Here is a 115,343-nt window from a genome sequence, read left to right on the forward strand (position 1 = left end):
GTCCATAACAGGCTTGTCTAATGAATCAATTGCAGCTTGCTGTTCTGGCGTTACTTTTTCTTCAACTGCCGCATCTGTTTTAGGTGCTTCATCTTTTTTTGCACATGCAGTTAGTGCCAATGGTGCGATTAATAAAGCAGCAAGTGTTAATTTTAGGTTCATCACATTATTCCTACAACAGGTGATTTAATGCCCATGATTTTATTTCAGATATGTGACAGTTTGATGACCTAAAGATGAATGCAATAAAAAAGGCTGACTGTCGTCAACCTTTTCATTTATTTCACCAAATGCGATGAATAAATTTTTTAAGCACGCTCTAAAAGCACTGCTACAGCTGGAAGTGTTTTGCCTTCAACAAATTCAAGGAAAGCACCACCGCCTGTAGAGATATAACCAATCTTGTCAGCCACTTCGTACTTATCAATCGCAGCTAAAGTGTCACCACCACCCGCAATTGAGAAACCTTCAGATTCAGCGATTGCCAATGAAAGTGTCTTGGTACCTTCACCGAATTGATCGACTTCAAACACACCTACTGGACCATTCCAAAGTATGGTTTTTGACGTTTTCAAGATTTCTGCAAATGCTTGTGCAGTTTCTGGACCAACATCCAAAATCATGTCGTTATCAGCAACATCTTCAACTTTTTTCACCACAGCTTTAGCCGCTGCTAATGAACCCAAGAAGTCATCAAAGTTGATTTCGCTGGCATCAGCAACTACAACATCAGTTGGAAGTGGAACAGATACTTTTGCAGCAATCGCTTTCGCTGTGTCGATTAAATCATTTTCACACAATGATTTACCCACGTTATAACCCGCAGCAGCCAAGAATGTATTGGCAATACCACCACCTACAATCAATTGATCGCAAATGTCTGACAGTGAAGTTAAAACATCGAGCTTAGTCGATACTTTAGAACCCGCAACAATCGCCACCATTGGCTTTTCAGGTGTTTGTAATGCACGACCTAAAGCATCAAGTTCAGCCGCAAGGAGTGGACCTGCTGCTGCAACTGGTGCTAAACGTGCAACACCTTCAGTTGAAGCTTCAGCACGGTGAGCCGTACCAAAAGCATCCATAACAAATACATCACAAAGTGCTGCATATTTTTGCGCTAATTCTGGGTTGTTTTTCTTTTCACCGAGGTTAAAACGGCAGTTTTCCAAAAGAACCACTTGACCCGCTGCAACGTCAACACCATCAAGGTAATCCGTCACTAACTGAACGTCTTGACCTAAGGCTTCAGTCAAATAAGCAGCCACTGGAGCTAATGATTGTTCAGCTTTTGGCTCACCTTCAACTGGGCGACCAAGGTGTGAATACACCATGACTGCTGCACCTTGTTCTAAAGCAGCTTTGATTGTCGGTAATGCCGCACGTAAACGTGCATCACTGGTAATCACACCGTTTTTAACAGGTACGTTTAAGTCTTCACGAATAAGAACTCGTTTACCTGCTAAATCAAGGTCAGTCATACGCTGAAAATTCATGTATAGCTCTCTGAATATATAAAATCGGCACGATTTTAAATGATTATGCAGAAAAAGGTTAGCTTCTTTTGTATAAAAGCTGCCGAAAGCGTCAGTTTTGATTATGATATTGAAAAGCCATAAATTGATTCATTGCTATGTCATTTCATCCAGATCCGCAAATTAACCGCTTGAACGTATTTGGCGAACCCTTAGCCAGTTGTTGTTTTGACCCGATTACGGGTTACTTCCGTAATGGGTTCTGTCATACCGCGACCACTGATTTAGGGCAACATACTGTCTGCGCACAAATGACATCCGAGTTTTTAAATTTTTCACAAAAAGTCGGCAATGACCTAATCACTCCAGTGCCTGAAGTGGGTTTTCCTGGCTTACAACCCGGTGATTTTTGGTGTATTTGTGTAACCCGCTGGGTTGAGGCTTATCAGGCTGGAATGGCTCCACCTATAAAAATTCATGCTTGTCATCAAGCCGTACTTTCTTATGTTCCTCTAAACGTACTAATGGATTACGCCATCTGATGAATACACATATCATTCTGGCTTCGAGCAGCCAAACCCGAAAAGATTTAATGGACCGCTTAAAGATCCAGTATGAATGTGTGGTCCCTGAAATTGATGAGTCACCACAGGGTGAATTACATGCCGATGATCTAGCACGTCGTCTCGCCTTTGAAAAAGCCCATACCATTGCCCAAAAACACCCTGAATCTATTGTGATTGGTTCAGATCAAGTGGCTTGGCGTGAAGGTGCTCCTGATATTTTCATTGGCAAGCCATTGACCGAAGAAAAAGCGATTCGCCAACTTCAAGCCAATTCCGATAAAATTGTATATTTCAGTACAGCTTTAAGCGTTCAACAGCATTCGACTGGCTTTGAGCAAACACTGGTCGAACACTATAAAGTTAAATTTCGCAAACTGAGTCTGGCTGAAATTGAACGCTATGTGGCTGTAGAACAACCACTGCACTGTGCAGGTAGTTTTAAATGTGAGAGTTTAGGAATCAGTTTGTTTGAACAAATGATTGGGCAGGATCAAACCACTTTGATGGGTATGCCGATGATCCAGCTTTGCCAAATTCTCCGTCAATTAAATATTTTAGTTCCTTAATTTAGGCTGTATTTTATGTCTCAAACTCTAGACGTTTTAGGCGGTATTACCGCAGAACAATTCCTTGCTGAATATTGGCAAAAGAAACCTTTGCTGGTTCGTAATGCTTTACCTGAGATTGTGAATATCTTAGAACCGAATGATGTGATGGAACTAGCTTTAGAAGAGCATGTCACGGCACGTTTAATTAAGCAAAAAGATAAAGATCCCAATCAGTGGTCAGTGAAGTCATCTCCGCTCATTAAAGGTGATTTCCAGAAAATGCCAAAATTGTGGACTTTACTGGTGCAGGCCGTTGATCATTACTCGTTTGACATTGCCGAACTCTGGAAAAAATTCCCTTTTATTCCACAATGGCGTCGCGATGACATTATGGTGTCTTACGCTCCTAAAGGCGGTTCTGTAGGTCAACATTTTGACTTCTACGATGTGTTTCTTGTTCAAGGCTATGGACATCGTCGTTGGCAGCTTGGACAAATGTGTGATGCCAATACTGAATTTGTTGCGGGTCAACCACTTAAATTATTACCTGAAATGCAGGTTCATTTTGATGAAGTCCTAGCACCAGGCGATTTACTTTATGTACCGCCCGGCCTCTCACATTATGGCGTTGCAGAAGATGACTGTCTCACCTTCTCTTTTGGTTTCCGCATGCCAAACATGGCGGACATGATGGATCGCATCAGCGACAAGTTTGCCGAAAATACTTTCTTGAAGAATCCTCTGCTGGATATTCAAAGACAAACTCAAGCGCAAATCGGTGAAATTTCAAAATCCGAATTGGATTATCTGAAAACCTTATTACTTGAACGTTTACAGAATTCTACCGAGCTTGATGATGCCATTATGAGCTTAATGTCTGAGCCTAAATATCCAGACAACATTCCTGAGCCAGATGAAATTGAAGCGGTTGATTTACGTGAAATTTTAGGCACAGGCTATGAAATTATGCTCGAACCAGCATCTCGTTTGCTTTATACCGAACAAGAGCAAGAGTTATTGTTCTGGGCCAACGGTGAACAGCTCTGTCTTTCCAAAGAGTTTTCTGCGCTTTTAAAGCAAATTGCAGATGGCAAAGTCTTGGCTTTTGATCAACACTTTGATCATGAGGAAATTTTGGAAGATATGGCTCAGCTCATGAATGATTCCATCTTGATGCTTCTGCCACCAGCTGAAGAATAATCCAAAAGCCCGAAGGTATTAAACGGTGTTTAATACCTTCTTTTTTATGAGCGTCATTTAATCTCCAATAAGGCCTGCACCACTGTTTTCCCCTTTTCAGAAGTCACTAATAATTCAGCACCCACACGTTCTAAACGCATTTTCATACTGCGAATCCCAATGCTCATCCCATTTTGAAAATTACTGGTAACATCAAATCCCACACCATCATCTTCAATGGTCAAAATGAGTTGCCGTTCATATGGAAACACCATTGAAACATTCACATGCTTTGCATGACTATGTTTAATCACATTGGTCAAACTCTCTTCCAAAACACGGATTAAGGTTAAGCATTGTAAAGCCGTTGGCACATAACCCCAGTTTTGCGGAAATGACCATTTGGACTCAATATCTAACTCGTCCATCAGTTGACTAAAACGATGCCGAACAGGAGCCACCCATAAAATTGGATTCTCAGGTACACGCGATTCAAGGCTCGAACCACTATCAATGATTTGCCTTAGATCATCTCTCAACAGTTTTAAAATGGACAGAAACTGCTTATTGGACATATTGTGTTCTGCCTGATCCACAATAATCATGGAACGCACCAAGGAAGAGCCTAGACCATCATGTAAATCATGCGACAAATGTATCCGCTCTTGTAGTCGCACATTTTCAAGTTCGAGTTTATGTTTCTCGTTCATACTCGAATATAAATCATGACTGACTTGATGAACTTTATCTTCCAAGCGCTGGTTAAACTTTTCTATACGACGCGTGTTACGTGCCAGTTTCACCCCTAAAATGAGCACCACAAAGAAAGTAATAATTGGCGATGTATAGGGTGATAACGGCTTAATATCCTTATGTAAATCTGAGCCCAACAAGACGGTATCAAACAAAGCACAAATTAGAATACCCGTTAGGCAGAGCAGTAAAAAAATGTACTCTCGTTTTTTGGTTTTATAGGTGACATACCCCAAATAGAGATAGGTCAATACAAATAGCAGGATATAGAGCATGAAAATATTAATAAAAACTCTATCCAGCCAATCGACAGGGGTAAAGAAAATCAAGATTAAAAAGATAAAGGTAATGAACCGAACTACACCTTCTATTTTTATAAACTTAACCCGAATAAAGCGTAATAAATAAGTACAAAAGCTCAGCATGTAAAGTATAAAAAAGCTGATGTTGGCTTGAACAGCCATGACGGTATTGGGGAATGGTTTGGTTTCAGTCACTAAAATATTGGAAATAAAAAGCACCCAAAGTACACAACTTAATGCAAACCAAGCAAAAGTGGTTTCCGAGCGCCTAAAAATCCAAATGGAAAAACACAACAGCCCCAGCACAAGTGAAATAATAATATTGATTTCAAACAGTGTCCGTCGATTCCAGATTAACTGTTGCTGAAGATCGTAAGCCGCCTGCACATTTTGAAATGAGATGGCTCCCAATCCTGCCTGTTGAAATGCATAGCCATACACATAAATTAAAATTTCATTCTCCCCTGCTCTTAAACTCGCAGGAGTAAGTACCCAATAACGCGGACTGTTCCAGCTTTTCGACAGCGGTTCTACTAAATTTTTATCGCGCCAAAGCAAGCTTCGGTTGAAATAGACAGCCCCAGCAGAATTCATATATTCCACGGTAAAGGCAAAGGATTGATTGAAGGTTCCAGAGGAACAGTCAGGTTTCCAACGTATTTTGTACCAAACACCACCGATGTAATCAGGTTCATGCATAGACCAGTTATCTGGTAAATCGACCTCCTTCCAACCCTGTTTTGGAATATGATGAAGGGAGTCTGTTCGCACAAACTGGATCGGTTGTACCTGAATTGAACACTGCGGGCTAATTGAAAAGTATGACTCTGCGGAAGCTTGCATTTGCATGCAAGCCAATGCAAGCATACACAAAATTCGCAGAATCACTTTCGTCATATAATGCCTAAAGTTCTAGCCGCACTGACTGCTTTGGTTCGTTTAGAAACCGAGAGTTTCCGATAAATGTGTTTGATGTGACTTTCCACCGTATATCGCGAAACAAACAACTGCTCCGAAATTTCACGGTTACTTAAACCCTGCGCAACCAAATCTAAAATTTCTTTTTCACGGTTGGTTAAGGCCTCCATATCAGAAGGAAGCTCTTCTTCACATTTATTCTGCGTTTCATCCCGCACTGCAATTTGCGCCAGAATCTCTCTGGCAATAAATGGATCGATTGGCGCACCGCCACGCAGAATGCTACGTATCGCAAGTAGTACTTCAGAGTCATCCCGCTCTTTGAGTACATAGCCTGTTGCACCCGCTTTAATCGCAGAAAAAAGACTAGATTGCGTACTCCAAGCTGAAATCACCAAAATTAAGGCAGTGGCATCTCGTTCACGTAATTTTTCTATGAACTCTATACCATTACCATCAGGCAAGCCCAGATCAACGAGCGCCAAAGAAATTGGTATTTCTTCCATCTTCTCGAATGCTTCTTTTAAATTAGAGACAAAATGTAATGTCTCGTTCTCGTAACCCAGTTCAGTTAAAATTATTCTTAAACGTTTTTGTATAATTGGTTCATCTTCCAGAATAACCACTGGTACTGGTAATACAGTTTCATTATCGTTCATGTAACACCCCATCTCTCGCTTTGCAATATACGCAGATTTTCAAGATGACTCATATCCCTATATTTGGGTAAATTGAAGCAATCTTCCTGATTTTCACTTCATCTATTCTTAAGATACACTCATCGGCGAGTTTTTACACAATAAAACTATGCTGTCGCATAAATTAAATGAAAATAAACATAATCACGATATTTTCGGCTCGATGCTTCTATTGCTTTATTCTTGAGCAGTTCACACAAATCATTACTTGTGCTCCTGACTGAATCTTGGCATTGTGAAATAAAATTTCCAACAGGCACAAGGATGAATTATAACAATGCCGAATCCTGCTCAAATTGTTCGTCATAAATTACTCAATACTTTTTTTTCTCGTCATTCTGTCTGGTTCACCTGTATTTTTATTGCTCTTAGCATCACATGGTTCAGACTAAATTACGCGCCACACTACATTTATTATTTTATTTCCGATACGGTGCTCAACTCATTATGGTTGATTACCTCCATTTTAAGTGTGCTTGGATTATATGATTTACTCCAGAACAATCATTCCATCCTGAAAAATTATCCCATCATCGGGCATTTCCGCTTTCTGTTTGAAGAAGTTCGGCCTGAAGTTCGACAATATTTTATCGAGTCGGACAACGATGCCTTACCTTTTTCTCGTATGCAGCGCAGTCTGGTTTATCAGCGTTCAAAAAATGAAAATTCGGATAAACCGTTTGGCTCAATCATTGACGTGTATCAACAAGACTACCGTTTCATGACGCATTCAATTCAACCTTGCCCTCCTGCTGATCCCTCAACTTTTCGGATCGAGATTGGTAGTTCGCAATGTACGCAGCCGTATAATGCATCCATCATGAATATTTCAGCCATGAGTTTTGGCAGTCTCAGCGCGAATGCCATTCGTGCCCTGAATAAAGGGGCGCAACTGGGCAATTTCTATCATGATACAGGTGAAGGTAGCCTGAGCCCTTATCATCTCGAGTATGGCGGTGATATTGTCTGGGAGATAGGCAGCGGTTACTTCGGTTGCCGTACGGAAGATGGTACTTTTGATCCCGTCAAGTTTGCCCAACAAGCTGTCCTGCCGCAAATCAAAATGATTGAAATTAAATTGTCTCAAGGGGCAAAACCCGGACATGGTGGTATCCTGCCGAAAAACAAAATTTCCGCTGAAATTGCTCAGATTCGCGGTATCCCGCGAGATCGTGATTGTATTTCTCCCTCCAAGCATTCTGCATTTAATACCCCAATTGAAATGCTTGAATTTATTCAGAAGCTTCGAGAACTTTCAGGCGGTAAACCCGTTGGTTTCAAACTCTGTATTGGGCAACCCTGGCAATTTATGGGCATAGTCAAAGCTATGTTGCATACCCAAATATTACCCGACTTTATTGTGGTCGATGGCTCTGAGGGAGGGACTGGGGCTGCACCCATTGAGCTAATTGATCATATGGGGACGCCATTACGTGAAGGTGTACTGTTTGTGCATAACACGCTGGTTGGTGCTGGATTAAGAAAACAAATTAAAATTGGTGCTAGCGGCAAAATTATCAGTGCTTTCGATATTGCAAATACAATGGCAATTGGCGCTGATTGGATCAATTCAGCACGCGGTTTCATGTTTGCAATTGGATGTATTCAGGCGCAAAGTTGTCACACCAATCAATGCCCAGTAGGGGTTGCCACCCAAGATCCAGACCGCCAAAAAGCCATTAATGTTCCGACCAAGGCAGAACGGGTGTTTCATTTTCATAAAAATACCATGCATGCCTTATCTGAAATGATTGCTTCAGCTGGCTTACGCCATCCTGCTGATATTAAGCCGCACCACCTCGCGCAACGTGTGAATGACCGCGAAATTAAAAACTATGCACAACTGCACTTTTGGCTGAAAGAAGGTGAACTTTTAAGCTGTGAACATCAAGATGAAGAGAACTTTTATTTTCGGATGTGGAAAATGGCGAAAATGGAATATTTTTAATCTGGCTCTAATTAAAAACATGACGCTCACATAACACGCAAAAATTTAAATGCGCTTCTCTTATGAAAATTACATAAGAGAAGCGTTTGACTAGGCTTTAGATTGCCTAAGATTAGTAATATTCACCCGAACTATGCGCATGTAAAAATGCAGGAATCAGCCCAGTTAAAGCAGCACGAATATCTGCCCGCTCATTAATCAGCTGATGTGAGCCTTCTTCCAGCATAAGCAAAGTTTGTAGTCTAAATTTTTGACGAATAAATTCAATGTTATAACGCCAATCAACCGTCTGATCTAAAGCCCCCTGCGCTAACCATACAGGAATGCGACAGGAAGGGCGTTCTTCCATCTGCTGCATCCACTTGGACATTGCCAAAATCCAGTCCATGCCCATCATGCGCGGTTGTAGTGGATCTTTTAAGCGCACGAAGCGTAAAAATTCTGGGTTATGATTATTTCTACGGAAATGCCGTGGAACTTGACGTTTAATCCGACGAATAATGCCAAGCCCAACCGAATTATGCCACCATGCTGATTTCGCAGGTCGGATCAGGGGCGACAGCAATAAAACTCGCTCGACATAGGGATTTTCACGGCGTTCTGCAAATTCAAGTAGATGATGCATCAAAATTGCCCCACCAGTACTTTGCCCAATCCCCAACCAAGGCTTAGGCAATTGCGGTGCATTTTTTACATATTGATAAACCGCATGTAAAACACGCTGATAATGATCAAAATCCTGAATACTGGCAGGTGAACCATCACTCAAGCCATGCCCTGGCAAATCATAAGTTAAGACACTAAAACCTTGTTCAAGCAATTCACGAATAATCGGTTGATAGATACCGCTGTGTTCCAAATAGCCATGGAGTAAGAACACCGTTCCTTTAATGTCTACTTTCCTTGATTCATTCGCTTTGGGTTGGAACACCTGTACATGCAGCTTAAACAGTGGCATCTGTACAAATCCCTGCCAATGCTCACATTCCAAAAGATGTAAACCATATAATTTACGATAAGCCTGTAATTCAACCGAAGGAGAAAATGCATGATTCAGGTTAAGTGGGCTTAAGACTTGTGGTGTCGTATCACGACTAGGGACTGGCAAGTCGAGTTGTTTTAAGATGCTTGGATTTAAAAACGGAATTTCAGGCATTAGGGTACCTCTCGACAATCGCTTGACCCAAACAACATGTCGCGAATGGTCGCCAACATTTCATAATTTGCACGTCGGCTATGGTCATAATTTTGTTGGCTCGGCTGCCAAGCTGTCAGTTGTGTTGGCATTGGAGCTTCGATTGGCATTGTTTCTATACCATTTAAGGCAAATAACCGGCGTGTTCTCGGCATATGGTATTGATCTGTAATTAAAATCACCGTCGGTGCTCCTCCTTTTTTTTGTAATAATAATGAGCTAAACCGTGAGTTTTCACAGGTGTTCATACTTCTATTTTCGAGCAGCTTAGCATCTACACCGCGCGCTTTTAACCAGCGTTGCATATAAGGAGCTTCTACACCACTCAGCACGATCGGCAACTTATAGGTTTTCTCAACCTCTAAGGTTTTTTCCAGTCTTAACTTAGTATAGTCATTAACCACAATATCTTTACGATTTTTATCTAAAGTTAAACCTCCACCTAGGACCACAATTGCATAAGGCTGTGACTTGGCAGATTTAGGCACTTCTTTTTGCTCTTGAATTTGAGCAATATCTTTTTGGATTTGTTGATCGTCAGTGTTTTCGACGACTTGCTCAACTTCGTGGGTCTGTAAAAACTCCAGATACTTTTCCATCAAGGCTTTATTTTCTTTACTGTCCAACTCCAATAAATCTTTGACATTTTGTGTTGGATCCTCAGCTTCGGAAGCTGCTTGTTCAGGATCAGCCAGTAACGGAACTTGGGGACGGTCTTGCTCTTCATCCTGTTGCTGCTGCTCTTGATTAATCAAGGCTTGTAAAGCGGTGTAACGTGCTTGAATTTGAGGTAAATTTTCAGAGTTGTTGTGCTGAATTTCCTGTTCCATTAACTTGAGATAGGCTTGTCGAGCTATCCACAAATTCGAACCCGGCTCTAAATTCTCTGCTTCGCTTAATGCAGCCATTTTCTGGCTTTGTGCTGCAACTTCATTCACTTCCACAGGCACAAAGGTATTTAAGCCCTTCACCACCAATTTGGAATAAAAAGGTGAATAAATAAAAATCACCAGACAGCCCAAAAGTACAAAGAGCAATGCTGCAATTTGTACCGATCGAACCATCCAATGCGTTTTAGCCATACATTATTCCGTATGTGATTGAATTAAACCAATAGAGTTAAATAAAACAGGCTCAGGTTCTAAAGCAATATTAAATTTCTTCAGTACGTCCTGCTGAACTGCTTGATACGTTGCTTGAACATCGGCTAATGTCGCCTGCTCATAATTCACAAGGACCAAGGCTTGTTTAGCAAACATCCCCACCATGCCCAAACGTTTACCTTTCCAACCAGCCTGATCAATTAACCAGCCTGCAGCAATTTTAATCTGTCCATTCGCTTGAGGGTAATGGGGTAATTGAGGGAATTTCGTATTTATTTGGTCAAAACATTGTTGAGAAATCACAGGATTTTTAAAAAAACTGCCGACATTCGGAAACTCTTTAGGATCAGGTAACTTACTTTGACGTATTTGAATCACTTGATGCTGTAGATTTTCTGCTGTTTGTATTTCGCCAACTGCCTGCTTTAAATCCCCATAGCTCAATTTCAGATCCGGCTGTTTTAACAACTGAAAAACCACCTGAGTAATCACATAGCGTTCAGGCTCATCTTTAAAAATACTGTGACGATAGGCGAAATGACAATCTGAAGCTGAAATTTCAGCAAACTGACCGAGTTTGCGGTCATATACACGTACTGAGCGAATGAATTCCCCCACTTCGACGCCGTATGCACCGATATTCTGTACAGGAGAAGCCCCCACTAAACCAGGAATTAAAGCCAGATTTTGCAATCCATAGAGATGTTGCTCGGTACTCCACAACACGAAGTCATGCCAAGCTTGCCCTGCACCAACAGCAAGGGTTTTCGTCTGTTCGTTTTCATCAATTACTTCAATGCCTTGGATATCCATATGCAGCACTAAAGCATGGATATGTTCGGGTAATAGCATATTACTACCACCGGACAAAATAAGCGTATTTAATTGATTTTGCTCGGCATATGCCAAAGCTTGCAACAACATGCTTTCATTGACAATTTTCACATAGTGCGAAGTAATCGAACCCAAATTTAATGTATTAAAAGGCTGAAGTTGAACGTTATTCTGAATCTGCATGCTAAAACCCAAACTAGCCTTTCTGCTGTTGTTGAAATACCTGAACCCAAGCCAGACTACTTGATTCACATTGATCAAGTACCCGCTCAAATCCATCATCGCCCCCATAATAAGGGTCTGGCACAGCTTGTTGAAGAAATTTTTGATCGTGCTGACTCATCAGGGCAATCTTTGCGCGAAGCATGTGCTGCCCCAACATGGTTTGTGCCTGCTGCATCAACGCTTGAATATCTTCTAAATTTTCATAATCCATCGCCAAAATCAGATCAAACTCAGCAAAGTCTTGCAAATGCAACTGACGTGCGCGTAAAGCAGAAAGATCATAGCCTCGTTGTTTGGCATGTTTCTGGCTTCTTAAATCAGGTGCTTTGTTGGGATGATAATTACTGGTTCCCGCAGAATCGACCAAAATATTAAGCTGATGCGCATCACAATAATGTCTTAACACCACTTCTGCAGTGGGTGAACGGCAGATATTTCCCAGACAGACACATAACACCTTATATGGCGTTTGCGATGACATAAGCACCTCAATAGATTGTTTATTTTGCAATGTCTTATGTTAAGTTATTTACAGGATGAATCCTACTAGAACTGTAAAACAAAAATGCCTAAATGATGATAAAGCGAGAAGGAATTGCCCATGTATGACTTTGAGTTTCAAACTGTTTCCCGAATTATTTCAGGGCTTGGCTCGATTCAGCAATTAGCCACAATCTTGCCTGAACAGCGCTGTAAGAAAGTCCTACTCGTCACGGATATGGGCATGATACAACACCAGTTACATCTGCCCATTCTTGAGATATTTGAGCATCTGGGATTAGATTATGTCATTTTTTCAGATGTGATCGCTGATCCGCCTGAACAGGTGGTGATGAATGCGGTTGAGTTCGCCCGGCAAGAACAGATTGATAGCGTGATTGGTTTCGGTGGTGGTAGCTCTTTAGATGTGGCGAAACTGATCGCAATATTGGCATATCCAGCGCAACAGCAAGTACTCTCAGACCTCTACGGCATCAATAATGCAAAAGCCCCACGACTGCCCCTAATTTTGGTTCCAACGACGGCGGGCACGGGCTCCGAAGTCACCCCTATTTCTATTGTCACTACAGGCGAAACTACCAAAATGGGGATCGTTTCACCTGTGCTGTATGCTGATATCGCTATATTAGACGCCACATTTACCCAGAATCTGCCCATACATATTACTGCGGCAACTGGTATTGATGCGATGGTGCATGCGATTGAAGCCTATACTTCTAAAATAAAGAAAAATCCATATGCCGATATGCTGGCTAAACAAGCTTTGCGTCTACTCAATCAGAACTTAAAACTTGTGCTTGAAGATGGCTCCAACCTACAAGCACGACAAGCCATGCTGACTGGCTCCATGTTTGCGGGTCAGGCTTTTGCCAATGCCCCTGTCGGTGCGGTACATGCTCTGGCTTATCCCTTAGGTGGGCATTTTCATATTTCACACGGTCACAGTAATGCTTTGGTGTTGACTGAAGTACTAAAATTTAATGCACCTCAAGCCAAACACCTTTATGCCGAGCTTATGACCTGGATAGATCCTTATAGCACAGGCTGCACAGATGGTTTGTGTGACTTATTTATTGATCATATGCAAAATCACTTAGACCGCAGTGGTTTATGCTTGAAGCTGAATCAACTGAATGTGCCTGCACACTCGCTCACTCAATTAGCACAAGATGCCATGCTACAAACGCGGTTATTACAAAATAATCCACGTCATTTACACCTAGAAGATGCGGAACAAATTTATCAGGCAATTTACGCTTAATCAGCCTTCACTGCACAGGATATGCCCATGAAACCCCAGGCAAAACATCGTGAAAATTATCCCTTTATTTTCCCCATACAAACACGTTGGTCCGACAACGATCTTTATGGGCATGTAAATAATGTGAATTACTATAGCTTTTTCGATACTGCTGCCAATGCGCTCTTAATTCAAAAAGCCCACTTTGATATTCATCACTCTCCGATCATTGGCCTAGTGGTGAGTTCATCCTGCCAGTTTTTACAAGAATTATGCTATCCAGAAATCATTGAAGTGGGGGTGGCAATCAGCAGAATAGGCAATAGTTCCCTAGAATATGATTTGGCGATTTTTAAAGCCCATCAATCTTTGGCCGCTGCACAAGGTCAATTTACCCATGTTTTTGTGGATCGAGCACAGCGCAAAAGCACCCCCATTCCTTTGGAGATGCGTCAGGCACTTCAAGCCTTTATGCAAGTTGTACCTGAGCCAAAATTTGTTTAGAAATTATTTTAATTGAATATTTTGTAATTCTGCATCAAAGCCTTGGAGTAAATCCCGTACCGCAGGCTCAGCCTGCAAGAGCTCAACGGCTCGCTGATGGGCATGCTCTTTACGTTGATGCTGCAAAAGATAAGGTGTGGTTTCTGTGACTGCACCATATTCAATTTTAAACTGGGTATTCGGCCATTGTTTCTTCAGTGCTTGTTCTAGAGAGTGCTGCGACTGACCCAATAATTGCTGATATTGCTCTGGAATATGGAAAATAGATTCCGCATTAATATGCCCCGTCATTACACCGTGTTGTGCCAGTTCTTGCACGGCAGGAGATAATTCACTTTGTCTGAACCAGAACTCCCATTTACCTAAAGTCCATTCCCCTTCCAAGACGTGCTCTTGCACACGTAAAATGTCTTGCGGCATCAGCTCGGCTTGGCCGCATTCCGCTTTCAGTTCTTTTTGAGCAGCAATTCCTGCTGTAGTAAGTTCAGGTAGTTCGGTCTTGGCTTCAGAGCTAACAGGCTCAACAGCTAAACTGAATAATGAGTCTTGCTCTACCTCAACTGCTACGGATTGAGCCGTTAAATCGACTTGTGCTTGAGAAGTCGCATCTAAGTAATCAATAGCAGTAGCTTGCTCGTCAACGGGAAGTGGCGCAATTTCATCAAATAAGAAATCATCACTACTGGCTTCAGAGGATGTCGCAGATGTTGCATCTTCTTCATCCAAATCAAACAGCACATCATCACTGGCAGGATCAAATACAATTTGATCGGGATTGCTCGCGACATCTGCTTCTGCGTCAACCTGTACAGGTGTTGCTAAGGTTTCAGATTCATCTTGTAAATTTACTTCAGCAGCAGAGTTTTCTATAGATGAAACTACCTGCTCCACTGTCGAATGTGCTTGATCTTGCGGAACAGCAACTTCAGGATTGATATGAGTTACTGTTTGCTCAGTTGCCAATACAGGCGCAGACTGCATTGCTGTAACGGGAGCCGATACCAAGACTTCATTGGGTTGCAATGGTCTGAATGCCAACAAACGCAGCACGCACATTTCAAAGCCTTGCTCTTGTGTCACCGCCAGTTGTAAATCTGCGCGACCTTTACACGCAATTTGGTAATACAACTGCAAATCTTGATCTGCAATTAATTTGGCAAGTTGGCTAATCTTCTGGTTAATTTCGGCACTGTATTTCAGGCTTAAATCCGGCAAATATTGCATCAAAGCCAGTTCATGCAAGGTCGAAATCAATTGATCTAAAACCAGAGATACATCTAAAGCTTGTTGTCTAAACTGTAACAGTAACTGGCTGACACGCGCTTTTTGGTTTTGATGAATTGCCAGCAACAAATCATAAATAATGGTGCGATCAATCAAACCCAGCATTTCTTTAACATCTTGATGCTGAATAGCACCCTGACCATAAGCAATTGCCTGATCCGTCAGCGATAAGGCATCACGTAACGACCCGTGAGCAGATTCAGCAATTTGCCAAATGGCATCTTGCTGCGCGGGAATTTGCTCTTTTTCTAAAATACGTGTGAGATGCTCGGTAATTTCATCCACCGCCAAAGGGCGCAAGGTAAATTGTAAGCAACGAGAAATAACCGTAATTGGCAGTTTTTGCGGATCAGTGGTCGCAAACAAGAACTTTACATGTTCAGGCGGTTCTTCTAATGTTTTTAATAGGGCATTAAACGAGTGTGTCGAGAGCATATGCACTTCATCGATCAAGTACACTTTATAGCGCCCTTGCGTTGGCGCATAAGGTACGTTATCTAACAGCTCGCGCGTATCTTCAACTTTGGTCCGTGACGCTGCATCGATTTCAATTAAATCGATAAAACGCCCCTCATTGACCGCTTTACAGGTAGTACATACTTCACAAGGCGTTGCAGTGACGCCAGTCTCACAGTTCAAGCATTTCGCAAGAATACGCGCAATGGTGGTCTTACCGACACCACGTGTACCCGTAAATAAATAAGCATGGTGTAAACGACCACGTTCTAAGGCACTACTGAGTGCACGTGACACATGGTTTTGACCCACCAATTCATTAAAATTACGAGGACGATATTTACGCGCAAGTACTTGATACATGTATGCTCCTTTTCACAGGCCTAAGCATACTGTTTTTTTAGCCAAGAGTGAATGAACAATCTGATGCTCAAGTCATGATTGTGGAAATTAAACCCGTTCCCACAACTTAACTTGTATCGTGCTGCGTCAATACCAACCGTATTCAAAGATAACTCTCAACTTTTCCGATCCAAAACTAGCAAAAAATGTGAACAAAGAGACTTAAAATACTCTTGCAGTTCTCTATGTTGAGTGAAGTGTTAAAACCAACCTTTACGTCCTTTCAACACTCCATCTGCACATCGTAAGGTTTCTTGGGTTAGCCCCCATAAACGATAGTCTCCAGTAATGGAAGCAGTGGCAAAATTATGCGTATAGGCAAAACTTAATTCACGCGCAGGATCACACCAAGCGCCTGAGCCATTGAAGCCCATATGCCCAAATCCTGTTGGGACTTGTTTACCGAGGGTCAGTACTCGGTGATAACCTAAACGCCAATGCATCGGCAATGGCATTATTCGATCGCGTTTTCGGTACTGAATTTGGCTCATTCTTTGAAATACTTCAGGTTGAATGAACTGTTGCTTTTGCCATTGTCCCTTTTGAGCCAACATGGCATAGATTTTTGCCAAACTCCCTGCGGAGAACACTCCGTTTGCAGCTGGAATCGTGGCTTGTAAACCCTCATCACTAAAGAAACTAAACTTTTTCATGCCTTTAGGAATCATGGCATCTTGAAAGTCTTGCGGGTTTTGACCGGTCCACTCTACGGCTCGATCAAAAAGAGAGGCTTTCTTTTGAGCCGTTTGCGGAACTTTATTCTTGGCGTGATCGGTACTGACTTGAGCTTGAGCGAATACCCGCGCTACACGATGCAGTTGCTCTTTGGGTACGCCAAAATAGGCATTTTCAATCTCTAGAGGCTGGAATAGATACTCGGCCATTAAGTCGGACAATTGACGTCCTGTAGCTTTTTCAAGCGTACCACCAACCAGCCAGCCAAAAGTTAAAGGTTGATAGGCAGCATCCTGCTCCACAGCAAAGCGAGGTTTAATTTGTGCAATTCGGTCTAACATGGCATTCCAATCTGCCATGTCACGCGCCTCATTCACCGTATGACGAATGTCAAATAAGCCACTTTGATGGCTTAATAGATGAGCCAAAGTAATCTGAGATTTTTCATTTTGAGCGAATTCAGGCCAATAATCTGCTACTGGCGTGTCATAATCGAGTAAACCCTGACTGACTAAAACATGTGCCAAAGTGGCCAATACCCCTTTACCTGTCGAGTAACAGACTGACAAAGTATCCTGCCCCCAATGCTCAGTTGCGGACTTTTTCCCTACATAGATATCGACAACTTTCTTTCCCTGAAAATACACGCACAGTCCTGCCCCGCCGAGATCCTTTCTTGCATCCTGCAAGCGGCTAAACTGCTTCGCTAAATCTAGAAAGGCAGGATCAACCTCACCTTTATACTGATCGCTACTCGCAAGCAAATAGGCTTTCAACTCATTCATATCTCATCCCTGTATTTGTCATTTATATTGCTTTTAATCTCTTATTTTTAAAATAGAAAAGCCCAAATCAAGATTTGGGCTTTATTGCATTTATTTAGCGCGCTGTAATATGTCCCATTACATGCGGCTTTTTATTCTTACTGTTTTGAATCATGAAATCGATATTCTGGCCATTTTGAGCCGTCAAAAACTCAACTTTCGAAGGCAAATACATGGGCAATTTGAACCAGACATCCGCTTCATAGCTGTCTGGTAAACTTAAATTGGCTAATGCCTTGGCTTTACTCCACATCCCATGGGCAATCGCTTGTTTAAACCCAAAGGCTTTAGCCGTAATCGCATGAATATGAATCAAATTAAAATCACCAGAAGTTAATGCATAACGGCGACCAATATTTTCAGAAACTTCCCATTCTGCTTGTAATGCGTAATTGGGTTGGCTTTCATCTTTGGCTTTCGCAGCAGCGACTTTAACTTCTGTTTTTTGACGTGCCAGATAAGTGGTCACGCCCTGCATCACCACATCATTACCCACTTTGGCTGTGGTAATAAAATCGAATTGAATGCCTTTATCGTGTGGTTTTAAGTCACCAAACTGACATGAAAGACTTAAACTTTCATTTACACCAATCTTGCGGCTTTGTGAAACTTGATTGCGAATATGCACCAGACCCAAAATTGCAAAGGGAAAAGCTTCTTGCGTCATCATGTGCATCTGCAAACTTTGAGATAACACCGCCAAATAAATAGCCGGAATATAACCGTTGTTTTTAAAACCACAGACAGCGTTATAAGCTTTTAAATGCTTTTGATCTACTTTAAATGAATCCACCACATATTCAACTTGCGGAAGGACTTTCTCTCCTTTGGGCTTTTTAAAAATCAGTCCTTTCACAACCTTTGGGTAAGCCAGATAAGGTTTTGGAAGTTGAGAAAAATGGCGTGTATTCATATTGAACCTTTTAATTATAAATGTAACATCTAGATTTTTTCCTCTTCTAAGTAAGAGGTTCAAAAAGAGCACCCTAGCACTCTTTTTGATGATTATGACTGCGCAAGGATAAATCGGCGTGCTTAGGCACCTAATAAACTTTGTCCACAAACACGAACGACATTACCGTTTAAACCTGTTGAAGCGGTCGATGCAAATAATGCAATCGTTTCCGCTACATCTACAGGTAAACCACCTTGACTCATTGAGTTCATACGGCGTCCCGCTTCACGAATCGCAAAAGGAATTGCAGCGGTCATTTGCGTTTCAATAAACCCCGGGGCAACAGCATTGATCGTGATTCCATTTTTCAAAATTGGAGCCGTAAATTTCACTACCCCAATGACACCAGCTTTTGACGCTGCATAGTTGGTTTGCCCCAAGTTACCCGCAATACCTGAAATTGACGATACACAAATAATACGGCCATTGGCATTTAGACCATCATTTTCAAGTAAGTAATCATTGACGCGTTCAATCGCAGACAGATTGATGTTGATGACCAAATCCCAAAGCTCTGGCTTCATGTTGACTAAGGTTTTGTCACGGGTAATCCCTGCATTATGAACAATAATATCTACGCCACCTTGTGCTGCCGCAGCGGCTTTAATTTTCTCACCTGCATCAGCCGCAGTAATATCAATAGCCAAAGTAGAACCGCCAATTTCACCCGCCACACGGTCTAAATCCGCTTGTTGCTGTGGCACATCTAAACAAATCACATGTGCGCCATCACGAGAAAGCACATGTGCAATCGCTTCACCAATACCACGACTTGCCCCTGTTACAACAGCGGTTTTGCCTGCAAGCGGCTTAACCCAGTCCACATCAATCACAGCAGCTTTTGATACGCGAATTACTTGACCAGATACATAAGCTGAACGTGGCGATAATGCAAAACGTAAGGTCGACTCTAAATTCGCTTCCGCACCGTCATCCACATAGACCAACTGTGCCGCAATCCCTTTTTTAAATTCTTTACCTACTGATTTAACAAAGCCTTCTAATGCGCGTTGTGCAATCGCTTGTTTAACCGTTTTGGCAGTTTCAGGTGTCGTGCCAACCACAATGACACGCCCCGAAGCTAAAATTTGACGCGAAATTGGGTTAAAGAAATTATAAAGTTCTTTCAGTTGTTCCGAGTTTTGAATACCTGAAGCATCAAAAATGACTGCTTTGAATTTAGATTCACGATCGCCATCGTTAAATGCATTAAGTTTTAGACCTTTGGTCGCAGCAACTTGTTGTAGTTCTGTATTGTTGCCTGCATAACTATTGGCATGAATATTTGCCAAAACCTGAGAGATTGCCCCAGACAATGGACTAGCTGGTGCTGCACCAACTAATACAGCGCCTTTAATGACTGGCGTCGCAGACTCAAAACGATCTAAAAAAGTCGGTGCTGGTAAACCTAAATTTTTAATGACAAATTTGCCAATTGGAGATTTTGCGAATGCTTGGTATTGGTCAGTCATGTTTATTATCTCTCAAAACGAATTAAATTTATTTGATGGCTTTTAAACTACTGTTTAACTTCAATATCATGCCAAACACCTAGATTTCAATAGACCCATCAGTTTCCGTTGAATCATACTTGAGTTAAACCAGTGATGACTTGACCTGAATGTATTCTGCAATGTCATTGTAGTCAATTCGAGCTATGATGTATTGTGTTAATGTACACCTCAAGAATACTGTAACATGCTTGGAAAAGCCTTATGAGCAAAACAACTCAAGAAAATCCAGCAGTCGAAAATTCGGTGACTGACACTGTGTCAAATACATCAAAAGCGCGTACGCGTACACGCCAAACAACAGACACAGCTGCTTCGTCTACAGCCCCAACGACTAAAACAACTCGTACACGTGCAGCTTCTTCGCCTCGCAAAAAAGCAACACCTCGTACAACGAAAACTGAATCTACAACTCAAACTTCTGTCCTACAGGAAAAAATTATGAGTCAAAACACTACTCGCCGCGTTGCAATTATTGGTGGTAACCGTATTCCATTCGCTCGTTCAAATGGTGCTTATTTCACTGCATCTAACATGGATATGTTTACCGCAGCATTAAATGGTCTTGTGGAACGTTATAATCTTCAAGGTCAACGCTTAGGTGAAGTTGTTGCAGGTGCGGTGTTAAAACATAGCCGTGACTTTAACATGACTCGTGAATGCGTTTTAGATACGGCTTTAGCACCAGAAACCCCAGCTTATGACCTGCAACAAGCCTGTGGAACGGGTTTACAAGCGGCTTTCCAAGTGGCAAACAAAATCGCTCTAGGTCAAATTGAAGTTGGGATTGCTGGCGGTGTTGACACCACTTCAGATGCGCCAATTGCATTTGGTGATGGTTTACGTAAAGCACTTCTTGAACTGAATATCGCTAAAACAGGTAAAGACCGCTTAAAAGCATTAACCAAAATTAACCTGAAAGATTTGATGGATGCACCCAAAAATGGTGAGCCACGTACAGGCCTATCCATGGGTGACCATCAGGCGATTACCGCTTTAGAATGGGGTATTTCTCGTGAAGCTCAAGATGAGCTTGCTGCATCTTCACATCAAAAAATGGCGCAAGCCTATGAAGAAGGCTTCTTCGATGATTTGATCACGCCATTCTTGGGTTTACAGCGCGACAATAACTTACGTGCTGACTCGACCGCAGAGAAACTTGCGAAGCTTAAGCCAGTCTTTGGTAAAGGTGATGCCCGCACCATGACTGCGGGGAACTCAACGCCATTAACTGATGGTGCATCTTGTGTGTTACTTGCATCTGAAGAATGGGCACAAGCCAATGGTCACGAAGTATTGGCTTATCTCAGCTTTACCGAAACTGCTGCTGTAGATTTCATTGGTAAAAATGGACCTAAAGAAGGTTTGTTGATGGCTCCTGCTTATGCGGTACCACGTATGCTTGAACGTGCTGGCATTACTCTGCAAGATTTTGACTATTACGAAATTCATGAAGCCTTTGCATCACAAGTGCTCTCTACTTTAAAAGCATGGGAAGATCCTCAATTCTGTAAAGAGCGCTTGGGCTTGGCAGCACCTTTAGGTTCAATTGATCGAACAAAACTCAACGTTAAAGGTTCTTCTTTAGCTGCTGGACATCCATTTGCAGCAACGGGTGGTCGTATTTTAGCAACCGCGGCTAAGTTAATTCACCAAAAAGGTTCAGGGCGCGTACTCATTTCGATCTGTGCGGCTGGTGGACAAGGCGTTACAGCAATTGTAGAAAAATAATTGATCTCATTCCTGTATAAAAGCACTTCTTCGGAGGTGCTTTTTTATAACTGAATTCCTCTTCGCGATAAAGCTTTAAGCCTCTTACTACACCCCTATGCGTTGGCAATCACCTTAAACTATTTGTGTCTATTTTTACGCTGCATATACACACCAAAGACAATGTGTGCCAATAAAATACAACTGATCACCGCAAAAATAATGACGATGGAATGCTCATCCTGTATGAAATATTGCCAAAAAATATGAAGCCCGTGGGATACCTGCAATCCTATACTCACCACCAGTAATGCCCAAATAAAACAGGCCAGCAGATTAATCAGCATATAGCGCAAAATAGGATATTTTTGGATGCCAATACTAATTGGAATAACTGTTCTTAAGCCCCAAGCAAAACGCATAAATAAAATACTCAGCGTAGGATATTTCTCAAGTAAGTACGTGGCTTGCTGAAATTTTTGATTAAGTTTTGGGTGTCGGCTAATGAACTGATGACCATACCTGACCCCAATCTGATAATAAAACTGATCACCGATAAAGCCCCCAATCATAGCGGAAATCATAAGAGCCACCAAAAATTAAGCACATGTTGATGCACGGCATAAGCCCCGAGCAAAACAACGGTTTCCCCCTCAAAGAATGCACCCAACATGACGGCAAAATAGCCATAGTGTTGTAAAACATAACCCCAATCAAGCATAGTAAATATCCTATGTTGATGAAAAGATTGCTGAAGTGTAAATATGCTTTTCAGCGACGATTGCTCAAATTCAATTTTATTCTAATCTGGATCTTACAAGAGCGATGTCAATAATTGTGCAATTTAATCAATCATAATAAAAAAGCCACAACGATGTGTGGCTTTATGGGTGCTTAGGATTGGTGCGCAGGTGCATAACCTAAACGCATTTCAATATGGTCATAACACCACTGAAAGATAAAGGTATACACCAAAATACACATGGTCAGACTAAAATCCAGTAAAATTGCCTGCCAAATGGTCATATTCATCGCATAGGCAACCATAGGGATAGTGGCAAGCATTAATCCGCCTTCAAAACCAATCGCATGTAAAATCCGAATACCCACCGTACGTTTCAATTGATGGCGTTGTTCAAATTTTTCAAAGAAATGGTTAAAGATCATATTCCAAATTACGGAAGTGACTGCCATGGCGATTCCAAGGCTACCCGTGACCTCCATCGGCATATTAAAAATAAAACTTAAGGCAATCGCTATGATGACCAACAGGATGATCTCATAACTTAACGCATGAACAATCCTTCTCTTGGAAATCAACATTTAAAGCTACTCTTCTCTTCATTTTCGATATTTGCTATTTTATTTTTAATATTTTGATTAATCGAGTCAGGTTCTTTCAGTTTAATTGAAAGATAAAGCCTGCAGCTTTTTTTATTGACCTAAGCAAAAAACAGACCAATGAATATTAACCAAGACCAACTCATAATTTTTCAGACTGTTATTGAAACAGGTTCTTTTTCAGCTGCTGCGCGTAAACTCGGGAAAGTTCCCTCTGCCATTAGTATGTCAATTGCCAATCTAGAAATTGACCTAAACATCCAGCTTTTTACACGGCAAGGACGTGAACCCACACCAACTGCACAAGCCATGACCTTGTATGAAAAGACACAGCAACTGCTGATTGAAATGAACCAATGGAAACAACATGCTTCTGCCCTATCTCAAGGTCTGGAGTCAAGTTTAAATATTGTGGTGGTTTCGGAGTTATTACATACCCATTGGACCGATTACATTCTTTTGTTAGAACAACGCTTCCCAGAACTACAAATCAATATTTTTTCTGCCCCCCAAGAAGATGCACTACAAATGTTACTGGATCAGTCTGCTCAACTGGCACTCATGTTTGAACGAGAACAACTGCAAAGCGGGGAACAGTTTGTAGAGCTGAAGCGCGAAGTGCTCATAGCCGTCGCCTCCCGTCAGCATGTCTTGGCACAGTATGCTCAGATTAGTTATGAACAAGTCTTACAAAGTCGGCAAATTGTGGTCGCCAGTCGAGATCGCAGCCTTAAGCCTGAACTTCTATTTTCTAAAAACTACTGGCGTACCGACAACCATCACTCTGCCTGTGCCATGATTTTGCAAAACTTGGGTTGGGGGGTTTTACCTTTAGAAATGTTAAATGAAAATCCATCTTTAAAAGAGCAACTGAAGATACTCAATTTCCAAGATTTCTCTCCAAAATTTGAATATTACGTCGATTTAGTCTGGAGTCGGGAAAGCCAATTAGGTGCCGCTGCTCATTTTTTAATTAATCATATTCGTAATGGCAAAAAAAGTTTGAATTAAGTTTATCAGACACTGGGTTTTCTCTTGGGCTATGCAGAGATTGTGGTATAACTAAATCACGGGTACAACTTTTAAGAAATAGATTTCAATGACAGAAAATGCGTTAAACCAATTAAAAAAGATGACAACAATCGTTGCTGACAGTAGTGACTTAACTGCGATTGAAAAATTTCGCCCGCTGGATGCGACGACCAACCCCTCTTTAATTACTGCTGCGGCAAATCAACCTGAAAACAAAGTTTTAATTGAAGCTGCCTATGCGCAAGCCAAACACGAAGGCTATGTTTCAGATGAATTGATTGAACGTACAATTGATATTTTGACCGTCAAATTTGGGGTAGAAATCTTAAAACTAATTGATGGTCGAGTATCGACTGAAGTCGATGCTTCTTTGTCGTATGACACTGAGGCAACTATTGCAAAGGCTAAAGAGTTACTGGCACTTTATAAAGCCTATGGCATCGATCAAAACCGCATCTTAATTAAGATTGCTTCAACTTGGGAGGGCATTCAAGCAGCTCAAGTGCTGGAAGCGGAAGGGATTCACTGCAATTTAACTTTATTATTCGGTTTACATCAGGCCCGTGCTTGCGCAAATGCAAAAGTTACCTTGATTTCACCTTTTGTAGGTCGCATTCTAGACTGGTATAAAAAAGCAGAGAATGTACAAAACTATCCAATTGATAAAGATCCAGGGGTCTTATCCGTTAAACACATTTATCAATACTATAAACAGCATCAAGTTAAAACCGAGATTATGGGAGCAAGTTTCCGTAGTATTGATCAAGTACTCGGTTTAGCAGGCTGTGACTTATTGACGGTATCTCCTGGTCTACTGGCAGAATTAGAGCTTGATACTCGCGAAGTTCAGCTTCAGCTCGACGCAAGTCAAGTGGCTATAAGTTCAGAACCAGCTACGGCTATTGATAAAGCAACCTTTAAACATGAATTGGAACATGACCTGATGGCCTTCCAGTTGTTACAAGGCGGTATCGATGGCTTTATTAAAGCCCGTGAACAGCTAAATAGTTTATTACGTCAAGCCTTTGGTTTAGATGCAGAAATCAAAGCCTAAATTTACGCACCAAAGCTGTGCCAATCTTAAGCCCATTTTGTTACACTAGCAAAATGGGCTTTTTAATCACGAGTATATTGTGTTTGGTATTACGGATCTCAGTACCTATATTATAGGCACTATCTTAATTGTCATTTTGCCTGGTCCAAACTCATTATATGTCATGTCCATCGCCTCGCGCTTTGGTACACGTGTGGGCTATCTGGCCGCTTTGGGGGTATTCACTGGCGATCTGATTCTGATTCTCTGTACCATTTTTGGTGCAGCGTCTCTATTGCACAGCTTTCCGTGGCTATTTATCATTTTAAAAGTGGTCGGTGCAGCCTATTTATCTTATTTAGGCGGGCGACTTATTCTTGCCAGTATTCGGACTTGGCGTGGAACAACGGCTCAACAACTTGCAAGTTCGACTGATAATACCACCTATAAAGATGCACAGCCTTATCGTACTGCATTGACCATTAGTATTCTGAATCCTAAAGCAATTTTATTCTACCTGTCCTTCTTTGTGCAGTTTGTAGACCCTAGTTATGCCTATCCCGCAATTAGCTTTACCTTACTGTCTATAATTCTTCAAATTATTAGCATGCTATACCTAAGCATCCTCATTTTCTCTGGGGTTCGTTTTGCTGCTTATTTTAACCAACGCTACCGCCTCACTTCGGTTGCGGTCGGATTGGTTGGTTGCGCATTTTTAGGTTTTGGCATGAAACTGGCTTTTTCTACCCTGTAGTTGAATAAATTTCAGCAAATCACGCAAAAACGTGAATTATCATTTATTTTTTAGATGGTCACTTTTCCAATATATAGGTTAGGCGTATGATGCAAGACCTAAACTTAACCCTTTGGTCAAATAGAATAAGTACGGATACATGCAAAAACTCATTCAAGATTTTTCTATTCCTGCAGTCTTCGCTGGTTTCATTACGTTCTTAATTGGTATCAGTGTTTCCGCAGTACTTGTGATTCAAGCTGCTCAAATTCTCGGGGCAAACACTGAGCAAATTACCTCATGGTTTTGGGCTTTGGGAGTCGGCATTGGACTAGCTGGCATGATTTTATCTTGGAAACTGAAATATCCAGTTTCCACCTCATGGTCCACCGCAGGACTCGCACTGATTATTGCAACTGGCAGTGGCTATAGTTTAAATGAAGCCATTGGCGCATTTTTAGTTTGTGGTCTCATTACAGCCATTTTGGGTTATGTGGGTATTTTCGAAAAGGTGTTAACCCTTATCCCACAAAGTTTAACCAGTGCCATGCTTGCGGGTGTACTACTAAAATTTGGGATTGAATTATTTGCCAGCCTGAAAACAGATTGGGGATTCATCCTCTCTTTATTAGCGGTTTATATTGTTTCGAAAAAACTTACTCCGCGCTATTGCATCGTAGTGACGGTTATTGCCGCTGTTGTGCTTTGTCCATTATTTATGGATTTTCAAACCCCAACTATACAATGGAGCATGGCCCAACCGGTTTGGATGATGCCTGACTTTAGCTGGTCGGCCATTTTGGGACTGGCATTACCCTTATTTGTCATCAACATGGCTTCACAATATCTACCGGGTATTGCCATGATCAAAAGCTATGGCTACCAACCGCATGTCAATCAATTAATTGGCGGAACTGGACTTATTCAAACCGTGCTTGCCCCTTTTGGCTGCTACAGCGTGAATATTGCAGCCATTAGTGCCGCAGTCAGCCTAGATGACCAAGTGCATCCTGATGCTAATAAACGTTATATCGCAGGCATCAGTTGCGGCTTTTTCTATATCTTGATGGGCTTATTTGCGGCCACACTGACCAGCCTATTAATGTCTTTCCCGCATATTTTCATTGTTGCACTGGCAGGTATAGCGCTATTCGGAACCATTAGCCACAACATTGCATTGGCTTTTCATGAAGTATCTGACCGCGAAGCAGCACTGATGACATTTTTATTTAGTGCCTCTGGGGTACAATTTTTTGGTATCGGCTCTGCATTTTGGGGCTTACTGTTTGGTTTTGCCGTTTCATTTATCTTGAAATTAAAACTTAAAAAATAATCCCACGACAGCATAAAAGCATGTCTGCATGAACATGCTTTTATCGCTTCAAGCACAATTGCTGACCTAGTTAGGCATGCCCGATTGTATTTGAAAAAACATTCATGACAATCACCCCACCAACTATCATGGCAATCCCGATTAAGGCTGGCACATCCAAGATTTGCTTAAAAACAAAGAATCCTACCAGTGCAGTTAAAACTATTCCGACGCCTCCCCAGATCGCATAAGCGATTCCTAATGGGATGGTTTTAATGACTTGAGACAACAAATAAAAAGAAATCACATAAAAGAGCACAACCAATAGGCTCGGCCCTAATTTGGTAAAACCTGCCGATTTGACTAAAAATGCCGAGCCTGTCACTTCTGAAATAATGGCCAAAGCCAACATGAGATAGGCCAATAACATTGCATTCATATGCTGTTTCCCCGAATCACTTTCCGCGTGCAGCTTAACAGCTCAGATCGGCTAAATATATGATCATTCTAAAATTACAGCCTTAACCCACTATAAAAATGAATAAATTGTAAGGTCTGCGCAAATGTTTCTTGGCTAGCATTGAGTCGCATAAAGAATTGATATTCATGGATTAAAGGCTCTGTACTTTCTGGATAGAATACGGCCGTGACAGGCACATTCTGCTGTTTTAATGCTTGTACAAAAGGAATGGACTGACTTTCTGTAAGAAAATCCTTATTACCGCCACTAATCAATACTGGTGGAAAATTGTGCGTTAAATGCTGGCTCGGTGAAATCTCTGTAAGAAATGCAGCATCATTTTTACGCTCCCCAATATAGGCTTGAACCAGACTATAAATCCCCCATTCTATAATTTTATGTTCATCGGGTGCTGTCAAAACAAAAGAAGCCATATCGTAAATACCACAATGCAAAATGAGTCCTTTTAATTGCTGCATTTGAATTGTAGGAACAAAAGCAGACTGTCGTGCAAAATCTTGATTGGTAAGTAAGGCTGCATAATGACTGGCCAAATTCGCCCCCGCCGAATCCCCTGCTAAATACAGTTGATTGGTATCTATGTGATAAGTTTCGGCATGTTCATCAATGAACTTTAGTGCCTGATTGATCTGTAATAACTGTTCTGGATACTGCACTTCTGGTGCAAATTGATACTCGACCGAAACCACATTAAAACCTTGTGCTGCAAGCAGTTTAAAATAGCCTCGCGCATGTTCCTTAGAACCCGACACCCAACCACCACCATGAATCCAGACCACTGTAGGGCGTGCGCCTAATTCAGCAATATATTCGGGTTGATAGAGATCAAAAGTCAGTTTTGGCTCCGACAAATACATCACATTCGAGTGAATCAAAACACCTGCTGGAGCATGCCGATCTAATAATTTTTGCTGAATTTGTGTAGCATGATTAAACGTCTTTGCTATCACTTGGTCACTGGTCGGTGTATGTTGACATCCCGTTAAGACCAATATTCCTATACACAACATCATCAACATGGTTCTGAGCATAGACTGTTCCCAACATTTTATGGATAAGGTTCAGGTGAGTTTTAAAAGTTCATTCATTTCATCAATTTCACTATAGTGTAGTACATGATTAACCGCTCTATGAAAATGCATTCACACTATTCAATATCAACAAAAAATTGATCTAAGAATTCCTAGAAAAAAACTCAACTTTAAGCAGCGAAACATTTATGCCTCTAGCATAAAAAATAATTTTAATTTTATGAATTTACGCTATTTTTTTCATTTTACAAATTGAACCTAGACAAACAATGTGCTATCAATGAGTGAGTAGCAATAATGATAAACAACAGGAGTAAATCCGATGTCTTACAAACATATTCTCGTTCCAGTAGACGGCTCTGCAATTTCTTTTTCCGCAGTAAAACAAGCCGCAATTATTGCGAAGGCTTTCGGTAGTGAACTCACTTTAATTAGTCTCGTTGCTGAAGATCCATTTACAGAAGTCGACTTCTATTATTCTTCTGCAATTATGAAAGAATATTTTGTCCAAGCTTATGCCAATGCTGAAAAAGCCTTAAAAGAAGCATTGCCTATTGCTGAAGCTGAAGGCATTGAACCCACTACTCAAATTATCAAAGGACAAGTCTCTGCTGAAGGTGTAGTTAAGGCTGCAGAAGAGAAGAAATCCGATTTAATTGTGATGGGTTCACATGGTCGCAAAGGTTTCCAGAAATTCTTACTTGGCAGTTTCGCACAGGATGTATTACGCGGTACCCACTTACCTGTTTTAATCGTAAAAGAATAATTGAGCTTGTGAACACCCACTGATGTGGGTGTTGCTTCTATCTCTTTAAATTTCTATCACATTATAAATTTTTACCTTATTTGACTATTCTCGAAGGTGTTCACTCATGACTTATCAACATATTTTAGTACCTGTCGATGAATCTCCTATTTCTTATACCGCTGTAGAACAAGCCCTTTCTTTAGCAAAACTTCTTAATTCTAGAGTGACCGTCATGTGTGTGGTTGCAGTCGATCCTTTTGTTGGGGTCGATTTCTATAAAGTTGCACCAGCTATTACCGATTACTTTATGCAAGCGGAAGAAAATGCACAGAAACGTTTGGCAGACATTAAGCAATCTTTTGATCGTGATCAAATTGAAGTCGACACCAAAGTGATTCGTGGCGTATCAGCAGCGGATGGTATTATCCAAATTGCGGATGAAGTAAGTGCTGACCTAATTATTATGGGTTCTCATGGGCGTACAGGCTTTAAAAAGCTGATGCTCGGTAGCGTTGCTCAAGCCGTCCTCACTCAATCACCAATTCCGGTTTTAATTGTAAAAGTCTAAGCTTTAAAAAGTTTATGCAGCAAAAAATCCCTCGAAATCGAGGGATTTTTTATGAATATGTTTTTCCAATTCAATCCGTAATGCTTCGTTTTTCAGGCATAAGGCTTTAAATCGTTATTTACTCATCTGAATCGCACGTGCCATCACATCTTGTGGTACTTGATCTGTAAATACTACGGCTAGTGCTTTCTCATTTTTTGGCATTTTTTCTGTAGTCGCTTCTAATACTGCGTTAATATCTTCTGGTTTAAAGCTATACATTGCACCCGTTGCAGGGTCTACAGCCAACAAGCCAATTAAGCCACCAAAAATAATATTACCGAAGTACCAACCACTAATGGTACCCTTAACGACAACTGTTTTTGGTGCAAATCCATCTTTACTGAAAGTCACTTGGTATTCTGCTGGCTTAAAATAACCTGACCCTTTCTTAAGGGTAACAGTTGTAGGCGTTTGCCCAACATGCACACTTTGCCCTTTACTATTTTTAATTTCAATTCTTGCCGACTCTGGCACACTGGTAAATGTCAGTGTTTGAGTCGAACCCTTAATAATACTTGCACAGCCTGTCATTAGCATTGTTGTAGAAATCATAGAAGCAACCAATAACTTTTTCATTTTTATCACTCTTTAAAAAATCGCAGAGAATGTAACAGAAAGTTAAAAAACTATGAATAAAATGTGCAAAAAATCAATTTAATTGATCAAATTTGTGACAGATACATCAAAAAAATATTCTTCCCTGTAAAGAACTCCAAATTAAATGCCATTCCCGTCCTTTTTAATACTTTTTCTACTCCATAAAAAAAGGCTATTTTTCATGACTGAAAAATAGCCTGATCTTCATGCAAATTGTGAGTTATTGGAATTAAATACTCAGCATGCTGTTTAGGGTTTCGACCACATTTTTCGATTTCACGTGTGGTTTTAACGCTTCTAGCGTTGCCAATACCGTTGCACGTTGCGGCTCGGCCAAGGTATACCAGCGTGATAAAACTTGTAATAAACGAGAACCCAAAATTGGATTTTTCTCATCTAAATATTTAGCTAAGTCGACAAAATGTTGAACTCCATAACTCCACGTATTTACTGGATTATTGCTTAAACCACCACTCACGGCACGAATACGGTTCGGTGTACCCAAATCATAATCAGGGTGTTGAATTAGACTTTGAATCGTCTCCGCTGTTGCATTTGGGTGCGAAGCTTGAACCATAAACCACTGATCCAGAGACAGTGCTTCATCTTTAAAGCGGGTATAGAAATCTTCGAGTGCTGCTTTGGCTTGAGGTGCATCATTCCATACCAGTGTACGCAAAGCTCCTAAACGCTCAGACATGTTTCGTGTTGTCGTATATTGCGTATACGCCAGTTCAAATGCCTCTGCATCTCCTTGACGTGCCAGCATACTTAACATGATGTTCTTTAATGCACGCACCCCCATGGCTTGAGAAAACTCTTTCTGCATGTCTGGGTCTAAACTTAAATAGGTCTCTTTGCAGAATGCACCTAATTCACGGGCCAAAGTATTCAACAAGGCATTACGCTTTGCTTGAATTTCAACAGGATTATAATGTTCATCAATACGGCTACCTAAGTAACCTTCGCTTGGCACATCAAATAAACGAGAAGCCAATAATGGATCCTTTTCGACCAAGGCTGGCAAAGTCTTTTGGATCGCTTCTACATAAATAGCTGCATCATGATCATTTAATAGCACTCGCTCCAATAAGGTTTGCGTGGCTTGCCATTGGTTAAAACCATTGGTTTCATATTGAATTAAGAACGCCAACTCTTGGTCTGAATAGTTGAAATCTAAATTGACTGGTGCAGAGAAGTTACGCAACAGTGAAACCACAGGTTTTGCAGTTACCCCTGTAAATTCAATAGTCGCCTGATCTTGTTCGAACAGATAGACACCATCTTTGACACCATTTTCAAATAGTGCTTCCGATTGTAAAATGTATTGCTCGCCAGTTTCAGCATTAAACAATGCCAATGCGACTGGAATTGGCACGGCTTTTAAGTTTGGATATTTGGCATGTGCCTTTAAACTTTGTTTAAAGCTTAAACGATAAGTTTGTGCAGCGGCATCATATTCACCAACAGCTTCCAGTTTTGGTGTGCCAGGTTGGTTATACCATGTTAGGAAGTTAGACAAATCAACGCCCGAACCTGCTGTTAAGGCCGCAACCCAATCTTCAACAGTTACCGCTTGCCCATCATGACGACGGAAATATTCATCTGTCCCTTGACGGAATTTTTCTTTGCCGAGTAAAGTCGACATCATGCGGTTAATTTCCGCACCTTTCTCATACACAGTGGCTGTGTAAAAGTTATTAATTTCCACGAAATGGTCAGGACGCGGTGGATGCGACAATGGGCCTGAATCTTCAGGGAATTGATGCGCCTTTAATACCGCAACATCATCAATACGTTGTACCGCAGCAGACTGTAAATCTTCCGAGAAAGATTGATCACGGAATACCGTCAAACCTTCTTTTAGGCACAATTGGAACCAATCACGACAAGTAATCCTGTTGCCTGTCCAGTTATGGAAATATTCATGCGCAATCACCGACTGCACTCGCATAATGGCCGCATCGGTCGTGTATTCTTCATCAGCAAGCACACAGGAGGTATTAAAAATATTTAAACCTTTATTTTCCATAGCTCCCATATTGAACTGGCTTACCGCGACAATCATATAATTATCGAGATCGTATGGACGGCCATAATGTTCCTCATCCCAACGCATAGAATGCTTCAAGGCTTCCATCGCAATGTGGCATTTTGGAATATCTTTCTCAATCGCATAAATTTCTAAGGCAACGTCACGACCTTCTAAAGTCGTATAACGGTCTTTCAATACCGCCAAATCTCCAATCACGCAGGCGAAAAGATAACTTGGCTTTTTAGTTGGGTCTTGCCAAATAGCATAGTGACGGTTTTCACCAGTCTCACCTGTTTCTAAAAGGTTACCATTAGCCAAAAGTACTGGGTATTTCTTGTCTGCTTCTACACGTGTCGTAAAGACCGCCAAAACGTCTGGGCGGTCTGGATAAAACGTGATTTTACGAAAACCCTCTGGCTCATTCTGGGTAACAAATAGATCACCCGCCTGATATAAACCTTCCAACATGGTATTTGATTCTGGATGAATTACCACTGAAGTGTCTAAAATGACTTCATTTGGTGCATGCTGAATCACCAATTGCTCACTATCCAAGGTATAGTCACTTTCAGTGAGCAATTGACCATTCATCTTGATAGATTTAAGTTCGAGGTCGCGGCCTAATAATACCAACTCACCTTCAGTCTGACGCTTCATTACCAGCGTGGCATCAACATTGGTATGATCCGAATACACCTGAATATCCAAATTGATTGAATCTACAAGAAAGACGGGCTTTTGATAGTCTTTTAAATACACTGTCTGGTCTGCTTCAACCACTGGATTTGCCGCAATATTCATATCATTTCCTATTTGTCTTTTCAGCATCAATAGCTCAGCTGCTTTGTAGCAACTACATCAGCAGCTATAGCATCTTTGCCTTTATTTACCTTTCAATATGGGTGTTTATTTTCTGCATTTCAATCATATTTGCGCATAATTTTCAGGAGATGTATTTTATTTATACGCTTTTTCCTCTCATTATGCGTAGGTCGGCTGAAGATGAAAATACAACACCTGATTTACAGCATCGGACTGTCAAGTTTGGCATCGGTTGCAATTGCCGAGCCAAGTATTGAATATTTCGAATGCCTACAGTCTGAAACATCAGCTCATTTTGTTTTAGTGGCTGCGACAAAACATTCTCCACACCTGAAACTGATGTATTACCCGTATTTAAAACCGATCACCTTGCACTATATAAAAACTGAAGCAGTTGAAATGACAGAAGGCCGTCCCTTTGAGCAGCACATATTTTACAATGAAAAAAATGGCAAACAGAACACTGGACAATATGAAGTGATTCAGCAAGGTGCACGTATTTATGCTGTGATCTACACCACCCAGCAATCTGGTAAAGCCACCAATTTTCAAAATTACTTAACAGATGAACAAAGGTACGAGGTCAATCAACTACTGATTCCTCATAAACTCCAATGTATTTCATGATTCCCCCAAAAAATTCACCTACGACGTGTTACCTAACCATAGCCAGCATGACAGTTTTCTGCTTTTATTTTCAAACTGACTATAATTTGTGCACGTTTTTTGCTTGTCTCTAGATGTGCAAAGCGCACTTTAAAATGAGTTCAAATAAAAATTGAGGTGCAAGATGAACATTAAAGAACATGTGATACGCGCTGCAAATATTAAAATCATGCAAACTCTAGATCGTGCAGGCATAGACCACAAAGTAATTGCCACGTTTATGAGCTGCGAAGGCATTCAAATGCAATCTCATGAGGTGAGTAGTGTCCTGAACCAATATGATGCCTTAGGCATTAAAAAGCTCCCTTCCAAAAAAATCAAAGCCTTATTAAATGCCAAACAACTCGGAGAAGATGACGAAAGCTTACCCTGCCCAGCAGCCTATTAACGCCCCCCATTCTAGAATCACAATCCAGAGCTATCCTTCGATAGCTCTTTTCATTGGCTAAAATAATTTTTCAAAATTACAGCAAAGCTCAGCAGAATTGCACAACAGTTGGACACGGCATCTCAGCCAAAGGGTGTATAATCATCACATTGAGATTATTTTATTGTCGACACCTCCTATGCTGCTGCAAATTCTGCAAAAACAATTAGATGAAAGCACAACTTGCCCACTTTGTCAGGCGGCAATGTATTGGGTGGAAGCTGAACAATATGATCAGGACATCCAGTTTCATGAATGTAGCCATTGTGCGCATCGTATCTATCAGAACAGTCAACTGACTTGCCATTGTGAACGCTGTACCGCAAAAAGAAAAAAACTCTTACAAGAAACGCGCTTACAGGAACAACGGAAGCTTAAACATAAAGAGATTGTTGAGCTTGAATTAAGCCAGTTGAGTTTTTTACATAAACTGTTTCTCTTAAGCATTTTAGATAATCAAATTCAGGAATACAGCACCCACGATGAATATATTCATTGGGAAGCCATAAAATTCCAGCCCATTACTCCCAACTATTTTTTTCAAAGTACCTTGCTCAAGCAATTACTCAAAGACCAGATTCTAATTGCCAAAGACTTTGCCGAAGAAGCACATGAATACTATGTCAATGTGCGTTTGGAAGGCTATTCTGAGCCGAGTTTGTTCAGTATTACCCAACAATTACGTCAGTGGTTTTATGAGAACTTGCGACTCGGCATTCCCTTTAAAGAAGCCGATGAAGTTAAAAGCGCATTGTATTTGGTGCTTTATCAAGAAATTGTGCAGTTCATGCAATACTACTGTAGGTCTTGGGGTATCCAGATTGCAGGCAATCAAAGCTTCCAGAGCTTTTGTTACCGCTTAATGGAGCATCTAGCTGTAGGGCAAATTTATTATCTAATTCAGACTGCACTCGAATATTTGCATGATAAAAAAGCCTTAAAACCGCGCAATGAAAATTTTATCAATACTAATTTGCTGAAAAAAACCTTACAGCAATACCGTGAACGTGCTTTGGCAGAAAAATGGGAAACCTCCACCCTGCCACGCTTACCGAATATGCCATTCAGCAAAATGAGTGAGATTCTATTTTTTAAATTTCTTGGTTACGATGAGCGTATTTTCTTTCAACCTGTTTGGCGCTCTTGGAAAAAGATTGAACCACGTCTGAATTTTTATTCAGTGAAACGCTGCATGTATTGTGGTTCTAATGATCTAGCTGTGGACTATGATGCGGAAGAATATGTTTCTTTATTTTGTCGCAACTGCAAACATCAGGACCATTATTTCACACGTTGAATGGTGAACATTATGTCTACTCAATCAACCCCTTCTACAATTGACTTTCAGGATGTCTCCTTGGATCAAACTGCACCATTACTTCAAAAAATTATTGAAGCGCATACCCTGCTTCGTGCCACACAACCTCTGGTGCAGTGTATCACTAACAGTGTCGCAGCCAACTATGTTGCCAATGTACTTCTGGCTACGGGTGCGTCTCCTGCCATGATTGATAATCCTTTTGAAGCAGAGAGTTTCACGCGCATTATTGGTGCACTAAGCATTAACTTGGGGACACCAACCACGGAACAAATGCAAGCGATGCAGATTTCTGCCGCAACAGCTCAACAAGCTCTGATTCCGTGGGTGCTCGATCCTGTAGGCTATAGCAGCATTTTGCCTTGGCGCTCAGAAATGACGGATGAACTTCTTCAATATCATCCCGCTGTCATTCGCGGCAATGCATCTGAAATTAGTGCTTTAGCTGGCAATCAAGTTGAAAGCAAAGGAGTCGACAGTACTATCGCCAGTAGTGAAGTCTATATCCAAGCGTGGTCTTTACTAGAACATACTGAATGTATTGCAATTTCTGGTGAGTCAGATTTTATTTTATCCAAAGCAGAAAATTGCATTATTCAAGTCAATGGTGGTTCATCTTTACAGCCCCGTGTTACCGCAACTGGCTGCGCATTGGGGGCTTTAATTGCTGCGTATTGTAGTGTTACCGATGTTACGATTGCTGCCCTCACGGCACATGTGCATTTTGCCGTCGCGGGTCAATTGGCGTATCAAACCGCACAAACTGTCGGCTCATTTAATGTAGCATTTTTAGATGCATTGGATTACCTGACTGCCGACCACATCAGCGAGCTTGCTGATATACAAATTATAAACAGGTAAAAAATAGATGTGAGCATAATTCGAATATGCTCACATCTATTAACTTGCTGCACGCTCTATCGCATTTAAAATGGCGGCTTCCGTCAGCATTTTGGTATTCAGCTTACTGACACACATCATACCCATACCATCAAAATAGTCAGGTGTATGTTGCATAAAGAAGTCGATATGTTGATCTGCTTGTTCATGAATCTGTATGGCTTCACCCAGTGTAGTTTCAGGAATTACCCTCGGGTGAACAAAAATATCTTCTCCCCGCTTTTGCACATCCGACTTTCTCACCGCGATTAACTTCAGTACATCCAAATAGTCCTGTGGTGTTTTCGCATCATTACGCGGATAGAAGTTATGCGCACAAGAGGCCAACAATGCATAGGCTTTAGGTTGCATTACAGTCACAACGAACCATAAAGGAAATAAAGGATGTTTTATACTGTGCTGTACCGCAATTTTAATTACGGAGCTTAAAGTTTTATTACCGCGTTGATAATTCGGTAAAAAAGAACCTCGGCAATTCACCACAAAAATAGTTTTTTCGGAAATATTCAGTTTTAATATGGAGATACTGTTATACCCAATCAGCTGCACACCATCAAAATATTCAATCACTTGTACCGATATTGCATCTGCATCATGCATAAAATCATACAATTCCTGTTTGCAAGTATCGGGAAAAATAACAACATCGAAGGCTAACAGTTGTTCTAAATATTGATTCTGATGTTCGGGTAATAACTTCTTATAATCTATAATTGTTTCTGAAATATTCATAACTCCATCCGAGTTGAATAGACCTACCAATTGTAAACACACTTTGTCAGCTCTGACATCCCCTAAATTAGGTAAAGTTTGCTTTTAATTATTCAGAAAGATGAATAATCATCTTTTAAATCAAATAATTATGAAATCACTTATTCATTGAAATCAATAAGATATACTGAAAATACAACTTTTAAATAATTACAGTAGCTACATAAAGGCTACAATCTTATTCCATAAAATTTTTAAGTATTTTTATCAATCATCTTCTACAAAAAGATCATTTTGATTGATTGATCAAACATGAAATAGAAAAAAATAAAGAAAATGAACCAATAGCACCTTTTGGTCACCCTTCCCTAGAGGTGCTATTGATTCAATCATCACCATTAACCCATTAGATGATGATTTATATATTCAGTGTAATCATAAACTTGACTAAATGTTTCCTGTTTTTTAGCTATATTTAACTAAATTCAGCATAGAAATACAGTATATTTATATTTTGCAGAAGATTCTTCTATGGAATGATTTTTGAACAGCACAGAATACACACTAGATAAGATAGATCGAAAAATTTTATCTGCTTTACGCAAAAATGGGCGCTTGACTGTAGCTCAACTGGCCGATGAAGTTGGACTTTCTTCCTCACCCTGCTGGACTCGACTTAAGCGTTTAGAAACTTTAAAAATTATTGACGGCTATACAGCCAATATTAATCCTAAAGCCATTGGTATTAATGAATTATTTTTTATTGAAATTACTTTAGAGCGACATGATGATGAAATCTTGGAGCAATTCAGCCAAACCCTCGCAGAAATTCCTGAAATCATTGAAGCGCATTTAGTGACGGGTGATTACGATTATTTGGTTAAAGTGGCTGTGAAAAATGCCGAGCATTATGAGCGTTTTTTAAGAAAGAAACTGTATTCGATTAAAGGCATACGCCATACACGATCTACTTTTGCGCTACGCCCCCTTAAGTCTGCAACCACGTCTGATTTAATGCTGATTGAATAATTGAAAACTCTTTTACTGCAATTTAAGTAAATCTATGTTTTAATAGGCGCAGTATGAGATGAGCCTTATATGAGTATAGAAATATCTATACGACTAGCCCCGCGAAAGCGGGGCTTTTTATTGTCTATTTGACACTATAAATTCATAATAAATGTATATAACTGCTACGAAGAAAAATGAATTGAGCAGCATTATGTTGTTATTGACGTCAATTATAGGTTGAACAAAATTAAAATCAGCCTTTTATTGAGAATATGTTACTCGCACTAGACTTCAACATAATCACTGTTCATTATTCATTCACATAATAACTATATTTTTGGAGTGCGCTTTAATGGGGTTCAAACTCATACCCACCATAATTTCAGTATCACTTACCCTTATTATTTGGTTTTTCATCCCAATTCCACAAGATGTCTCTGCCAATGCATGGCTTCTATTTGCCATGTTTATTGGGGTTATTGCAGCCATTATTGGTAAAGCCATGCCAATTGGGGCAATTTCGATTATTGCCATTGCACTTGTTGCGATTACCAGAGTAACCAACGATAACCCTAGTGATGCCATCAAAGATGCATTAAGTGGTTTTGCTAATCCCCTAATCTGGTTGATTGGTATCTCAATCATGATCTCAAAAGGATTACAAAAAACAGGCTTAGGCGCGCGACTTGGGTATTACTTTATTGCAGTTTGGGGCAAAAGAACCATTGGTATTGGATACAGTCTCGCATTATCTGAACTGATCCTTGCCCCCGTGACGCCAAGTAATACGGCACGTGGTGGTGGAATTATCCACCCCATTGTGCGCTCCATCGCGACAAGTTTTGACTCCGACCCTGAAAAAGGTACAGAAGGTAAAATTGGTAAATATCTGGCTTTGGTCAATTACCATTCCAACCCCATCACCTCGGCGATGTTTATTACCGCTACAGCGCCCAACCCTTTGGTTGTTGAACTTGTAGCAAAAGCCACCAATAGCCAGATTCACTTAAGTTGGACGACTTGGGCATTGGCCATGGTGTTACCCGGCATTGTGGCTTTGGCTTTAATGCCGATTGCACTTTACTTTATGTATCCCCCTGAAATTAAAAAAACACCGAATGCGGCTCAGTTTGCCAAAGACCGTTTAAAGGAAATGGGACCCATTACCTTACACGAAATGATCATGCTGGCTGTGTTTGGAATTTTACTCCTCCTCTGGGCGGGTATTCCTGCAATGCTATTGGGGGACATGTGGACATTAGACCCAACCACAACCGCATTTATTGGTTTATCTCTTTTATTACTTACTGGTGTTTTAACTTGGGATGATGTCTTAACTCAAAAGAGTGCATGGGATACCGTGACTTGGTTTGCGGCACTGGTGATGATGGCAACCTTTCTTAATAAGCTCGGTTTAATTGCATGGTTTTCAGGTGTTTTACAAACCAGTATTGGGCAGCTTGGCTTAACTTGGGTTCCTGCTTCCATGCTTTTACTATTTGCTTATCTGTATGCCCATTATATTTTTGCCAGTACTACTGCACATATTACCGCTATGTTTTCTGCGTTTTACATTGCAGGTATTGCACTTGGTGCTCCTCCAATGTTCTTTGCACTGATTATGGCAGCAGCTTCAAGCATTATGATGACACTGACTCATTATGCGACAGGTACATCCCCTATTATTTATGGTTCTGGCTATACAACGCTTGGTGAATGGTGGAAAGCAGGTTTTGCCATGAGCATCATTAATATGGCTATTTTTATAGTCTTAGGTGGAATTTGGTGGAAGATGCTGGGTTATTGGTAATCTAAATAATGAGATAAGATCAATTATAAAGTTTTAAGCTTTCTAAACAAAAATCCCCTTCATAAAGGGGATTTTTAACATCTGTATTTAACTGCATGCAAGTTATATGACTATGCACTAAATACAATACATTCTGGTTTATTAGTCAGGCTTAATGTCATAAACCCAATTACGAGCTTGCTTATCTGTGGTTGTTTCACAAACATAATAGTCGTGATCCCATGAGTCTTGATGGAAAATTTCCATTTTTCGATAAGTGACTTGTTTGCCATTTTCGACACAGACAAAGCTGTCGGCTTGGTCTTTAACAGCAGAACCGTTAAGAAATCCACCTATGCAGAGGAAGCGGGATTGTTTGGGCATTCGCTTAAATCAACTATAGAAATCATGTAACAATGTTGAGATTAAACGTTTAATTTAATCGAATGTAAAGTTTAACCCAAGATATTATTATAAAATATTAATCAATTGATTCTAAATTAATTTTCACCAAAACCCGCTTCTCTATATCTTTCAAAATGACATTGGGTGCAATACTAAACAATAGCATTTCTAATAAATATGGCTTACTTCCTACTCCATACACCTCAATGGAGAGTTTTTTCATCAAATCACAGTATTGATGATATGCATTTTTGTGACCACGAAAAACATACTTCTTTCCACTCAACCTAAAGATCGTCTGCATGTCGTATTTAATTAAGTCACTATTACGACCCACTGGTTGTACAAATAAATCTACCTGAGGTGCATAGTTAAAAAGAAGCCAATTCAAAGCGTAAATCACTCTTGAATCATAAATTACGTAATCATTAGGGTTCAAAAAAGAAGCTACTTTAGAAAGTGATGAAATACGCTCAAAAGAGGTTTTTGTTAGATACTTTTTATCAAGTTCAGATAAAAAATTTATAATCTTAGCATCATTTACATCGTTTCTTTTAAATGAACCAATACCACCCCATTCCTGAATAATCCAATAATAAGTTAGCAGACAATCATTGTGGTTTAAACATTCTTTTAGATGCTCTTTTAGGTAAACATTTCGATCAAAATTCGTAATAATACTACTTGGTATTGGAATATGACAATTTTCAGGAATATCCCACTGATAGCTTTTTACATCATGTTGTACTGATAGATCTCTTAAAACAAAAATTAGTTTTTGCATCTATAAATTCTTAATTAATAAAATAAGGGCTGATTAATCAGCCCTTATTTTTAACTCATTAAAACTTAATTATCAAGTAATTAAGTTAACTGAGCAGCAGCAATTTTCTTAGTATCTACTTTATCCGCAGCATCAGTATATTCACCAATACGGTCAAAGTTTAAATACTTGTAGATATCTGAAGACATACTGTCAATTTGCGCAGCATATTGTTGGTATTCTTCAGGAGTTGGTAATTTACCAAGAACCGCAGCTACAGACGCAAGCTCAGCAGAAGCCAAGTAAACGTTAGAACCTTGACCTAAACGGTTCGGGAAGTTACGAGTAGAAGTAGACACTACAGTCGTGTTTGGTGCTACACGTGCTTGGTTACCCATACACAATGAACAACCAGGCATTTCTGTACGTGCACCAGCTTTACCATAAATGTTATAGAAGCCTTCTTCCATCAATTGGTGCTCGTCCATACGTGTTGGTGGAGCCAACCATAAACGAGTAGACAATGAACCGCTTGGTACTTTATCAAGTAACTGACCAGCTGCGCGGAAGTGACCGATGTTCGTCATACAAGAACCGATGAATACTTCATCAATTTTGTCGCCTTGAACGTCAGAAAGAAGTTTTGCATCATCTGGATCGTTCGGGCAGCAAAGAATAGGTTCTTTGATGTCAGCAAGGTCGATTTCATACACTTTGGTGTATTCTGCATCAGCATCAGCTTTAAGAAGTGATGGGTTAGCCAACCAGTTTTCCATGTTTTCAACACGGCGAGCCATCGTACGCGCATCACCATAGCCTTGTGAAATCATCCACTTAAGCATTGTGATGTTAGAACGTAGGTACTCAGCAACTTTCTCTTCAGAAAGCGTGATTGCACAACCAGCAGCAGAACGTTCAGCAGAAGCGTCAGAAAGTTCGAATGCTTGTTCAACTGTCAAATCAGTTTCCATTTCTGACAAGTCGATTTCTAAGATACGACCAGAGAAGATGTTTTTCTTACCTTTTTTCTCAACAGTAAGATCGCCTTCTTTGATTGCATAGTAGGGAATCGCATGTACAAGGTCACGTAAAGTGATACCAGGCTGCATTTTACCTTTGAACTTCACAAGCACTGACTCTGGCATGTCAAGCGGCATAACACCAGTTGCTGCAGCGAACGCTACAAGACCAGAACCCGCTGGGAATGAAATACCAATTGGGAAACGAGTATGCGAGTCACCACCAGTACCTACTGTATCTGGAAGTAACATACGGTTTAACCAAGAGTGGATAATACCGTCACCTGGACGTAAAGATACACCACCACGGTTCATGATGAAGTCAGGAAGCGTGTGTTGCATTTGTACGTCAACTGGCTTTGGATAAGCAGCAGTATGACAGAAAGACTGCATAACGAGGTCAGCAGAGAAGCCCAAGCAAGCTAAGTCTTTTAACTCGTCACGAGTCATAGGACCAGTTGTATCTTGAGAACCTACAGTCGTCATCTTAGGTTCGCAGTAAGTACCAGGAATTACGCCTTGACCTTCTGGAAGACCACATGCACGACCAACCATCTTCTGAGCTAAAGTGAAGCCTTTGCCAGTTGCAGCAGGTTGTACTGGAGTACGGAACAATGTAGATGGAGCAAGACCTAAAGCTTCACGCGCTTTAGCAGTCAAACCACGACCAACGATTAAGTTGATACGACCACCAGCACGAACTTCGTCTAGAAGTACTGGAGTTTTAAGTTCAGATTCAGCAATTTGTTCGCCGTTTTTGAACGCAGTCACTTTAGCCGCAGCGTGATCGATTTTAAGAGTAACTTCGTCACCCATGTTCATGTTAGAAACATCGATCTCTACAGGTAATGCACCCGCATCTTCCATCGTGTTAAAGAAGATCGGCGCAATTTTACCACCTAAGCAGTAACCACCGTCTTTCTTGTTAGGAATGTGCGCGATTTCGTCACCGAAGAACCAAAGCACAGAGTTAGTCGCAGACTTACGAGAAGAACCTGTACCAACAACGTCACCTACGTAAGCAACTTGGTTGCCTTTCGCGATAAGGTCTTTAATTTGGTTCAATGGACCAACTTCACCAGGAACTTCTGGATTGATGCCATCACGTACGTTTTTCAACATCGCATTCGCGTGTAATGGGATATCTGGACGGCTCCAAGCGTCTTGAGCTGGAGACAAGTCATCAGTGTTGGTTTCGCCAGTTACTTTGAATACAGTAAGTTTGATTTCTTCAGGAACATCTTTACGGCTAGTGAACCATTCAGCATCAGCCCAAGACTGAAGAACTGCTTGTGCATTTGCATTGCCCGCTTTCGCTTTGTCAGCAACGTCATGGAATGCATCAAATACAAGAAGAGTTTTTTTCAACGCTTCAGCAGCTAAGCCAGCTAATTCAGCATTGTCTAAAAGCTCAACAAGAGGTGCTACGTTATAACCACCAAGCATAGTGCCCAGTAAGTAAACCGCACGTTCTTTAGAAACTAATGGAGAAGTCGCTTCACCTTTTGCAAGCGCAGCTAAGAAAGCAGCTTTTACATATGCAGCTTGGTCAACACCCGCTGGAACACGGTTTTCTAGTAAGTCGACTAAATACGCCTCTTCACCAGCTGGTGGGTTTTTTAATAATTCAACTAATGCAGCTGTTTGAGCATCATCAAGTGGCTTCGGTGGGACTCCGAGTGCGGCACGTTCTTCAACGTGTTGGCGGTAAGCTTCTAGCACGGTGTTATTCCTCTTTTTTAAAAAATTATCTATGAATTCCAGCTTATGCAAAGCTTCACAGATAATATGGACAGCAAAATTCTACTAAAAATCCAGTTAAAAGTTAATGCAAGTAAAGTGTTTCTTTGTGATGCTCATTATTTTATGGCGAAATGATGGCACTCAAATGACATAAAAAATCAACATAATTGGTTATACATTACCCCAGTAACAATTTAATTGAATCAGGCATAAAAAAGGCAGGTTTGATGTTGCCTGATTTGGTGATAAATGAACATACCACCTTAGTGGACAGTTGTTTGCTGTAAATAGCCTGTTAAAGCGCTTTTACTGCCTTCAAACTTGATCTGAATTTCATCATCATGCAGCATCATATGTGCTGCACCAACAAAGGAAATTTTTACGGCATACAATTTTGCATCCTTATCAATCGGATGTTGAATAAAGACACGATCTCCAAGTGTTAATAGGTAATGGCTTCCTCCAATTACGACACATCCAGTTTCATCTTCTAACAAAAGATCAGCATTATTCAGATATGCGACAACTTCCATATTACACCCCTTTTGATTGTTATTATGCGTTTTTAATTATTATGTAAAAGCTGCCTATTTACTATACAGATCATGCATTTTAGGCCGTTAAATTTGATAATGCTTAGGCTATTTTCTTGCGCGACCAACAGGGTGGTCAATCTGATTAATTTATTCAAAGTTTAAAAATTAATAAGCCTTGTGCTGCATTGCACAAGGCTTATGGTCAAGCAAGGCTATCTAAAACACAGAATAGCTGTAGCAACGATTAGAACTGCTTATATTCTGGTAATTTATCGTGCGGTGTGACCAAACACTTCTCTGTAATCTGTGCCTTGATCTTATCTCTTGCAGCATCTTTATCTTGCTTAATTTCTGCTTCAGGAAGCGCATAGACTTGCTCGATGATGTCCAGAATAAAAGTTCGGGTAAACTCATCATCAATTTTTTTGGCATGTTCAATTGCTTTATCTTTTTCAATCGCACTTTGACGATCCAACATAATTGAACGAGCCGCATTGCCCATACTGGTACAGTATCCATGCCATTGTTCTTCAGGAGTCAATGGCTTCTTTTCAGAACATCCGACCAGTGCTGCCATCACAGCCAACAAATACACTTTTTTCATGAATACTCTCCAATTATGCGCCCTATGATACTCAAACTTCTGGCAAATAAGAAATCTATCTACAATATCGGCTGAAATGACTGCATATCGAGTTTTAATGACTCTATCTCATTTGATTTATAGATTTTTTCTCGCTCACATCATCCATACATTGCAAAGTCATCATTTTTTAAAGCAATTCATTTCGCATGTCGTTTTATGACACAAAAAAAAAGCTCATCTTGTGATGAGCTTTTTTACTGTTCAACTATTTTGAGAGTCTCTCTCAAAATACAAGTTAAACCGCAACGATTCCGCTTGCTTGCGAACCTTTTTTACCTTGCGTAATGGTAAATTGTACACGTTGACCTTCGTGTAAAACTTTGAAACCGTTACTAACAATTTCGCTGAAATGAGCAAAAACGTCTTCACCAGAATCAGTGGCAATAAAGCCAAAGCCTTTAGTTTCATTAAACCACTTAACTGTACCAGTCACAGTATTTGACATAAAAATTCCTATTAAGCATTTATTCGCTTAAATTAAACAAAATTAAAATAATTAATTTTGAAATTTTGACATTAAAAGCAGACTTACAATTAAATATTTAAAACTTCAAAACTAGATTACCCAAACTCTTTGACCAAAAATATTTTCTGATTTAAGGTTAAGAATATGTTGTTTAAATCAACTTATAAAGTTGATTTAAACCTATATAAAAACTTCGACCATCTAAGTTCAGGTCTATTTTTTCACCTGATCTAAGTTCGATCATTTTTCCCACTTCAACACCAACAAAACCAGATGTGGTATTTTGGCTTCGCATTAGGGGAATTAACTGCACATCAATTAATTGACCATTAACTGCAATGGCTTGTTGCCATTCTACTGATAAATTCAATATAAATTACTCATCGTTTGAGCATTTGTGAAAAACTTAAAGAGGGGTCTTAAATCTTCTTTTAATAACTTGAAAATACAATAACTTGCTACACTTCAATATACTGGAAAATCTATATCACAAATAAAAATAAAATTGGTAGCGGGGGCTGGATTTGAACCAACGACCTTCGGGTTATGAGCCCGACGAGCTACCAGACTGCTCCACCCCGCAACTGAGTGAGACAGTTATACTCTCTTGCTATAAATAAAGCAAATTATATTTAAATTAATTTTTTATATTTTATCTTTAAAAAAACCTCTTCAACATATATTTACTCATCACTCTCTATAAAAATTAAACTAAAACCACTGTTTTATATCACTTAAAACAACAAAACCTATTTAAAAATACATTCTAAAATAAAAAGCCATATATTTATGGCTTTTTATTAAATACACAGAAATTAAAAGCGCCAATTATAAAAAATATCAATTGCACGATCGACAGATTGACTCGCTTCCAAATATAAACGTTGATTCATTTGGTAGCGTAGCGTCAATTTATTGATTGGCGTAAACACACCTACACCGTAACGAATATAGAGATCTGGTGTAATATAGCCTGTCACACTCACTTGTGTGTCATCACCCGTTCCTTGTGCATCTAAAGCCAAACCACTGAGCCCAAATGAACGACCGAGTTGGTTGGTAAAGGCACGTGTGCCACCTAAGCCCATACTGATCCCCGCAGCAGCAATCGTATTATTGACATCTGACTTGAAGGTTTCTGACTGATTAATGTTATTCGCACCTTCATTAATACGGCCTGTAATAATCGCATTCATTGCCTCTTGTTCAGACAAACCGCCATCGTTATAGACCTGAATATTTGGATTACTTGCAGTACCAGTCACACGTACGCCCACAATCGTGCCTTGTACATTTTTATTGGTATCTACGTCGAGTGTCGGATTCGCCAATGGACCATTAAAACGTGCAATCGCTCGGTTTAAATCTAAACTTTGTCCATAGGCTTCAATTTTAACTTTCTGGCTTACCCCAATCGCACCATTGGCACGCATGGCAGCTTCTACCCCGCGTTGTGAAAGATATAAACGACCAACCAATGGAATTCGACTATTGAAACCCTGGAATACCACCTGATTACCCAAGTTAATCAAGACATCGGCTTTAATGTCCCAAGGTCGTGCCGATTTAAGAATGGCCAACTGGTCTTGTCCTTCATGCACAATTCTGACATCCGAGGAAACATTCACAACAGGCGCAGAAGACTCAGGCATTGAAATCAAAGCACGCGGTACATTTACTTCACCTTTTAACACCAGTTTTTTCTGGAAAGGTGTGACATCTAGACTAAAATCTGGCGTGACTAACGCAGTAATGAGTGGTGCTTGGCGAATTAACAAGTTGTCGCCTTTTAAATGTAACTGAATACGCGGTTCGCCACGCCAGTCGACATTTCCTGTCAGCAAACCCACACCTTGCCCACTATTAAACGCGCCATTAATCGTTGCGTGATCACTCTGAATCGATGAGTACACTTGAATATTGCTCAAGTTTACTGGCAGTGAAATCATACTGATCGCGCCATCTTTTAAACGCATTTCACCAGTTAAGCGTGGTGCAGTAAGCTGACCACCAATCTTCCCTGCAAAGGACAATGTCCCACTCAATGTACGGATATCTTGAATAAAGGGTTTAAATACTTTGAGTTGCACCTCATCGAAGGCAATTTCACCTTGCATCGGTTTATTCGGTTTATACGGGTCAATAATAACGTTGGCATAACCCGTACCAATTTCAGGTGTTTTCACGTCAAAGCGCATTTGCAGACCTTGCGGCACACTTTTCGCAATGACCGAAATTTCGTCATATCGTAAAGTAGAACCAGGATCTTGAGGATCTTCGGCTGCAATTCCAATAACACCTTGCCGCGTGACCAAACGTGCGTCAATTTTAGGTTTAGTGCCTTGCGCCCATGCCGCTTTAGCATAGCCGTTGACTTTACCTGTAATGGCCAATCCCTCTGGCATAAATGCTGCAAAATCGTTTAAATCCAAATTTTTCGTGACAAAGGAAATATTGCCTTTGGCTTTGCTGATACGTATTGGCTGATCGAAACAGAGTTGACTCTGTTGACTCGCCCAACAATGTGCCCCTACAAACAGCTCTGCGGTGTTTTGATTATAGACCACTGAAGCATTTTGACGTTGTACCAAACGCACCCGCAGCGAGTCAAAATCACCCTTTTGAATTTGTCCTAACCAAGAATTTTGACCATTGAAACCACCTGCAAGTTGCACATAAAACTGACTAAGACGGTTATTGGCTTGTACTCTTAATACATGTGCTTTACGCGTTCCCGCCAAAGTCACAATGCCATTTTCAATTTCACGATTGCCGCTACGTAAATTATTCATTTCCGCTTTCAGCAAAGTTGGAGTCGTTTCAGCAGTTGGTAACTGTCCTTGTATACGTAACTTACGCATACTTAGTAAATTTCCGAATCGGAAATCATCTACTGCCAGATTAGCCGTAGCTTGTAACCGCGGCTGAGACTGTACATTTAAATAGCCATAAGCGCGACCACGTAATCCACTGTAGATCTCATACAAGGCAGGGGCATTCACTTTAATTCTTAAGTTTTGAGCATTACCTGTGGCTTGAATCTGATTTTGTGCATAGGCCATAAACAAGTTATTGGCTTCAAATTGTTGTGGCAAGAAGCCTTTCTGATTGTTATTAAAGACCAGCGCCAAGTTACCTGTACCACGCACCGGTTTATTATTGAGATAACCAGCAACATTCAGTTTCTGAATATTAATTCGTTTTAAGGTTTCCGACCAGAACCCTTCCGTTTGGATGTTACCCGACAGCTCGCCCCGCAGTAATGACACAAAATATTGCGGTTTAAAATGAATTAACGACGCTTTGATATTCCAACCAATCCCCTTGCTTAAATCAATTTTGCCATTGGCCTGAATTTTTCCTGCAGCGCCATCATGCTGGAATTCAGCAATGTTTAAAAACTGAGGTGTGCCAGAAATTTTAATTTTTAATAAACCATTGCTTTCTTTAACTTTACTCGACTTCAAGGCGCCATCATAATTGACTGCAAAGCTTTTAAAACCACCTCCCGATTTCGGGTCATGGAATAAAACGGCAATGGTGCTTTTACCTGTTAATTGCACAGACTCTTGCTGCGCTTGCTGTGGCATATGCCCTGTCAAGTTAACTGACTTGAGCTCAATAATATGTTGATTGGGCTTGGCATAACCACTGGCTAAGACTTGTCCATTGACCAAATCTACCGGGGCTGCCGCAACAACCGTTTGTGGATTAAAATCCTTTGCATTAAGTTTTGCATCCCATTTTAATTGGGCCTTTTCGGTCGGCAAGATTATATTGGCTTGACCTGTAAGACTTCCTTTCTGCGCAACATAGCTAAAACTTGGAACTTTCAAGACATTCTTTTTCAGTTCTAATTGCGCCTTATAAGCCCCTTCAGGTAGTAAAGCACTTTCATGCAACCCGACCTGAGTGGATACCAGAATATTTTGCTGACCCTCTAGTAAACGCAGCTGTACATCCCCTGAGTCACTTTTCAACCAACCAATATAAGGCATCGCGCGGTCAATATCCTTCCATGCGATATCCAGCAGCAACGGCGATGGTTGTTTCGCTTTGGCTTCATCTTGATTCAGTTTCAGATTCCAAGTTTCATACTGATCAAAATCAACCAAACCAGTGAGATGTAGCCCTTTTTCCAAACGACCGGTCGAAGCAATTTTGGCATCCAAGCTTGGTGGCAAGAAATCTTTCACCACATGCGGAATCAACTTATCGTTCGGATCAATTTTATTCAGACGACCTTGCACATCCCAATGTACATGCTTTTGCCAACTTACCAGTCCTTTTGCTGTGACCGTCCCCTTCATCACCTGACCATTAAATTGATCAATATTGAGTTGATGAATTAAATCGGTATGCATCACTGCCGTGTATTTACCTTTGGGAATATTCTGCCCTGTTAAATCGGTAGATAAACCTAAATTTAAGCGTTGGATATTGCCTTGAAAATGTAAAACTCCTGCTTGAGTAAATAATTTCTGCTCAGTGAGTAATGGCCAGTGATAATTCTTAAATTGTAATTGGCCAAACATAGGGACATGACTCCGTACAGGATGAACAACCCCCCAGCCCGACACTAAATCTGGTGTATTGGTCGCAAAGCCAGCACTAATGGTGTCTAAACTCCCCTTAGCCACCACATGAATATCTCGAACTTGCAAACTATGATTCAGTGCAGGAATATTCACCAAGGCCTTTGCATTCAACGGGTAATTCCCATGAAAATCCATATCACCAGAAGCATTACGGATAGATAAATAGCCCATATCCACTTTAGAGTCTTTAAATTCTAATTTGGTGTTTGACCAAAGGGCTTCATTCAGCACAATATCGTTAAAATTGACCGACGCTGCATGGGTTTTTATTAATAGATGATCGACGTCAGCATGATCTAAACGCAACGTGAATGGCAGCTTAATTTCTTTGAATGCGAATGGCTTATCGCTTGGGGGTAATTTGGTGATGATTTGCAAATTACGCACATCAGCACTGTATAAATGGATTTCTTTATGCACTAAGGCACGCCAACCCAGAGTCACATCTGCACGGTCAATTTTTACATCTACCGCTGCCAGCGTCACCTTAACATTTTTAAGAATAATTCCTTTTAAAAGATTACCGCCTTCATATTCATAATGAATAATATGCTGACGTTCAAGTACACGGTTTAATAAAAACTTACTGCCTTTATCCGTCGAAAACATGATGGCAAAAGCTGAAACTAACAAAACGATAAGAATGAACAGCGTTAAGATCACACTCCTAAAAACGCGGCGTTTTTTAGGTGTCGGTGCTTCAGGTAACTCTTGTTTTTGCTGTTCTACTTCAGCCATAACATTCTCAAGTACAAATAAAGTCTAAATTTTAAAGTGGTGAACCAATAAAGAAATGCAATCGAATCGGGTGACCTTCATCCGATATGCCTGAAGCAACATCAATACGCAGTGGCCCAATCGGAGATTCCCAACGTACCCCTAAGCCCACACTATATTCGGTATCATTACTAAAATCTTTATCATAAGCATTACCAAAATCACTAAAGACCGCTGCACGCCAACCTTCTTTAAATTGATAATTGTATTCCAATGAGCCGACAGCTAAAGCTTGTCCCCCGACTTTATAACCATCAACCTCTGGAGATAAATTCTTATAATCAAAGCCACGAATCGACTGGTCTCCGCCTGCAAAAAAACGCAAGTTATAAGGAATTTTATTAAAATCTTCCGTCACGATATAGCCCAAATCACTGCGACCAATCAATTGATGATTATTCTCGTCACCCAGTGAATAAATAAAACGCCAACCAGCATTTAATATGGCCATATCTGCATCTGAGAGTAAAGCCTCACTCCCCAATTCAACTTTATAAATTTGCCTAAAACCTTGGGTTGGATTGACACGTCTATCCATATCGACCCGTGAAGCCTCATAGCCCAACAATAAAGACTGTTGTTCAGTATCCGAGCTGGCTAAGAACGCATCAGGAATATCGTTTTCATTCACAACGCCTTCCTGAGTTAAACGATCCAGTCGATAACGCACACCGAAGGTATGTTGCCAATTCCCCATTGGTTTTTTAATAATTCGGTCTCCACCAATCACGGCAGATTCAATCGTTAACCCATTCCCTTTGGCTACATCATCACGTTCTTCACGTTCATAACCACCGACCAAACTAATATAGTCATTGAGTGGATGGTTATAAGGAATGTTATAGCGACCATCTACCGCCTGGCGAATTTGCGACAACTCTAAGTTGGCATCAAAAGAATGCCCACGCGAATTGACAATCGAACGACGATAAGTGGTTCTTAAACGAGGTCCCGTGTCGGATCCCCAACCGGCACCAATTTCCGCACTATTTAAGCGATCTGCATTTAAAGTAACGATCACAGGGACTTTAAGCTCTTCACGTGCCTGTAGCTTGAGGCGCTCTTCCTCTTCCAAGCGAGCATTCTGCGCAGCACGTTGAATTTGAACTTCTGAGTCCAGTTCCTGATCTTCCGTACCAGCAAATTGTTCTTCATTGACCACCGATTGCGTCACTTCTTTAGCCGCATTCAGCTCTTGTTGATTTTGTACCTGTAAATCACTTTCAGCCAGCTTCTCCTGATCGACCAATGCCTGCAAATCGGGTGGCAATTCTAAGGGTACTATCACAGGATCTGGTTTTACCGCATCCACCAAGGTGTAATTAAAATACCTTGAGTTAGTCAGGTTATTGGCTAAGGTATTCACACGCCATAAGGTGTAATCTGCGCCATCTTCCCAAGGCACCATCATCCTTAAGATATCCATGTCCAGCGGAAATGGCTTGGAAGGATCACTCATACGGAATTCTGCACCTGCCAGTTTGTAGCGTTCACCCGTTTCAAAACGAAGATTAATATCCGCGGTATTTTGCGGCTGAGCGACTTTGACATCATGTAAACGCCAATAGGCATCAAAAAAACCGTTGTTACCAGCCGCTTCTAATATGCGTTGTTTGGTTTGCTCATATAAGCCATGATTCAATACATCACCAATATCCAAATCTGGTAAAACACTAATCACTTGGAATTGAGGACGATTAGCGCCAGCGCCTGAAAACTCAATATTTTGTTCTTCAACCAAGACTGGCATATTAGGCTTAATATAAACCGTAACTTTGCTTTCACTGGTTTTTTCAAATTTAAATTCGGCTTGATAAAAACCGACAGCCTGTGCTGCTAGCGTTGCCAAACTCCGTAATTGTGGTAAGGCCGCATTAAAATCGCCATAAGACTCTTGGGTAAAACTCGAAAGCTTGGCGTTCACATTATTTTTTAAATTGGTGATCGCCTGCTGATATTCTTTTTCGGGTAAATCAGGATTGGTATTGGTGGCTTGAACCATGACAACATCAGCTTTAATACGAGGTACTTTAGCTACTTCTAAATCATTTTTGGATGGTCGTAATTTATAATACCAACGTTTAAAAAATCCTTTTTCCTCTTCCACATTGGTTGCAGTTTCAAGCCCTAACTCAGCCAGTGTTTTGCCCGATTCATTCGCTTCAACCACAATTTTACTGTCCGCATGAATGCTAGACATTAACTGATCAACATTTACAGGAGCCTGATTAATTTCAGTGAGCTCTTGCGGAGTCGGATTTGCCACCACCATGTCTTGGGTTTGACCTACACGATATTTTTCCGCTTCGGCTTTTGCTTCATTGGCAACATTATAAATTTCGTTTGCCATCTCCTGATCCACAGGAGCGACTGGCAGCTCTGCAAGCTCATCAAACGTGATCGGCTTAAATACCTCTATTTCATTGGTATGCTGCTCTTGATATTGCAGCATGGTATAACTATCTAATGCAGGGTCGGTATTTTTGGCGTGTTCTACTTTTTCCGCTTGTTGCGCGCGACTTAGATTTTGGGTCTCTGCTTGTATTTGCGCGTTCAATTCATCTTGTGCTGCTTGATTGATACTGCTCAGCGTGGCACTTTCTGCGGAAACGGCATCCACTTCTTGCGCGAAGCTATAATGGGCAAAAAATATTAAAAAAGCACTCAAACACAATCTTTTGTTGGTATGATTCCACTGCATGATCGAGTTCACACTCAATGTCAGTGGTGACTTTTTAAAATTGATCTTAACAAGCATAGAATACTCTAAACTCATGATGGGTCTATTCTGTAGCCCTTCGTATTTATAGTGGAAAGTTCAAAAATCATACTGGCCAAAGAACTCAATTTTATTGATTTTTCACCACAGCATAGGATTAAAATATCATACATGATTTTCTTTGCTATTTTACCAGATGCTCACATTTCTTAATAAAACTTTATGAAGTTCACATTGTCATGGAAAAAAAAGAACATCTTTTAAGCTCACGTCGTTTTTTACCGATGTTTGTGACTCAGTTTTTTGGCGCATTGAATGACAATGTCTATAAACAGGCCTTATTACTCGTCATTACATATGGCTGGATTAACCAGCAAAATGCCGATGTGAGCACTTTGAATAATCTGGCGGCCCTGCTGTTTATTCTGCCTTATTTCATTTTTTCAGCCACTGCTGGGCAAATTGCCGACAAATATGAACGTGCACGCTTGGTTCAAGGCATTAAAGTGCTAGAAATTATCATTATGCTGATTGGTAGTGCCGGCTTTTTACTGGGACATTTATGGCTTTTATTGCTGGCCTTATTTTTAATGGGCACGCACTCCACCTTCTTTGGTCCGATTAAATATGCAATTTTGCCCGAAATTCTAAAACCCAATGAATTGATGTCGGGAAATGCCTTATTTCAGTCTGGCACATCCATGGCCATTTTAATTGGTATGATTTTGGGTGGAGCGGTAATTTCCGCATCAGAAGGGAATTTACTCTGGATCAGCATCACGATTGTGACAATTGCGATACTCGGTTTTATCGCCAGTCGTTTTATTTTAAAGCAAAATGTGACGTCGCCTGACATCAAAGTCGATTGGAATTTTTTGAGAACCAGTTTTGAAACCTTAAGATATGCCAGAAGTATTCCCTTAGTTTACTTAGTCTTATTGGGAAATTCTTGGTATTGGTTTTATGGCGCCACCTATCTGACACAAATCCCTCAACTCACCCAACAAAATTTACATGCTTCGGAAAACGTCGTCAGTCTGCTGCTGACATTTTTCTCTGTCGGTATTGGAATTGGTTCATTACTCTGTCGCAGACTTGGTGGAAGCAAAGTCAATCTCAAAATGGTGCCAATTGGGGCAATAGGATTAACCGTGTTTGCATTATATTTGGCTGCCAGTTTATCCTTTGTGCCAGTACGCACAGGTGAACTCTTACATTTAGCAGACGTTTTCCATCAAGGTTGGAGTTATTATCATGTGATGTTGGCTGTCACGCTGCTTGGAATCAGTGGCGGTTTTTATATTGTTCCGCTCTATGCCATGATGCAAGCCTATTCTCCACGCTCCCATCGTGCACGGGTGGTTGCTGCCAACAATATTTTAAATGCTGTGTTTATGGTCAGTTCTGCAATTTTTTCAATTATTATCTTAAGTGTCTTAAAAATTGATATTAAAATACTTTTCTGTATTACAGCTGTTCTTAGCGCTTTGTTTAGTATTTGGCTTTTAGTGCGCCTAAAACCTTTACTGCAAAATACCCAAGTTTCTTTAGAGGAATAACCTATGCGTCACTACACTGGTATTGATAAGCTCATTCACTCATTTGACCAAGCCTTGCGTAGTTTAGTGCCTGGTACAACAGTAGCGCAACGTGAAAATCCGGCTTCTCCAGAAGAAACTCATTTGGCAGTGAGTGAAGCTCGTCATGTGGCTGGCTTAATGCGGGTCAATCATAGTGGTGAAGTCTGTGCTCAAGCACTTTATCATGGTCAGGCTCTTACGGCCAAACTTCCCAATGTTCGACGCGAAATGGAACAAGCTGCGATTGAAGAACAAGATCATTTAGCGTGGTGTGAAGATCGCCTAAAAGAGCTCGATAGTCATACCAGTGTGTTCAACCCTATTTGGTATGGATTGTCTTTTGGTATGGGTGCCATTGCGGGCATTGCCGGTGATAAATACAGCCTAGGTTTTGTGGCTGAAACTGAGCGTCAGGTCAGCTTGCATTTACAACATCATATTAGCCAACTGCCTGCTCAGGATAATCGTTCCCGTAAAATTCTCGAGCAAATGAATGAAGATGAATTACATCATCGTGATACAGCGCTGAATGCAGGTGGCGTAGATTTGCCTTTACCAGTCAAAATGACCATGACCGCTATTTCTAAGCTAATGACCAAAACCAGTTACTATATTTAATCATCGCAGTGTGTATTAAATTAAAAAAGCAGTGTGACGTACACTGCTTTTTTTATTGGCGAGATTTTCTATTGAATTAAAACTTTATTGCCTGACTGTTGTAAATTACCCGTATATTTTGGCTGCAATGAAGGGTTACTTGGATAAGTTTGTCCATTAAATTGCAAAATGACTTGTCCCAAACCTCTAGTGTAGACAGATAAATCCGACCAACCTTGGGTTTGTGTATTTAAGGCATAGACGGGTACATCCGAAACTGTCATTTTACTCAATGGTTGGAACCTGTTTCCACTCATCCCCTGAAAAACCAAGAGCGTACAGCCACCTGTACCACACCAGTTCGCTCCTCTCAACAATACCACTGCATCTTGTAAACCATCTCGATTTAAATCCACAAATGCATATTGATACAACGCTTGTTCCTGAATATACAGATAAACAGCTTGTTTCAAAGCTGGTAACAAGGTTTCAGCATCGCTTCTCATCTCTGTAGAGGGAATGGTCGGCTGAGTGGTTCCTGTGTTATCGACTGGTGCGTTGGAACTACAGCCCACAGCCAAAAGGCTTAAGAGTGCGGTTATATAAATTCGAATTTTCATGAGTAAAGCGTCTCTTAAATCGACTGTCTTGTATATTTTAAAACAGCAAAGCGAACCAACTCGTTTTTATATGTTAATGACTTCTTGGCATTGCACGATAGGAAAATGCTGTTCGGGATGGATAAATAAAGGATGTGACCACAGATCCGACATCGGGATTTTGACATCAAGTGCAAGCGGCATTTTTTTGGGATTAAACTGCATCTGCTGCAAAGATTCACCCCAAGCAATCAAATCAACATCAAGTGAGATCTGGTGCGAAGGACGTACACGTCCTGATGCAGCTTCCCACTGTTTTAAGCATTCAACAATGTGTTCGGGTTGAAGTGATGAACGTAATAAACAAGCCGCATTCCAATAGTCTTCCCCTACACCATCCCGACAAGGAATAATATAAATATTGGAGAATTCAACGGAGCCAAGTTCACAAATGCGTTGGTGTGCATATTGAAAATTGTGCTGAGGATTGAGGTTACTCGCCAGTGCTAAGGCGAAAATCGTGTCGGTGGCGTTCAAGACGAATTCCTACAGAATTTGCTTCTGCAATGATGGCAGGCTTACGAATCGTAATTTTAATCGATTCTATCACTGGATAGGTAGTAAAAAGCGCATTGAGTACCAATTTTGCAGCATGTTCGATTAATTTTGGTTGAGCTTTTTGAATGACGCTGGCAGAAATGCTACAAATTTCAGCATAGTTTAAAGTGTCGTCTAATTCATCAGAATTGGCTGCAGTCTCTAAATCAGTTTGAATGATCAAATCCAACATTAAGGGTTGAACAATTTGTCTTTCCCAATTAAAACAGCCAATAACCGTATTAACCTTTAGACCTTCAATTACAATTGCATCCATAACCTGACTCTTAAATTTCAGATGGTTCATGGCTTAAAAACTCGACCTAAAGCCATGAACTGATCAAGAAAATTTGAGGTTTAATTTTTTAACATCAAATTCGGATCGATAGTTTGCACCATTTGTAAACGCTGGTCTGCATAAATATCGGTATAAGGCGCAAGGACGCGCATAAAACGATCGAAATATAGCATTTGCTTAAACAAGAGCGCGAAATCACGCGGGAAGCGGATACCATGACGCTCACCCACAGCAACCATATCCATCATCACGTCATTTAGATCCGCAGGATTTGAACTTAAAATTTCTTGTGGATCAGCCAGTAATACACCGCTAAATAAGCGTTCCAGATCAGCTGCCAAAACCTTGGTATCAACCGCGACATCGGTCATGCCCATTTTCAGCATATTTTCAGCCATGAGGCTATAATCTGTGCGCTGCAACGCATCCATAAATGCCATACACGCTGTCCAGACTTCAGGATTCAATTGCCCCACAATTCCAAAGTCGATAAAACCAATACGACCATCTTCTAGCAGCATTAAATTTCCAGCATGCAAATCGGCATGGAAACTCTTACACATCATCAAGCTACCAAACCATGTATTCATGGCCGTGATCAACACCTGTGACGGATCTTTGGCATATTTCTTTACAATTTCAAAGTCGGTTAATGGCACACCAAACAGTCGCTGCATGGTAAGCACACGGCGCGTCGAATATTGATGATAGACTTTCGGCGCTGTTGCAGCCTTATTTTGCGTAATATTTAAATAATTTACAAAATCATCAATATTTTGTGCTTCTTCAATAAAATCAACTTCACGCACCATACGTGTTTTAATTTCATCCACAATATCAGCCAAAGAAGCAAACTTCACTTTGGGTACTGCTTTTTCCAAAATTTTGGTGGCCCAGTGCAACACATTCAAGTCGGTATAGAGAATGGTTTCTACGCCAGGTTTCTGAATTTTCAGCACAACGTCTTCACCAGTGACCAGTTTCGCAGCATGCACTTGCGCAATGGATGCAGAAGCTAAAGGCTTTTCCTCAATAGACGCAAAGATTTCATCTAAATTCCGTCCTGCAAATTCAGAGGCTAAAACTTGTTGAACATAGCTAAAGGGTAATGACGGAGTTTGATCTAGACACCCCTGAAATTCTTCAACAAATTCACGCGGAAATAAGGACGGCGTACTGGCAATAAACTGCCCCAATTTAATATAAGTTGAGCCTAAATCCTCAAAAGTTTCACGCATTAACTTGGCATTACTCGGCTTTTCAGTCGCGTATTTAAAACCTGCTTTTGCAGCAACGACTGCTGTTTCACCCATACGGGCAACTGAACGCAGTCCATCCAGCCAGATATTATTTTTCATCATATTTGAAGGTGGTCAAAAGAGCATATTGAGAGTTTAGCAAATAATTAAGGGGTTAAGGCTGATCTTGCCTGACAGTCTGGACAATTTAGGTCTTGCTCAAAGGATAAAATCCGCTGTTTCATGCTTAAACCATCCCACAACAATAGTTTTTGTAGCAGTGGGGTTCGATTCAGCCCTAAATATAGTAATGCATGATGTGCCTGCAAACTTGCCATGACATTCGGAGTCGTCGAAAGGACGCCTGAATCCGCACATCGCAGACTTTCATTAACATGCTGCTCTTTCGGGAACAGGCATTGATAGCAGGCAGAATCGGCTTCCACCATAAATAGTTGGCCTTGAAAACCTATGGCCGATGCACTAATTAAAGCAATATTGAACTGTTTGCACACCTGATTGACCAAATAACGCGTGCTAAAATTATCACAGCCATCCAAAACCAAGTCCTGCGCTGCAATCAGTTGTTGAGCGTTATTTTCATCCAATTTGGCTATATGGTATTCAACAGCAATATAAGGATTAATTTGACTCAGTCGTTTCGCCAAAATTTCGGCTTTATAACATCCTAAATCGGCTTGAGTAAAAGCAATTTGACGCTGTAAATTACTCACTTCAATGAGGTCTGCATCGATCAGCGTAATTTTTCCCACCCCTGCACGTGCTAACAATTCAGCCGTCGCACAACCAATTCCACCACATCCCACAATCAAGACATTGGCTAATTTTAATTTTTCTTGTGCAGTAATATCCCAACCTTCTAATAAAATCTGTCGGCTATATAAATGCATTTCATCATCTGTTAATTCCAGATCACTTTCATTGACTGCGTTCACTGCTATTCCGTTGTGAGTGTAAATATGGTCAGTGAAATATTATATAGGATAATACTTTTGCACAGGCATGGCATTTAGTGCTCGAGCATAACTCGAATCGATAAAATAAATTATTAATCTATTAGAATTTGAACAATCATTAAATTTAGGAAAAGAATCGTTCATAAAAATCAGGTATGCTGAACTAAAACTAAGAGTCATAAACACCTAAACACTTCATGAAATTATATTATTCGGTACTTTTTGCGGGTTCATTAATGGCAGCGTCGTTTATCGTCTATGCAGCCCAGCAAGACTCAACCTCGTTTAATGTCAGCATTACCATTAAAGAGATGTGCAACATCACCACTGCCGATGGTACAGCCCTTGATTTTGGTACAGTGAATCGCTCAGCTAAAGCAAGTATGCAGAATACTCAGCTTGCTATTACCTGCACACAAGGCACACCTTATAATATTGCCTTGCAAAGCCAAAGAAAAATGATGGCAGCCGACAGCAGCACGGTTAGTATTCCCTATGTTTTATATCAAGATGCTAGCCGCACAAACCCTTGGGGCAGTGACAACCAAAACAGCTACCGCGATACCGGTACAGGAAAAACCCAGAAAGTTCCTGTTTGGGGAAGCATTGATCAAAGGGATACCAATGTCCCGGCAGGAACCTATACCGACAAAGTCACGGCTGTGATTACCTATTAATAGGTTAAGGTAATGGTAATGGTATCTTGGTATTCCCCAGGTGGAACAACAACTGCACTTTGGGGTACTTTGCCATAGATCTGAATAATTTGAGTACCATTCGTACCTGTGCCCTGAGAGGCATCGGTAGTGTTCCAAGGCTGACGATAGCCTGCATCTTGATAAAGCTCATAGCCGATATAGTCAGCTCCATTGCGCATACGACGCGTAGTGCCGTCATAATTTAAACCTTGATCTAACCCGACCTTCCAGTTTGTATTGCTCGGACAAGACAAAGTGACACGTGTACTACTGGTTACCGCTTTAGAAAAATCATTGATTTGACCAAAATTTAAATCCGATGCAGAAATCAGGTTACAGCTATTCTCAAAGTTTGCCGTAACATTCAAACTATTTGTTCCAGGCTTAGACTGGGTTGCCGTAATTGCATCTTCTTTACTCGGTCGTTCATCTTCACTAAAGGCGTAAAGTAAATAGACTTGGGTGTTATTATTGTTATCAAAACTACCTTCTGGCACATTTTGCCCTGAATACACCAAACCATAGATCGGAATAGTAAAAACTTTCTCATCTTCATTTACAGAAAATGTTTGATAGGTACAATTTAATGTCGAAGCATTGGCTTGCGTATCAATACGTCTGGTTAAGGCTGCATCATAAAATAAATCATAACTCAAATAACTATGTACTGCCCCGTACTTCACCATTAAGCGTCTATTATTCAGCAGCCCTAGCCCTCCTGCGGTTATATAAGGGCAGAGTGCAACATTGACCGTTTGGGTTTGATTATACTGATTACATGTAATTTGCAGGTTTGCATAATTACTTTTCCCTTTACCAGTCACTGAACCAAAACTTAAGGTTGTACCAGACAACCAGCACGAACCTGAGCTTTTAGCTGCATGAGCCGAAGTACTAACCAGCTGTAAACCAAGCATCGAAATTAGGCCGAGTACCCAATACATAACGATCAGGATGACATTTCTTTTTAATTTAAAACCAGACATGATCACTGACATTGGATACTCCCTAAATCGAGAAAACCGTATTGATGTTGAAAATCTGGCAACTTGAGCTGACAAATAACACCATCCTGCTCTACATAAAGTAGGTTTGAAGTCGGATTCTCTAGATAAATCATCCCTTCACGTCCCACAATTGTTGTTTCAACACGCTCTAAATCTGGTGGTGAATCTTGTACCCATACCCGACTTCCCATTTTCAATGCTTTTGCCGATGAGTCCAGTGCAATCAACTGAATGGATCTGATTTTATAAACTGGAAAATTAATCGCAACACCACTGGCGTTATAAGGCACGGCATCAATACGGGTGGTTTCAATCTTGTATTCTAAAGGCAAATCTAAAGTATCAATTGAAATATCATTATGCTGATAAGGATTTAAAGCATCAATCAATAATAATCCTCTGCGATTGGTTTTACCCACCACTCGATTTTCTAGGCGAACAGGAATATCTGCCACACCTTCGGTTGACACCACAGCAAACGAGTTTAAGGACTGACGCATTGGAAAAACAGATTTTTCCATCATCACTACACTGCCGCGTGCTGAGCCAACCAAGGTGGTATAGTCTTCGGCATTAATTTTTGCCGTTTGAAAACCCGCATCCCACTCACCCACTTGAGTTTCGCGCTGAATCTGACCTTGTAGGCTGAAATTTTCATCATCACTATATTCAAGATTACTTTGCCAACCCCAATCATCCTGATCTTGCAAAGCTGACTTCCGGATATTGGCGGATAACTTATTTCGCTCGGTATCTTTTTGTGCATTCAACGTTGCATTACGCTGACGATCCAGTGGAATATTCAAAGACAAAAAGAACGTGTTTTCTTGATCATTCAAGTTACGGGTGGTATTAAAAGTTAGATATTTTTTTGAAGGAAAATAATAGGACCAATTAAAGACCAAGTATTCATTTTCGGTATTTTGATATTTTTGCGCAATATAGCTGCCACCGAATTGACCAAAATCGGTATTAATCCCCAAAAAAGCATGATCTGAACGTTTGATATAATCATAACCCTGTGCGCTGGCCAAATCACCAAAAGCACCATCAGTTTGCTGATGACGCAGTGAAATATTAAAAATGGGATTATTCCACTCATATCCAATCGAAAAAGATTGCCCAGCTTGTTGTTCAAGTTCGCTGTAACTATAGGAACCATTTAATAATCCCCACGTATTCGGTAAGCGATGTACCCAGCCTAAACCAGCCATAGCCACGTCACTAGAATATTCAGCATGGCTTTCTACAGTTGTATTATTGCTTAAACCAAATCTATAGGTCGCGTTAGCCACAGGTTCATTACCATAACTAAATGACTTTACAGCATAATCGAGTTTATTGACGCCTAAATTTAGCTCCCAGTCAGACAATCCTTGCTGTAATAATTGTGTAGTACCAAATAAAGAAAAATTCACCACACGTTGCTGACCGTTTAAATCGGTAATTACAAGCTGAGCATTGCCTGCCCCAGAAATGGATGGTGCCGCTTGTATATCAAACTGTCCGGGCAAAACTTCACTGCTACTCTGCTGAATCCCGTTAATTAATAAATCGACCGTTGATGGTACAAGGACAGAACCCTTAAATGATGCGAGTGGTGACGTGACCTGATAAGGTTGCAAATTAAAATTCTTGGTAATCTTTAACCCCGAGATCCGAGTGGAACGAGTCCAATCCAAGGCGCGTGACTGACTATCCCCAACAATGAGACTAATGCTTCGATCTGCAAAATCTTTTTGCCAATAGCTATCTAAAATTTGACTTGAAAGGTCATCTGCAGCTTGACTCTTGGTATAGGCATGATTGGCTGAAATACTAAAAATATTTCCAGTCCCCACACCGAACAGGCGCAACTCATTCCAGCCGCTTAAAGACCAGAGATCTTCAGTCGCCTGTGTATAAAGATCATAATTAAACAGCAGCCCAGGTTTGATCTGTTCTGGATTCACTTTTGCTGCGGGAATCTGAATAAAACCCGAGGTCGTCTGCGTCTGGAGAATTTCGGCAGGGACACTGAGTTCAATTTGTTGTTCCGCTGCATGATAGTGATAAGTCAAACCCTGAATATCGCTTAACGCAACAAAGCCTGTATGATCAACAGCATCCGGTACATTCACCTTGAGATTCAATTCTTGTAGCGTTTCACGCGAAATCAGTAAGGATGGCTTGGTTTGTATAAAGTGACCAAATACGGAACTCGCTGATTGATTCAGGACCACACTTAAGTACAGTTCTTGCTCATGAATAACCGGATTCGGTAACCCCTCTTCATTTGCCCAAGTAACTGGCAGATATAAAGTAAAACTACAGGAGCAAAATAACACCCGAGCCAATGTGTTCCAGTAAACCAACTTCCCCATCATAATTTATTGGATAGGCAAGGTTTGTGCTAATCCATCTGTATTAATACGTGCAGAAAATTTGCCGTTGGGCTGCATTTGTGGTGTAAAAGGAACGCTCCACTTCATGGTCTGGCCATTATGGATATAACCCACCAATCCATTAATTAACGGAATTGTTTCACCATTCGGATTGATATAAGTGAGTTCACTCAGTCGAATGTGACTCTTGTTATGATTGGTCACTATTAATTGCTGTTGTTGGTATTTGAAAACTACTTGATCTAAGGAAGTTAAACCATTTTTAGCAGTAATTGATTCTGCTGGTTGAATAAATACAGGAATTGAATATTGCAGCAACAATTGCAAACCCACTTGTTGCGTGCTCTGTGCTGAGCTTGGTAGCTCATCGATTAATAGTCGGTAGGTTTGTTCTACCCCAGTATTTTTCGCATTAATCCGTAACACACGAATAAGCTGACGATCACCTGCTTTAATTTCAGTAATCGATGGGCTTGCCACTAAATCACGTGAAGGATCGAGTTGTTCCTGAGCATTGCTTTGAACCCAACTCAATACCCGAGTTTGCGCACGAATGGGCTGATCACTGGTATTGGTTAACCAAATTTCTTTGGCTTTTTCTTGCGGAGCAAAACTAACCGAGATAGGTGAAACCTGCAAACTCGCAGCATACACAGGCGCGGAAAGGAGTGAAGCAACAGCAGTACAAATACAAGAAATAGATGTGTTGATATATTGCTTCACTCGCTTGACCCTTGAATAAAAATTAATAAGTTACCGTCGCAATAACTGTATCAACGTAGTTACCTGCTTCCACATTGGTATCGCCAGCTAATTTCGCATAGACTGGAATGGCTTGATCTTTACCATTACCTGTTTTAGAAAGTAAATTGCTTGCATCCCACTCTGCAGTACGAGCCGCATCTTGATATAATTTATATGGAACTTTGCTTGAAGATGAAAGATTAGTATTGCTCATAGCACCCGTACCCTCAAGAGCAATTTTATATGGGGTATTTTTGGTACAAGTTACATTAAGTTGACCTTTAGCGGTGCTGCCTGCTTTGGTAGAGCGATCTACAGCATTAAACTCAACATGCTGTGCTGATGAAAATTTGCAAGATTCATTCACGGTAATTTTTACTTGAAACTCAGCTGAATCTGTACCTGCTGCATGCGTGACGATTGCTGAACATGCAGAAGTTGCAAAAATCGCAGAAAGAATGATTTTTTTCATAAATAACCCCAAATAAAGTGACTTGCAACACATTTAAATTAATTGTTTTGGATTATATCGGTGAAAAAATATCTGTAAAGGCTTTTTACAAAAATTTAAATTACATAAAAAACAGAGCTTTTACTCTAAAAAAGCCTGAATTTTGTACAAAAAAAGCACCCTTTCGGGTGCAAGAGCAAGAGTTTATCAATTCACAAAAAGCTTAGCCTGCCTTCTGGATTTGCTGTAAAGCAATTTCCTGTTGTTTAAGCAAATTACGCTGTATTTTACCACTCGATGTTTTCGGCAAGCTCAATACAAATTCAATTTCTTTAGGATAGGCATGTTTAGATAATCGTGAACGCACATACTGTTGCAGTTGGTTCTTCAGATTCTCACTCGCAGAATATTGCGACTTTAAGACCACAAAAGCTTTGACGATTTCAGTGCGCTCTGGATCAGGCTTACCAATAACGGCAGACTCCAACACTTCTTCACATTCTAATAAAGTGCTCTCCACATCAAAAGGGCCAACTCGATAGCCTGACGTTGTAATGACATCGTCAGCACGACCAATAAAATCAATCCCGCCAAATTCATTTAACTGAACGGTATCACCCGTTAAATAATATTGCCCCACAAATGATTTTCGGTTTTTTCCTTCATAGCCTTTAAACCAGAACAAAGGTGATTGCGAGCAGTCAATGGCTAAAGTTCCAGCCTCACCTTCGGCCAGCTCTTGATGCTCAGAATTAAGGACTGCGAAGCGATGCCCAGGGATTGCAAAGCCCGCAGAACCAACTTTTTTAGGGTGAGCTAATGCATGATGATTCGCAATAACCATACCTAATTCGGTCTGACCATATTGGTCATAAATATTGACATTTAAATCATGATTAAACCAATGAATCACTTCAGGAGTGAGCGGTTCACCCGCACTGCTGACCACACGGAGGTGCTGTTGAATGGATTGATCAAATTTTTCTTTAAACCCAAAAAACATACGGAATGCCGTTGGTGAACCGGTTAAATTGGAAACCTGATACTTTTTTAAAATTTCGATGGCCTGATCCACACTAAATGGTCGCTCATCCATAATAATACTGTGCCCTAAACTGAGTGGGCCTGTTATGCCGTAGTACAAACCATAAGCCCAGCCCGGATCCGCCAAGTTCCAGAAGGAATCTTCCTCACGCAAATCGACTGCATGCGTCATATAGCCTTTAAAAGCTAAAATCGCACGCAACGGTACAGGGACTGATTTTGCCAACCCCGTCGTACCTGAGGTAAACATCATCAAGAAGTCATCATCAAAATGACGCATCACTGCAGGACAGTTCGAGTGCTGTGCCGCAAGTTCTTGCCAAAAATCTGGATCTGTCTGAATCCCATCTTGACCCGCATGAACGGTTAAAATATGTGGAATTTCAACTTGATTGAGTTTAATGCGTTGCTCACTGTTGGTCACAATAAGCTGTGTTTTGGCAACATCTATTCGATGTTCAATCGCCTTAGATTCAAATGCCGTGAACAAAGGTTGATAAACTGCACCAATACGCCAAGTCGCCAGTACCGTGATTAACAATTCTGGAGTTCTTGGTAGCAACCCAGCCACACAATCGCCAGCCTGAATGCCAATTTGAAGCAAATAATTGGCTAATTGACCTGAAGCTTCCGCCAGTTGCTCAAAACTCCAAGACTGCGATTCACCCTGTTTGCCTTCCCAAAGCAGTGCTGTTTTGTGCTGACCCAAATAGCGTTCGCAACATTCAACATAGGCATTGATCGCCTGTGGATGTCCTAGCAATTGTTCTTGAATAGCCTGTTCCAGATTAAATTCTTCATGGGCTTGTACCAATGTCTTCATGACCACAACCTCGTTCCCTTTTGCAAAGCCTCTCGCTTTGTCTTTTCCTCTTTTATTGTTTTCCCCAATCCATGCTCAGATTGGGTGGTATGGTCTAAGCTAATCATGTCTTAGCCATTGCAGCAATTTCCAAATCCATCAATATGTTTGCTGTTTTATGCACATTGAAAACATACGCTTTCAATGTGCAATTTTCTTTAAACTTGGGTAATCTCTCGGGCAATCAAGAGTCGCTGAATGTCTGATGCACCCTCATAAATCTGGCTGACACGCACATCACGATAAATGCGTTCCACTGGGAAATCATTGACATAGCCATACCCCCCGTGAATCTGAATCGCGTCAGAACACACTTTTTCAGCCATGGTGGATGCAAATAATTTCGCCATAGAAGCTTCCTTCAAACAGGGAAGCCCAGCATCTTTTAAACTTGCAGCATGCAAGATCAGTTGTCTTGCCGCTTCGATTTGTGTCGCCATATCAGCCAAACGAAATGCCACCGCCTGATGTTGTACCAGCTCAACCCCAAAAGTTTTACGCTGATTGGCATATTCTAAGGCTGCATCCAACGCTGCTCGTGCCATCCCGACGGATTGAGCGGCAATTCCAATACGCCCCGATTCCAAATTAGACAAGGCAATTTTATAACCCTGTCCTTCCTCACCTAGAATATTTTCAGCAGGTATACGGCAGTTCTCAAACACAATGGTGGCTGTATCCGAACAGTGTTGCCCCATCTTTTCTTCAATACGTGAAACAATATAACCCGGTGTATCCGTAGGAACTAAGAAACAGGAAATGCCTTTTTTACCCGCTTGCTTATCGGTCACTGCGAAGACAATCGCCAATTGTGCATGTTTACCCGTGGTAATAAATTGTTTGGTGCCATTTAGCACCCACGTATCACCATCTCGTTCTGCACGGCATTGCAATGCTCCCGCATCTGAACCTGCTTGTGGTTCAGTCAGGCAAAAGCAACCTAACCATTCCCCCGAAGCGAGTTTCGGCAGATATTTTTGCTTTTGTTGTTCTGTTCCATATTTATAGGTAATGCCACAGGGTAAAGAGTTTTGTACACTCACAATGGTCGAGATGGCTCCATCACCCGCAGCAATTTCTTCCAAGGCCAAAACCAGTGATACATAATCCATGCCTGCACCACCCCATTCTTGAGGAATGGTCATCCCTAATGCACCTAACTCACCCAGCTGCTTTAACTCTGCTGCTGGAAATCGAGCTGTTTTATCTCGTTCTGCGGCAGTCGGCTTAAGTTGAGTCTGGGCAAAATCGCGCAGCATATCCTGCACCATTTTTTGGTCATCATTTAATATCATGCTGATTCTCAATTCTTTGATTATTTAAGGTTGCACTTCCCATTTGTGCTGTTAGGTTTACGTCATGTGTCTTAAAACGATCAAACCTACTTGGCAGCCATACGGATGGCACCATCTAAGCGAATGACTTCACCATTTAAATAATTATTTTCCAGAATATGTCCCACTAAACTGGCAAATTCCTCTGGTTTCGCCAAACGTGGCGGGAAAGGCACCATTTGCCCCAAAGCATCTTGTACATTTTGTGGCATACCTTTCAGCATCGGGGTTTCCATAATGCCCGGGGCAATGGTCATCACTCGAATTGCATTACGCGCCAGCTCTCGAGCCAGTGGTAACGTCATCGCGACAATTGCACCTTTAGATGCAGAATATGCGGCTTGACCAATTTGACCATCATAAGCAGCAACCGAAGCAGTATTAATAATCACACCACGGTCTTCTTCATCATTTTGCAGTTCATATTTCGCCATTAACTCTGCTGCAAAACGAATCATGTTAAAACTGCCCGTCACATTCACATCCAGCACCTTCTGAAACAGCGCTAAGTCGTGTAAACCTTCTCGACCTAAGACTTTTGCTGAAGGTGCAATCCCTGCGCAATTAACCAAGCCATTGAGTTGACCAAAATCCTGCTCCACATTCAGAAAAAACGATTTCACAGCCTGTTCATTGGTGACATCGAGAGGATAGAATTTTGAGTTATCACCCAAATGTTGTTTTAATGCATAGCCCAGTTCCTGATTCATATCGACAAAAGCAACACGCGCACCGGCATGGACTAAAAATTTCACTGTTGCTGCACCTAAACCTGATGCACCGCCTGTAACCACAAATACTTTATTTTGAATTTTCATTTCCCTGTCCTATCTTTTTTTGCAAGTTCATACTCGACTTTAGCTGCAGAGTAAACACTGTCAAGCTTGAGTACAATTTCCAAATATTGCATTCTTCATGATGGATTTGGACAGTTTTATGTCAGGCAATTTGGAACAGTATGTGAACGAACAACAATTAACCTATGACAAAAGCAGTATTTCAATCAGTCTGGTACATGAAGCCATTCTTGCGGCACATCATCAGGGCATGAATATTCAAGAAATTCTACACCGAGCTGGCATTCAACCTGAGCTGATGCTGTCGAGTAAAGCCCGAGTCTCAATTTCACAATACGCGCAACTGTGGATTGAGCTGGCCAATAGTATGAATGATGAATTCTTTGGGATGGATCAGCACGCCATGCGCCGCGGGAGTTATCAATTTATTTCTAAAGCAGTAATGCAATGTGAAACCTTAGAAAATGCACTCAAAGATATTCTAAAATTTTTAAATTTCATATTAGATGATTTTCAGAGTGAGCTTTGTCTGGAAGACAAGCTTGCTTGTATTGTCATTCACGACAAAAAACAGCCCAAGCGCATGTTCAGTTATGCCACCTATCTCATGTTGGTACACACCTTAATTTGTTGGCTAAGTGGGCAACGCATTGTTTTAAATCAAATTCAACTCAAATGTGAAAAACCTTTAGATGATGAAGATTATCGTGTCCGCTTCTGTTCCAACATTCATTATCTTGCCACGCAAAACAGTGTCGAATTTGACCGCGAATATTTAGACATCAAAATTAAACAGGACAAAAAATCGTGGTATGCCTTTATCTCTCAAACACCACATAATCTACTGGTTCGCTTTAAAAATCCCAATGCACTGAGCACCCAAATTCGCAAATACCTTTTACAAGTTCCACCTGCACAATGGATTGAACTGAATGCTTTGGCACAACAACTCAACATGTCAGAAGCCACCATTCAACGCCGCCTAAAAAGTGAAGGTTGTAGTTACCAACAATTAAAAAATGATATCCGCCGCGACACCGCAATTGAACTATTAAGTAAAACTGATAAACCCTTACATGACATTAGTGACGAACTGAATTTTCATGACCCGAGTGCATTTCATCGTGCCTTCAAAAAGTGGACGGGACTTAGCCCTGGCACTTACCGTCAATTAAAGGACTAAACCCGTCTTATCATTTCAAGCCATGACTGCGAAGTTTTGCTCGACTCCTCAGTCATCCGCTTTCATTGCATCTTTTTGCGATTTAGTATATTTTTCAATCAATTTAAAGCATGAATTCATGCTTATTTCGGCTGTACTCCTCCTGTTTTATCACCTTTCTATCAAGGTCAATGTTATGTTCAAGATGATTGATGTACTCGATCAAAATCTAGTCCAAAATTTCACAACCTCCCTAAACTCTGCAACTGAATTAGATGAATTATTCGGACAAAGTCTTTTAGACTTATCTGAGATTGAATTGCAAAATGTGATTGCACAATTTTTTGCACAGAAAGATGCTTTGGCCAAGGCCAAGGCCCTCGATATCAGTGATGAAGCGATTGCTCAGTTGCAAACAGGCGAACACCTGACTCAAGCAACGTCGCTCACTCAAGCCTCTAAAATTATTGCGTTATGCTTGGCAGAAGAAATTGATGCCTTTGCTCAAGTCGAAGTTTCAGACATTTCTGTCGACTATTTTGTCTAATGCTCATCACACCATTCAAGTTCTAAAAAAGACGACAACCCTGTCGTCTTTTTTAATAGGGATGCCGTACTCGTCTCTTGCATCGCCACATTACCCTATGAAACACTGTCTCTGTTTTACAAACGGTAAATGAAAATGATTGTTCGGGATAAAAATAATAGCTTTACTCTACTTTTTGCTTGGTCGGGCACAATTTTACCTACGGTATTACCTGCACTGTTAATTGTCGTCTTGATTTCGGCAGTTCTGGTTTATCTATCTTCCCACCAATTTTTTACCGTCCCTGCTGTGCCGGCCATTGGTTTTACCATTTTTGGCGTGATTCTTTCCATTTTTTTAAGCTTCCGCAACAATGCCTGTTATGAACGTTGGTGGGAAGGTCGCAAACTCTGGGGAGCGCTCATCGCCAATTCACGTCATATTTCCAGAGATACGCATATCTTGAATGATGTGCAACGTAACATCTTCATGTATCGGGTCATGCTGTTTACCCATTTACTCCGTGACCGCCTAAGAGCACAACAGCAGAATTTCGATTTTTATCGAGATAAAGTCGGCTACACTCCTGAACAATTTCAACAGTTAACTCAAAAAATTAATGCTTCACAATTTGTCTTAGAAAGCATTCAAAAAGACTTGGTGCAAGCCCTTCGTCAGGGACAAATTTCAGATATTCTCTATAACGGGCTGAATCAGCACATTGTCGATTTAGGCAATATTCAAGCTGGTTGTGATCGTATTCTCAGCACACCCTTACCCTTTTCTTATTCGGTGTTGTTGCATCGTACCGTCTATTGTTTTTGTCTAATTTTACCCTTTAGTCTCGAAGCCAGTTTGGGAATTTGGACCCCGATTTTAGTGGGACTGATTGCCTACCTATTTTTAGGTTTAGATGCACTTAGTGCACAAATTGAAGAACCATTTGGCCTACAAGACAATGATTTACCACTCGATTCAATTGTCCGTTTAATTGAACGTGAAATGTCGGAATCCCTCGGTGTAGAACTCCCACCTGTCATCCAACTTGTGAAAAGCAACTTAACCTAATCTCAAGGCAAATTGGCAGCATTTTAGGGTGACAAGCCCGTCTAAATAAAAAAAGCACAACCTAAAAGTTGTGCTTTTTTTATGATTCGTCCAAGGGACAAAATAGCAAGACCCGTTAAAACTTGCCTGATGACTCAAGCAGTTGAGCCAAGGTCACGCGATCATTGCCGCCATAGTCCTTAATGGTACGAATATGGCTAAATCCTGCATCGGCAAATATTTGCTGAACAGCACAGGCTTGCTCATAACCATGCTCAAGGGCGATCCAACCTTGAGGCAGCAACCAATCTTTACCTTCGCGAATAATCACATCAATATCTGCCAAACCATGCTGTGCAGCAACCAAAGCGCGTTCTGGTTCACTGGCCAATGCAGCCATATGTGCATCATCTGCCGCAATATAAGGTGGATTAGACACAATTAAATTAAAGCGTTTATCTGCACAAGAGGACAGTGCAGCATACCAAGCGCCACACGCAAACTGCACGCGCTCCAAGCCATGCGCTATAGCATTTTCTTGTGCCACAGCTAAAGTAGGTGGGTAAATATCCGTTGCCATGACTGACCAAAGTGGTCGTTCACTCGCCAAAGACAAGGCGATTGCACCCGTTCCTGTGCCTAAGTCAATCACTGTAGCATGTGCAGGCAGATCCAGATTCAAACAAGTTTCTACCAAAATTTCGGTGTCAGGACGGGGCACTAAGGTATCGGGTGTCACTTTCAGATCGAGTGTCCAAAACGGCTGAGAACCTAGGACATAAGCCAGCGGCTCACCATTTTCAATGCGCTTCAAACCCTCAAGATAAGCTAGCTCTTGTTCGACCAGTAACTCCTGATCCAAACGAAAGCGTAATTCTAAAGCTGACATCTTAAGCAAATGCTCAAGTAACCATGCATTCTCCTGACGTTCGTAGCTATCAACTTCACCACGAACCGCCAACGCCTCAGCAATATTCATTAACCACCATTCTGCTGTGCAAGCAACGCCAACTGATCAGCTTGATATTCACGATGCAGACTGTCGAGTAATTCCGTTAAATCCCCTTCCATTACAGCATCCAACTTATATAAGGTTAAGTTAATACGGTGGTCAGTCATACGTCCTTGAGGATAGTTATAGGTACGAATCCGCTCAGAACGGTCACCAGAACCAACCAAGTCCCGACGCATTTCTGAAGTCGCAGCATCTGCTGCGGCACGTTTAGCATTTTCTAAACGTGAAGCCAGTAACGCCATCGCTTTAGCCTTGTTCTTATGCTGTGAACGCTCTTCCTGACATTCAACCACTGTGCCTGTTGGAATATGCGTAATACGTACAGCAGAATCGGTTTTGTTGACGTGCTGACCACCCGCGCCCGATGCACGATAAGTATCAATACGCAAATCCGATGGATTAATATCTACGGTCGTATCCACATCAATTTCTGGCAAAATTGCGACGGTACAAGCGGAGGTATGCACACGACCTTGAGATTCAGTTGCAGGTACGCGTTGAACACGATGCGCACCACTCTCGAATTTCAAGCGACCATAAACGCCTTCACCATTGACTAAACAGATTACTTCTTTAAAGCCGCCATGCTCTCCCTCATTTTCAGAAAGGATTTCAATGCGCCAGCCCTGTGACTCGGCGTATTTACTATACATCCGAAATAAATCACCCGAGAAAATTGCCGCCTCATCACCACCTGTTCCGGCACGGATTTCCAAATAAGCGGAGTTTGCATCATTTGGATCTTTCGGAATCATCAGAATATTTAAATCAGCCTCAAGCTGCTCAATAATCGATTTGTTTTCCTTAATCTCTTCTTGTGCCATTTCTTTAAAGTCTGGGTCAGACAACATCGCTTCAGCAGTTTCAATATCTTCCTCTGCCTGTTTATATTTCGCCCACACTTCTGTAATTTCAGTTAAATCATTATGTTCACGTGATAATTGACGAAAACGTTTGTTATCTGAAATAACTTCAATATCAGCCAACAAAGCTGTTAATTCTTCATGACGGTCAGAAAGTTGATCTAATCGTAAGCGCAACGATTCTTTCATTGTTTAATCAATCTCAATAGCTAAAGCAGTCCCAAATCAGGCTGCACAATTTCAAAATTGCGCATAGTTTACCGATTCCGCTATTGAAAAGACATCTTTATTATAGAAGCCAAATCAGCTCACAATCATTTTCAACTGGCACGCTCGAGAATCCATAAAGTGTAGAAACAATAGCGGTTACAGAATAACCATTCAGCGCAAAATAACTCATTAAATCGCCAATTTTAATCAAACTTATACAAAGCACTCACCGAACCGCACAACATTCAGTGCTGCTCTCCATATTTGCGAAGATGCCTTTTGTTACATTTGCCGCATCAAAAATATATTACGTCCGTAGTTTGGACATGGAGAACACCATGAAACTAAATGTTGTTTTATTAAGTACGGCATTGGCTGCCTCATCAATGATGACCATCAACGCACATGCAGACAGCACTACACGCGTTGCCGCGGCAAGTGCACTCGGCAGTGTTGCAGGCACAGCAGTAGGTAAAAGCATGGGTGGAAACACAGGTGCAACCATTGGTGCAGCACTCGGTGGTGCAGGTGGTGCGGCTGTTGCAAGCGATAAACGTAACCGTACAGAATCAGCAATTGGTGGTGCTTTAGGCGGTGGTACAGGCTATACCGTCGGTAAAAGCATGGGAGGTACAAGTGGTGGCTATATCGGTTCAGCCCTCGGTGCCGCAGGTGGTGCTGCATTAGGTAATAAAATTTCCAAAGATAAAGCTGAAGAAAAAGCCAAATCTTCTCGCAAATGGAAAAAACGCCACCGTCATTACCATTAATGCTGCAAAGCATCAATCAATTCAAGCACCTTAAGGTGCTTGTTTTGTGCTGATCTCACAGGCGGCCGTAACCTAAATTCGGTAAGACTCTCCTACTTTTAATGATGAATAATTAATGAAGACAACATACAAAGTCATTACACAATCATCATTCATCAACACACAGTCTTGCGTTTTCAGTCACTGCAATTGTTTTAAATAAGCCTTAAGCACAAAACGAAATCAAGAATGGAGTTTGTCATGAAATTAAATCATTTTATTTATGCCACGTGTATCGCAACTACCTTAATTGGAACCGCACATGCGGACAATGGTACTCGTGTAGCAGCGACCTCAGCTTTAGGCAGTGTGGCGGGTACCGCTATTGGGAAACAACTTGGCGGCACAACGGGTGCAATGATTGGTGCTGCTGTCGGTGGTGCTGGCGGTGCTGCAGCAGCAAGTGACCGACGCAATAGAACTGCAGCCGCAATCGGCGGGGGCTTAGGTGGTGCTGGTGGTTATACCGTGGGTAAAAACATGGCAGGAACCAATGGCGGTTACATTGGTGCAGCTGTCGGTGCAGCAGGTGGTTCAGCACTGGGTCGTAAAGTTTCAGAAGATCGTCGTGATGATGAGCGTTATGATAATCGCGGTTACCGTTCTGATCGCAATTACCGCTACAGTAATGCACGTTATAATGATCGCAATTACCGCCATGATAATGGCCGTCATCTGGGTCATTACAAGAAAAAACGTTGGGATGATTAATCCTGTATGAGAGCATCTTCGGATGCTTTTCTTTTCACTGATGCCAATATATCGAATATTAACGATATACAAAGCTCAACTTATATCGTATTATTTCGATATATGATTTTTGAGTTCAGTTAATGAAAACACTTCAAGAAACTAAATTTTCCATTCTGGAGCTTGCTCCAGTCCGTGATGACAAAACCATTGCCTTTTCACTCCATCACGCACTCGAATTGGCTCAGCATGCAGAAAAACTAGGTTTTGAACGGTTTTGGTTGGCTGAGCATCACAATATGGATGGTATTGCCAGTTCAGCCACCGCTGTGTTGTTAGGATACATACTGGCCAACACCCAGACACTTAAAGTCGGTTCAGGCGGTATTATGCTACCCAATCATGCCCCTTTGGTTGTGGCAGAACAATTTGGTACATTGGCAACACTCTACCCTGAGCGCATTGAACTAGGCTTAGGACGCGCGCCAGGAACAGACCAAGTCACCATGCGTGCCTTACGTCGTGGTCGCCAAGAAACCGAAGATCAATTTCCTCAAGATGTTGCTGAAATTTTGCAATACTTCAAAGCACCAGAACCACAGCAGAAAATTGTCGCCACACCAGGACAATCAACACATGTTCCAGTATGGCTTTTAGGTTCAAGTTTATTTAGCGCACAATTGGCTGCACGCTTAGGTCTTCCCTATTCTTTTGCCTCACACTTTGCACCAAGAATGCTTGGCCAAGCGATTCAACTGTATCGAAATAACTTCCAGCCATCCGAGTACTTGGAAAAACCTTATGTCTCAATGGGTGTTCCTACGGTCATCGCAGACACTGATGAAGAAGCACAATATCTAGCAACCAGTGCTTTTCAACGAGTATTGGCATTAATGCGCGGTCAAAGTTTAAAATTAAAAGCACCCGTAACCAGTATGCAAGAGCTGTGGTCGCCTGTAGAAAAGATGTCGGTGAATAATTTCTTTGCTCTGGCTCAAATTGGATCTGCTGAAACCGTAAGACATGGTCTAGAAGATTTACTGAAAACTTATGAAGTCGATGAATTTATCTTTACCTGTGATATTTACGACACAGAAAAACGCTTAGACAATTTTAGCTATTTAATGCAAATCAAAAATAACGGATAAACCATCCTTAGTAGCAAGCGTCAAAGTACCTCACGTATTTTGGCGCAAACTTAAATTACCTCCACCCAATTGAAAAAATAAGATGACTCTCGAGTAGCTGAATCAACTTTACGTCACAGACAAATTCCGATTCAATTTAAGCCAACAATATACTGACAAAATCCTGACAATAAAAATGATTAAGGAACAATCATGCGATCTTCCAATAGGCTGAACACAAGCAGCTATATTTTTCAAAATCGTACTCAAGACTATGCGGCCTTTCATGGTCATATTATTTCATCCCAACAACTTGAGCTGAATATTTGCGCAATGCAAAACATTGCAATTATTGGTCTAGATCAACATATCGCTTCAAAACTGGAAAAAATAAGACAACAGGCTCATTTAGTCCAAGTTTTTCAAATTCAGCCAAGCTTTGTACTGCCGCAAAATGAACAGAAATTTCATCGAAATATGCAGCATCCTTTGCTGATTCGGAACAAACGTCAAATCAATACAAGAGTCAAAAGTATATTGGCACTGCGCTTTTTAGATACCCAAATTCAAGACACATGGCTCAAACGGCAACTGACGCCCAATCTGGCCAGTGACAAAAAACAGTTCCTGAAATCTGATGATTATTATTACGCGCTACAGCAAAGCAACTGCCAGTTAATCACTTGGCCCATTAAAAAGATCACACAAGATAGTATTGAGTGTGTAGATGGCTCGATTTATCGCGTAGATCTGATTATCCGCATGTGGACTGACGATTAATTTTTCTGTGAATATAATTCAAAAAAAACACTCAATCAGACGCATCTCATTGAGTGTTTTCTCTTTTACCTTATTACAATTATCTTCTTTGAATTATCCAATACGACGCTTTAATCCAGTCATTTGTAATACACGCGTAGAAATTTCCTCAATCGACATTTCCGAAACATTCAGATATTTAATCCCTTCAGAAATATAAATTCCTTCAATCGCACGTAATTCCATTTGGCACTGGCTAAAACTAGCATAACGACTATTGGCTTTACGCTCCGAGCGAATTGCCACCAAACGTTCAGCATCAATCATTAAACCAAACAGTTTATGCTTATGTGCTTTGAGCACTGCAGGTAATCGGTTGTCATCCAAATCTTCTTCAGTTAATGGATAGTTCGCAACCCGAATACCGAATTGTAATGACAAATAAATCGAGGTCGGTGTTTTACCTGAACGCGACACACCAATCAAAATTAAATCTGCTTTGTCATAATGACGTGTACGCGCACCATCATCATTGTCTAAGGCAAAATGTACTGCATCAATACGCGCCTTATAGGACTCAGAATCGGTAACGGCATGCGTCTGTCCGACCAATGTCGTAGGTGGTGTACCCAGCACTTCAGACAGCTTGCTAATTAAGCCTTCAAATACATCTAAGTTCACCGCATTGGCGGTATTAATAATGTCACGCACATAAGGGTCGACTAAAGTATCAAATACCAAAGGCTGTTGACCATCCCGCTCAGCACGTTGATTAATTTCAGCAACTACATTCATTGCAGCTTCTTCAGAGCTAATATAAGGAATAATGTGAATGTCAAAATCTACATTTGGAAACTGAGCCAGCAAAGAGTGTCCCAAAGTTTCTGCTGTAATCGCAGTTCCATCCGAGATAAAAAACACACTTCGCTTTATTTGTTTACCTTCTGACATTAAAATTCCCCTCGAATATTTGTCTAAGTGCTATATAATCATTATAGTAAACTGATCTTACATGACTGTCGCTTGGTAAAATTAAAATACTGAGTAGATTTGTCTTAAATTCATGCCAAGATAGTGATTAATACTGCAAAAGTGGAGTAACAACTTTGGAAGCGCGCGTAATTGGTCTAGAAAAATTAGGGAAACACGACGTTGAGCTCGTGGGTGGAAAAAACTCATCTCTAGGCGAGATGATTAGCCACCTAGCAAATGCAGGTGTATCAGTACCTGGGGGCTTTGCTACTACAGCTGCTGCATATCGTGAATTTCTCGAGCAAAGTGGCCTTAACGCTAAAATTAACGCGGAACTTGCAGCATTAAATGTTGATGATGTAATTGCACTTGCTGAAACTGGTGCAAAAATCCGTAAATGGATCGTAGATACCCCACTCACAGCGGAATTGGAAAAAGAAGTTCGCGACGCTTTCGCTACTCTTTCAAACGGCAACCCTGATATCGCGGTTGCCGTTCGCTCATCTGCGACAGCAGAAGATTTACCAGATGCTTCTTTTGCAGGGCAACAGGAAACCTTCCTCAATATTCGTGGCATCGACAATGTATTGATCGCTATCAAGGAAGTATTTGCTTCACTTTATAATGACCGCGCAATTGCTTACCGTGTACACCAAAACTTTGCCCATGACATCGTTGCATTATCTGCGGGTATTCAACGTATGGTTCGCTCTGAAACGGGTGCGGCAGGTGTAATGTTTACGCTAGATACAGAATCAGGCTTCCGTGACGCTGTATTTATTACTGCTTCTTACGGTTTAGGTGAAATGGTCGTTCAAGGTGCAGTAAACCCTGACGAATTCTATATTTCTAAGCCATTACTTAAAGCTGGCAAACACGCAATCTTACGTCGTAACCTTGGTTCTAAACACCAAAAAATGATTTATGGTGAAGAAGGCGCTGCAGGTAAATCTGTTGTTGTAGTTGACGTTGAAAAAACTGAACGCCAACAATTTGCATTAAATGACCATGAGCTTCAAGAATTAGCTAAACAAGCGCTTATTATTGAAGAACATTACCAAGCACCAATGGATATTGAATGGGCGAAAGATGGTGACGACGGTCAAATCTACATCGTTCAAGCGCGTCCTGAAACTGTAAAAAGCCGTGAAAATGTCGGCACAATGGAACGCTACTTGCTCAAGCAAAAAGGCACTGTTGTGTGTGAAGGCCGTTCAATTGGTCAACGTATTGGCTCAGGTAAAGTTCGTATTGTTACGTCTATTAAAGAAATGGACAAAGTACAAGAAGGCGACGTACTTGTTTCAGACATGACTGACCCGGATTGGGAACCAGTTATGAAGCGTGCTGCAGCGATTGTAACTAACCGCGGTGGCCGTACTTGCCATGCTGCAATTATTGCACGTGAGCTTGGTGTTCCGGCAATTGTGGGTTGTGGCAATGCAACTGAAGTATTAACTGATGGTCAAGAAGTGACAGTTTCTTGTGCAGAAGGTGATACTGGCTTTATCTATGAAGGTGCGTTAGATTTCGAAATTCAACGCAATTCAATTAACTCTATGCCAAAACTTCCGTTCAAAATCATGATGAACGTAGGTAACCCTGACCGTGCATTTGACTTTGCTCAAATTCCAAATGAAGGGATTGGTCTTGCACGTTTAGAGTTCATCATCAACCGCATGATTGGTGTACACCCTAAAGCATTATTGAACATTGACAGTTTACCGCGTGAGACGCGTGCCGCAGTTCTTGCACGTACCTCTGGCTATGCTTCCCCTATTGAGTTCTACGTAGAGAAGTTAGTTGAAGGTATTTCAACTCTTGCTGCTGCATTTGCAGACAAACCAGTTATTGTGCGTATGTCTGACTTCAAATCAAACGAATATGCAAACTTGATTGGCGGTAAGCTTTACGAGCCAGAAGAAGAAAACCCGATGTTAGGTTTCCGCGGTGCAAGCCGTTACGTATCTGAAAACTTCCGTGACTGCTTCGAATTAGAATGCCGTGCATTGAAAAAAGTTCGTGATGAAATGGGCTTAACCAACGTTCAGATTATGATTCCGTTTGTACGTACTGTCGCTGAAGCGAAACGCGTTATTGAATTACTTGGACAAAACGGTCTTAAGCGTGGTGAAAATGGCCTGAAAGTCATCATGATGTGTGAATTACCAACTAATGCTTTGTTAGCTGAACAATTCCTTGAACATTTTGATGGTTTCTCAATCGGTTCTAATGACTTAACTCAGTTAACTTTAGGTCTAGACCGTGACTCAGGTATTGTTTCTCACCTGTTTGATGAGCGTGATGCTGCGGTTAAAGCATTACTTTCTATGGCAATTCATGCATGCCGCAAAGCGGGTAAATATGTGGGTATCTGTGGTCAAGGACCATCAGACCATCCAGACCTAGCAAAATGGCTCATGGAACAAGGTATCGAGTCTGTTTCACTTAATCCAGATTCAGTTTTAGACACTTGGTTCTTCCTTGCAGAAGAAAAAGCTCAACAAGCTTAAGAAAACATGTTAAAAAAAGACCCATTAGTTGGGTCTTTTTTTCTCTTACCTTTTTTGAGATATTATTTTTATGCAAATTTACTTGGCACGTAATAATCAACAAGCTGGTCCATATACTTTAGAACAGTTGAATCAAATGCTTGCCAGCCAACAAGTTTTACTAACCGATTTGGCTTGGCATGAAGGTATGACCGAATGGAAAGCTTTAGGTGAATTAACCCAAGGGAAACTTGTATACATGCCGACTGGCTATGTAGCTCCTACTCATGCTCCGTTATCCAACCCTACCATTAGCCAAATTAAAGTAGAAACCAAAACAGCGAATCCAGAACTGGCTTCAGTCAATATTCGTGGCTTAGCTAAAGTTATTGACTTACTACTTTGGTTGCCTGCTGCTGCAATTCCTTCTTTTTTCCTGAATGCTGATCAAGTCAATGAACTTGCAACCATTCAAGAAAAAATGCAAACCGCAGATTCATCTACTCAAGCCATGCAATTACAGCAACAACTTTTTGCACTGATCCCGCTAGAAGCTTGGCAGACCATGTTTGCATACATCATTATTATGCTTGCCATTCAGGCCTTCTTTTTAGCAAAATCAGGGCAGAGCATTGGCAAAAAGTTAACCCGTATTAAAATTGTCGATGCAGACAATGGCGAAAAAGTAAACTTGACTCGTATCTTCCTGCTTCGCAGCATTGTCTTCATTATATTAAATATGTTGTTCATGCCCTTTATTACAATTGCAGATTATTTATTCGCATTTGGAAAAAAACGCCAAACATTGCACGATAAACTCGCAAAAACCATTGTGGTAAAACAATAGTAGAGACCAAAAACAAGGGATGAACGCTTCATCCCTTTTTTCATACATAAGTTTGATATTTCAATAAAAAAAAAGTAAAAACTTAGAATTCCGACCTTCAAAATCAGGTTTTATAACAGTCATTTAAAGCAACTTTATATATAGCTTAGTTTAACGATATCAGGCATAATGCCCTACAACGTAGCGGTGCCAGATGCTTGAGAAGTTTTTTTGCGTAAAAAATCAAAATTCTCAAACATGCGGCACTTTAATCGCTATCCCATATTATATAGGGAATGGGACTCTTCACCGAGGTTGTAAAATGAGACAAACGATTTTAGCTGTATTGTCTTTATCAACGATTGCTGCACTCTTAACTGGGTGTGGTGGTGATATGGTACTTCTAAACTCTAAAGGTCCAGTTGCACAAGGTCAAAGTGACTTGATGATGACTGCGATCTATTTAATGTTATTGGTCGTTATTCCTTCGATCTTAATGGCATTATGGTTTGGTTGGAAATATCGCTCGTCGAATAAAGATGCAGACTATAAACCTACATGGGCACATTCAACTGCAATTGAAATTGTAGTATGGGGTGTTCCTGTTATTATTATTGGTATTCTAGCTTGGTTAACTTGGTGGGGTTCACACAAGTATGACCCGTACCGCCCAATCGAATCTGATAAAGCACCTGTAACTGTTCAAGTTATTGCTGAACAATTCAAATGGATCTTTATTTATCCAGAGCAAAACATTGCGACTGTTAACGAAATTCGCTTCCCAGAGAAAACTCCGGTGAACTTGCGTTTAACGTCTAACTTCACAATGAACTCGTTCTTCATTCCTGCACTTTCTGGCCAGATTTATACTATGGCTGGTATGCAAACTCACCTGCACTTATTAGCAGATGAAACTAGCCCAGCCGAAGGCTACCGCGGTTTCTCTTCTAACTATTCAGGTTATGGCTTCTCGCAAATGCGTTTCCGTGCGCACTCTGTGACTGAAGCTCAGTTTGCTGACTGGGTAGCAGCGGTGAAAGCAGGCAACGGTACTTCTATTAACCCTGAAGCAATTCAAAAAGGTATTTTAGACCAAGCTGAATTTGCAACCTTGCGTGATGGCAACCGTTCGCATCATCAGATCGAAGTTCTTATCGCTAAAGCGACAACTCCAGAAGAAAAGGCTGCTGCTGAAGCTATGAAGCCTTATCCAACTAAGCCACATCCAGTGACTTACTACTCTTCTGTAGAGAAAGGCTTATTTGAATCAGTGATCAACAAATACATGAGTAACTATCACGGTGCTGATCATTCAGCTACTGCGGGTGCTCACGGGGCTGCTGCTGACGCACATGCCGCAGTTGAAGCTGCTTCATCGGCTGTAGGGGAATAAGACATGAGCTTCTTAGGTAAGTTAGGTCCAGACTCGATTCCACACGATCCTATCGTGTTGGTAACGGTCGCACTAATGATTTTAGGTGGTATCGTTGCTGTAGCAGGTATCACCTACTTCAAAAAATGGGGCTACCTGTGGAACGAATGGTTCACATCGGTAGACCATAAAAAAATTGGTATCATGTATATCTTGGTATCTGTAGTCATGTTACTTCGTGGCTTCGCAGATGCGATCATGATGCGTTTACAACTTTTCCTCGCTCGTGGTGGCGGTGAAGGTTATTTACACCCAGAACACTATGACCAGATCTTCACCGCACACGGTGTAATCATGATCTTCTTCGTAGCGATGGGTCTTGTTGTAGGCTTAATGAACATCTCTGTACCTTTACAGATTGGTGCTCGTGACGTTGCCTTCCCATTATTAAACTCACTCAGTTTCTGGTTATTTGCTGGTGCTGCAGGCTTAATGATGGTTTCACTTGCTTTAGGTGAATTCGCTGCTACAGGTTGGATGGCTTACCCTCCTCTTTCTGGCATTGAATACTCTCCTGGTGTTGGTGTTGACTACTATATCTGGGCACTTCAGGTTTCAGGTCTTGGTACGCTTTTAACGGGTGTTAACTTCTTTGTTACCATCATCAAAATGCGTGCGCCTGGCATGAAACTTATGGATATGCCAATTTTCACTTGGACTGCACTTTGTACAGCGGTTCTGATTATTGCTGCGTTCCCAGTGTTAACAGCTACAATTGCAATGTTGTCGCTAGATCGTTACTTCGGTTTCCACTTCTTTACCAATGAGCTTGGCGGTAGCCCAATGCTTTACGTAAACTTGATTTGGACTTGGGGTCACCCAGAAGTATATATCTTGGTATTACCAGCATTTGGTATTTACTCAGAAGTTGTATCAACTTTTGCTCGCAAAACGTTGTTCGGCTACAAATCAATGGTGTATGCAACAGTCGCAATCACAGTATTGTCATTCGTTGTATGGCTTCACCACTTCTTTACCATGGGTGCAGGTGCCAACGTTAACGCGTTCTTCGGTATCATGACTATGGTTATTGCGATCCCGACTGGTGTGAAAATCTTCTCTTGGTTATTCACCATGTACAAAGGTCGCATTACGTACACAACTCCAATGCTATGGACACTTGGCTTCCTTGTGACTTTCGGTATCGGTGGTTTGACCGGTGTATTAATGGCAGTTCCACCTGCGGACTTCCTTGTACACAACTCTTTATTCCTTATCGCTCACTTCCATAACGTAATTATTGGTGGTGTAGTATTCGCAATGTTTGCGGGTATCATTTTCTACTGGCCAAAAATGTTTGGCTGGAAGCTAAATGAAGCTTGGGGTAAAGCAGCATTCTGGTTCTGGTTCTTCGGTTTCTACTTTGCATTCATGCCGCTTTATATCCTTGGTTTCATGGGTATGACTCGTCGTTTGAATACATATGACAACCCAGAATGGGATCCGTACATCACAATCGCATTGTTTGGTGCTGTATTAATCGCAATCGGTATTGCATGTTTCTTAATGCAAATCATCGTTGGTTTCTTACAACGTCATGACAACATGGACCTTACAGGCGATCCATGGGATGGTCGTGTACTTGAATGGTCTACGTCTTCACCTGCTCCGTTCTATAACTTTGCTCACCTTCCAAAAATCAGCGGTATCGATACTTTCTGGAATGACAAAGAGAATGGTGTTGCTTATGCACGTCCAACGTCTTATGAAGATATTCATATGCCGACAAACCGTGCTGCTGGCTTTGTAATCGCAATGTTCATCACTGTTATGGGCTTCGGTTTAATCTGGCACATTTGGTGGTTAGTTGTCGTAAGCTTTGTTGCTGCAATCATCAGCTTCATCGTAAGCTCTTTCACTAAGGAAGTTGATTACTATGTTCCAGCTGCTGAAGTTGAGCGCATTGAAAACGAACGCTATGCGATTCTTGAAAAACACTTGAAGAAGGACTAGGACAATGGCTGAAGTACTTCATCACGATAACCACGGACACGATGAACATCATCATCACGATGATACAGACATCACTGTCTTTGGTTTCTGGTCATACTTGATGAGTGACTTGATCCTATTCGGTACACTCTTCATTGCTTTCGTTGTATTAAGTGGTCACGTTCCACCAGGTACGCCAAGTGCAAAAGATCTTTTCAGTGAGTCTTTAGGTTTCGTATTAACAGAAACTTTTGCTCTCTTGATTTCTTCTGTGACTTTTGGTTTTGCTGTTCTTGCATCATACAAAAAGAATGTTAGCCAAGTATTATTTTGGTTAGCGATTACTTGGGTATTTGGTGCTGCCTTCATTGGCATGGAACTGTACGAGTTTAATCACCTTGTACACGCTGGTCATGGTCCAAGCACAAGTGCGTTCTTATCTGCGTTCTTTACTTTAGTTGGTACGCACGGTATTCACGTAACTTCAGGTTTGGTATGGATGATCGTGTTAATGGTTCAAATCAAGAAAAATGGTTTGACATTACCGAATACACGTCGTCTTGCTTGCTTGAGCTTGTTCTGGCACTTCCTTGACATCGTTTGGATCTGTGTATTCAGCGTAGTTTATTTGGCGGGAGTTCTCTAATGGGTCACGATCATCATACGTCTGATGCAGCTCACGGTACCGTAAAACAATATACCATTGGTTTTATTGTTTCTGTGTTATTAACCATTGTTCCATTCTACATGGCAATGAACCCAGAAAACTTCGGTCGTGGTGCTACACTTGCAGTTATCGGTATTACCGCTGTTGCTCAGGTTCTTGTACAGTTGATTTTCTTCTTGCACATGAACTCTTCTGCAGAGCAACGTTGGAACGTAATTGCATTCATTTATACGATTCTTACAATTGCCGTTCTTTTGATCGGTTCTGTATGGGTTATGAATTACCTTCACTTCAACATGATGCTCTAAACTGTTTGTCATGTTGAAAAAGTATTTATTCCTGACTAAGCCAGGAATTCTCTTTGGTAACTTCGTTACCACTTTGGGCGGCTTCTTTTTAGCCGCCCAAGGTTCTGTAGATTTCCTTTTACTTCTCATTACACTACTGGCAACGACCCTTGTTGTTGCATCAGGTTGTGTAGTCAACAATGTCATCGATCAAGACATTGACCAGAAGATGCAACGTACTCAAAACCGTGCACTTGTAAAAAAAACCATTAGTCCAACTGTTGCACTTCTCTTTGCAACTGTCTTGGGTCTTTTAGGTTTTTGCATGCTGTGGTTCTTTGTGAATGCTTATGCTTTTGGTTTTGCTGTTCTTGGTTTTGTTGTTTATGTCGGGTTTTATAGTCTTTGGAGCAAACGTACCACCATTCACCAAACGGTGATTGGCAGTATCTCAGGTGCTAGTCCTCCTGTGATTGGGTATACCGCTGTTTCGAATGAATTCGATGTCGCTGCCTTGCTGATTTTTTTAGCATATGCACTATGGCAAATGCCTCATTCTTGGGGAATTGCAATTTATCGTTTCGATGACTATAAAAATGCAGGTATTCCAATTTTACCAGTTGCACGTTCAATTTTACGTACCAAGGTTGAAAGCCTCATTTACGTACTATTATTTGCAGCCGTATTAAATGGTTTATATTGCTTTGGTTATACAAACTTATTCTTCTTAGTCACTTTTAATGCTTTATGTGCTTATTGGGTGTATTTATCCATTATTGGTTTTAAAGCTGAAAATGATCAAGTTTGGGCAAAGCGCTATTTCTTATATTCAGTGATTCTGATTACTGCTTTGAGTTTTAGTTTTAGTTTTAGCTATGTAAGCCCTGCCCCACATTTACCCCTGTTTTAAAAGATAGAGACCTCCTCTCTATCTTTTAAAGCTGGTCTACTTTCCATAGCAAATAACTTTCCGTAAGTTCATATCTATTCCTCACCTTATCAAATCCACATATTTTCTTATCTCTAAGCATAAATTCGATATTGCTTGAATTTTGTTGCTAAACCCTCTAAAATTCACACCTCGCATCTAATGCGACACAACCTTGGTTGTGACTCCTTGCTTCTAGCAATTACGTTAGGGGCTGTATAATCCGTAAGGAGCTGACAATGCGTCACTACGAAATCGTACTTCTGGTACACCCAGATCAAAGCGATCAAGTTGTGGGTATGGTAGAACGTTACCTCACTCACATCAAAGAAGCTGAAGGTCAAATCCACCGTCTTGAAGACTGGGGTCGTCGTCAATTGGCTTACCCAATCAACAAGATCCACAAAGCTCACTACATTCTTATGAATGTTGAGTGTGGTCAAACTACTCTTGATGAGTTAGAAGAATTGTTCCGTTACAACGACGCGATCCTTCGTAACTTAATCATCCGTCGTGAAAACGCAATCACTGAAGAGTCTTTATTGGCTAAGAGTGCTGAAGAAAAGCGTGCGCGTAAAGCTCAACGTGAAGAAGCACAACTTGCTGCTCAAGACTCTGCTGAAGCATAAGGAGAACATCAATGGCACGTTTTTACCGTCGTCGCAAGTTCTGCCGCTTTACAGCTGAGAACGTTACGTACATCGACTACAAAGATATCGACACTTTAAAACAGTACATCACTGAAAACGGCAAGATTGTTCCTAGCCGTATTACAGGTACTAAAGCTCGTTACCAACGTCAATTAGCGCTTGCTATTAAACAAGCTCGCTACTTGTCTTTGATCCCTTACACTGACAATCATAAGTGAGGTTGAGCTGTGGATATTATCTTATTACAACGCATTAAAAACCTTGGTAAATTAGGCGACAAAGTATCAGTTAAAGCTGGTTACGGTCGTAACTTCTTGATCCCTCAAGGTAAAGCTGTAGCTGCAACTGAAGCAAATACTGCTGCTTTTGAAGCTCGTCGTGCTGAACTTGAGAAACAAGAAGCTGAAGTATTAGGCGCTGCTACTGCTCGTGCTGACCAATTGAACGAAGTTAACATCGTGATCACTGCTAAAGCTGGTGACGAAGGTAAACTTTTCGGTTCTATCGGTACTCGTGACATCGCTGATGCTTTAACTAATGCAGGTCTTGTTGTTGACCGTGCAGAAGTTCGTTTACCGAACGGTGCACTTCGTCACACTGGCGAATTCAACATCGCAATCCAATTGCATCATGATGTTGTTGCTGAAGTTCTCGTTACTATCGTATCTGAGTAATTTCTTGCAAGAAAAAGGGCATGCTCACGCATGCTCTTTTTTTTATGACTAAAAAATATAAATAGATCAAATGTTAACCATTAACGTTATAATGATTTGTCTTAGACTTACGATGCTAAAAAAAAATCGTTTAATTGCTTGAACACTCGCCCTGTTTTTAGGACTCTTCGGCTTTGATCGTTTCTATCTTGGAAAAAAAGCCAGTGGTTTTTAAACTGTTTACCCTTAGTGGCTTGGCATTTGGTGATTCATTGATTCAGCCCTACCTCTCATAGATGCTTTGCTTTATTCTTTAGGTAAAAATGTTGGCTTTATTAAAGATGCAAAGAAAAATAAGCTTCGCTATGGCTTTCTGCTTAACATTTAAAAAATGGGAAGTTCGTAACAGACGGGTTCGTAAAGTCTTAAGCATTGTTCTAGGCTCTATTCAGCATAAGCTACACATAATCTGATGCAATAGCAGCAAGACTATCGATTATGCTATTGCATCACCTCTACAATTTTGCAGAATTAAATTATCCAGAACGGCTTCATTTGGATTAAGATAGTCAACCGGTTATGTTTTATCTTTTTATTAGGTCTTGTTATGTCACAGGCGAATGCCAATTTTACAAAAAATTCTCCCAATACAGAGAGTAAAGTGAGTGACTCAGGTCAGCTAAAAGAATTTCGTACACCACCGCATAATTTAGCACTGGAACAGGCCGTGCTTGCTGCACTGATGACCGTTGCTGAATCATTTGAACAAGTCAGTGATGTACTAAATGAACAAGATTTTTATGCAACTCGGCATAAATATATTTACCGTGCCATTGAGAAACTGGCACAAGATAACTCACCCTATGATGCGGTCTTGGTGAATGATTGGTTGATTAAGCAAAATCTACTCGAAGCAATTGGTGGCGAAGAATATTTAATGCAGCTGATGGCTGATTCCCCTTCGAGTTTCTATAACCTAGAAACTTATGCCAATAAAATTAAGGAATTTTCTACCTTACGAAATATGATTAAAGTCAGTTCGGAAATTCTCCAGAATGCCTATGACACCAAAGGGCGGAGTGTCAGTGAAATTTTGGATTTAGCCGAGACCAATATTTTCTCGATTGCCGAGCAGCACAATAACAATAAGAAAAATGCAGGCCCGAAAGCAATTAATACCGTTGTGGCGGATGTATTTGATAAATTAAACGAGCTTTCGCAACTTGATGGCAATATTACCGGTTTAACCACGGGTTTTGTCGAGTTAGACAATAAAACCTCTGGGATGCAAGCAGGCGATATGATTATTGTTGCAGCTCGTCCGTCCATGGGTAAAACGACCTTCGCAATGAACTTGGTTGAAAGTGTGCTGTTCAATTGTGATTTGCCCGCACTGGTGTTTTCGATGGAGATGCCCGCTGACTCAATCGCGATGCGTTTAATTTCTGCCTACGGCAAAGTGCATCAAGGCCATTTACGTTCAGGTAAATTGGATGGGGATGAATGGTCAAAAGTCACAGGTACGATTTTACAGCTACAAGAAAAACATCTGTATATTGATGACTCTTCTGCCCTGCCGCCAACTGAATTACGTGCTCGTGCCCGTCGTATTGCCAAACAGCATGGGGGTAAACTGGGCTGTATCATGGTCGACTACTTACAGTTAATGAAAGTCCCAGGCATGGGCGATAACCGTGTTGGTGAAATTGGTGAAATTTCCCGTAGCTTAAAAGCGTTGGCCAAAGAAATGCAGTGTCCCGTCATTGCCTTATCACAGCTCAACCGTTCTCTAGAGAACCGTCCGAATAAACGTCCTGTAATGTCTGACTTGCGTGAATCGGGTGCCATCGAGCAGGATGCCGACTTAATTATGTTTATTTACCGGGATGAGGTTTATAACAAAGAGTCGAAAGAAGCTGGTACTGCCGAAATTATTATTGGTAAGCAACGTAACGGACCAATTGGTACTGTGCGACTGGCTTTTGAAGGTCAATATACCCGCTTTAGTAATTTGTCTCCTGAATACTACAGTCAATATGATGACGAAGAATAAAAAACGGGCTTGATGCCCGTTTTTTTATTTGTGCGTTTGGGGTTATCGGCCGTTATACCGTTGATCCTTTGGCCTGTTTAAACCTTAGGCTTAATCGAACAAATCCTAGGAATAATCTTTTTAAATAGAATAAAGCCATGAAATTAGGTGAGTATTTGAATTTTATCGGTCTACAATAATTGACACATTTTGTGAGTGTGCTGCTTTGGCATCTTCACATCACCTCTCTTTCATTCTATGACATGAAATAAAGCAATCGTTTTAATCTTGCCATTCTCTGTTCCCAAAGGAGTCATTCGGGTGCGCCAAGCAACAGTTTATATTGATCAATCAGCACTTCAATATAATTTAAACCGTGTCAAACAACTTGCCCCTACGGCAAAAGTCGTCAGTATGGTCAAAGCCAATGCTTATGGACACGGCATCAAAGACTGTCTCGCAGCCTTAAATGAGAGCGATGCTTTTGGTGTCGCCTGCCTACAAGAAGCACTGGAAATTCGTGCCCTAGGCTATCAGCAGCCAATTACCCTAATTGAAGGTATTTTTTCTGCGGATGAAATGCAGGCGGTCATTGAACATCAACTCGAATGTATTGTTCATCATCAACAGCAAGTCGATTGGTTACTCGAGCAGAAAACTCAATACAATGCATTAGGCTTAAAAGTTTGGGTTAAACTCAATAGTGGCATGAACCGCTTAGGCTTTAAAGTCAATGAAATTATTGATGTGATTCAAAAGCTTAAATCTGAAGGTTTTAACTGCGTGCTAACCATGCATTTTGCCAATGCCGATGCAGACCATCCGTTAAATGATCAACAAATCGCACAGTTTTTACACGTAAAAGAAAGCTGTGCGCCTATTTTGGCATCGTGCTGTAATTCTGCTGCGATTTATCGTTGGCCTGAATTACATTTTGACTATGTCCGCCCTGGTATTATGTTATATGGGGCAAGCCCTTTTGCAGACCGAACTGTTCATGACTTAGTGCTGCAACCTGTCATGACCTTCAGTGCTGAAATTATTGCGCTCAATCAGATTCAACAAGGGGAGCATGTGGGCTATGGCTCAACATTTACCGCCCAGCACGACATGGAATTAGCCATTGTTTCGATTGGTTATGGGGATGGCTATCCACGTGCCTATATCCAACAAAACTACGTAGCAATTCATGATCATACCGTGCCTGTTGTGGGACGTGTCGCGATGGATATGATTGCGATTGATGTCACCCAGTTAAACTGTAGCATTGGCACTCGCGTAGAACTTTGGGGTAAACAGCGTTTGGTTGATGATGTCGCAGCAGCAAATGGCACTATCGGCTATGAATTGTTATGCCGTTTAAGTCAGCGTCCAACACGTAAATTAGTTTAAACGCCTAAATTTTTGATGACGACTTAAGTAAAATATTGAGTCGTCTTCTGAATATCGATGATTCAATCAAACTCAACGGATTGCTCTGGAATACGATACAACAGTTGCAAAAATTGTTTTAATGTCTCTGGCTCTAGCTTTTCTGGTGCAAACTGAGCCAACCCAAGTTGCGCAAAAAACTGGTGTATGTCCGAATGACGTCCGATATATTTCATACTCCAATCCTGAAAATGCACTTCTGCAGAGACATGCTGTTGAAACAAGATGCTGACCGCAGCATGGCGCGGATCTCTTTTGATTTTTTCTAACAAGTTGGTTACTACTGCTTGATCGCCTTCTAGACATTGAAAAAAATGACCATCGGCATAGCACAGCACCCCGTTTACTCGTTGCCTGACATTAAAGTCTCTGGCTTCAGACAAAATATCGCGCAGGTCTTGTAAGAGCAGATTTGCATCTGATTTAGAGCGACTGGCATAACAAATTTGATAAATCACCACTACCCCCATTATTTTATTATTCTGATTATGGATGCATAAAAGAATAGCGCGAATTTTCGCGCTATTGATAAAATTTATACCTGAATTTTACTTAAAATAATCTTCAGAAGGTTTTGGCAATGCCTGTAAACCACTACGGAGTGTATCAGACCATTGTTTACTGATGCTTTGGAAATAAGGATCTTCTTCCGTGATTCGCTTACCTGCGGGGATGCTTAAACTGTCTTTATGATAGATTAACGCATCAAGTGGCATACCCACTGATACATTGGAACGTAAGGTCGAATCAAAAGAAATTAAGCTACAACGCAAGGCTTCGCTCAGTGGCATATCATAAGTCAGCGCACGATCCAAAATCGGTTTACCATACTTGCTTTCTCCGATTTGGAAATACGGCGTATCGCTGGTGGCACAAATGAAATTGCCTTGCGGGTAAATATTGTAGAGCTGCATTTCAGCTGCACCAATTTGCCCTCCTACCAACAGACTACAGTAATAATTGCTCTGTTCCTGCGTATTTTCAGTCACATCCGAAATGACTTTCTGCAAAGTATGCCCAACTAAATTGGCAACTTCAAACATGGAGTCTACACTGAGCAGATTCGGTTCACGTTTTAAATCAATCTGATTCTGCAGGTAGCCAATTACCGCTTGTGTTGTGGCTAAATTCCCCGATGTTTGAATGGTAATAAAACGTTCGCCTTCAATCCCGAAAGTATAGAGTTTTCGAAATACCGAAATATGGTCCACGCCCGCATTGGTACGCGTGTCACTAATAAAGACGAGTCCATCCTTTAATCGTAGCGCACAACAATAAGTCATCTTTTCCCCTTAAAGCTTACATTAACATGCAAGCACCTGAACAATAGAGTGCATCGATTCAATACCCCCTTTTTCGCGCACTCCACGAATTGGGGCAACATCCCAGTAATCACGACCCACCGCGACATAGACATGTGCATTGGGGCTATAAATCTGATTGCTAATATCGAAACAATACCACGTGTTTTCTAGATATACCTCAGCCCAAGCGTGACTGGCAAGGTGTGATGTATTTGGCACAAATAAATAACCTGAAACATAGCGTGCTGGCAAGCCTAAAGCCTTACACATCGCAATAAATACATGGCTATGATCCTGACAAACCCCTTGACGATCTTGAAATGCATCGATGGCTGAGGTCCGTACTGAGGTGAGATTGGGTAGATACGGAATATAGTCTAAGATCGCTTCGGAGAGTTTGACTAAATTGCTATGGGTCAACTCGGGTACAAAACGATGCGCAAATTCCTTCATTTCTGCATTGCATAAGGTGGTAGGCGTCGGTTGTAAGAACAAATTGGGATTGAGATGATCGGTCAATGACAGCGCAAAGGGCTTTTCACTCAGTTCGACAATGCCTTGCGCCATGATGGTCATTTGCGCATAGGCATTGCGCTGAGTGCTGGTAATCCAGACATTGTGAAAAGCATCCTGCTTAATACAACGTTCACCCGGCACACTAACATCCCAATAATGGACTTTTTGGTGCAGATTATTCAGCGGTGTCATTTTAATATACTGAATGCTATTGCAAGCTTGCTCAGTATATTGGTAATGCGTCTGGTGGTTAATCATGAGTTTCATGCATTCACCTCAAACATGAACTGAATTTGATCACTAAAGTGGTAAAAATTCATTTGATCGGGCTGTTGTTTCAGCTGCTGCCAAGCGTCATCAATACTTTCCCAGCCCATGTCCTGCAAAATCTGCATGAGTCCGGTAATTTGCGCTAAAGTCTGTGCATGATCGTGCTTTAAACGGAGCTGAGCATCTAATTGTTCTATACACTGTCCTAAGGAATAAAATAAAAAGATATCTTCAGGCTCCGATTCCAGCACTTCACAACAATCTGCAATCACATCACAAATACAGGTCGAATTTTCACAGCCATTACGAATAAATTGATTTAATTCGGCATAGGTTTTTGCAGAAAACACCCCTCTTAATTCCTGAATATTATCTTTTGCATATTGGAACTGCTGAATAAATGAATAAGGCTGCTCTGGGTCCAAAATTAGTTCATTTAGAGAACTGGCATCAAAAGCAGGCAAACAAAAGGCATGAGCATAGGTCAGTGCTTTTTGATCGTCTGTAAATGGAAACTGTTGGCATAAATACTCAATACGCGTTAAATATCGACCTAACCAAAAAATTTGTTGTGCATTGCTGTTTAATAAAATCATGTAATCGCTCCTTATTTCTTTTCAGTACTGTTCTTATGAATGAAGATGATCGACTACCCATGTATCTTTAATTCCGCCACCTTGAGAAGAATTGACAACCAAAGAGCCTTCTTGCATCGCCATTCGGGTTAATCCACCAGGCACAATTTCGGTACGGTAAGGTGAACTTAATACAAATGGACGCAAATCAATATGGCGTTCTGAAAGCCCAGTACCTGTGAGCATCGGACATACCGACAAATCCAAGGTGGGTTGAGCAATATATAAATGTGGTGTGGCCAAGATTTTGTCTTTGAATGTTGCAATTTGCTGTGCAGAAGCATGTGGACCAATCAACATCCCATATCCCCCTGAACCTTGCGCCTCTTTCACCACGAGCTGAGATAAATGATCCAGCACATATTCAAGTGCTTGAGGTTCGCGGCACTGGTAAGTTGGAACATTTTTCAGTACAGGTTGTTCTGCCAAATAGAATTGAATCATTTTATCCACATAAGGATAGATCGATTTATCATCGGCAACCCCTGTACCTGGGGCATTGGCAATCACGACATTTTTCTGTAGATAGGCAGACATGAGTCCTGCCACACCAAGGCTGCTGTTGGGCATAAAACACAAAGGATCTAAATAATCATCATCAATACGACGATAAATTACATCAACCCGTTGTTTACCCCGCACAGTTTTGACAAAAACCTGATCATTTTCGACGTAAAGGTCACGCGATGTTACTAAAGGTACACCCATCTCTCTTGCCAAGAACGCATGTTCATAAAATGCACTGTTAAAGCGACCCGGGGTTAAAATCACAATAAATGGATGATCACAGAAGGCATTCTCTGCCAAAATTTCTTTCAATAATAATGGGTAATGTTCAATGCCTTGTAAGTTATTTTGCTGACAGAGTTCAGGCATTAATTCTTGACTTATTTTCCGGCTTTCCAACATATAAGACACACCCGATGGGGTCCGTAAATTGTCTTCGAGCACATAAAACTCGCCATGTCGGTCACGTACAATATCAATACCGCTAATTTGGCTATAAATTTTTCCTTTTAAACTGTGATGACACATGTGCGGTTGGTAAGCTTCGTGTTTAAGTACTTGCAACTCAGGCACAATGCCAGATTTTAAAATATCTTGCTGATGGTAAATGTCGTGTAAGAATAAATTCAGGGCTTTAACCCGCTGCGCACAGCCAAGTGATATTTTATTCCATTGCTTTCTGGCAATGACTCTGGGAATCAGGTCATACGGAATTGTGCGTTCTGTTCCCTCTGCTTCGCCATAGACCGTAAATGTAATGCCTTCATATAAGAAATGCTCTTTAGCGCGTTGATTTAACGCTTGTAATTCATCCAGACTATATTGAGATAACCATTGCTCAATTTTGGCACAGGCAGTTTCAGAAACTGTCGAATCATCGAGCATTTCATTAAAGAAAACTGACTCAGTTCGCTCAAAAAGCAGCTGTGTATTCTCCTGCGGGCTTGCTGTAACCTCCACTTTTGTCGTCAATTGCTTATTATTCACTTCAAGTGAAAAACCGTTGGTATCTACAATCTCTTTTTCTTTAAGCATATGACCCTCTTTATAGTTATCACCAAGCATATTTTTATCTAGCAATAAGGATGCCATTCCTTGCATCGCTTATGCTGTGTCGCTATTTATTCATGTATTTGTGTTGTACTCAATGTCATTTCTGCTTGATCTTCTGTTTAAACAGATTGGACTTTCTTTGCCCTATTGTTTGAGAAATGCTTGCCAATCTGGCTGGGTTTTTTTATTGTGTTGGACACTGTCTTGTAAATTCCAACTTATCTATTTTTATCTGAATTATGTCTGCACAAGAAAAAGAAACATCGAATAGTCTTTATCGACAATGGCAAATCCTGTCTCGCCTTTCTACGGGCAAATGGATGGGCACGCGAGAATTACAAGAGCTCTTACAACGGGAAGGCATTGATATCAGTTTGCGTACCATTCAGCGTGATTTGAATCAAATTTCTCAGCGATTTCCCATCGAAAGTAACAAGACCGTACCGCAAGGCTGGCGTTGGCGTTCTGATGCACCAATTCAAAGTTTACCGCATATGACCAGCTCACAAGCGGTTACGTTTATGATGGTAGAGGAACATTTGAAGCATCTTCTTCCACCCAGTTTACTTGAGGAAATGAATCCGTGGTTTGATCTGGCACGTCGCAGTTTATCGACTCAAAATAATGTGCGCCAATGGATTAATCGGGTACGGATTGTCCCTGCCAATCAGCCTTTAATTCCACCTGTGGTTGATCGTGCAGCGCAACAAGCCATTTATGAAGGCTTATTACAAGACAAACAGTTGGAGTGTGTGTATCAGAAACGTCCGCAGGCGGAAGAAAGCATTTATACATTAAACCCGCTGGCATTGGTGCAAAAGGGTGCAACGATTTACCTGATTTGCACCCGACACGATAAAACTGATATCCAAACCTTTGCGCTGCACCGTTTTAAGTCAGCCAAAGTGCTCGACTCACGTGCACTGCATCCAGTGAATTTCGATATTGATGCATATATTGATTCGGGCGCACTCGGTTTTCGGGTCGACTACAACCGACCGACCGATAATGTTGCATTAAAGCTCACCATTCCTGAATGTGAAGCGCATTATTTTGAAGAAAGTCAGCTGAGTAAAGACCAAGTCGTGACCCCTTTGGCAGACAATCTTGTGCAAATTTCGGCAACTGTACCCTTTACCTCGCAACTTACGTGGTGGTTACGTAGCTTTGGCAATAAAATCCAGAAAATTGAACCTGAAGAAGTGGAACGCGCGGTACAGCAACGTGACTAAGCTTTATTGCTTTATCCAAACATAAAAAAAGTCCCAACACTTGGGACTTTATAAGTTTATTCTGTTTATCTGTTCTAATTTATAATCTAGCGAGTGAATTGGATTAGACACTATGCTTTTTTCGCTCCCCATCGCATATTGTCTAAATGAATTGCTTGGTACGCTGCACATGGGAGGGATCAGCAAGCGAGTTCTCCTCGGTTATAACGGATCGATTTAATGGTCATTGTTCAATACTCCAAGTGTGTTTAAGTTCATTCAATATACTGAATCTTTTTCGTCACCTGAAATAAGCAATTATGCCGATCTAAGCATATTTTCTGCTTAAATGAATTTCTGCAAAGCACTTTAAGTCTGCTGAGAGATTGCCTCTAAGAGTCCATGCTGCATGGCTGCCTTGATTTAAAAATAAGAATTTTGTTGTTTTTCAATCCAAAGCTGCAAGCCTTGAAAAGACTTAAACTCATCCACGGCTCTGACGCTACAGTTCGGTTGTCGTTCCAATAACATTTTACTTAATGCCGTTCCCGGCCCTATTTCCAATACGACATCTGGCTGATTTTCTTGGATGGCCGTTAAACACGAATCCCAGTCTATGGCATGATTCATTTGCTCAATCAGGGCATCGACTGCTTCACGCGATTTAAAGTATTTCTGCCCACCTGAACCACTAATGATTGGAATACTCAGCCGATTAAAGCTCTGTTGATGTAAAACCTGCTGATATGGTGCTACAGCAACATTCATTAAAACAGTATGCGAAGGAATGGTTACATTCAGGCGCTTAATGGAGCGAGTCCCCAACTGTTCGAGCTGTTGTGCCAGTTGTTTTAGATTTGCATCATTACCACCGACAATAAAGCTGCTATCGCTGATTTTTATAGATAATTCGGTCGCTGTGCTGTGTAAAAGTGGTTCCAGCGTTTTCCAGTTGATTCCCTGAATAGTCATGAGACCACTCGGCATTTTTGCTGCTGCCGACATCAACTGCGCGCGCTGCTGTGCCAAAGATAAACCTTGTTCCAAACTAATTTCAGTTGAACAAATGAGTGCGCTCAACTCCCCCAGTGAATAACCTGAAAAACTCATGATTTCATCCAGCATGGGCTTTAACTTTTGCCAACGACACCACTGTAAGGCAAAAATAAAGGGTTGTGCGAAGTCATTGGGATATAAGTCGGCTTCGGTTAAATCAGGATCAAATAATTTCGGTAAATGCTGCTGCAGTTGCTGCGTGACATTTAATTCTGCCGCCATGTCCAATAATTGCTGGACATGCGATAAATTCTGCAAGCCCTGTCCACTAAATATGATTGCGAAATTCATGTTCCACCTTCTGCAAAAACAAGGTCACACCGAGTAAGTCAGCACTCCCCCCCGGGCTAAGACGGTGTTGCACAAAATAATCTTCAATTTTCTGCACATCTTCAATCCAGTTCGTTTGCAATACCCCACCTCGTGCCAGAAATTGTTTTGCCATATCTTGCACAATATATAAAGCCGATAAACCGCCACGCCAAACAATATTGGTATCTTGTAAATGAGCCATCAAAGCAAATAAGGTTTGAATAGAGGCTTTGTTTTGATCCGCAGTTTTTGCATAAATCGCGAAATAATGTGGAAGTGCAACATCCATAACGGTTTTGAAGCCTGAAGCAACTTCTTCAATGGCACCTGTAATCCCATATTGACTGCGCATACGCTGCCCATGACTATTTGGATTACGCTCTAAATGATGCAGTAACTCATCTTGCCATGTTTTTTTGAGCATCTTACTGACGGCATCGGCATGAATTGGCAGATCAGCCGCCAAACATTTCCCGACAGCAGCACTGGCAAAACCTAAATTAAAAATTGCACCTTTGTGGGTATTAATCTGATTTGTGGCAGTCATCATGTCTTGTTCAGCTTGAATACCGCATTGTCGAATGTTGTCAAAACTGACTTCATGATAGCCATTTAAACATTGTTCCTGAAAATAATGAGTGAGTGACTGAATACTGCGCTCAAACAAGCCAAAGTCCATATCTTGATGGCTACCCTGTGAAGTTGGGCAAACTAAGCCGGGTTTATGTGCCAAACTGACTTCTTCATACAGTGCAGTCCGCGCAAGCAGATCTAAGCGCATCGCATGTTGCGAAATATCTAATAATAAATGGTCATGCTTCTGTACAATTTGCATCTTCTAGATTCCATTCTAAGAGTTGTTCTAATTTCAGCATGTCCACACGCTGAATCCCCTTAGCAATAATGCGCTGTTCTATATCTGGGTAAATCATCAGCAATTCATTAAATGACACATGCCATTCAGGATGGATTTGAATTTCTCCATCTAAAGGAATTTGGCTCAAAAGCCGTGTCTTCTGTATAAGCTGTAAAATATCGGCAAGTCGTGAATTATCCTGTGGATATAAAACCAAATCCAAATCAGAACTCACACGAATATAACTTTCTTTGGTCAGATATTGATAAGCATAAGAACCATAGACATAGACTTCACAGTTCAGTGCTAATAATCCTTCTGCAAAACTGCTTAGTGCCGCATCTTGGATTAAATGAGCAGCTTCTTTAAGCAAGGTGTGTAAGCTCAACGGTCGTGTGATTAACTGAATTTCATCAGCCTCCACGAAGCAAGCCACACGATATTTTTGCCCTTCGATTAAGCAATTGATCGCTAACTTAACTTGATCTGCATCGATATGCTCCTGCCGACAAATGGTCATAGGCACATGCTGTTGCAGTAATTGATACACTTTTTGTCTAGGAGGTTCAGGTAAGGAACTATCCAAAAACTGTAAGACTGCTTCGGGATGCAGATAAGCTAAGTCATGACGATCCATATGCTTCCTCCTTAACTATGTAGCACTTTCTCGATCACATGATTACACAACTGGCGACCTTGGCGTTGCTGGCCGACAACACGGCGCTGATCTGTCATGTAACTTTCGAGATGCTGTTGCTGATTTAAAAGGGCTTGGCTAATCCAGTCAGACTCTAAATCTGGCCAAATCGCATTGATGGCACCCATTTTGTAGAAATTTTCTACACCCGGAGCAAAGATGGCTGAACTTTGCGACAGGTCTTTCAATTTCTCTACAGGGATTTTGGTCACACGTGACATGGCATTTAAGTCCATCACTTTAACTTGTGAATCACTGAGTGCATAAACTTCATTGGCCATGAGTCCATAAGACAAGAATCCACCACTCACGGCTTGACCAAAGATGATGGCTAAATTGGCATGTCCACTACGGCGCAGCAAATCGACACAAGAGGCCAAATGCGCAAAAGTACGGTTTAAACACAACAGTTCATCTGCACGTGAAAGGTCTTGCCCTTGGGTATCCACAATAAACACCACGGGGGTTTTCTGCTGTAGCTGAATCAATTGCAAAATTTCACCCGCGAGTTCAATCGCAATTTCCTGATTGATGGGCGCAGCATTGATCGTCCCTAAAATTCGGACTGGGCCGGCTGCGGTTTCTGCATTGCCTTTAATCACATAACCATTAATCTGGTAGTCCAATTGCTTGGGAAATAATTGTTTTAAAAGTAATTCTGTATTCATCTGCTTATCCTTGCTTTAACAACGTGACTTCATGCGCAGAGAGCATTGGGATTTGTTCTGGCTGAGCGATGCCCATTTCATGCCAGATCTGCAATCCATCATTTTTGCCAAACCAGCGCTGTTGTTGCTGCTCAAGTTGTTGTTGCTGTTGCAGTAACTGTTCCAAATCCAAACTTACAGCAGCTTGATTCAATTGTGCTGAAATTGCATCACGAATCTCGGTCACGTCATCTTCAACCAAGACTTGCACATGGTTGAGTAAATATCGATGCTTACCGCCAGTTACACGCCAGACTAAAGCACGGTCTTTAGAGTCAAACTCTTCCACGCCTTTCACTGTTTCAATCACTTCTGGACCTGATAAGGCCAAACGCCCCTCTTCCGTCATAATAATGGTACTGCTTAAGCAAGCACTGATGCCCATACCACCAAACGCGCCACAAGTCCCGCCAATGACGGTAATAATAGGAATACCCGCATTTCGGACTTGCAACATGGCGCGCATAATTTCTGAAATGGCGATGAGACCTGCATTGGCTTCATGTAAACGCACGCCACCAGAATCCACGAAGAACACCACGGCATGCGATTGATCCTGAATGGCTTTATGCAACAACCCAACAATCTTTGCCCCGTGAATTTCACCCACTGCGCCACCCATGAATTGTCCCTCTTGGGCAATGATATGAATTGGCGTTTGACCGATAGATGCTGTACCAATAATCACACCATCATCGAAACTTCCTGGAATATCTAAAGCGGCTAGATGTGGACTGGCTTCGATTTCTGTCGGCTTAAGGATTTCTTTAAAGCTGTGCTCATCCACCACGGCTTGAATACGCGCACGTGCAGTTTTTTCATAAAAACTGTTTTTCAACATCACTAAATCCATGCTTTATTCCCCCTTAAACATAGAGACGGCTTGGCTTAGGCGTAAATTCACCACCGCTGGGGTCGCGCCCATATCATTTAACTGAAATTTCAACCCCGCCACAGCATGACGTTGTGCAAATTCATTCAAGACCGATTGCCATACGTGTTGGAAACCCACAGCTGAGGTCGTGACTTCCACTTGGCACACATTGGCTTGATCATGTTGAGACACCAGCACTTCTAAATTTCCAGAACCCACCACACCGCAAATGACCGGGGCTTTTTCAAGTGTCAAAGGTGCAGACTGTATTTCAAATTTTAACTTTTCCATGTAAATCACCAATTTCTGAAGCGACTTGGAGGACTGTATAAACCGCCCGACCATTTAACTAAATCTTTGACCGATTTTGCTGCGAGCAAATCACGGCTGACCTGTGTCGGGTCAATCCCTAAATCTTCTGGGCGTTGAATAATGCCGCGCTGGCGTAATTCTTCGACCTTGGCAGCATCACGTTTCATACCCACGGGGGTATAACCTGCGACACCACGAATGGCTTGTTCACGCTCTTCTGCTGTACGGCAGAGCAGTAAATTGGCAATCCCTTCTTCCGTGACAATATGCGTGACATCTTCACCATAAATCATGATGGGCGGCAGCTCACTTTCCATTTTCTCTTGAAGTTGCCATGCATCTAGCTCTTCAACAAAGACAGGATGCATATGTTCACGGTAGGTTTCGACAGTTTGCACCACCAACTTACGGCCTTTAATCAGCTTGCCATCGGTCGCTTCACGACCTGCCTTGGTATAGGCATAACTGGCATGACGGCGACCATGCGGATCGGAACCCATATTTGGCGCACCACCAAAACCTGAAATACGGTCGACCGTAGCGGTTGAACTGTTGCCTTGTAAATCAATCTGCAACGTCGAACCAATGAACAAGTCACAGGCATAGAGCCCAGCCGTTTGGCTAAAGGCACGGTTGGAACGCATGCTGCCATCACTACCGGTAAAGAATACATCTGGACGTTCTTTAATGTAGTCTTCCATCCCTACTTCCGAACCGAAGCTATGGACAGAATCGACAAAGCCACTTTCAATTGCTGGAATCAGGGTCGGATGCGGATTCAATGCCCAGTTGGTACAAATCTGCCCCTTTAGCCCTAAAGATTCGCCATAGGTTGGTAATAACAATTCAATGGCTGCGGTATCAAAACCAATCCCGTGATTCAAACGCTTAATTTGATATGGCGCATAGATCCCTTTAATGACCATCATCGCCATTAAAATTTGCACTTCAGTAATTTGTGCAGGATCACGGGTAAAAAGTGGTTCTATATAGTTGTGCTTGGGACTTTCGATATAGAAATCGACCCAATCCGCAGGCACATCGACACGTGGTAACTTATCGACAATTTCATTGACCTGTGCAATGACAATCCCACTCTTGAATGCAGTCGCTTCAACAATTGCAGGGGTATCTTCCGTATTGGCACCGGTATAAAGGTTACCTTCACGGTCTGCGGCATGCGCAGTAATCAAGCAAACATTTGGGGTCAGATCGATAAAGTAACGACCATACAACTCTAAATAGGTATGAATTGAACCAATACTGATTTTTTGCTGCTGAACCAACTGGGCTAAGCGCAAACTTTGTGGGCCTGCAAATGAAAAATCGACTTTAGAGGCAATGCCCTTTTCAAATACATCAATATGGCTTGGCAACGCCAAAACCGATTGCACGATGTGTAAGTCATTCACCTGATCTGGATTACATTGACTTAAGCATTTTGACAGGAAATCGGCTTGTTTCTGGTTATTGCCTTCTAAACAAACTCGGTCACCACTGGCAATGACAGTTTCTAAAAGTTCAATGACACGCGCATGTTCAACTTGTTTGCTAAAACCCTTTTGTTGTGCAAGATCTAGCTTCGCCTGTCTGCGTGTGCGCTGCTTATCCCATAAGCGCTTCTTAACCATTTGGTTCATGTTGACACCTTTATGCGTTGATTAACCGAAAATGGCATTGATCGTGAGGAAAAATACCGATGGAGCAAGCAAACACCCCAAACCTGTATAGAATGTTGCAACTAAGGCACCATAAGGCACTAGGCGTACATCTGTACCCGCTAAACCTGCTGCTGTACCACTGGTTGTGCCCGCCAAACCACCAAATACCATGGCAGAACGCGGACTTTTTAAATACATGAATTTCGCGAATATTGGTGTTCCAACCATAAAGAACACTGATTTGATAAGACCAATTGCAATTGATAAAGCAATCACTTCTGAGCTTGCACCCACCGCTGTGCCAGTTACCGGACCTACGATATAAGTCATTGCACCAGCTCCAATTGTGGTCATAGATGCTGGATCTTTATAGCCCATGAACCAAGCTACCATGGCACCAATCACAAAGGGAATCACACAACCCAACATCAATGCGATCATGCCGACTTTGCCCGCTTTCTTCACTTCTTTAACATCAACTTCAAATGCGGTAGATGCAATCGCCAAGTCACGCAACATGGCGCCACCAAGCAAGGCAAATCCACCAAAAATTGCGATGTCTGAAATACCTTTTTCGCCTTGGGTATACACCCCTGCAAAGTACGCCAAGACTAAGCCCATGGTGATGGCAATGGCTGAACTTTGAAGTTTGCCTTTGGTGAAATATTTAGAAAGGAGATGCGAGACATACATCATCAACCCTGTTACCGCCAACGCTGTAACCAGCGCGTTTTTCGTCAATACTGTGACTATTTCTTCCATTACGTTTCTTCCTTGTAACCCGACCAACCGTTTTTATTCTGTATCCATGCCTGACTGGCTGTTAGACCGCTTTTTCTGCTGTTTCAGTTGGCCATTCATAGGTTGCATAATCACCGCTAGATTTGTTTAACCAGCGAATGACTAAAACCGTACCAATGAGTGAAGCGACAGAGACAATCAGTCCCAACATGCCACCAGATAAAGCGGCAACCACGTTCTGTCCTGCGGACATGGCAACCACAATCGGAATGTACATACCTGACCAATACAACACACCGAATTGAGTGACTTGTGGTAGGTGTCCACGTTTAGCTAAAAGCTCCTTTGAAATAATGAGTAAAATCATGGCAATTGCTACACCACCAACATTGGCTTTAACACCGAGTGCCATACCTAGAATGTTGCCTAGATAAACACCGAGTAGATGGCAGACTGCCAGTATGGCTGTTCCGTAAATAATCATCGCTGAATCCTCCCTGGATCATGCTGTCTGTGCTTCTAATAATTTGATATAGTTATAGCCTATCTGTATTCAGTGTACAATACTTTGTACTCAAATAAACATATATTGTATACAATTTTATTTGGTGGTGTATGAATTCAATTGCGGAACTCCCTCTTTCTATTCAAATTAGTAAAAAATTAGAGGACGATATTATTTATGGTTTCTACTTACCGGGAACCAAACTGGATGAACAGGAGTTATGTGATCGTTATGGCGCTTCACGTACCCCAATTCGTGAGGCACTCAAGCTATTGGCCGCAGAAGGTTTAGTCGAAATTCGCCCGCGTCGTGGGGCGATTATTCCAACCATTAACCCACTGACGTTATGTGAAATGTTTGAAGTGATGGCTGAATTAGAAGCTATGTGTGGCAGACTGGCCGCTCGACGTATTCAGCTGGAAGAAAAACAAGAATTACAGCGTTTACATCAACTGTGTCAGGATTATTTAAATCAGAATGACTCAGAAAATTACTACGAAGCGAATCGTTTATTTCACTTCGCGATCTATCATGCCAGTCATAATTCCTTTTTAATTAAGCAAGCCTGTACCTTGCATAAACGCCTGCATCCGTATCGTCGTTTGCAACTTCGCGTTAACAACCGTATGAATAATTCTTTTTCAGAGCATAATGCGATTCTAGAAGCCATTTTTGCTGGCGATGAACAGCAAGCAGAAGCCCTACTCAAAGCGCATGTGGTGATTCAAGGGCAGAAATTTACCGACTTTATTTCCACCATTGAAAACCTTCAGCCTAAATCTTGATGGATTTGAGCACTCGGGCATCTTCGGATGTCCCAGAGCTGCCTTTATCTGATGTATTCTCAGGGTTCGTATTGAAATGTTTGAATTTTCGTATGATTTTTTGGTCTTTTAATCTAGCTGGCAGCCACACCCAATACTGCCCCGTTTATACGCCTGCTGTAATGCATAAGATGCATCTATAACCGATTGAAGCTTTACAGCGAACAAGGCAACTCGCCGCAAAAAGTTGAACAAAGCCTTGAAAGCACAAGAGAAGTTAACACAACTGTGCCGTTATCTTAACGTCTCTAAGCCCTGAACAGCTAAATGACAATAAAAAGGATAAGGCCTGCTAGGAAACCGTCGTGATTTTCGGATGATTGAGTTCGGCAAAGTTCTGGATTTTTTCAATGTCTTTCTGAATTGAACTCGAAACCACATTCGGTAAAACCTGATTCACTTTCACGAAGATTTTTTCAGGATAGCCGACCTGATAGTACAACTTGTCATTTTGTAAAAACTGATACAGCTCTGCGGCAACAAATTCAGGACTGTCCATTTTCACGCCCAATTTGGCATTCATTTCAACCACGACTGGACTGTTCATCGCAGTATTGGTTGCACGGGGTGAAAAATATTTAAACTGAATCTGCGAATTTGAATATTCACGCGACAAAGCTTCAGTCGCCCCGCGCAGTGCAAATTTGCTGGCGCAGTAACTCACATAACCCGGATACCCAATACTGCCAAAAGTCGATCCCATATTCACAATCTGGCTTGGGGCAGTGGCTGACATCAATGGAATAATTTTTTGAATTAATTCGAGTGGATAGACCACATTGATCAGCATCATTTGCTCAATGGCTTCGGCAGATTGATGACTGAACAAAGAAAAATCATTCACCCCAGCATTGTTAATATAATAATTAATGCGAATATTGCGCTGTTTGAGGGTCTGAATAAACTGTGCTCGGCTACTAGGTTCACTCAGATCACAACAAATCGCTTGTAACTTTAACTGTGGGTACTTCGCGGCAAGTTCAGTTTGCATACGCGTCAAGGATTCCTGATTACGCGCAACTAAAACCACATTGATGTGATGCTGACATAAATTTTCAACAATGGCTTTACCAATACCACCCGTTGCCCCGACAATCACTGCTGTTAAATTTGACATGGCTCTGCCCTCAATATTGTTTGAATAATTGACATTTAAAAGGATTCATTCAGCCCTAAACCCATACTGATATAGAGTTTACGGTGCTCAAGTGGAACTAAAATTTCACGTCGTCCATGCATAAAGCGCTTGTTATCAATAATGGCTATATCACCATCTTGCCACTGGATTTCCTGTGTATAGCGCTCACAAAGTTCAGCCAGATCGGCAATCAATGGTTCACTCATCACACTGCCATCTGCAAAGGTAAATTTAGGTTTTTGATAGTTATAAGAAGGTCCCAAAATAGTATTGGCAAATGCTGGAACACCCTTCAAATTGTCTAGGCGAATCATGTTCATTTGCAGATGGTATTCGACTCCGCCTTCTTGTGCAGGACTGATCGCCTGACCGGGGATCATTTGAATAAACTGGTTTAAGTCTTCCCATGTTACGGTTTCAGCTTGTTCAATATTCAATGCTGTCGCCACATATTTCTGCCAAATCTGTTTGGGTAAATAGCGACTAATGGTCATTGGGGCCGCGAACTTCTGCTTCAGTGATTCAGACATGTTGTTCCAGACTTCATGCCCATCACAGACGGTTGTTTGCGAGCCTTGAGAGGCACTGACTTCACTAAAAAAAGCAATAATATCGGGTGGTAACGGCGTGGTTCCATTTTCGATATGCAGACCGACTGCCTGTGTACCAGCATCGACTTTTTGCGATTGCTGGGTAATATTTTCACGCGCAGGATCATAGGTCAGTTTTTGACACAAAGCCGTCATCAGCTGACTAAAGCTATGCACATCATACTGTTGTTGTCTGAGTAGAATCCAACCTTGCTCACGCAAGGTCTGCTTGATTTCAGCATGTGTCGACTGCTGATAACTTTGACTTGTTTTAATATCAAACATCGATTGTTCAATTTTCATATGTACTACTCACTATTTCGCATGGTCTTGGCTGAGCCGCTACATCCAACACTTCAGTTATCTGGCTAATATCTACGGGTCAGATTAATTGAAGCTTAATTCAGCGTTAAAACATGACCAAATTGCTTTTTAATTTCATTGCGTCTGAGTTTGCCGTTATCTGTAAGCATCTGATTGGTCATTGAAAAGGGTTCAATCGCTCTGCACCACTGTTTAATTTGAGCGTAGTCAGGCATACGATGATTGGCTTTCTCTATTGCCTGCGCTAACATGCTGTCACTGATTTCAGCGCGGGCATAAATTACTGCCGATAAATATGGTTGTGCTTCACCAAAAATGGCAATTTGATTAATTTCAGGCTCGCTGGCGCCATTGGATTCCACCCATTCAGGGGAGATATTGCGCCCAAAACTACTGACAATAATTTGCTTAATCCGCCCGGTAATAAATAAAAAACCATCTTCGTCAAAAAAGCCTGCATCACCTGTATGAATTAACGGATCAACGACCGCTTCATTCAAATAACCCTGCATGGCATTACCACGTACCACCACTTCACCATTGGCGGCAATTTGCACATCCACGTGTGGTAAAGGTTTACCTACACTCCCGATTTTGATGGCTTCGGGTAAATTCAGACTGACCACCGAAGCACATTCGGACAAGCCATAGCCTTCATAAACAGGCAGTCCCAGTTGTTCAGATTGCCTTAATAAATCCGGCGAGACCTTACCACCACCCACAGCAATAAATTTCAGTGTTTTCAAGGTAGTCGTGCCAGATGAATGAATATATTCCACAATGGCTTTAAGCATCTGTGGCAGTAAAATCACACTTTCAATCTGAGAGTGTTGCACCGTCTGGGCAAAGCGCTCGACATTAAACTCATGATTCGAGATGAGTCCAAACGCCCTCACATTACCGACAACAATGGAGCGTCCCATGTTTAATGCCACATAAATCCCTGCAATATTTTCCAGTAAGGTGGCAAACGGAATTAGGCATAAATGTCGCCCCAAATGACTCGATGCTAAAGCCGAACTCAGGGACTCAGTAATAGATTGAATCGTTTCCTCAGCCAGACAGACTCCTTTGGGCGTACCCGTACTGCCAGAGGTATAAGTAATTTTTGCAGGCGCGATTTGTGCGCTATGTTCAACCACATTGTTTTTTAATTGAACAAAACTTCCATCCACCACATCTGCCTGAATCACATTCACAATCTGCTGTTGTTCCTGCAATGACTTCAGCCAAGCAACATTGGAGAAAATGCTGGCTTGATTATCATGCGTAAATCGCTGCGCCATAAAAATGCTATCAATCTGACTGTCTTGAATGAGGTGTAATGTTTGTTGTGCCGTAAAAAATAAGGGAATGGGTATCACCGTAATTCCCAATTTTGTTGCGCCCAGATCAACGCAAACCCAGTCAATACTGTTCATGCCCCAAATCGCGAGCTTTTTGGTGTTTAGACGCAATAACTCCTGCGCTAACTGCGCAATCGTTTGATTCAGTTCCGCATAACTCAGGACAGTAGCATCGCTAACTATCGCTTCGCGTTCAGGTGTCAATCTTGCCTGCTGTGCGATTGCATCAAAAAGCTTATTCATCTGCTTAGCCCACCTGTTTTACTGAACATTTTTGCTTAAACGTAAAGTGCGGTAGCGTAGCTGCCAAAGCATCTGCCACGTTAATGGCTAAAACCAAAGGTTTCTGCTGGTAATAATTCCCCCACTGCTTTTTCGCTTCCCCCAATACGTCTGGGTCGGCTTTTTCCAAGACTTGAAAATGCAGCCCCATTTGCTGAAGCACATAACGTACCGCGATTGTGCCTGTACACACCGCCCATTCCACTTCTTCAAGGGTTAAATAGAACACCAAAAATGCCACGATCATTTTGGCGTATTCCATGTTTTGCGATGCCAGATTCCCAATTTCCACAATCTTGTTTCGTGCTACATCTTGCTGGGTTATTTTTTTTAAGGTCTGTTCAATCGGTTGCTCAAGGTATTGTTCCAAAAAAGCTTGATGCGATTGTAGCTGTTCAATGCCAATTGCCACCTGAGTTTGCTGGTTCGCTGTGCCAACAAATAACGTCGAGGAGAAATGCGACAATGTAGCTTTGTGCATTTCGCGATATTTTAAACTGATATATTCCTCAACCTGCTGCCGTTCCGGCTCGCGTGAACAAACATCATGTACCGTGAGCTGCATATTCTTTTTCAGTGACACAAGCTCATAGGTTTTTTTAGTCTGTTGAGCCAATAAATCTTCAGGTTTTAAAGCATAGTTTTTATAGATTGGATGATTTATAAAATAATTTAGACTATTAAATTCAGTCGTAAAATTTTTCCCAAAGATGAATGTCGTCATAGTCATCTCGCCATAAATAGATTAGTTAAAAAATAAGTTTTGAAACTTAAAAATTACTTAAATTATTTATGACAATTACATTACACCATGCTGCATTCAATTATTTTAATAATTTAAAATCAATAGATTAAATAGTAAATAACAGATTCTAAAGCTTAAGCACAGTTACAATAATATGACTTAAATACGAGGCACAACCGGCGTATTGAAAACTATTATCTTTCGTATTTTAAATACATCTAATATATCGCTTTAAAAATACGTTTGCATAAGCAGACTAGGAATGATGGCTGCAATAAAAAACAGTTAAAATAGTGATTAATTATAAAAATATATAAGGTTTTAAATATGAAGTCATGGTGCTGTAGCCTGTTTAGCCATTGAACTGAACTAGGGCATATTTGTCTGCTGCAATTTGTGATTGATCTTATAAAGAACCCAAACACGAGCAATCCATTACTGCCCCAGCAATAATGGATCATCTCTGTTTCAGCTTAAACGCGACTTAAAGCCGATGCTAAATCGCCAGTACCATCCAGTGCAGAGACTTGCCCTGCCAATGGCTGACTAAACTGAATTCGTTTAATTTTAGCCGCACGTTCTTCAGAAAAAACGGGAATTTGGCTCATGGCGAATTCAGACAGTGCCGTAATGGTCAATGAAGGATTCACCCCTAAGTTACCAGGCACAATAGAACCGTCGATAACCCGCAAATTCTTATAACCAAAAACTTCACCGGTAAAATCCACGACTCCATTCGTGCTGTCACTGCCCATGGGTACACCACTCATAATATGCGCTGTGGTTGGTGTACCGAGTAAAATCTCCGTCAATGCCGAGCCAGGTTCTCCACCCAATTTTTCTGCGATCATTTTCGTGGCTTTTTCCGCAGCAGGAAAGGAGACTGTCAGTGGTGTATCCTCGGGTTTTTGTACCGCAGTAATACTGTTTTTAAACAGTCGATACCACTTACGACGCCATTCCAAATGAATGAATGCCTCTGACTTTTGCATTACCAACAAAATGATTGAGTTTTTGGCTTTGCCCTTATAACGCAACACTTTATAGGTTTTCCATGGATGCATGAGCGTATTCAACAAAAACTTCATAAAGCGGATCACACCCTGTCCTGTCACCATTGGCACATAGGGAATATAAATCCATGAAGCATCTGCACCTTCGGGGAAGCGAGTCACTTCAATATTGGTATCCGCATCGACCGAAATAAATGAACTGATTGCGACCCCATCGTCCAGTCTTTCGCGCGTGTTATTGGCTGTCGTGAGCGTTTCGGAGTTTGTCCGAATCTCCTGTCCGAGTAATGATGAGATTTTAGGCAAGGTTTTGTATTGATCCCGCATTTTCAACAGCATAGGAACTGTACCCATCACGCCTGCCGATAATACGATGCCACGACTACGTAAGCTGTACTGGCGAACATTTTTGCCAAGGGTTTCTTTCACAAGAATCTCATAGCCCTCACTGCCATCTGCACTGAGCGGAGTAATTTTAATGACTTCTGAACTTGGGCGAATTTCCACCCCATTTCGTTCTGCGAAATACAGATAGTTTTTCATGAGGGTATTTTTGGCATTTTTGCGGCAACCCAACATGCAAGCACCACAATACATACACGTTTTACGCTCTGGCCCATCACCATTGAAATAAGGGTCTGAAAAAGCTTTCCCTTGTTGTCCATCTGCTTGTGGGAAAAATACCCCTGTCGTTACCGTTTTAAAGGAATTGGCGTAGCCCATTTCACCCGCCACTGCTTTTAAGGTCTCGTCTGCCACATTGGTATAGGTATTGGTAGCCGTACCCAACATACGCTGTGCCAAACCATAAAATGGCTTGAGGGTTTCTTTCCAGTCCTTACGAATTTTAGTCCAAGCCTCGGACTCAAACACGGCATCAGCTGGGATCAAATGTACATTGGCATAAATTTGCGAACCACCCCCTACGCCTACGCCATGCAGAATGGTGGTTTTACTGGTGAAGGTAAATTGCATGGTGCCTTTGAATCCCAATTCAGGTAACCACAAATAATTTTTGGTATCTAAATTCGTGGTCGGAAAATCCTGATCTTCACGGCGCAAGCCTTTTTCAAGAATTAAAACCTTATAGCCTTTTTCGCTTAAACGTAAGGCACTCACCGATCCACCAAAACCTGAACCAATCACAATTTGATCATAATCAAAATGTTTATTGTCCATACTATTACTCCTTTAATAGTTGTTATTTGTCCCTGTGTAGCAAGACTGCTGCTTAAGCCTCAAAGCAACCTGTTTGAGGCGCTACAGTTCTCTTCAAGTTTAACAATCTGACGATTAAGATTTTAACCGGATTAAAAAATTCAATACCCATGTCGCGAACTTGCCATATGGCGGTGCCAAGAATTTCAAGCTGGAAAAACCGGCCTGATAAAATACTGGGCGCATTTTAGAGAACGTTAAAAAACCTTCATAACCATGATAATGCCCCATGCCACTCGCCCCCACGCCACCAAAAGGCAAATCGTGCTGCCCGACATGGAATAAAGCATCATTCACAGATACCCCACCCGACATAACACGATTGATATAGTACTCAACCAAAGTTTTGTTATGGCTAAATGGATAAAATGCCAATGGTCGATCACGCTGCACGATATAGTCCACCACTTGTTCAGGCGTTTGATAGGTTTTCACCATCAAAATCGGACCAAAGGTTTCCCGCGTATCAATTTCCATCTGATCATGACTATCTAAAACCAACGTCAGCGGAATTTTCCGTGAAGCAGCATCAGGCTCTTGCTGATTTAGGTTAATCAGCTCGGCCCCTTTTGCTTCAGCATCTGCCAAACTTTGAATTAAGCGATGATAGGCACGATCATCAATAACTGACGTATAGTCTTTACTATGAATATCAGGCACATGTGCTTGAACCCAAGCTGTCGCTGCTTGAATAAAGGCTTGCAACTTCGACTCATGTACAAATAAATAATCGACATTGGTACAAATTTGACCCGCATTAAACTGTTTCACAAACATAATCCGTTCCACAGCTTTTTCTATAGGATAGTCAGGGTCGATGACCGCAGGTGATTTCCCGCCCAACTCCAAAGTTACTGGCGTTAAATTCTGCGCAGCGGCTGCCATCACTTTACGCCCCGTCGCACCAGAACCTGTAAACATTAAATGATCAAATGGAATTTTTGAGAAGGCAATTCCAACCTCACCAGTTTCATCAAAAATCTGTAATTTTTCAGGCTTGAAATATTTCGGGATAATTTCAATCAACAGTTTTGCCAAATGACGTGAATTCTCAGAAAGCTTCACCATAGCCCTATTACCCGCAGCAAATACGGCGGAAAGCTGAGAAAACATCAGATTAACCGGAAAATTCCACGGCACAATAATGCCGACTACGCCCAAAGGTTGCGGGATCACAAGGTTTTTTGCACCAAAATACATACTATGATCCACTTTACGTTTCTGTACTTTGGTCCATTGTTTTAAATGCTTAATACTACTGTTAATGTCATCTGTAGCAATAATAATTTCCGCCAATAGGGTTTCATGCCGTGAACGATTACCATAATCACGATTCAATGCTTCAATAATTGCTTCACGATGATTATTAATCATGGCTTTTAAATTGAGTAAATGCTGCTTTCTTTCCGCATTGTTTTCTATACCATGTTGTCGGAAGCTGCTTTGTTGTAACTGAAAGCAGTCATATAATGTCTGTTCAATAACTGTTTGCTCGATATGAGACTGAACTGTAAGTTGCATAGACTTTCCTTATAACGGCTATGAAGGTGACTAAATCGCTCTTTTGTGCCTAAATGGACTGAATCTCTCACATTACTTTATCAAATCACTTGAAGATCGCTTGATAATTTAAGACAATAAATTGATATTTTAGGACAACTGGAACATTACTATGGCAAGTTATATTCGTGCAGCCAGTCTTGGCGGATTTGAAAAACTCGTACGTAGTTATGATGTTAATCCTATAGACATTTTAAAACAGGTCGGCATATTGCCCTCATTACTTCGAGACCCTGACTCATTTATTCCTTATGAGCATTATTTAACTTTATTAGAAATCGCGGCTTTACGCTGCCATGATGATTGCTTCGGGGTAAAACTTGGCGCATTACAAAATATTAGCACCATTGGCTTGATTGGTGTCTATATGTCCCGACAACCAACCATTTTAGAAGCATTAATCGCTGCTCAAAAGTATGTTTATCTTCATGCAGATGGTATCGTCTTTCAAGTCACCGAATTTAATGAGCAACTGTGTAAACTCACTTTCGTACGCTTAAGTGAATATAATATGGAAGTTCCTCAAAAGTCCCAATTAAGCATTTCGCTTATTTCCAATATTCTAAAAGACTTAATTGGTTCCGCTTGGCATGCCGAAAAAATACAACTGAAACAAAATAAGCCGAAAAGCAATACTCAAATTTTTAAAAAACTTTTTGATTGTAAGGTTGAATTTAATGCAGAAGATGATGCGCTCTATTTCCCTTCTTCCTTTTTAAACCATAAACCCTATTTATTTAATGAAGCCTTTGTAAACCAATTAATTGTTCAACAACTCGAAACACAAACTAGTGCTAAAGCCAGTGATAATACAACGCTCATTGAAAGCTCTGTTCGCATGCTGCTAGCTACTGGTGACTGTAGTATTGAACAAATTGCATTGTGTGTGGGGATGCACCCGAAAAAATTGCAACGCATTTTAAAAATGTATGGAACGACCTATCGGGACTTGCTTGAGGATGTCCGTAAAAAAGAAGCGATCCGAATGCTCGAATCAGGTAATGTTAGTCTGACCGACCTCGCCTTACAACTGGGTTATGCCGAACTGTCAATTTTTAGTCGTAATTTTAAGCATTGGTTTGGCATGAGTCCTTCAGAATGGCGTGAAAAACATAAACAGGCATTGGCGCATTAATGGCTTGCTTGCTCATCCCTGATTTACTGCATGGCAAAGCACTACGATTGGTTTCATTTTAAATGCTGCTTGATGAATCCGCATGCCTGAATCGACATGAAATAAATAAAATAAACAATATAAAACAATAAATTAAAACACTCCATCCAACCCAAAAAT

At 41.2% G+C, this 115,343-nt stretch carries 108 protein-coding genes, 1 tRNA gene and 1 pseudogene (1 of these 110 only partly in view); 45 read left to right on the top strand and 65 right to left on the bottom strand.

The genetic code is table 11. From position 1 onward, the window contains the following. Both ACX17N_RS11670 and ACX17N_RS11675 read right to left on the bottom strand, forming a co-directional pair. Positions 1-162 carry the 5' portion of a hypothetical protein gene (locus ACX17N_RS11670; protein WP_458892740.1) on the bottom strand. 99 nt of this gene lie to the left of the window's left edge, so 162 of the gene's 261 nt are visible here — the first part of the coding sequence; the start codon lies at positions 160-162; the stop codon falls past the left edge of the window. A gap of 146 nt (positions 163-308) precedes the next feature. Further along, complete coding sequence (locus ACX17N_RS11675; RefSeq protein ID WP_458892741.1) at positions 309-1,496, bottom strand: phosphoglycerate kinase; 1,188 nt, start codon at positions 1,494-1,496, stop codon at positions 309-311. A gap of 137 nt (positions 1,497-1,633) precedes the next feature. On the opposite strand from ACX17N_RS11675, the gene ACX17N_RS11680 reads away from it, so the two are divergent. Genes ACX17N_RS11680 through ACX17N_RS11690 form a run of 3 tightly spaced genes read left to right on the top strand, consistent with a single transcriptional unit; the run spans position 1,634 to position 3,789 of the window. Further along, positions 1,634-2,017 carry a DUF2237 family protein gene (locus tag ACX17N_RS11680; protein WP_458892742.1) on the top strand — a complete coding sequence of 128 codons (384 nt, stop codon included), beginning with the start codon at positions 1,634-1,636 and terminating at the stop codon, positions 2,015-2,017. Beyond that, positions 2,017-2,607: a Maf family protein gene (locus ACX17N_RS11685; RefSeq protein ID WP_458892743.1), complete on the top strand. Its 591-nt coding sequence runs from the start codon at positions 2,017-2,019 to the stop codon at positions 2,605-2,607. Before ACX17N_RS11680 ends, ACX17N_RS11685 begins: the two co-directional genes overlap by 1 nt. Positions 2,608-2,622: 15 nt before the next feature. After that, positions 2,623-3,789 carry a ribosomal protein uL16 3-hydroxylase gene (locus tag ACX17N_RS11690; RefSeq protein ID WP_458892744.1) on the top strand — a complete coding sequence of 389 codons (1,167 nt, stop codon included), beginning with the start codon at positions 2,623-2,625 and terminating at the stop codon, positions 3,787-3,789. Between the two features lie 53 nt (positions 3,790-3,842). Here the strand turns inward: ACX17N_RS11690 and ACX17N_RS11695 are convergent, their stop codons facing one another. Continuing rightward, positions 3,843-5,720, bottom strand: coding sequence for a sensor histidine kinase (locus tag ACX17N_RS11695; protein ID WP_458892745.1), 1,878 nt, complete (start codon positions 5,718-5,720; stop codon positions 3,843-3,845). Further along, on the bottom strand, positions 5,717-6,400 hold the full coding sequence (locus ACX17N_RS11700; protein ID WP_458892746.1) for a LuxR C-terminal-related transcriptional regulator: 684 nt from the start codon (positions 6,398-6,400) through the stop codon (positions 5,717-5,719). The genes ACX17N_RS11695 and ACX17N_RS11700 overlap by 4 nt, the downstream gene beginning before the upstream one ends. Positions 6,401-6,716: 316 nt before the next feature. Between ACX17N_RS11700 and ACX17N_RS11705 the strand changes: the two genes are divergently transcribed. Further along, positions 6,717-8,387 (top strand): glutamate synthase-related protein, encoded by a 1,671-nt coding sequence (locus tag ACX17N_RS11705; protein WP_458892747.1) that lies wholly within the window; start codon positions 6,717-6,719, stop codon positions 8,385-8,387. A 112-nt stretch (positions 8,388-8,499) separates the two neighbouring features. Here the strand turns inward: ACX17N_RS11705 and ACX17N_RS11710 are convergent, their stop codons facing one another. Genes ACX17N_RS11710 through ACX17N_RS11725 form a run of 4 tightly spaced genes read right to left on the bottom strand, consistent with a single transcriptional unit; the run spans position 8,500 to position 12,225 of the window. Beyond that, positions 8,500-9,543, bottom strand: a complete 1,044-nt coding sequence (locus ACX17N_RS11710; protein WP_458892748.1) for an alpha/beta hydrolase — start codon at positions 9,541-9,543, stop codon at positions 8,500-8,502. Beyond that, positions 9,543-10,664 carry a YdcF family protein gene (locus ACX17N_RS11715; protein WP_458892749.1) on the bottom strand — a complete coding sequence of 374 codons (1,122 nt, stop codon included), beginning with the start codon at positions 10,662-10,664 and terminating at the stop codon, positions 9,543-9,545. Before ACX17N_RS11715 ends, ACX17N_RS11710 begins: the two co-directional genes overlap by 1 nt. Positions 10,665-10,667: 3 nt before the next feature. Further along, a complete protein-coding gene (gene murB, locus ACX17N_RS11720) occupies positions 10,668-11,702 on the bottom strand; it encodes a UDP-N-acetylmuramate dehydrogenase (protein ID WP_458892750.1) in 1,035 nt (344 codons plus the stop codon). A 13-nt stretch (positions 11,703-11,715) separates the two neighbouring features. Then, positions 11,716-12,225 (bottom strand): low molecular weight protein-tyrosine-phosphatase, encoded by a 510-nt coding sequence (locus ACX17N_RS11725; RefSeq protein ID WP_458892751.1) that lies wholly within the window; start codon positions 12,223-12,225, stop codon positions 11,716-11,718. Between the two features lie 120 nt (positions 12,226-12,345). On the opposite strand from ACX17N_RS11725, the gene ACX17N_RS11730 reads away from it, so the two are divergent. Then, entirely contained in the window at positions 12,346-13,506 is a 1,161-nt protein-coding gene (locus ACX17N_RS11730) for an iron-containing alcohol dehydrogenase (RefSeq protein WP_458892752.1), read from the top strand. A 27-nt stretch (positions 13,507-13,533) separates the two neighbouring features. Continuing rightward, entirely contained in the window at positions 13,534-13,989 is a 456-nt protein-coding gene (locus ACX17N_RS11735; RefSeq protein ID WP_458892753.1) for an acyl-CoA thioesterase, read from the top strand. 3 nt (positions 13,990-13,992) lie between these two features. On the opposite strand, the gene dnaX is transcribed toward ACX17N_RS11735, so the two are convergent. The 4 genes from dnaX to ACX17N_RS11755 all read right to left on the bottom strand — a co-directional run bounded on the left by dnaX (position 13,993) and on the right by ACX17N_RS11755 (position 20,057). Next, positions 13,993-16,092, bottom strand: a complete 2,100-nt coding sequence (gene dnaX, locus ACX17N_RS11740) for a DNA polymerase III subunit gamma/tau (protein ID WP_458892754.1) — start codon at positions 16,090-16,092, stop codon at positions 13,993-13,995. Between the two features lie 239 nt (positions 16,093-16,331). Then, positions 16,332-17,591 (bottom strand): serine hydrolase domain-containing protein, encoded by a 1,260-nt coding sequence (locus tag ACX17N_RS11745; protein WP_458892756.1) that lies wholly within the window; start codon positions 17,589-17,591, stop codon positions 16,332-16,334. Positions 17,592-17,685: 94 nt separating this feature from the next. Next, positions 17,686-18,543, bottom strand: a complete 858-nt coding sequence (locus ACX17N_RS11750; protein WP_458892757.1) for a MaoC family dehydratase — start codon at positions 18,541-18,543, stop codon at positions 17,686-17,688. Positions 18,544-18,665: 122 nt separating this feature from the next. Then, entirely contained in the window at positions 18,666-20,057 is a 1,392-nt protein-coding gene (locus ACX17N_RS11755; RefSeq protein ID WP_458892758.1) for a 3-oxoacyl-ACP reductase, read from the bottom strand. Between the two features lie 243 nt (positions 20,058-20,300). On the opposite strand from ACX17N_RS11755, the gene ACX17N_RS11760 reads away from it, so the two are divergent. Next, positions 20,301-21,827, top strand: a complete 1,527-nt coding sequence (locus tag ACX17N_RS11760) for an acetyl-CoA C-acetyltransferase (protein ID WP_458892759.1) — start codon at positions 20,301-20,303, stop codon at positions 21,825-21,827. 119 nt (positions 21,828-21,946) lie between these two features. Here ACX17N_RS11760 and ACX17N_RS11765 read toward each other — a convergent pair whose 3' ends face one another. The 3 genes from ACX17N_RS11765 to aceI all read right to left on the bottom strand — a co-directional run bounded on the left by ACX17N_RS11765 (position 21,947) and on the right by aceI (position 23,129). Beyond that, positions 21,947-22,390 (bottom strand): DedA family protein, encoded by a 444-nt coding sequence (locus tag ACX17N_RS11765; RefSeq protein WP_458892760.1) that lies wholly within the window; start codon positions 22,388-22,390, stop codon positions 21,947-21,949. Continuing rightward, on the bottom strand, positions 22,387-22,527 hold the full coding sequence (locus ACX17N_RS11770) for a hypothetical protein (RefSeq protein WP_458892761.1): 141 nt from the start codon (positions 22,525-22,527) through the stop codon (positions 22,387-22,389). The genes ACX17N_RS11765 and ACX17N_RS11770 overlap by 4 nt, the downstream gene beginning before the upstream one ends. Before the next feature lie 173 nt (positions 22,528-22,700). Further along, a complete protein-coding gene (gene aceI / locus ACX17N_RS11775; RefSeq protein ID WP_458892762.1) occupies positions 22,701-23,129 on the bottom strand; it encodes a chlorhexidine efflux PACE transporter AceI in 429 nt (142 codons plus the stop codon). A gap of 138 nt (positions 23,130-23,267) precedes the next feature. Here aceI and aceR point away from each other — a divergent pair, with 138 nt between their 5' ends. From aceR to ACX17N_RS11795, 4 genes are all read left to right on the top strand, one after another. Next, entirely contained in the window at positions 23,268-24,158 is an 891-nt protein-coding gene (gene aceR / locus ACX17N_RS11780; protein ID WP_458892763.1) for an HTH-type transcriptional regulator AceR, read from the top strand. A gap of 88 nt (positions 24,159-24,246) precedes the next feature. After that, on the top strand, positions 24,247-25,233 hold the full coding sequence (gene tal, locus ACX17N_RS11785) for a transaldolase (protein ID WP_458892764.1): 987 nt from the start codon (positions 24,247-24,249) through the stop codon (positions 25,231-25,233). A gap of 79 nt (positions 25,234-25,312) precedes the next feature. Next, positions 25,313-25,966 carry a leucine efflux protein LeuE gene (leuE, locus tag ACX17N_RS11790; RefSeq protein ID WP_458892765.1) on the top strand — a complete coding sequence of 218 codons (654 nt, stop codon included), beginning with the start codon at positions 25,313-25,315 and terminating at the stop codon, positions 25,964-25,966. A 139-nt stretch (positions 25,967-26,105) separates the two neighbouring features. Continuing rightward, the gene (locus tag ACX17N_RS11795; RefSeq protein WP_458892766.1) at positions 26,106-27,278 is read left to right on the top strand and encodes a benzoate/H(+) symporter BenE family transporter; all 1,173 of its coding nucleotides are present in this window, start codon (positions 26,106-26,108) and stop codon (positions 27,276-27,278) included. A 70-nt stretch (positions 27,279-27,348) separates the two neighbouring features. Here ACX17N_RS11795 and ACX17N_RS11800 read toward each other — a convergent pair whose 3' ends face one another. Both ACX17N_RS11800 and ACX17N_RS11805 read right to left on the bottom strand, forming a co-directional pair. After that, positions 27,349-27,696, bottom strand: a complete 348-nt coding sequence (locus tag ACX17N_RS11800; RefSeq protein WP_458892767.1) for a DMT family transporter — start codon at positions 27,694-27,696, stop codon at positions 27,349-27,351. A gap of 74 nt (positions 27,697-27,770) precedes the next feature. After that, on the bottom strand, positions 27,771-28,769 hold the full coding sequence (locus tag ACX17N_RS11805) for an alpha/beta hydrolase (RefSeq protein ID WP_458892768.1): 999 nt from the start codon (positions 28,767-28,769) through the stop codon (positions 27,771-27,773). A 322-nt stretch (positions 28,770-29,091) separates the two neighbouring features. On the opposite strand from ACX17N_RS11805, the gene ACX17N_RS11810 reads away from it, so the two are divergent. Both ACX17N_RS11810 and ACX17N_RS11815 read left to right on the top strand, forming a co-directional pair. Continuing rightward, entirely contained in the window at positions 29,092-29,535 is a 444-nt protein-coding gene (locus ACX17N_RS11810; protein WP_458892769.1) for a universal stress protein, read from the top strand. A 106-nt stretch (positions 29,536-29,641) separates the two neighbouring features. Continuing rightward, positions 29,642-30,085 carry a universal stress protein gene (locus ACX17N_RS11815; protein ID WP_458892770.1) on the top strand — a complete coding sequence of 148 codons (444 nt, stop codon included), beginning with the start codon at positions 29,642-29,644 and terminating at the stop codon, positions 30,083-30,085. Positions 30,086-30,199: 114 nt separating this feature from the next. On the opposite strand, the gene ACX17N_RS11820 is transcribed toward ACX17N_RS11815, so the two are convergent. Together ACX17N_RS11820 and pepN are read right to left on the bottom strand one after the other, a co-directional pair. After that, positions 30,200-30,703 carry a peptidase associated/transthyretin-like domain-containing protein gene (locus tag ACX17N_RS11820; RefSeq protein ID WP_458892771.1) on the bottom strand — a complete coding sequence of 168 codons (504 nt, stop codon included), beginning with the start codon at positions 30,701-30,703 and terminating at the stop codon, positions 30,200-30,202. 250 nt (positions 30,704-30,953) lie between these two features. Then, positions 30,954-33,560 carry an aminopeptidase N gene (pepN, locus tag ACX17N_RS11825; RefSeq protein WP_458892772.1) on the bottom strand — a complete coding sequence of 869 codons (2,607 nt, stop codon included), beginning with the start codon at positions 33,558-33,560 and terminating at the stop codon, positions 30,954-30,956. A gap of 201 nt (positions 33,561-33,761) precedes the next feature. On the opposite strand from pepN, the gene ACX17N_RS11830 reads away from it, so the two are divergent. From ACX17N_RS11830 to thiM, 4 genes are all read left to right on the top strand, one after another. Beyond that, positions 33,762-34,208 (top strand): hypothetical protein, encoded by a 447-nt coding sequence (locus tag ACX17N_RS11830; protein WP_458892773.1) that lies wholly within the window; start codon positions 33,762-33,764, stop codon positions 34,206-34,208. 163 nt (positions 34,209-34,371) lie between these two features. Then, positions 34,372-34,635, top strand: coding sequence for a hypothetical protein (locus tag ACX17N_RS11835; protein WP_458892774.1), 264 nt, complete (start codon positions 34,372-34,374; stop codon positions 34,633-34,635). A gap of 178 nt (positions 34,636-34,813) precedes the next feature. Next, complete coding sequence (locus ACX17N_RS11840; protein ID WP_458892873.1) at positions 34,814-35,971, top strand: hypothetical protein; 1,158 nt, start codon at positions 34,814-34,816, stop codon at positions 35,969-35,971. Between the two features lie 60 nt (positions 35,972-36,031). Further along, positions 36,032-36,853 (top strand): hydroxyethylthiazole kinase, encoded by an 822-nt coding sequence (thiM, locus tag ACX17N_RS11845; protein ID WP_458892874.1) that lies wholly within the window; start codon positions 36,032-36,034, stop codon positions 36,851-36,853. A gap of 39 nt (positions 36,854-36,892) precedes the next feature. Here thiM and ACX17N_RS11850 read toward each other — a convergent pair whose 3' ends face one another. Then, positions 36,893-37,624, bottom strand: coding sequence for a hypothetical protein (locus tag ACX17N_RS11850; protein WP_458892776.1), 732 nt, complete (start codon positions 37,622-37,624; stop codon positions 36,893-36,895). Positions 37,625-38,146: 522 nt separating this feature from the next. On the opposite strand from ACX17N_RS11850, the gene ACX17N_RS11855 reads away from it, so the two are divergent. Together ACX17N_RS11855 and ACX17N_RS11860 are read left to right on the top strand one after the other, a co-directional pair. Continuing rightward, entirely contained in the window at positions 38,147-38,632 is a 486-nt protein-coding gene (locus tag ACX17N_RS11855; protein WP_458892777.1) for an Lrp/AsnC family transcriptional regulator, read from the top strand. A gap of 334 nt (positions 38,633-38,966) precedes the next feature. Further along, positions 38,967-40,424: a DASS family sodium-coupled anion symporter gene (locus ACX17N_RS11860; protein WP_458892778.1), complete on the top strand. Its 1,458-nt coding sequence runs from the start codon at positions 38,967-38,969 to the stop codon at positions 40,422-40,424. Positions 40,425-40,565: 141 nt separating this feature from the next. On the opposite strand, the gene ACX17N_RS11865 is transcribed toward ACX17N_RS11860, so the two are convergent. The 10 genes from ACX17N_RS11865 to ACX17N_RS11910 form a co-directional block, all read right to left on the bottom strand. Then, positions 40,566-40,787 (bottom strand): hypothetical protein, encoded by a 222-nt coding sequence (locus ACX17N_RS11865; RefSeq protein ID WP_458892779.1) that lies wholly within the window; start codon positions 40,785-40,787, stop codon positions 40,566-40,568. 97 nt (positions 40,788-40,884) lie between these two features. After that, entirely contained in the window at positions 40,885-41,592 is a 708-nt protein-coding gene (locus tag ACX17N_RS11870; RefSeq protein WP_458892780.1) for a hypothetical protein, read from the bottom strand. 80 nt (positions 41,593-41,672) lie between these two features. After that, positions 41,673-44,312, bottom strand: coding sequence for a bifunctional aconitate hydratase 2/2-methylisocitrate dehydratase (locus ACX17N_RS11875; protein ID WP_458892781.1), 2,640 nt, complete (start codon positions 44,310-44,312; stop codon positions 41,673-41,675). Between the two features lie 284 nt (positions 44,313-44,596). Beyond that, the gene (locus ACX17N_RS11880) at positions 44,597-44,866 is read right to left on the bottom strand and encodes a hypothetical protein (RefSeq protein WP_458892782.1); all 270 of its coding nucleotides are present in this window, start codon (positions 44,864-44,866) and stop codon (positions 44,597-44,599) included. 247 nt (positions 44,867-45,113) lie between these two features. Beyond that, positions 45,114-45,473, bottom strand: coding sequence for a hypothetical protein (locus ACX17N_RS11885; RefSeq protein ID WP_458892783.1), 360 nt, complete (start codon positions 45,471-45,473; stop codon positions 45,114-45,116). A gap of 277 nt (positions 45,474-45,750) precedes the next feature. Next, the gene (locus ACX17N_RS11890) at positions 45,751-45,960 is read right to left on the bottom strand and encodes a cold-shock protein (RefSeq protein WP_458892784.1); all 210 of its coding nucleotides are present in this window, start codon (positions 45,958-45,960) and stop codon (positions 45,751-45,753) included. 172 nt (positions 45,961-46,132) lie between these two features. Further along, on the bottom strand, positions 46,133-46,351 hold the full coding sequence (locus tag ACX17N_RS11895) for a transposase (protein ID WP_458892785.1): 219 nt from the start codon (positions 46,349-46,351) through the stop codon (positions 46,133-46,135). Positions 46,352-46,487: 136 nt separating this feature from the next. Continuing rightward, positions 46,488-46,564, bottom strand: a tRNA-Met gene (locus tag ACX17N_RS11900). A gap of 232 nt (positions 46,565-46,796) precedes the next feature. Continuing rightward, positions 46,797-51,317, bottom strand: a complete 4,521-nt coding sequence (locus ACX17N_RS11905) for a translocation/assembly module TamB domain-containing protein (protein WP_458892786.1) — start codon at positions 51,315-51,317, stop codon at positions 46,797-46,799. A gap of 31 nt (positions 51,318-51,348) precedes the next feature. Continuing rightward, on the bottom strand, positions 51,349-54,114 hold the full coding sequence (locus ACX17N_RS11910; RefSeq protein ID WP_458892787.1) for an autotransporter assembly complex protein TamA: 2,766 nt from the start codon (positions 54,112-54,114) through the stop codon (positions 51,349-51,351). 200 nt (positions 54,115-54,314) lie between these two features. Here ACX17N_RS11910 and ACX17N_RS11915 point away from each other — a divergent pair, with 200 nt between their 5' ends. Together ACX17N_RS11915 and coq7 are read left to right on the top strand one after the other, a co-directional pair. After that, entirely contained in the window at positions 54,315-55,634 is a 1,320-nt protein-coding gene (locus ACX17N_RS11915) for an MFS transporter (RefSeq protein ID WP_458892788.1), read from the top strand. 3 nt (positions 55,635-55,637) lie between these two features. After that, positions 55,638-56,273, top strand: a complete 636-nt coding sequence (gene coq7 / locus ACX17N_RS11920; protein ID WP_458892789.1) for a 2-polyprenyl-3-methyl-6-methoxy-1,4-benzoquinone monooxygenase — start codon at positions 55,638-55,640, stop codon at positions 56,271-56,273. A 68-nt stretch (positions 56,274-56,341) separates the two neighbouring features. Here coq7 and ACX17N_RS11925 read toward each other — a convergent pair whose 3' ends face one another. The 5 genes from ACX17N_RS11925 to ACX17N_RS11945 all read right to left on the bottom strand — a co-directional run bounded on the left by ACX17N_RS11925 (position 56,342) and on the right by ACX17N_RS11945 (position 59,895). Next, positions 56,342-56,872 carry a hypothetical protein gene (locus ACX17N_RS11925; RefSeq protein WP_458892790.1) on the bottom strand — a complete coding sequence of 177 codons (531 nt, stop codon included), beginning with the start codon at positions 56,870-56,872 and terminating at the stop codon, positions 56,342-56,344. Positions 56,873-56,938: 66 nt separating this feature from the next. Further along, positions 56,939-57,388, bottom strand: a complete 450-nt coding sequence (locus ACX17N_RS11930; protein ID WP_458892791.1) for a 2-amino-4-hydroxy-6-hydroxymethyldihydropteridine diphosphokinase — start codon at positions 57,386-57,388, stop codon at positions 56,939-56,941. Then, a complete protein-coding gene (folB, locus tag ACX17N_RS11935; protein WP_458892792.1) occupies positions 57,345-57,725 on the bottom strand; it encodes a dihydroneopterin aldolase in 381 nt (126 codons plus the stop codon). Before folB ends, ACX17N_RS11930 begins: the two co-directional genes overlap by 44 nt. A gap of 80 nt (positions 57,726-57,805) precedes the next feature. Beyond that, positions 57,806-59,104, bottom strand: coding sequence for an ABC1 kinase family protein (locus tag ACX17N_RS11940; RefSeq protein WP_458892875.1), 1,299 nt, complete (start codon positions 59,102-59,104; stop codon positions 57,806-57,808). 47 nt (positions 59,105-59,151) lie between these two features. Beyond that, positions 59,152-59,895, bottom strand: a complete 744-nt coding sequence (locus ACX17N_RS11945; RefSeq protein WP_458892876.1) for a HesA/MoeB/ThiF family protein — start codon at positions 59,893-59,895, stop codon at positions 59,152-59,154. A 263-nt stretch (positions 59,896-60,158) separates the two neighbouring features. Between ACX17N_RS11945 and ACX17N_RS11950 the strand changes: the two genes are divergently transcribed. After that, entirely contained in the window at positions 60,159-60,638 is a 480-nt protein-coding gene (locus tag ACX17N_RS11950) for a Csu type fimbrial protein (RefSeq protein ID WP_458892793.1), read from the top strand. Here the strand turns inward: ACX17N_RS11950 and ACX17N_RS11955 are convergent. The 7 genes from ACX17N_RS11955 to ACX17N_RS11985 form a co-directional block, all read right to left on the bottom strand. After that, the gene (locus ACX17N_RS11955) at positions 60,635-61,657 is read right to left on the bottom strand and encodes a Csu type fimbrial protein (RefSeq protein WP_458892795.1); all 1,023 of its coding nucleotides are present in this window, start codon (positions 61,655-61,657) and stop codon (positions 60,635-60,637) included. The two genes, ACX17N_RS11950 and ACX17N_RS11955, sit on opposite strands and share 4 nt — an antisense overlap. Next, positions 61,648-64,032: a fimbria/pilus outer membrane usher protein gene (locus tag ACX17N_RS11960; RefSeq protein ID WP_458892796.1), complete on the bottom strand. Its 2,385-nt coding sequence runs from the start codon at positions 64,030-64,032 to the stop codon at positions 61,648-61,650. Before ACX17N_RS11960 ends, ACX17N_RS11955 begins: the two co-directional genes overlap by 10 nt. 3 nt (positions 64,033-64,035) lie before the next feature. Continuing rightward, the gene (locus ACX17N_RS11965; protein WP_458892797.1) at positions 64,036-64,773 is read right to left on the bottom strand and encodes a fimbrial biogenesis chaperone; all 738 of its coding nucleotides are present in this window, start codon (positions 64,771-64,773) and stop codon (positions 64,036-64,038) included. Positions 64,774-64,795: 22 nt separating this feature from the next. Then, positions 64,796-65,266, bottom strand: coding sequence for a Csu type fimbrial protein (locus ACX17N_RS11970; protein WP_458892798.1), 471 nt, complete (start codon positions 65,264-65,266; stop codon positions 64,796-64,798). 202 nt (positions 65,267-65,468) lie between these two features. After that, positions 65,469-67,112, bottom strand: coding sequence for an AMP-binding protein (locus ACX17N_RS11975; RefSeq protein ID WP_458892799.1), 1,644 nt, complete (start codon positions 67,110-67,112; stop codon positions 65,469-65,471). A gap of 197 nt (positions 67,113-67,309) precedes the next feature. Beyond that, a complete protein-coding gene (locus ACX17N_RS11980; RefSeq protein ID WP_458892800.1) occupies positions 67,310-68,446 on the bottom strand; it encodes an acyl-CoA dehydrogenase in 1,137 nt (378 codons plus the stop codon). An 86-nt stretch (positions 68,447-68,532) separates the two neighbouring features. Continuing rightward, complete coding sequence (locus ACX17N_RS11985) at positions 68,533-69,303, bottom strand: 3-hydroxyacyl-CoA dehydrogenase (protein ID WP_458892801.1); 771 nt, start codon at positions 69,301-69,303, stop codon at positions 68,533-68,535. A 118-nt stretch (positions 69,304-69,421) separates the two neighbouring features. On the opposite strand from ACX17N_RS11985, the gene ACX17N_RS11990 reads away from it, so the two are divergent. The 3 genes from ACX17N_RS11990 (at position 69,422) to ACX17N_RS12000 (ending at position 72,038) form a co-directional block, all read left to right on the top strand. Continuing rightward, entirely contained in the window at positions 69,422-70,465 is a 1,044-nt protein-coding gene (locus tag ACX17N_RS11990) for an AraC family transcriptional regulator (protein ID WP_458892802.1), read from the top strand. Positions 70,466-70,640: 175 nt separating this feature from the next. Next, the gene (locus tag ACX17N_RS11995; RefSeq protein WP_458892803.1) at positions 70,641-70,991 is read left to right on the top strand and encodes a hypothetical protein; all 351 of its coding nucleotides are present in this window, start codon (positions 70,641-70,643) and stop codon (positions 70,989-70,991) included. A gap of 135 nt (positions 70,992-71,126) precedes the next feature. Continuing rightward, positions 71,127-72,038 carry a bestrophin family protein gene (locus ACX17N_RS12000; protein ID WP_458892877.1) on the top strand — a complete coding sequence of 304 codons (912 nt, stop codon included), beginning with the start codon at positions 71,127-71,129 and terminating at the stop codon, positions 72,036-72,038. A gap of 115 nt (positions 72,039-72,153) precedes the next feature. Here the strand turns inward: ACX17N_RS12000 and prmC are convergent, their stop codons facing one another. Continuing rightward, complete coding sequence (gene prmC, locus ACX17N_RS12005; RefSeq protein ID WP_458892804.1) at positions 72,154-72,996, bottom strand: peptide chain release factor N(5)-glutamine methyltransferase; 843 nt, start codon at positions 72,994-72,996, stop codon at positions 72,154-72,156. Beyond that, the gene (gene prfA / locus ACX17N_RS12010; protein WP_458892805.1) at positions 72,996-74,084 is read right to left on the bottom strand and encodes a peptide chain release factor 1; all 1,089 of its coding nucleotides are present in this window, start codon (positions 74,082-74,084) and stop codon (positions 72,996-72,998) included. Before prfA ends, prmC begins: the two co-directional genes overlap by 1 nt. Positions 74,085-74,443: 359 nt before the next feature. Between prfA and ACX17N_RS12015 the strand changes: the two genes are divergently transcribed. The 4 genes from ACX17N_RS12015 to ACX17N_RS12030 all read left to right on the top strand — a co-directional run bounded on the left by ACX17N_RS12015 (position 74,444) and on the right by ACX17N_RS12030 (position 77,511). Then, on the top strand, positions 74,444-74,875 hold the full coding sequence (locus tag ACX17N_RS12015) for a glycine zipper domain-containing protein (protein WP_458892806.1): 432 nt from the start codon (positions 74,444-74,446) through the stop codon (positions 74,873-74,875). Between the two features lie 240 nt (positions 74,876-75,115). Next, positions 75,116-75,625 carry a hypothetical protein gene (locus tag ACX17N_RS12020; protein WP_458892807.1) on the top strand — a complete coding sequence of 170 codons (510 nt, stop codon included), beginning with the start codon at positions 75,116-75,118 and terminating at the stop codon, positions 75,623-75,625. A gap of 122 nt (positions 75,626-75,747) precedes the next feature. Then, the gene (locus tag ACX17N_RS12025) at positions 75,748-76,752 is read left to right on the top strand and encodes an LLM class flavin-dependent oxidoreductase (protein WP_458892808.1); all 1,005 of its coding nucleotides are present in this window, start codon (positions 75,748-75,750) and stop codon (positions 76,750-76,752) included. 192 nt (positions 76,753-76,944) lie between these two features. Further along, positions 76,945-77,511, top strand: coding sequence for a flavoprotein (locus ACX17N_RS12030; RefSeq protein ID WP_458892809.1), 567 nt, complete (start codon positions 76,945-76,947; stop codon positions 77,509-77,511). 93 nt (positions 77,512-77,604) lie between these two features. On the opposite strand, the gene ppsR is transcribed toward ACX17N_RS12030, so the two are convergent. Next, positions 77,605-78,441, bottom strand: coding sequence for a posphoenolpyruvate synthetase regulatory kinase/phosphorylase PpsR (ppsR, locus tag ACX17N_RS12035; protein WP_458892810.1), 837 nt, complete (start codon positions 78,439-78,441; stop codon positions 77,605-77,607). Positions 78,442-78,596: 155 nt separating this feature from the next. Between ppsR and ppsA the strand changes: the two genes are divergently transcribed. The 13 genes and pseudogenes from ppsA (at position 78,597) to alr (ending at position 91,753) form a co-directional block, all read left to right on the top strand. Further along, positions 78,597-80,975 (top strand): phosphoenolpyruvate synthase, encoded by a 2,379-nt coding sequence (gene ppsA, locus ACX17N_RS12040; RefSeq protein ID WP_458892811.1) that lies wholly within the window; start codon positions 78,597-78,599, stop codon positions 80,973-80,975. A 70-nt stretch (positions 80,976-81,045) separates the two neighbouring features. Further along, positions 81,046-81,801 (top strand): RDD family protein, encoded by a 756-nt coding sequence (locus ACX17N_RS12045; RefSeq protein ID WP_458892812.1) that lies wholly within the window; start codon positions 81,046-81,048, stop codon positions 81,799-81,801. 301 nt (positions 81,802-82,102) lie between these two features. After that, entirely contained in the window at positions 82,103-83,173 is a 1,071-nt protein-coding gene (gene cyoA, locus ACX17N_RS12050; RefSeq protein WP_458892813.1) for a ubiquinol oxidase subunit II, read from the top strand. A gap of 3 nt (positions 83,174-83,176) precedes the next feature. After that, positions 83,177-85,165, top strand: a complete 1,989-nt coding sequence (cyoB, locus tag ACX17N_RS12055) for a cytochrome o ubiquinol oxidase subunit I (RefSeq protein WP_458892814.1) — start codon at positions 83,177-83,179, stop codon at positions 85,163-85,165. A 4-nt stretch (positions 85,166-85,169) separates the two neighbouring features. Beyond that, complete coding sequence (gene cyoC / locus ACX17N_RS12060; RefSeq protein ID WP_458892815.1) at positions 85,170-85,790, top strand: cytochrome o ubiquinol oxidase subunit III; 621 nt, start codon at positions 85,170-85,172, stop codon at positions 85,788-85,790. Further along, complete coding sequence (gene cyoD / locus ACX17N_RS12065; protein ID WP_458892816.1) at positions 85,790-86,119, top strand: cytochrome o ubiquinol oxidase subunit IV; 330 nt, start codon at positions 85,790-85,792, stop codon at positions 86,117-86,119. The genes cyoC and cyoD overlap by 1 nt, the downstream gene beginning before the upstream one ends. A 10-nt stretch (positions 86,120-86,129) precedes the next feature. Continuing rightward, positions 86,130-87,008, top strand: a complete 879-nt coding sequence (cyoE, locus tag ACX17N_RS12070; RefSeq protein ID WP_458892817.1) for a heme o synthase — start codon at positions 86,130-86,132, stop codon at positions 87,006-87,008. Between the two features lie 257 nt (positions 87,009-87,265). Further along, positions 87,266-87,655, top strand: coding sequence for a 30S ribosomal protein S6 (gene rpsF, locus ACX17N_RS12075; protein ID WP_116759542.1), 390 nt, complete (start codon positions 87,266-87,268; stop codon positions 87,653-87,655). Positions 87,656-87,666: 11 nt separating this feature from the next. After that, positions 87,667-87,894: a 30S ribosomal protein S18 gene (rpsR, locus tag ACX17N_RS12080; RefSeq protein WP_004278792.1), complete on the top strand. Its 228-nt coding sequence runs from the start codon at positions 87,667-87,669 to the stop codon at positions 87,892-87,894. A 9-nt stretch (positions 87,895-87,903) separates the two neighbouring features. Then, entirely contained in the window at positions 87,904-88,350 is a 447-nt protein-coding gene (rplI, locus tag ACX17N_RS12085; protein ID WP_016166409.1) for a 50S ribosomal protein L9, read from the top strand. A gap of 151 nt (positions 88,351-88,501) precedes the next feature. Then, positions 88,502-88,758: pseudogene (locus tag ACX17N_RS12090) on the top strand (TM2 domain-containing protein). Positions 88,759-88,936: 178 nt separating this feature from the next. Then, positions 88,937-90,382, top strand: a complete 1,446-nt coding sequence (dnaB, locus tag ACX17N_RS12095) for a replicative DNA helicase (protein WP_458892818.1) — start codon at positions 88,937-88,939, stop codon at positions 90,380-90,382. A 300-nt stretch (positions 90,383-90,682) separates the two neighbouring features. Further along, positions 90,683-91,753: an alanine racemase gene (gene alr / locus ACX17N_RS12100; protein WP_458892819.1), complete on the top strand. Its 1,071-nt coding sequence runs from the start codon at positions 90,683-90,685 to the stop codon at positions 91,751-91,753. Positions 91,754-91,815: 62 nt separating this feature from the next. Here the strand turns inward: alr and ACX17N_RS12105 are convergent, their stop codons facing one another. From ACX17N_RS12105 to ACX17N_RS12125, 5 genes are all read right to left on the bottom strand, one after another. Further along, positions 91,816-92,250 (bottom strand): BLUF domain-containing protein, encoded by a 435-nt coding sequence (locus ACX17N_RS12105; RefSeq protein ID WP_458892820.1) that lies wholly within the window; start codon positions 92,248-92,250, stop codon positions 91,816-91,818. Between the two features lie 90 nt (positions 92,251-92,340). Then, the gene (locus ACX17N_RS12110; protein WP_458892821.1) at positions 92,341-93,075 is read right to left on the bottom strand and encodes a peptidase; all 735 of its coding nucleotides are present in this window, start codon (positions 93,073-93,075) and stop codon (positions 92,341-92,343) included. A gap of 21 nt (positions 93,076-93,096) precedes the next feature. Continuing rightward, on the bottom strand, positions 93,097-93,879 hold the full coding sequence (locus ACX17N_RS12115; RefSeq protein WP_458892822.1) for a transglutaminase family protein: 783 nt from the start codon (positions 93,877-93,879) through the stop codon (positions 93,097-93,099). Continuing rightward, the gene (locus tag ACX17N_RS12120) at positions 93,876-94,478 is read right to left on the bottom strand and encodes an alpha-E domain-containing protein (protein WP_458892823.1); all 603 of its coding nucleotides are present in this window, start codon (positions 94,476-94,478) and stop codon (positions 93,876-93,878) included. Before ACX17N_RS12120 ends, ACX17N_RS12115 begins: the two co-directional genes overlap by 4 nt. 33 nt (positions 94,479-94,511) lie before the next feature. Continuing rightward, on the bottom strand, positions 94,512-96,059 hold the full coding sequence (locus tag ACX17N_RS12125; RefSeq protein WP_458892824.1) for a circularly permuted type 2 ATP-grasp protein: 1,548 nt from the start codon (positions 96,057-96,059) through the stop codon (positions 94,512-94,514). A gap of 257 nt (positions 96,060-96,316) precedes the next feature. Between ACX17N_RS12125 and ACX17N_RS12130 the strand changes: the two genes are divergently transcribed. Then, on the top strand, positions 96,317-97,309 hold the full coding sequence (locus ACX17N_RS12130) for a helix-turn-helix transcriptional regulator (protein ID WP_458892825.1): 993 nt from the start codon (positions 96,317-96,319) through the stop codon (positions 97,307-97,309). A 402-nt stretch (positions 97,310-97,711) separates the two neighbouring features. On the opposite strand, the gene ACX17N_RS12135 is transcribed toward ACX17N_RS12130, so the two are convergent. The 9 genes from ACX17N_RS12135 to madL form a co-directional block, all read right to left on the bottom strand. Then, entirely contained in the window at positions 97,712-98,635 is a 924-nt protein-coding gene (locus ACX17N_RS12135; RefSeq protein ID WP_458892826.1) for an acyltransferase domain-containing protein, read from the bottom strand. Beyond that, positions 98,613-99,491: a triphosphoribosyl-dephospho-CoA synthase MdcB gene (gene mdcB, locus ACX17N_RS12140; protein ID WP_458892827.1), complete on the bottom strand. Its 879-nt coding sequence runs from the start codon at positions 99,489-99,491 to the stop codon at positions 98,613-98,615. Before mdcB ends, ACX17N_RS12135 begins: the two co-directional genes overlap by 23 nt. Continuing rightward, a complete protein-coding gene (gene mdcG, locus ACX17N_RS12145) occupies positions 99,469-100,149 on the bottom strand; it encodes a malonate decarboxylase holo-[acyl-carrier-protein] synthase (RefSeq protein ID WP_458892828.1) in 681 nt (226 codons plus the stop codon). The genes mdcB and mdcG overlap by 23 nt, the downstream gene beginning before the upstream one ends. Before the next feature lie 11 nt (positions 100,150-100,160). Next, positions 100,161-100,877 carry a biotin-independent malonate decarboxylase subunit gamma gene (gene mdcE, locus ACX17N_RS12150; RefSeq protein ID WP_458892829.1) on the bottom strand — a complete coding sequence of 239 codons (717 nt, stop codon included), beginning with the start codon at positions 100,875-100,877 and terminating at the stop codon, positions 100,161-100,163. 4 nt (positions 100,878-100,881) lie between these two features. Continuing rightward, positions 100,882-101,769 (bottom strand): biotin-independent malonate decarboxylase subunit beta, encoded by an 888-nt coding sequence (locus tag ACX17N_RS12155; RefSeq protein ID WP_458892830.1) that lies wholly within the window; start codon positions 101,767-101,769, stop codon positions 100,882-100,884. Between the two features lie 3 nt (positions 101,770-101,772). Further along, complete coding sequence (mdcC, locus tag ACX17N_RS12160) at positions 101,773-102,081, bottom strand: malonate decarboxylase acyl carrier protein (protein ID WP_458892831.1); 309 nt, start codon at positions 102,079-102,081, stop codon at positions 101,773-101,775. Positions 102,082-102,086: 5 nt separating this feature from the next. Then, positions 102,087-103,742: a malonate decarboxylase subunit alpha gene (gene mdcA / locus ACX17N_RS12165; protein WP_458892832.1), complete on the bottom strand. Its 1,656-nt coding sequence runs from the start codon at positions 103,740-103,742 to the stop codon at positions 102,087-102,089. Between the two features lie 21 nt (positions 103,743-103,763). Beyond that, on the bottom strand, positions 103,764-104,525 hold the full coding sequence (gene madM / locus ACX17N_RS12170; RefSeq protein WP_458892833.1) for a malonate transporter subunit MadM: 762 nt from the start codon (positions 104,523-104,525) through the stop codon (positions 103,764-103,766). A 61-nt stretch (positions 104,526-104,586) separates the two neighbouring features. After that, a complete protein-coding gene (madL, locus tag ACX17N_RS12175) occupies positions 104,587-104,988 on the bottom strand; it encodes a malonate transporter subunit MadL (protein WP_458892834.1) in 402 nt (133 codons plus the stop codon). Positions 104,989-105,119: 131 nt separating this feature from the next. On the opposite strand from madL, the gene ACX17N_RS12180 reads away from it, so the two are divergent. Continuing rightward, on the top strand, positions 105,120-105,794 hold the full coding sequence (locus tag ACX17N_RS12180) for a GntR family transcriptional regulator (protein ID WP_458892835.1): 675 nt from the start codon (positions 105,120-105,122) through the stop codon (positions 105,792-105,794). Between the two features lie 331 nt (positions 105,795-106,125). Here ACX17N_RS12180 and ACX17N_RS12185 read toward each other — a convergent pair whose 3' ends face one another. The 6 genes from ACX17N_RS12185 to ACX17N_RS12210 all read right to left on the bottom strand — a co-directional run bounded on the left by ACX17N_RS12185 (position 106,126) and on the right by ACX17N_RS12210 (position 114,010). Then, positions 106,126-106,950 (bottom strand): SDR family oxidoreductase, encoded by an 825-nt coding sequence (locus tag ACX17N_RS12185; protein ID WP_458892836.1) that lies wholly within the window; start codon positions 106,948-106,950, stop codon positions 106,126-106,128. Positions 106,951-106,985: 35 nt separating this feature from the next. Beyond that, on the bottom strand, positions 106,986-107,864 hold the full coding sequence (locus tag ACX17N_RS12190; RefSeq protein WP_458892837.1) for a TauD/TfdA family dioxygenase: 879 nt from the start codon (positions 107,862-107,864) through the stop codon (positions 106,986-106,988). Positions 107,865-107,959: 95 nt separating this feature from the next. Next, positions 107,960-109,474, bottom strand: coding sequence for an AMP-binding protein (locus ACX17N_RS12195; protein WP_458892838.1), 1,515 nt, complete (start codon positions 109,472-109,474; stop codon positions 107,960-107,962). Between the two features lie 4 nt (positions 109,475-109,478). Continuing rightward, on the bottom strand, positions 109,479-110,237 hold the full coding sequence (locus ACX17N_RS12200; protein WP_458892839.1) for a thermostable hemolysin: 759 nt from the start codon (positions 110,235-110,237) through the stop codon (positions 109,479-109,481). A gap of 494 nt (positions 110,238-110,731) precedes the next feature. Further along, positions 110,732-112,450, bottom strand: coding sequence for a GMC oxidoreductase (locus tag ACX17N_RS12205; RefSeq protein WP_458892840.1), 1,719 nt, complete (start codon positions 112,448-112,450; stop codon positions 110,732-110,734). Positions 112,451-112,564: 114 nt separating this feature from the next. After that, positions 112,565-114,010, bottom strand: a complete 1,446-nt coding sequence (locus ACX17N_RS12210; protein ID WP_458892841.1) for a coniferyl aldehyde dehydrogenase — start codon at positions 114,008-114,010, stop codon at positions 112,565-112,567. A 151-nt stretch (positions 114,011-114,161) separates the two neighbouring features. Between ACX17N_RS12210 and ACX17N_RS12215 the strand changes: the two genes are divergently transcribed. Then, positions 114,162-115,184 (top strand): AraC family transcriptional regulator, encoded by a 1,023-nt coding sequence (locus ACX17N_RS12215; protein WP_458892842.1) that lies wholly within the window; start codon positions 114,162-114,164, stop codon positions 115,182-115,184. The last annotated feature ends 159 nt before the right edge of the window (positions 115,185-115,343 follow it).

This window comes from Acinetobacter sp. GXMZU3951, from assembly GCF_054457875.1.

Coding starts and splice junctions, on each gene's coding strand:
- ACX17N_RS11940 (WP_458892875.1), bottom strand. CDS start 59,104: ATGAAAAATAATATCTGGCTGGATGGACTGCGTTCAGTTGCCCGTATG.
- tal (WP_458892764.1), top strand. CDS start 24,247: ATGACAGAAAATGCGTTAAACCAATTAAAAAAGATGACAACAATCGTT.
- ACX17N_RS11840 (WP_458892873.1), top strand. CDS start 34,814: ATGCTGCTGCAAATTCTGCAAAAACAATTAGATGAAAGCACAACTTGC.
- ACX17N_RS11765 (WP_458892760.1), bottom strand. CDS start 22,390: ATGATTTCCGCTATGATTGGGGGCTTTATCGGTGATCAGTTTTATTAT.
- ACX17N_RS11690 (WP_458892744.1), top strand. CDS start 2,623: ATGTCTCAAACTCTAGACGTTTTAGGCGGTATTACCGCAGAACAATTC.
- ACX17N_RS11815 (WP_458892770.1), top strand. CDS start 29,642: ATGACTTATCAACATATTTTAGTACCTGTCGATGAATCTCCTATTTCT.
- cyoE (WP_458892817.1), top strand. CDS start 86,130: ATGTTGAAAAAGTATTTATTCCTGACTAAGCCAGGAATTCTCTTTGGT.
- ACX17N_RS11950 (WP_458892793.1), top strand. CDS start 60,159: ATGAAATTATATTATTCGGTACTTTTTGCGGGTTCATTAATGGCAGCG.
- ACX17N_RS11880 (WP_458892782.1), bottom strand. CDS start 44,866: ATGGAAGTTGTCGCATATCTGAATAATGCTGATCTTTTGTTAGAAGAT.
- ACX17N_RS12130 (WP_458892825.1), top strand. CDS start 96,317: ATGTCTGCACAAGAAAAAGAAACATCGAATAGTCTTTATCGACAATGG.
- ACX17N_RS12200 (WP_458892839.1), bottom strand. CDS start 110,237: ATGACGACATTCATCTTTGGGAAAAATTTTACGACTGAATTTAATAGT.
- mdcG (WP_458892828.1), bottom strand. CDS start 100,149: ATGGATCGTCATGACTTAGCTTATCTGCATCCCGAAGCAGTCTTACAG.
- mdcB (WP_458892827.1), bottom strand. CDS start 99,491: ATGCAAATTGTACAGAAGCATGACCATTTATTATTAGATATTTCGCAA.
- ACX17N_RS11800 (WP_458892767.1), bottom strand. CDS start 27,696: ATGAATGCAATGTTATTGGCCTATCTCATGTTGGCTTTGGCCATTATT.
- cyoB (WP_458892814.1), top strand. CDS start 83,177: ATGAGCTTCTTAGGTAAGTTAGGTCCAGACTCGATTCCACACGATCCT.
- ACX17N_RS11770 (WP_458892761.1), bottom strand. CDS start 22,527: ATGCTTGATTGGGGTTATGTTTTACAACACTATGGCTATTTTGCCGTC.
- ACX17N_RS11885 (WP_458892783.1), bottom strand. CDS start 45,473: ATGAAAAAAGTGTATTTGTTGGCTGTGATGGCAGCACTGGTCGGATGT.
- dnaB (WP_458892818.1), top strand. CDS start 88,937: ATGTCACAGGCGAATGCCAATTTTACAAAAAATTCTCCCAATACAGAG.
- ACX17N_RS12125 (WP_458892824.1), bottom strand. CDS start 96,059: ATGCTTAAAGAAAAAGAGATTGTAGATACCAACGGTTTTTCACTTGAA.
- ACX17N_RS11870 (WP_458892780.1), bottom strand. CDS start 41,592: ATGCAAAAACTAATTTTTGTTTTAAGAGATCTATCAGTACAACATGAT.
- ACX17N_RS11675 (WP_458892741.1), bottom strand. CDS start 1,496: ATGAATTTTCAGCGTATGACTGACCTTGATTTAGCAGGTAAACGAGTT.
- ACX17N_RS11685 (WP_458892743.1), top strand. CDS start 2,017: ATGAATACACATATCATTCTGGCTTCGAGCAGCCAAACCCGAAAAGAT.
- aceR (WP_458892763.1), top strand. CDS start 23,268: ATGAATATTAACCAAGACCAACTCATAATTTTTCAGACTGTTATTGAA.
- ACX17N_RS11830 (WP_458892773.1), top strand. CDS start 33,762: ATGAAAATACAACACCTGATTTACAGCATCGGACTGTCAAGTTTGGCA.
- murB (WP_458892750.1), bottom strand. CDS start 11,702: ATGCAGATTCAGAATAACGTTCAACTTCAGCCTTTTAATACATTAAAT.
- ACX17N_RS11705 (WP_458892747.1), top strand. CDS start 6,717: ATGCCGAATCCTGCTCAAATTGTTCGTCATAAATTACTCAATACTTTT.
- ACX17N_RS11850 (WP_458892776.1), bottom strand. CDS start 37,624: ATGAATATTTCAGAAACAATTATAGATTATAAGAAGTTATTACCCGAA.
- dnaX (WP_458892754.1), bottom strand. CDS start 16,092: ATGTATCAAGTACTTGCGCGTAAATATCGTCCTCGTAATTTTAATGAA.
- ACX17N_RS11910 (WP_458892787.1), bottom strand. CDS start 54,114: ATGCTTGTTAAGATCAATTTTAAAAAGTCACCACTGACATTGAGTGTG.
- prmC (WP_458892804.1), bottom strand. CDS start 72,996: ATGAATATTGCTGAGGCGTTGGCGGTTCGTGGTGAAGTTGATAGCTAC.
- mdcE (WP_458892829.1), bottom strand. CDS start 100,877: ATGAATACAGAATTACTTTTAAAACAATTATTTCCCAAGCAATTGGAC.
- ACX17N_RS12195 (WP_458892838.1), bottom strand. CDS start 109,474: ATGAATAAGCTTTTTGATGCAATCGCACAGCAGGCAAGATTGACACCT.
- ACX17N_RS12185 (WP_458892836.1), bottom strand. CDS start 106,950: ATGTCAAATTTAACAGCAGTGATTGTCGGGGCAACGGGTGGTATTGGT.
- madL (WP_458892834.1), bottom strand. CDS start 104,988: ATGATTATTTACGGAACAGCCATACTGGCAGTCTGCCATCTACTCGGT.
- ACX17N_RS11905 (WP_458892786.1), bottom strand. CDS start 51,317: ATGGCTGAAGTAGAACAGCAAAAACAAGAGTTACCTGAAGCACCGACA.
- ACX17N_RS12115 (WP_458892822.1), bottom strand. CDS start 93,879: ATGAAACTCATGATTAACCACCAGACGCATTACCAATATACTGAGCAA.
- ACX17N_RS12205 (WP_458892840.1), bottom strand. CDS start 112,450: ATGGACAATAAACATTTTGATTATGATCAAATTGTGATTGGTTCAGGT.
- ACX17N_RS11945 (WP_458892876.1), bottom strand. CDS start 59,895: ATGCATTTATATAGCCGACAGATTTTATTAGAAGGTTGGGATATTACT.
- aceI (WP_458892762.1), bottom strand. CDS start 23,129: ATGTTGATTTCCAAGAGAAGGATTGTTCATGCGTTAAGTTATGAGATC.
- ACX17N_RS11990 (WP_458892802.1), top strand. CDS start 69,422: ATGTCAGGCAATTTGGAACAGTATGTGAACGAACAACAATTAACCTAT.
- ACX17N_RS11710 (WP_458892748.1), bottom strand. CDS start 9,543: ATGCCTGAAATTCCGTTTTTAAATCCAAGCATCTTAAAACAACTCGAC.
- ACX17N_RS11970 (WP_458892798.1), bottom strand. CDS start 65,266: ATGAAAAAAATCATTCTTTCTGCGATTTTTGCAACTTCTGCATGTTCA.
- rpsR (WP_004278792.1), top strand. CDS start 87,667: ATGGCACGTTTTTACCGTCGTCGCAAGTTCTGCCGCTTTACAGCTGAG.
- ACX17N_RS12120 (WP_458892823.1), bottom strand. CDS start 94,478: ATGATTTTATTAAACAGCAATGCACAACAAATTTTTTGGTTAGGTCGA.
- ACX17N_RS11820 (WP_458892771.1), bottom strand. CDS start 30,703: ATGAAAAAGTTATTGGTTGCTTCTATGATTTCTACAACAATGCTAATG.
- ACX17N_RS11715 (WP_458892749.1), bottom strand. CDS start 10,664: ATGGCTAAAACGCATTGGATGGTTCGATCGGTACAAATTGCAGCATTG.
- ACX17N_RS11730 (WP_458892752.1), top strand. CDS start 12,346: ATGTATGACTTTGAGTTTCAAACTGTTTCCCGAATTATTTCAGGGCTT.
- ACX17N_RS12015 (WP_458892806.1), top strand. CDS start 74,444: ATGAAACTAAATGTTGTTTTATTAAGTACGGCATTGGCTGCCTCATCA.
- ACX17N_RS11995 (WP_458892803.1), top strand. CDS start 70,641: ATGTTCAAGATGATTGATGTACTCGATCAAAATCTAGTCCAAAATTTC.
- mdcA (WP_458892832.1), bottom strand. CDS start 103,742: ATGAACCAAATGGTTAAGAAGCGCTTATGGGATAAGCAGCGCACACGC.
- pepN (WP_458892772.1), bottom strand. CDS start 33,560: ATGAATATTGCGGCAAATCCAGTGGTTGAAGCAGACCAGACAGTGTAT.
- prfA (WP_458892805.1), bottom strand. CDS start 74,084: ATGAAAGAATCGTTGCGCTTACGATTAGATCAACTTTCTGACCGTCAT.
- ACX17N_RS11955 (WP_458892795.1), bottom strand. CDS start 61,657: ATGTCAGTGATCATGTCTGGTTTTAAATTAAAAAGAAATGTCATCCTG.
- ACX17N_RS11810 (WP_458892769.1), top strand. CDS start 29,092: ATGTCTTACAAACATATTCTCGTTCCAGTAGACGGCTCTGCAATTTCT.
- ACX17N_RS12135 (WP_458892826.1), bottom strand. CDS start 98,635: ATGAATTTCGCAATCATATTTAGTGGACAGGGCTTGCAGAATTTATCG.
- ACX17N_RS11750 (WP_458892757.1), bottom strand. CDS start 18,543: ATGAATACACGCCATTTTTCTCAACTTCCAAAACCTTATCTGGCTTAC.
- mdcC (WP_458892831.1), bottom strand. CDS start 102,081: ATGGAAAAGTTAAAATTTGAAATACAGTCTGCACCTTTGACACTTGAA.
- ACX17N_RS11760 (WP_458892759.1), top strand. CDS start 20,301: ATGAGCAAAACAACTCAAGAAAATCCAGCAGTCGAAAATTCGGTGACT.
- ACX17N_RS11745 (WP_458892756.1), bottom strand. CDS start 17,591: ATGAATGAGTTGAAAGCCTATTTGCTTGCGAGTAGCGATCAGTATAAA.
- ACX17N_RS11960 (WP_458892796.1), bottom strand. CDS start 64,032: ATGATGGGGAAGTTGGTTTACTGGAACACATTGGCTCGGGTGTTATTT.
- ACX17N_RS12025 (WP_458892808.1), top strand. CDS start 75,748: ATGAAAACACTTCAAGAAACTAAATTTTCCATTCTGGAGCTTGCTCCA.
- cyoD (WP_458892816.1), top strand. CDS start 85,790: ATGGGTCACGATCATCATACGTCTGATGCAGCTCACGGTACCGTAAAA.
- ACX17N_RS11735 (WP_458892753.1), top strand. CDS start 13,534: ATGAAACCCCAGGCAAAACATCGTGAAAATTATCCCTTTATTTTCCCC.
- ACX17N_RS11890 (WP_458892784.1), bottom strand. CDS start 45,960: ATGTCAAATACTGTGACTGGTACAGTTAAGTGGTTTAATGAAACTAAA.
- ACX17N_RS12110 (WP_458892821.1), bottom strand. CDS start 93,075: ATGACTTATTGTTGTGCGCTACGATTAAAGGATGGACTCGTCTTTATT.
- ACX17N_RS12030 (WP_458892809.1), top strand. CDS start 76,945: ATGCGATCTTCCAATAGGCTGAACACAAGCAGCTATATTTTTCAAAAT.
- ACX17N_RS12155 (WP_458892830.1), bottom strand. CDS start 101,769: ATGGATTTAGTGATGTTGAAAAACAGTTTTTATGAAAAAACTGCACGT.
- cyoC (WP_458892815.1), top strand. CDS start 85,170: ATGGCTGAAGTACTTCATCACGATAACCACGGACACGATGAACATCAT.
- rpsF (WP_116759542.1), top strand. CDS start 87,266: ATGCGTCACTACGAAATCGTACTTCTGGTACACCCAGATCAAAGCGAT.
- folB (WP_458892792.1), bottom strand. CDS start 57,725: ATGGATGCAATTGTAATTGAAGGTCTAAAGGTTAATACGGTTATTGGC.
- ACX17N_RS12210 (WP_458892841.1), bottom strand. CDS start 114,010: ATGCAACTTACAGTTCAGTCTCATATCGAGCAAACAGTTATTGAACAG.
- ACX17N_RS12020 (WP_458892807.1), top strand. CDS start 75,116: ATGAAATTAAATCATTTTATTTATGCCACGTGTATCGCAACTACCTTA.
- ACX17N_RS11680 (WP_458892742.1), top strand. CDS start 1,634: ATGTCATTTCATCCAGATCCGCAAATTAACCGCTTGAACGTATTTGGC.
- ACX17N_RS11795 (WP_458892766.1), top strand. CDS start 26,106: ATGCAAAAACTCATTCAAGATTTTTCTATTCCTGCAGTCTTCGCTGGT.
- ACX17N_RS11695 (WP_458892745.1), bottom strand. CDS start 5,720: ATGACGAAAGTGATTCTGCGAATTTTGTGTATGCTTGCATTGGCTTGC.
- ACX17N_RS11805 (WP_458892768.1), bottom strand. CDS start 28,769: ATGCTCAGAACCATGTTGATGATGTTGTGTATAGGAATATTGGTCTTA.
- ACX17N_RS11755 (WP_458892758.1), bottom strand. CDS start 20,057: ATGACTGACCAATACCAAGCATTCGCAAAATCTCCAATTGGCAAATTT.
- ACX17N_RS11725 (WP_458892751.1), bottom strand. CDS start 12,225: ATGTCATCGCAAACGCCATATAAGGTGTTATGTGTCTGTCTGGGAAAT.
- ACX17N_RS11985 (WP_458892801.1), bottom strand. CDS start 69,303: ATGAAAATTCAAAATAAAGTATTTGTGGTTACAGGCGGTGCATCAGGT.
- ACX17N_RS11860 (WP_458892778.1), top strand. CDS start 38,967: ATGGGGTTCAAACTCATACCCACCATAATTTCAGTATCACTTACCCTT.
- ACX17N_RS12215 (WP_458892842.1), top strand. CDS start 114,162: ATGGCAAGTTATATTCGTGCAGCCAGTCTTGGCGGATTTGAAAAACTC.
- ppsR (WP_458892810.1), bottom strand. CDS start 78,441: ATGTCAGAAGGTAAACAAATAAAGCGAAGTGTGTTTTTTATCTCGGAT.
- ACX17N_RS12180 (WP_458892835.1), top strand. CDS start 105,120: ATGAATTCAATTGCGGAACTCCCTCTTTCTATTCAAATTAGTAAAAAA.
- madM (WP_458892833.1), bottom strand. CDS start 104,525: ATGGAAGAAATAGTCACAGTATTGACGAAAAACGCGCTGGTTACAGCG.
- ACX17N_RS11925 (WP_458892790.1), bottom strand. CDS start 56,872: ATGAAAATTCGAATTTATATAACCGCACTCTTAAGCCTTTTGGCTGTG.
- cyoA (WP_458892813.1), top strand. CDS start 82,103: ATGAGACAAACGATTTTAGCTGTATTGTCTTTATCAACGATTGCTGCA.
- ACX17N_RS12190 (WP_458892837.1), bottom strand. CDS start 107,864: ATGAAAATTGAACAATCGATGTTTGATATTAAAACAAGTCAAAGTTAT.
- ACX17N_RS11980 (WP_458892800.1), bottom strand. CDS start 68,446: ATGATATTAAATGATGACCAAAAAATGGTGCAGGATATGCTGCGCGAT.
- coq7 (WP_458892789.1), top strand. CDS start 55,638: ATGCGTCACTACACTGGTATTGATAAGCTCATTCACTCATTTGACCAA.
- ACX17N_RS11865 (WP_458892779.1), bottom strand. CDS start 40,787: ATGCCCAAACAATCCCGCTTCCTCTGCATAGGTGGATTTCTTAACGGT.
- ACX17N_RS12000 (WP_458892877.1), top strand. CDS start 71,127: ATGATTGTTCGGGATAAAAATAATAGCTTTACTCTACTTTTTGCTTGG.
- ACX17N_RS12045 (WP_458892812.1), top strand. CDS start 81,046: ATGCAAATTTACTTGGCACGTAATAATCAACAAGCTGGTCCATATACT.
- ACX17N_RS11915 (WP_458892788.1), top strand. CDS start 54,315: ATGGAAAAAAAAGAACATCTTTTAAGCTCACGTCGTTTTTTACCGATG.
- ACX17N_RS11700 (WP_458892746.1), bottom strand. CDS start 6,400: ATGAACGATAATGAAACTGTATTACCAGTACCAGTGGTTATTCTGGAA.
- ACX17N_RS11975 (WP_458892799.1), bottom strand. CDS start 67,112: ATGAAGACATTGGTACAAGCCCATGAAGAATTTAATCTGGAACAGGCT.
- ACX17N_RS11835 (WP_458892774.1), top strand. CDS start 34,372: ATGAACATTAAAGAACATGTGATACGCGCTGCAAATATTAAAATCATG.